A 115,343-nucleotide genomic window follows, 5' to 3' on the forward strand; every position below is an offset into this window, starting at 1 on the left:
CTCTCAGCCTGCTTCAATGCAAACGCGATTTGCGCTTCAGTAAACTTGCTTTTTTTCATGGCGATTTTCTTTATGTGTAAACTAAGTAAAATCACCGATTTTTTCTACTTCCCTACGGTCCATTTTTGCGGGAGGAGGTCAATACCCTAACATATAAGAAACTGATCCATATAAATTAAGCGAAACAGTCCTTTTGTTTAACGGTCTTTACTTATGATACTGAATTACCAATCTTCATCAGGCTGAAAGCTGCATTTTCAGCCTGATGAAGCGTTTTCCATACCGAGTATTTCCACTCGGGCAGCATTCTAATCACCCGATGGCATTGGCCGATAAAAGATAAAATCACCTGAATATCAACTCATTCCACCCGGTAGGCTTGTAGACCAGCCTTTTTAGCGGACTTTTGAAGTCGAAGGCAAACAACCCCATTTTTACCCTGCCGCTTAGTCTCAACCTATCCTGCTTTTTTAGGCTGCCGCTTGGCATTGCCATAACAGATCATTTGATTATCCTGCTGATAACGTAGATGGTTGAAAAACAGCGAAGCGCCATTTTGTCAAGAGCCAAAGGTTCAAAGCCAGCATCGATCTGTTCACAGGCCTCATTGAGCTTGCGATAGTGAATCCTGTGCCAGTTACTGGGTAATATTTGTTACCGATCCTTGTACAGAATTAGTTGTATGGCTACTTGTAAATGGAAAGGTAATATATGGTATGTTTATCTAGTTAGTTACTGGTGCAAAGAAATCAAAAAACGAACACACCTCTGAAGATGGCTTCATTTTTTGTGCATAGCAAATATTTGACTTACATTTGGTTTCTTTTGACTATGGGTTTTTATGCCTTGTCCTGAAGTCTCTAGTACAAAACTGGTATCAGTATCCAATAGAATTAATACTGATACCGCCATGATTCCTATATCCATAACTAAAACCCATCCGATTCAGAAAACAAGATAAAAATTGATTTTGCCAAGCTGGTCACCAAGTCAGATGGACCATTGTTATAATGGGATTGGTTTCAATAGGCGTTCAAACACTTCTTATCCTGCTGCTGCGCTTTGACAAGATCATAAACGATCAAATCGCTCTTTATTCACTTAAGGCTGCTGTTATGCCATTGATTGCAGCCCTGTTTACTGTTACCTTTCTAAATTATCAATTAAAGTTCTTTGTCGATTTCAAATTCGATCGCTTGGGAATATTCGCCCAAATCTATAGCAGCAACGGTCCCTATGCTCTGTTGCAGATATCTTAGTAATTGAAAGAAAAAAGATACAAGTGAAACATCAGGTTTACTAAATTCTATGGCATTTACAGACCTTAAATTATAATAGTGGCAGATCCGCTCAATGTAATCCGCAATTTGCTCATCTTCCTCACCTTGATAATCAATAAAAAAAGCACCATTATCCACGGCACATCCCATATCAATACCCTTCGAACCTTTCAGATTCTTTAAATGCGCTTCTAGTGTAGATTTTCTTACAATTGTATTTGTACTGGCTAGTATTCCGCCCAATATTTTGGTTAGCGGCCTTGGTGGATATTTTTTTCCCCTGTCAATGATAGAGGTTGTAGTCCGCTTTAGTTTTCTTACACTCTCTATTTTCCTTCCTGCATATTCAATATAGGTAATGCTTTCTCCATTAACCTCGACTGAACCCTTTAGGTCGGGTTTAACTTCAAATACGGCATATACCCCTTCTGCAGGAATATAGTGTATCCCATTTTGTGTGAGTACAAATGGGGTATACTGCTGATCATAAATTACCAGGTCTATTTGATCACTCAGAGTGCCAGTACTATCGATAACAATGGCTTTATCAATACAATACCGATTCGGTAAATACTTTCGGAGCCACTCAATCCAGGTATCCTCCAATGAATCCCCTTTTGACCCGGGATGCAGAATAAACTGACGGTTGGTACTTAATTGAGCTGTCATCTGATTTTGAAGCCCCAAAAACAAATCTTTTAATTGAATTTTACTTGGCATATCGTATAGCGTATTGTATGGTGTTAAGATTCTTTGAATGGTGCAGTCGGTATGAAGTCTTTTGCAATTTCAATAGCTCTGTCAGGATCAACCGGTTTGTCCGGATAAGCGTCCAGAACAAAAGAAGGCAATAGCCTCTGCACCAGGTCTGAGAAAGTACAACCATACTCCTTGCCATTCTGTGCTCCTGTTAATTCGACGATCCTGTTTATTTGCTCAGAGGTAAAGCTAAGCTCTGTCAGAGGTTGTTCCAGCACTTGGAACCGCTCTAAGTCAGATGGCCTGCCAAAATAAATAATCTCTGCCGCGCGGCGTTTAATTGCCGGATCAAGCGCATTGGGCCGATTGGTACACATTATTACGGCCGCAGGTAATTTTCCATTACCTAGACTATCAATGCCCCGGATAAACGCATTTACACCTGCTTTATCTTCATGGTGCATCTGACTATTCTCTCTTGACTGAGCTAGGGCATCTGCCTCATCAATCAGTAATATCACCGCTCCTTTGGATTTGGCAGACTCTGATTTGAGTTTTTTGGCACGTTCCAGGGTGTATTCGAAAGCGGATGAGATCAGCTGGGTCATTTGCCCTACCCGGCCCTGACCTCTGGTTGAGAGACTTAGCGGATAAAGCGTAACGTCCAAATCATGTTTTCTGGCAACTACATCCCCTATCGTAGTGGCTAATTCTGATTTTCCTGAACCCACGTCACCAGCCAGAATTATAAGTGGAGGTCTACGGGTAACAAAACTGAGAATACTATTTGCCCCCCTATGGTGCTTCTCTGTCCACTCCTTAATTCCAAGTGGATCTATTAAGAGAGCAAGCATTTTTTGTAAAGTTTCTTTTGTTCGATCAAGTCCTACCAACAGGTTCAGACGCTGCTGCATCTGCGGATCAGGAAAATTGATTATTTGTTCAAACAATTCTGAAAAAGAAGGTTTTATGTTTTCCATTAGTTGCTTTTTATAGATGAACGAGTTAATGATTTTCCACCAGCACCGTAGGTTTTATCCTCACTTAGATAGCCGTTAATTCCGGGAGTAGGAGCTTCATTGCGCTGTAAAGGCAATGCCTTTTCAAAGTTTTGTTTTTCACTTTGCGAAAGTGCATCGTAGGCTGCTGTTGTTATCAAGTAGGATCCAAAGCTCGCCCCTTCCACATTTGCTCCCGGGCGAATTTTACCCGGATCATCATCTACCACAATAAGGTCCCCCAACTCTTTGGCTGTATACCTTAGTGAAGGTTCAATCCAATCACCATTACGCTTGAAACCATAGGTAACCTCTTTCAAATAGCCAGCCTTTAAGTATTCAATTAACTCGGCTTCATAAGATGTAATATCCTCATCACTAGGATACTGATAGAATCGCTGCATTCGTTTCAGATCCGCCGCCACCTTGGACGCCAGGTACTTGGCATGAGTCAGGGTAAAGGTCTGTGTTTGTGAATTTGTGAAACTATAGCTCATAGGATAAGGGTTAAAGTTGAAACGATGGTCCAAAAACTTTTTGCCAGTAATAAATTGTTTTCTCTTTTGTAGTGGCCGATAATGCAGCATCTATCGCATCCCCCGCATCAAGGGCTGCCTCCACGATTGCCCCGGCCTGAGTAGCGGTATAAAGTTTGGCGGCATTGTTCTTAGGATTCACAGGATCTATAATCTTAACTCTTTCGTTGAAAGAAGGCACCGCCGATCGTTTGAAGTAATCTTCAAAAACAATCTGCTGATCAAGGTTACTCGTGGCCAGATAGGTGAAAAAATGTTGCAACCCTTCGACATAGTTTGAAAAGTCTTTGCCTGCATCTAGTAGATGCGCCATGATCAATTCAACCATAAAGGATTTAAACTTAAAATCTGTCCGTTCACTTTTCATATTCCGCACCCAGAATTTCGCCAGACGAATTACCTGAACAAAGTGAGTCTGTTGCATCGCTTTCCGCTTGCGAATAAATTCCAGGTGCCTTGGGATACAGGTTTCCAAAAAAGAACCGTCTTCCTGACTGATCAGGCATCCATACCAATCCGAATCTCCATCATAAAGAATAGGAACTACATCTACATCCAATCCGGTACCTCGGAAAGAAATTGTCACAGAGTAGGTTTTGGGCTGAACCTGTTCAGGTCTCATATTTGGAAATGCCTTACGTAGTTTATCAGCCAGATATTCGAGCAAAGACCTGATATCTTTTGGTGTGTCCGGGCCACTGATGTAACAGGCCATGTCGATGTCATTTAATGTCCGAAGCGCGGTTCCCTTGGCCAGGCTTCCAGATAACAGGATCTTTTTTAAGGCAAAGTCGGAGTGATCAGCTAAGTAAGTAGTCACTTTTTCCCGTACCCTTTGTGCCTGCTCACGGTAAGCATCCGCATGTTCTTTTGGCAGATTTACTTTTTCCTTTGCAAACTGCACTAAATCATCATGATTTACGTGTGTTATTGACATATGTATACTAATTTAGTTACCTATTTAAGAATTTTAGTAACTGAGTTTGCTAATATTTATTCAGATTACTGAGACAAAGCTCGCATTATCAAATACCCATTTATTACACTTGATAACTTTTAAATAAAAATTTTACATATGCCCAAAAAAGAAGGATCAATTAGCAAAAAGAGGTTGCTTCGGGTCTTATACATTCATCGACTATTAAGGACGAATCGATCCTTTACAGGTGAACAACTGATTGAGAAATGTAGGGAGGTAGATCCGGATGTAACAAAAAGAACAATTATAAGCGATATAGCTTTTTTAAGGGATGAAATGGGAGCCCCTTTACCTGAAAAATGTAACAGATGGCAACACTATCATTATGAAAGGGAATACTCTATTTTTGAAGGGCTTGACGATAGCTTTCTGGAAGGATTGAACGAAGTTACCGCACTGGTAAGGCGACTTTCCAAAAACCCTGAATTTTCTGGCCTTGAGGAGTTGTTATTACGATTAGAACAAAGAATGAGTGTGGTGAATGTTGACGCCAGTAAACACATTCTCTTTGATGAATCGGAATTAACCGGACGAGAGCATCTTATCCCTCTGTATCGTACCATATTAAATGGTCAGACACTAGAGCTCACTTACAAACCCTATGGCAAAGAAGCAAAAAAGTTCGACATTCGTCCTTGTCTATTAAAAGAGTTTAACAATCGTTGGTTTCTGTTTGCTTGGAGCAAGGATCGAGAGCAAATTCAAAATTATGCTCTCGATCGTATTGAAAGTTTTACCAGCGTAAATCTCGATATTCCCCAAAGATGCTTTGATGCTCATGAATATTTCTCAAAAATATTCGGGGTAACCTTTCGAGAAAGCACACCTGGCCCAGTTCAAGTAAGGCTACGATTCAGTAAAAACAGGGCGAATTATGTTACCACAAAAAAGATCCATCCCTCCCAACAAATTGAATCTGTAGAGGAGAATAAAATTGTAATCAGTTTAAATGTCTGTCTAAACAAAGAATTGGATGCTAAAATACTTGAATTCGGAACTGATGTAGAAGTATTGGATCCTCCCTCACTTAGAGAGAGCATTATTCATCAACTTGAATCTGCATTAAGTCTATACAAAAAGCAATAATGCATTTTTTGAATATTAACCCCTTAATCGAATTCTACCTGAACAAACCCAAGCGTATTTCCGTTTTCTCTGATCGTACGTTCAATATCCTGAGTAAAACCAGCCTCATTACTTGCTTCGATATGAATGGTAATCTTTACGTCTGTGCCAGAGATAGCAACGAAATGTTTCAATATTTCCTTTTCAATATCATCTGTTGAACGGAAGAAACGAGACGCATCCGCTTCAATATGGCCGTAGAACCGGGTCTTTTTGGTAGTTTTCAGAATAGGTTCATTCGTAGTTTTGTCTGTATCTGTTTCATCCTTATCAGAAGATGGATATGTTACACTTCCTGCGTTAGCCTTTTTCTTAGCTTCAAATTCTTCACGTTCCCTATCCAATTGATTTAAAGCAATATCAGCTTTGACCAATAACCCATTGCCATCCATATTTGTCATAGTGGTAGTTCCAGCACGTAATCCCCTGTATCGTTTATTTTCATCATCAAATGATTCAGCAAAAGCAAATGAATCTTTATGCCATGAAGCTAAACTCAAACCGAATTCAATGGCTTGTTGAAGCAAGTGTACGGATAAGAGTTTGGGGAGATATAAATATCTTGCAAAATCTTCCCGAAGTTGACTAATAGATACATCATTGCCGCGCCAAAGTGGTATTCTATCCAAGTTGATACGAAGTTCTGAAGAAGCAAAATCATTGTACAGCTGGCTCTGTGTAGTAAGTTTCTTCAGTACTCTGCTAAGATAAGCTTCTTGATTTGAGCCATTCATTTTTGATTCATCCCATAACACAGTAGCACCACCCACTTCCTGATAGGGCGTTAGTATCCACACAAACGTTTCCGGTAGGCGCAGTTTTATGGTCTCTAAACCTGATTTTCGCTTGCTATCCGCCTGATTAGCCTGATAGGGATCAAGGTTCAATAAGTCCTTATCAGTAACGATTGACTTCCAGGCCAGGTATAATTTTACTGCTTGCTTTAACTCTTCCAAGCGAGTTTTATCCGGAGTCAGGAAAATAAGTGTGTTGCGGTAGACCCTTTGAGAAGTACCCTTGGCATTGAGTATTTCTTTGGCTTTTTGGAAGGCGAGACTATTTCCATCTTTTGATACATGGTGATTCTTTATACCTAGTACTACTAACTTCATATCCATATCATCAAGAACGTCATTTGACGTTTGAGGCATAAAATGGATACGTCTAAGTTGAGCTGGTGATGGTTGGAGCAGTTGGGCAAGTATGTTAAATATTTCTTCTTCAACTTTTTCGTCTATAATGCGAACTGCACGTTCTTCAGCAGTTCTATTGACATTGTTTTGAGTACTGTACCAGTAATTCTTGCTTTGATGATATACATAAGTTGCCTTATCGGTCAGGTGCCTTAGGGCATCAGTAAAAGTTGGAATAGTTTCACCGGGAAGGATGGCTCCCAATTTTATGCGATGTTCTTCAATACCACGATTTGCAGCATTGAACGTCGGAGCAGAACCGAAAAATAAGGTTCGCGCAACCCTTCGTGTAGCGGAATAGCGACCAATATTGGGAAAGTCGCTGTCTATTTGCTTAGGTAATGAATTATTACCATCTACATCCTTTTGAATTACCGCTCTCCACGGCTCTTCCAGATAACGCATTAATTCACCCTGAATTTCGGCATCATCCATTGGCACATTGGCAGGAAGAATCAACGGACCTTGGTCGTTATTTTCCCAAAGAAAGTGAATAATCTTAGCCATCAGACGAAGTATCCCCCGAGTCTTTTGAAATTGAGGAATACTTGCCCATCTTTCCGCTAAAGCATCAAACAATTCCGGGTGTATAGGATAGAAATCCCTAATACGCTTTTCGTAATTACTATCCTGCGTCTCATTGGGAAAGTCTGTTTTATTATTGCGATAAAAATCCCCGAATGCTCTTGCAGAAGCATCCCTTTCTGCAAATTGCTCTTTAGCGGCAATAGCAGAAAATAACCTGCGAGTGACAATTTCAAATGATTCTTCTGTGGTGGCCGCTGACCAAGGCGATTCAATCCGGCCAATTATATTCCCTAATTCAGCTGCAGATTGTCTTCCTTTTTCGCCTCCCATTTCAATATCAGAAGCAGGTAAACTAACTATCACCAAAGCATTATCCACGGTCTTGGCAGCTTCACAAAGGGCTTGAGCGAAAGACATTTGTGTGCCGTAGGTACCGCCACTATCATTTCCATCCTCTTTAAGTTGACGGGTGTAGGCCACCCATTCGTCAATGAGAACCACGCAGGGAGCAAACTTTTTTAAAAGTGGCACCAGTTGGTCTCCTGGGTTAGAAGCTTTTTCATCCGCTTCTCTTACCATTTCATAGCCAGTTACCCCTCCTAACTGCCATGCCATTTCTCCCCAAAGTGTATGAACTCTGGTACCATCGGGTTTGGTATGAGTGACCCCTGGTGCGATTCTGTTCCCAACTAGGACAGCCTTATTAACTTTTGGTGGCGGTTGCAAGTCCCCTACCTCGCTGAAAAAACTTTCAAGGTCTCTTACAGAGCTAAAGTTTGCTCCCGAACACAAATGGTAAATGGCTAACAAAGAGTGTGTCTTACCACCGCCAAAGTTGGTTTGAAGGTTAATCACCGGATCTCCACCCTCACTATTTAATCGCTTTAATGTGTTTGTCAATAATTTACGAATACCTTGGGTGAGGTAGGTTCTGTTAAAAAAATCAACAGGCTTACCATATTCTCCGGCACTTTCACCTTCCTGATACACACGCCACAAGTCAGCTGCAAATTCAGCTTGCTGAAACTTGCCCGATGCAACATCCGGATGTGGGGTAATTACCTGTCGCCACGGCTTGAGCCCAATGGCACTAGAATCAATCACTGACTTGGCTTCAATGGCCCTTGTTTTCTTCCGGGTATTTTCCTCATAACGTACCCGAAGCAATTCATTCTTTTGATTGTCTGCTTCTTCTGCTTCCTGTGCTGCAATGGCACTCAACAATCTTTCTACATTATCCAAGGCACGGAACGCATCGTCAGTATCAAATACGTTATTTTTATTTTGGTGAGCTGCCCGTTTACGAATTTCCATCAGTTCACTCACCCATGACCTTTCCGAGTGACCTAGTACTTTGCCAAACACTTTATTCCATTGTTTAAACATGATAGCAAGCAATGCCGCTACATCCCATTCCTCGGGACTGAGGTTGCGGGAATGATGACCTTCCGGGAAACATTCAGCTGCCTCCATTTCCCAATAGTTTTGGTATTCGGCCTTCATTTCCTTTATAATATAAGGAAGTAAGCCTTTGTGCAGCAAATCAAGCCCTTTGTTTACTCTATCTAAATTGCTAAGTGCCATAATTAAAAGTCAAGTTTTCCTTGTGTACTAATGGAGTCTTTAATATTGTATGATTCAGCCACAATCTGATTCCAGGAGAGTACTAAACTGTTGTATGCCTGAGCTTCCTGTGTCCATCCCTTTTTTTCACTTACAGTAAATAGATGATAAGCCAGTTCCCTGGCAATATCAGCAGTGGATCCAAGTTTTTTGTATAGTTTTGCAGCCCCTATTTCGCCATGCTCTTGAAGCTGCTTAATCAGGTGTTGCGTAATTTCCCATACCACTACTTTATTATCCCTTGTTGGATCCCATGTAGGTGATAACTCACTTCTCGGAATCAGTTGTACTTTACCTGCCCCTGATTTTACAACACCGGAATGCACCAATGCATTTACTGCTGTATTTTTAGCCAATGCTAATGCATTAGCATCACCAAATTCACCAGCGGCAAATTCATTTTGTTCAAACCAAGCCAATGCCCAACGAGTTTCGGTGTCAAAATCACCTTCCTGCTCTGCTAAAATTTCACCCAATGCTTTATTGATTAATGATAGTGCAGTGCGAACACTCATAGGTGTTCCATCTTGCTCCATGATTTTATCGAACCGGGAATAAATACCCATCCCTGGACCAATAGTAGCTTGAGCCATATCCACTGGAGCAAGGTTGCTTTTTTGCAAAACCTCAATAGCCTTAGGAAGTTCTCTTTTTAGTATTTGTAAATACTCCCTTCTTGTAATAGAGGGGGCATTCTCAGGTCTTGGGCGACAAGCTAGCACAATATAGCTGGTGAGTGAATTTGTGCCCATTGCCACCATGCGCCACTTCTGTGAAGCTTTAATTGGCCAGGTAGCTATGATTTGGAAACCTGCTGAATTTAAACCTTCAAGTAATGTTTCCCATCCTGTTGTCAACCCAATTTCAAGTGTGCTTTCTTCATCTTCAATATCTTCACCTTCATCCTGCTTAAAAGCATAATAAACTGTTAATGGAAACCTATCGTCAATCCCTTGTTTTAGATTTTTAAAGGTTTCTTTAAATCCATCTTCAAAATGAATTTTAGCTCCTTCTGGACCACCAAAACGATATTCTGCGGCAATTAACTCTTCCATTTTAGGCACCAACATTGTACTTAACAACTCGGGATATTTATCTTGAAGCCCATGCCTTAACCACACATAGAAGAAGTCTGACAAATCTGAATATGCAATATTGTTATAGTACGGAGGGTCAGTGCTTATTAAATAATTTTTATCTGAAAATGAATACTTTGAAGCATTAAACTGCTTTGCAGACTGCTTTGTGGATTTTACTGTTAATATTACTTCAACACAATCAGCCACATATTCGTAGCATGTTTTCCATGCTCCAACTGTGTCCCCAAGCAAATTTGCCTCTCCAAAATCCCACACCATGGGTACCGCTTGGCGACCATACAAATTCATCACTTTTTCGTTTCCACTATTCCACCTACAAAGTGCATTATTGAAATCAGCCATTCTATCTGCAGACATAACAAGAAGAGTTGAAATCGATTTAGCGTAATCTACTATGCCGCCATCAGAAATAATTTTAGATTCAGCTTTACCGATAAATTCATGTAAAGTGGAAAGCCCCAAAAGTTGCCTTTTGGTAAAAACCTTGTCGAATGTATCAATTCCATAAAGTGGAGACTGAAAGTTTCGCTTATTTTCAATTGCCATTAAAAATTCTGGCTTCCACTGTGGCTTGGCTGATTTTGCAAGCTCAGAGTGACCTTCTTGTGGTGAGATGTAAGTTTTACCCCTACCAAAATTTATTATTGTTGCAATAAGTACTTCTTTAATCCTACCAGCCTTCCCTTCTTCTCTAATGTATGGAAATCTCACCGGTTCGTCACAACAAACGCAAGTTGCACCGCTTCTGTTTGTCGTTCCTTTGACTTCTGGGATGCCTTGTAATACCTCATAGCCTGTAATTATATTACCATTGAATGTTCTTTCAATAATAGGGCGGCTGTAGAAATTAGGTTTTTTCTTGCTTAAAATAAAAGAACGAATTAAAGGCATATCACAACCACATGCTGGGTTTGGACATTTTACAGTCCTTGACCAAACCCAAGCAACAACATTACTTTCTTTTTTTCCATGTTTTGCTTTAGGATAATAATGACCAATTCTTTTCTTTGCTTCTTCGTTAATCCAATTGCCATAATAGCGGAGGTCTTCCGCCAATCCTTTTCCGAGCTTCCACTCTGTAAATCCTATTTTAGATTGGATATTAGGATTAATGGGAACTTGATTGGCAAATTCAGGTAAAAGTTCAATTTGTGCTTTGTTAATAAGTACTGCCACTGGGTTTAAATCAGAAGCCTGTACAGGTAGCCCTAACCGCATACCTTCCAAGGGTATAGATCCCCCACCAGCAAATGGATCGAGAATAGTAGGCAGTTTTCCATTGCAATGTTTCACTATCTCTTGATAGGCTTCTTCAAATACTTCCTGCTTGGTGTGAATCTTTTTTTGACACAGTTTATGTATAATTTCAAACAATCTTCCGCGTTCTGCTACTTGGGATTCTTCAGTGGGAAATATATCCGGGTGAGCAGAAGGGTCATCTACTAAGGATGCAAATAAAATGGCTCTTGCCGAAGGTAAAGGAAGCCTTGCCCACCAATGGTGAATGCCTTTGGGATGTGCTCCTATACCTGGCATCTTGTCATAAGCCGAGGCCTCATTGATAATATCGAGTGGTAAAGCCACTTCTATTAATTTCTTAGTATATGTCATATCAAATTCGTTCGATCAAGGCTGCTTTTACTAATTCGTACGCCTGCTGCGGGTCGTATGGCACATTTGGCCTAAGCAAGGCGGTGGTATCACCCAAAAATTCGCTGTCCAGCATTTTTCCTTCCATATTCAGGATATACTCTTTGGAGGTAGGTGGCTTTTCTACTGAGAATTTCATGTACTCCCTATAACTTTCTAGAAGGGCATCTATATCCAAATCATGCTTTTGTGTAAGAGCGATATACATATCATAGAGATCACGACCTTTCCTGCGCTGATATAATGCTCTAAGTTTTGTTCCCAACAACTCCTCCAGACGATAAGTAGTCAGGTTGCAGCTCTCTGCAAACCAGGAAGACTGCACTTCAAAAGGAAAGTTAGTGAGACCAAGTACTGTAAAATGCTCACGAGTATTCGTTTCTACTTTTAGTCTAAGGTTTACAATTGGAGGAAATTCTGACTCAAAGCGATAATTTAAAGTAAAATTATATGCTTTTGGCATTCTCTTTGGCTCACCAAGAAACTCCAATCTTTCTCTAATTCTATCTACAATTGGCCCAAAAGGCTCTGCTGTTATCTGAACAAGGTCAATGTCTTCTGAATATCTTGGTTGTGGCTGTAAATACAGTTTATGCAGTGCTGTTCCTCCTCTAAAGGCTAATCTATCTGCCAACCATCTATCCGAAAAAATTTCAACTAAGGCACGGCAAATTACCAGGTCTTGTTCAACCTGTTCGTTAGATTGCCATGGCACCTGTTGCCTCCACTCTGTTATGTAAGATTGTGGGATCATTCGTCAATTTCAATTTCTGTGTTTACAATCACCTTCCAGCGATTTTCCGATGAATATCCTTTGGTTGCTTTGGCCGCTTTTAACGGAATACGAAACAAACTCAAGTTTTCCTTCTCTATCGATTCAAATAAAGCATCAGCCAATGTAAAATTGGAGCATACACTTTCTAGTAAGTATCCTAATCGTTGTAGCGCTGTCACATGAACATGCTTCAAAAGGATAGGGTTAAAATCATTAGGCTTGATTACTTCAGCCAACTCGTTGAGTACAGTGGCTGCTCGATTTAATCCCCCCACCCGTTTTTCAAATTGAATTAAATCACAAGCAGTTAATGCTGCATTTGAAATAGCAAGGTAACCTGCTTCTGTTTTTCTTTTTTCGATCAGCAGTTGCGGAATTTCTTTGATGCTGATGTAGTTGATTTTAATTCCTTTCTTTTTGGTAGGCCGTAAAACCGGAAAATTAGTTATCACAAAGTACTCTTGTGGCTGCTGGTGTGATGCCCCGTGAAAAGCAGCCGCATTAAGTAATGCTATATAATATGGCCGTTGTAAATGCGTCATAAATGCATCCAAGTATAATGAAACAGGTAAAATACCTTTGGATGCATACTGTGGCGGAATAAACAGGTAATAACCTTTGTAGAGAGATAATATTTTTCCTTTTGTACTCAAACGGTTCAATGCTCTCTTTACTGCAATATCGGAGTATTCCGGATTTTCTCGCTGCAAGGCTGCTTTTGAAAAGCCATAGGCTCCCTTTGCCAGCAAGCTGTCTAACCATTGACTGATCGATATGTCATTCTGTTCAACCATCCTAAGATAGATTTTTTGCGAAAGGTACCGTTTTACGGTACCTTTCGCAAAAAATCTATCTTTTTTTTATTTCAATGTTATTATTTTCTGGTAAACAGTTCTGGTTAGTAGATCCTTAATTGCGACAATTCTCGCAACTTCGCCAAAATCAGGTTCAAAGTTGAATGCGTGTTGAACATAACACACTTCGACCTGCTTGTCATCAACAAAAGCTAAAGCAAGAATAAACTGACTGGGCAGGTTCAATCCGTAAATGATTTCATTTTTGGTGATAGTAACTGTAGTCGCACCTTTTTTTCTACCTTTCACTTCAATAAAGCGAAGGTTTCCTGTTTTGCTGCAAAGACTTTCAATATCATAACCAATCTTTTCTTTGCTACGGTCTTTGGCTGTATTGTTCAATTCCTTTTCCACTGCGAAGACGGCATCCATTCCGGCCTTTTCAACCGCTGCCTTTTCTTCAGGTGAAGCAAAGCCCTGGCTTTTGTAATCTTCTTTCACCTGGTTAGTGAACATATTTGCAGGTATCACTAATGCACCACCGATCACTACAGGCGGTTTGGATGAAATTTTACTTTCTTCATCAAGTTCCTGCATTCGCTTTTGCATCCGGGTTTGCAGTTCATCTGCTCGCTTACGAGCTTCATTGGAATTGAGTTTTGCATTGAGCCTGCCTGATTCTTCTTGTTTACGTAGATCCCGGGCACGGTAGTCCCAATAACGTATTTCGTTGGTCAATCTCTCCTGAACAGCTTTTCTGGTTTTCTCCACCAAATACTGTCGGTTCTTTTTTACCCGCTCCAAGTGGTCTTTGGCAATGGTAGTAATGGCGTAAGATTTGATTTTGTCTTCCATATTTTGCTTCAACCAGACCATTGTATCTACTCTTTCGATTACCTCATAGAGTTCTTGTTCAGTGGCTTGGCGGTAGTCCAAATAGGGTGCATACCCCGCTTGCATAATTTGCTCTTGCGCGTTGAGTTCCAAAAAATGCACTTCCCTACTGATAATCCTACGTCCTCCAGTTTGCAACTGACGCGCATCCTGCACACTATTTTCCAAATAGAAAAGCACTCTTGGCTCACTATCAGGATTGAGTTCATCTATCAGGATAGAGCCTTGTTTTAGAAGGTCTATTTGCGACTCAAGAAGCAAATCAATAGTGGCATCTAACAACGGATGACCGGGACAAAGAAAGGCAGCCAAGGGCTTGCCTTGCACCGAAACCAATTCTTTATGGAAACTGATACGCTCATAGTTTTTTAAAATGGGTTCTCTTGTGCCTATTATGCGGTCTCTGTTGCGAATGACCGCAGGCACATGAAGTACCTGATATCTTCCCTTTTCTTTTTCGGTAATAGAACCACCAAGGACTTTAAAAGCAGTTAAGAAAAAGTCAGCAATAAAGTGGGGGTGGAGTTTTCTGGCCGCAGCCCTATCCATTTCCTCCCTAATCTCCTGAACGCCTGATTTAGTCATGGTAATGGTATGAAGTGCCCTTTCCTGCAACAACTTTTCGAGCTTGGCATGGTCCAATGCTTCATCAAGTACTCGATCTAAAAATGCTTTTCGCTCGGGATCGCTACCGTAGCGGATAGCATCAATCAGTAAATCTCTCAGACTTTTGTTTTCAAAACTCATTTCACCCAACACATCAAACACCTGACCGCCCAAGGCTTCCCTTTCAATTTCCAGTTTGTCAAATAATCGCTGCCACACTTCACCTTCACGAGTTTGGTGTGCAATAATGTTCCAAAGGCGGCAGACTTCAGTCTGACCAATTCGGTGAATACGGCCAAACCTTTGTTCCAATCGGTTGGGGTTCCATGGCAAATCATAATTTACCATCAGGTGTGCCCTTTGCAGGTTGATACCTTCTCCTGCGGCATCCGTTGCTATCAATACAGAAACATTTACATCATGTGTGAATTGTTCCTGGGCTTTCCTTCGGTCTTCCCGGTTCATACCACCCTGGATGGTTACGACAGCATCCTGACTACCTAATAGCGTTCTGATTTTTGCTGCCAGATAATTCAATGTATCCCGGTGCTCGGTAAAGATGACCAACTTTCTTCTGTTATGGGCATTATCAAACATCCATTCGTTATCGGTCAGAATGTTTGAGAGTTGCTCCCACTTCTTATCGGTACCTGACCGTTTTACAGTTAAGGCTAATTCTTCTAGTCGCTTTAGAGTATTTATTTCTGTATCCAGTTCCTGAATGGTCTGTGCTGTGGTAGCACGGTCCACAAATTCATTCTCAACTTGTTCCTGCTCTTCTGAATTCTGGTCATCCAGATAAGCTTCAATGCCTTGTTCATCATCAAAATCGGGTAGTTGTTCTGTGCGAATTTCAACTCGATGAAACAATCTTTCTTCTTCCAGCCGTGCCTGTAGACGATCTTTTCTCCTACGTAATGATTGGTAAATCGCTTCAGGAGAAGATGCCAGTCTTCGTTGCAGGATGGTTAGGGCAAAACCTACAGAACCACGTCTGCCAGACTCTAAATTGTCAGCTCGGTTGAATTGCTCCCTTACATAATTAGTCACTTCAACATAAAGCCTTTCTTCATCTGGTGTAAGCTGATAAGGAACAGTTATAGCAATCCTTTCAGGAAACAGTGGTTTTCCATCAAATTTCACCAGCTGTTCTTTCAATAATCTACGCATGATGTCGGACACATCAACGGTATGCACGCCATCACGGAACCTACCTTCAAAACGGTCCCCATCTATTAAAGCCAAAAACAATTGAAAATCTTCTTCCTTACCGTTATGTGGTGTTGCTGTCATTAACAAAAAATGCCTGGTTTGCCTTGAAAGAAGCTGTCCTAATCGATAGCGTTTGGTAAATTTTACTTCCCCACCAAAGAATGAAGCGGACATTTTGTGTGCTTCATCGACGATGACTAGATCCCAATCGGTCACCTTTAGCTTCTCCTGTAAATTTTCATCACGACTCAGTTTGTCAAGACGGGCAATCACAAAATTCTCTTCGTTAAACCAATTGCCTGTTTTAGAAGAATTGGTTTTATCATTAGTCAGGATTTCAAATGATAGTTGAAACTTTTGAAAAAGCTCATCCTGCCATTGTTCTGCTAGTACTCCAGGACAAACAATAAGGCATCTTTTAACATCACCACGGATAGCCAGTTCTTTAATAAGCAAGCCTGCCATGATTGTTTTCCCTGCCCCCGGATCATCTGCCAGTACATAACGAAGTGGTTGCCGGGGTAACATGCTATCATAAACAGCGGTAATCTGATGAGGCAACGGCTCAATCATAGAAGTATGAACAGCCATCATTGGATCAAAGATGTATGCTAATCTGATTCGATAAGCCTCCGAAACCAATTTGAACATCTCAGACGATGCATTGAAGCTCCAGGGCGCTGAAGCCGCGACAATGTCGAGATAGGGTTCATTGTCGCGGTAGAGTATCTGATTATTGGGATTTCCAAAGCTATCTTTAAATGTAATCTCTATCACATCTTTACCATGCCAGACAGCATCAATTACTTCAACCATCTGATGGGGTATAACTCCATTGAGATAAGTACCTTTTGTGATATTCTCAAGTGCTGTCATCCGCTTTAATTTTGCAACTATAGAACTATACCTAAATGATTGATTTTTTTTCTAATAATGACTTAAAATCTACCTTTGGTATTACTAATAAATTTTGATTTGATTATAGATTATGAAATATTCACTACCAAAGCTTACACAGGAAAATAATAATTTGAAATAAAAGCAATCAATACAATTTATACAAATAAATGTATGTAGAAAGTAGTAATTATTTTACATGTTTTTCTTCCAAATCTTTTTTTTCTAGCCTAACTTATATTATTGACTAGCAAGTAATCACTTTTCAGGCGGCATCATTTTGGTCAAGTAAGCTTCCCGCCTCCAGTGCCAAGTTCACTACATCAGGTATTTCCCGTCCGGCAATGCCCTGGATCGAGCCATGAATGCTCAATGCACAGGCTGTCAGCCGTTGAATCTGTTTTTCTCGTTTCGCCCAGGCTGTTTGTAACTGCCTGCGTTCCTTATCCAGCTCTTCCTGCATGGTCTGGTATACCTCAAACAGGTTTTGAAACTGCTGGCGAAACTCTTCACTGGTCAGGTATTGATAGAGCATCTGCATTTTTTCTCCTTTGTTTTCTTCCGACAATTTTACCTCTGCTAGGCGAATGAGTCCATTGCGTAAAGCCATCACCAGTGGACGTACCTCCCGAAATGAACATACCCAAACACCTTCTACCATTCCTGCCTCTGTCATACCTTTGGGCATAGCTTCTGTTACCAGAATAGCAATATCTCCCTTTTTGCGCATCAGGTCTTCTTTCAGCTTACCAAGCCACTTGTGATCAAACTGTTTGGTGCGTTTGCTTTCAAAAAGCAGAATACCACAGGATTTACCAAAAGGCGTATTGACCGTTTGCACAATGTCCCCACCCAGTATTCCTTTGCCAATCTCTTCGATCACATCATGCGGAAAGCTTTCTTTGAGCATATTTTCCAGTACTAGCTCCAGTACTTCTCCCTGCTGCTGTACAGATCCCTGCTCTATCTTTCGCTTCATATCCTCGAGCTGTCCTTTGAGCGACACAATCATATGTTCCCGTTCCTGAAGCTTCAGATACTGATTCTCCTCTTCTTTGCGACGAGCTTCGTCTTCAATCTTTCTGCGTTCAGCAAGCAATTTACGGCTTACTTCATTTTCCAGAGCTGCTTCACGTTCTTGCAACTGTTGTTCTTTCTGCAAATATTCCATTTCTTTAATCTCCAACTGACGGATAGTTGTTTGCTTGCGTTGTAGATCAGCCGTCAGCATTTGTAGTTTGTGTGCCTGGTCTTTTTCTACTTCTGCCTGTATCCGTAGTGTCAGCCTGTGAGAAAGCTCTTTTTCACGAATAGACAATTCTTGTTCCAGGTGAGCCTTTTGCTCTTCCACCTGAGCCGCACGTTTAGTCAGTTCTTCTTCTTTTTGGCGTAACAATGTTTGTTGCTTTTGCTTTTCTGCTAGCTGGTCGGCAGTTAGCTTCTGGGTGATTTGTTCTACCAAAAAAGCTTCTACATCAATGGAAGTCTGGCAACAAGGGCATACAATAGAGGTAATCATACAGAGCAGGGATTAGAAATTAAACATCATTGAATTGCTCTCATAAAGGCAAAGCAGATGCCAACTAAAAAACACGCTAAAAAAGCTTGTTTTAAAACAATAATCTATCAATTTTTGACTTTTACATTTCATTTATTGATACATGAAGATCCTTATATCCTGGACTGCCTTTAATAACGACTACCATTCAAAAGAAGAAGTAGAACAAGGTGCCGAAAAAGTTAACTATGATGGCCCTACAATGCAGTTCCATGAATATTTTTATACTACAGGAGGCTATAACAAGCATATAATTCTATCCACATCCAAAAATGATGATCCACGTATTGACTTTATGCTGGCAGCCATTAAAAGAGAATTTTCGACTCATATAGTGGAACCCCGCTATATGGATATTTCTGATCCAATCGACATTACCCAGATTCGCCCCAAAATTGAAAAACTGCTACTAGAGTATAATAATGACACTATTGATATATTCTTTTCGCCTGGTACTTCTATTATGCAACTTGCCTGGTATATCTGCCATCAGTCATTGGGATTAAAGACTCGTTTACTGCAAACTCGCTCACCACGTGTTGCTAAAAGTAAAAAACCAGAACTTAGTGAACTCCTTATTGAGCAATCATCTATTCCGTTTACAGCTATTGTACGTGAGCAACAACAATCAAAACAGCACTCAAGCATAGATTATAATATCACGGATTCAATTGCTTCCGTTTATAAGAAAGCAGTTAAAATAGCACAAGCAGAAACTATCACCTGCTTGATCTTTGGTGACAGCGGAACAGGTAAAGAACACTTAGCTAACTACATCCATAAGGAGTCAGCCCGCAAGGCTAACCCGTTTGTAGCTGTCAATTGCTCTGCTCTCAATGATAACTTGCTCGAATCTCGTTTGTTTGGCTACAAAAAAGGAGCCTTTACTGATGCTAAAGAAGATAAAAAAGGTTTATTAGAAGAAACTTCAGGAGGAACAGTATTTCTGGATGAAATAGGAGATATCTCCCCTTACATGCAACAATCACTACTACGAGTCTTACAGCAGAAAGAGATTCTGCCTGTAGGAGCAGCACAACCTATAAAAATCGATGTACGTATTGTCTCTGCCACCAATAAGAACCTACCTCAAATGTGTGCAGATGGTAAGTTTCGCTGGGATTTGTATTATCGACTATCAGTAGTAGAACTTTCACTACCCACTCTACAACAAAGAGGAGAAGCTGAAAAAAAGGAAATGATTGATTTCTTTCTAAAGCAGAAAAAGCAACAACTGCGAAAGGCAAAGGTTCTAAAGCTCATGCCAGAGGTAAAGCAATATCTACTTACCTATCCTTTTCCAGGAAATATTCGTGAACTGGAAAACGTAATTGAATCATTCTATGTGTTTTGCGACGACGAAGTTACACTAGCAGATCTACCCACACGCCTTACCCAATCACTTGCTACAGATCTTAATCCCTTTGACTGGAAACGAGCCGAAAAAGACCTGATTGAACGTGCCTTGAAGTTTTACCAAGGCAATCAAGCTCAGGTACAACGGGCACTTGGATATGGATCTATTAATACACTGAAGTCAAAAATGACGGAGTATGAGCTGAAATAAATATAAACACTTTAAATTAACAACGATTTTTGTAGCAGGTAAATCAATATAAGTCATAATATAATGTTTAATGATCAAATACCACTATTACCAAAAATACAACTTTGTTTCAAGATTCATAAATTTGTATGATCCCAATCCCAATTTACATCATAGATCAATTGAGATCTCACATAATTAATCAATGCCCAATAGCAGAAGCAGGCTGGGAATTTGCCAATCAAGATGAGGACACTTTAACTGGAGACTTTTTTGGTAGAATGAGAACTAATTGGGAGGAATATAATAATTATACATGGCGCTTTTACTATAACAAAATACGAGGGAGAGGAAAAGGGGCGCTGGAAAAAACTATTGGTGCTGACGGAATAATAACACTACACTATATTGATCAAATAACTAAGCTAGAGTATTATAAATCATTAGTTTTCCAAGCCAAGAAAGAAAATAATTCTATTGATCCTTCACAATGGCAAAAGATGAATAAATTTTTTCCAAATGGCAATATAATTATTAGTTATGGGGCAGACGGGTATAATTCTTATTTAGAAAGTTTGAATAAAAAAATTAAGCTTTGCGATATTATAGCTGATAATTTTTTAAACTGTTACATTGGAATTGAAGGTTTATACTACGACCATAAAGAGAATAAGTTTGTTCGACCAAATAACATTCCAATCAAGGAAATGATCAAGCATGAGGTACTGATTGAAGTATTCAAAAATCCATAGAAAATAAGTATACCAATAGCACGATAAAGCTATGCTACCATTTCTTTTTTGAGAAAAGACTGATTGAAGTGTGTAAAGCAAGTCAGATACAATGATAAAAGACTAAGTGGCGGGACATGTGAATCTCTTTTTATATGCGCTATAACTTTTGATACTGATTCAAACTTGGTTGCTGATCCTCAACTTTGATCCACTGATCCCTTTTGTGTAACTAAAAACAAAAAAGCACTTAGCTTTTTGTGCTAAGTGCCTGATTTCTAAGAACCCCTACCGGATCGAACCAGCGGCCTACTGATTACAAGTCAGTTGACAGGTCTCATTATGACCTCAGATGTTTATAGTCTTGAAGTACTTAAATCTGAGTATTATGTTTCCCATAATAATATAACTTAGACCTTTTACATTTTAAAATCAACAGTAGCAGAATTTCTTTGCTATCGTTTATAAATTTTTAATTTAATATCTGGTAAAGTAACTGAACAAAAATATATTTACTATGTTACCTATTTGTTACTCACAACACACAAATATCTGATTATCAATATATAATACTTGCATGGGGTGCAAGGGTCGCTGGTTCGAATCCAGTCATCCCGACTGAAAAAATCGAACAAAACCGCTTAAAACCTAGTTTTGAGCGGTTTTATGTTTTATGGCCTTTGGGGTTATTCTTGCTTTTTCGGGTTATTTTTGTTACTCCCTTTTTACTCGGAGGACATGCGTTTGATAACATCCCGTCAGTCTGTATCGCGGACGAGCACCATAGGGTAGCTGCGGCGCAATTATGGCAGGAGTTAAGCCGAGATTTTCTCGTCCTTCACTTTATGATACGCCATATAGGAAATAACTAAAATAATAATCATTACAAATGGGAATATAATAGTGAATGCGGGATCTCCGACGTTATAATGTGCGAGCATTGCGGAAAAGAAACTTAGGAAAAATCCCAAATAAGCCCATTCTTTTAATCTCGCAGGAACTGATGGAATGGCGATAGCCAATGCACCAAGCAATTTGAAAACACCTAATTCCACACGGAACCAATCTGGGAAACCAATATGAACGAAAATTGGCTTCATTGCTGGATTTATAAAATAGTTTGCCACGTTGGCTAACATTACTAGTACGAGTAAAGTTGTAAAAATGCGATAAAGGTTTCTTTGTAATTTCATTTTATTCAATTTTTAAGAACAACTATATTTTGTGGAGCGAAGGTCAACTATGAGCTGAACATAGAAATCATCCCTACTCAAATCATAGTTTAAACTATACTATCCGTAAATTTCAGTTAAATAGGCTTTGATTTCCATAGGTTTTCTTCCCAATAATTTTTCCAAATCAGATCGGTGCGTATTGAATTCTCCATTTCCAATTGCGATTCCAAAACCTGCTAAAAAGGATGCAATTTCCTTCGGAACGCCTGCTTTTACAAGGCCTTCCACATAAGTTTCTGCATCAGGCTTAAGATATTTAACTTCTTGTCCAGTAATTTCCGAAAGTATCTCAGCAATTTCACTAAATGAATACGCTACATTTGCAGTGATTGCGTAATTTTTATTTTCGTGTCCCGAAGTAGTTAACACAACTGCTGCGGCTTCTCCCATTTCGGCTTTGGGTACCCAAGGTAATTTTCCTTCTCCTGCAGGAAAGAAAATACCTGTTTCTAAAAACTTTTCCCCTGAAAACATTCCAATAGAATCGGCATAAAGTGTATTATCCAATATCGTGTATGGAATGCCTACTTTTTGAAGATAATCCGCCGTATCTTTATGAATCTGACTCACGTACGGAATGACTGTAGTTTCATAACTGACAATATCTATACCTGTGTAAACGATATGCTTTACACCATTTTCTAGCGCGGCATTAATCACATTTTTATGCTGAACTAGTCGATCAACCATTTCGTTGGACGACACGAGTAATAGTTTGTCAACACCTACAAGTGCAGTTTTGAGAGAATCGTACTCATTATAATTTCCGATTTTTATCTGAATGCCTGCGCTTTTTAAATCCGCTGCTTTATGCTCATCTCTGACCAATGCGGAAATTTCATTTGCGGGGAATCCCTTTTTTAATAATGCCTGAATAGTGGCGTTTCCTAAACCGCCAGTGGCTCCTGTAACTAGAATCATTTTTGCTATTTTTAAATTAATTTTTATATTTGTTACGCAAAGAAACTAATAATACTTTCACAAAGTAACTGTTACCTTTTGGTAACAATGAAAATAGTAATAACCTAAATGTAACTAATGGAAAAAAAAGTGGAAACCAACCTTTGTCCGTTTACCACCACAATTGGTTTAATCGGTGGAAGATGGAAGTCAATAATCCTATATCTTTTGTCTGATCATACTAGAAGATTTGGTGAAATATCTGCCAGGATGCCTTCTATATCTAGGAAAGTATTAACCGAACAATTGAAAGAACTAGAAGCGGACGGCTTAATACGCAGAGAACAGTTTAAAGAAATTCCACCTCGTGTAGAATACTCTTTAACGCCGCTTGGACAAAGCCTTAAACCGATATTGAATGATTTGGCTGCGTGGGGACAAGAAATGGTTTTGGATAAATAATAACTATACTCATAACAAAATTTGGACTTGCCCACTATTTAGAAATAAAATGAAGGATTTATTTATCAACTATTTAAAATCCTAAGTGGACATATCGGATGCGGAACCAGTAGAAATCCTACAACTGAGTATCAATAAGACTACAAAAAATCACAATCTATTTTGCATGATGGTGAGACTTGGCGATTTATGGGTTTTATACGAAAGGTTGTTGTCGCTTATATCGTTTCGATGAAAAAGGAATGGATCACACGGTACTGGAGAAATGCCTGCTGTTGCTTTTCTAAATTCAGGCTTCATTTCCATTACGTGCAATTTGTTAAAAACTTCCAATGCGAAATAACTTTCCAATGCTGGAATATTAGGTTATCTTACCTACAAAGTTAACGCCGCCAATTTCCGCAAATTATGCAGAAAAAGGTTCGAAATTTGTACAGGCAGGGCGACTGAAAAAACGAATAAGACTGTTTAAAACCCAGGTTTTAAACAGTCTTATTCGTTTTAGGGGATTATCTTTATTACTCTACTGTCCAAACTTCGCCTCTTACTGACTTTCTACGTTATAAACTGCTCAAAAAGAACATTTATTTTGCAAGTTCTTCCAGGCCAAACGCAGCCAATACTTTTGGATATTCCACATTTACAGCGTCGTTGGCCCTTTGAACAATTTCTCCTGTCGAAGGGTCTACAACGGTTCGTAATGGCCTTTGTCCTTTCGGCAAATTGATCAGGTTCACTACTGCGTCTGCAACATTTTGGGGATCAGGCTTTACAGACTCGATAATTTGCCCAATGGCAGCAAACATTTTATCTGGAAATTCCGCGATAGCACTATAATCGCCAACAATCGATGTATCAGAGCCAAATTGTACCTTCTGGGACATTTCAGTAGGGAAGGTTCCAGGTTGAACAATGGCTATATCCACTCCTAAAGATCGCAACTCATAATGCAAACCTTCACTTAGTCCTTCCAAACCAAACTTTGAAGCACTATATACTACAGAAAAAGGAAAGGAGAATGTTCCGAATCCACTCGAAACATTGATGATCAGGCCATCTGATTGTTTACGCATGAATGGTAAAACCAGTTTCATCAACTTCCAGGGGGCAAACACATTCACATCAAATATTCGCTGAACATCTTCGGCAGTTGCGCTTTCAGCTATCCCGAACATGGTAACTCCTGCATTATTTACCAATACATCAATTGTGCCTCCGGCAGCGATGATCGTGTCGACGGCATTTTTTAAACTCGCATTATCTGTCAGCGATACATCCAAAACCGTTATATTTTCTACCTGTGCCAGTGCTTTCGCTTTGTCGGCATTCTTTCCTTTGATATCTCTCATTGTTGCATAAACTTTATGCCCCAAAGCTGCGACGGATTTGGCAGTAAGCCATCCAAACCCGCTATTTGTTCCTGTGATCAATACAACTTTCTTGCTCATTTTCTTATTAGTTAAAATACTGATACAAAGATCGCCATCTGCAAAACGAAAGCATTTACCATTTGGTAAAAAGTGATTTTAACGGATGTTTTTTCTTATCCTGCTTAATGATTGTTGTGTAATTCCGAGGTAAGATGCAACATAAGAAAGCGGAACACGATTGATAATTGTCGGAAATTGTTCAATGAACGATAAATAACGGGTGGTCGCATCTTCTGAAACCAAGGGGCTCCTCCTCTCAATCGTTTTTAACAAACAATTCTTTAAAATCAAGCCTGTTATACTATCCCAGCCAACAATTGTATTACCTATCTCGTCCCAGTCTTTTTTTGAAAAGACAAGAAGTTTACAATCAGTGACAGCTTGTATATAGTCCGAAGCAGCTACTTGTGTCTCAAACTTTTGCTGGTCTGAAATAAAATTATTCTCATCAACGAAGTAATTGGTGATTTCTTCGCCTTTGTTGTTATAATAGCAAAAACGAACGACACCTTCCAGAACGAATCCAACATATCTTGGGATCTTTCCAGCTTCTGAAAAATACTCTTCTTTATGAAGTTCAAGCTCTTTTGCCTTACTCATAATGAAGTCTGTCTGGTGCTTGTTCAGATTCCCAAACTGCAATATATAATCGAGGAATGCTTTCATAAGGTCAATTTCGCATTTATTGCGTGCAGTTTATTTACCATATGGTAAAAATTAAACTTGCTAATGCTGCACTCCTACACCAATCAACAGAGCCAAGGCTTACTCAGAAAGCAGATCTTAACGATGGGGGACGTTACAGGCTATGCTCCAATGTAAAGATTTTCAGACTCACTCAATTCAATAACAAAGGCTGTTCAAGTTTCTTTTTCCCAACTTAGCTCAAACAGTTAAGTATTCCTCGAATGGCGTTATCTATTTGGCTATAAATGCTATTTCAGGTAGGTTTGGAATCAGTAAGATGTCTCCCGTAAATCTGTGCTATTCTTCCCTACAAATGGACTATTTATCTGGTGCAAATGCCAGTAGTTTTGTCATATCAAAATAAACAAAACAAACACAAATATGTCAAAAGTAGTTTTTATTACCGGTGCATCCAGAGGATTCGGTAAATTATGGGCAGAAGCCTTTTTAAAACGTGGTGATAAAGTAGCAGCAACTGCCAGAAATATCTCAGCTTTGGATGATCTGGTTAGCACATACGGAGATAACATATTACCTGTACAACTAGACGTAACCAACAGACAAGACAACTTTGACGCTGTCAACAAAGTGGTTGAAAAATTTGGCCGAATAGATATTCTGATCAATAATGCAGGGTATGGGCTGTTTGGTACTGTGGAAGAGTCTACCGAACAGCAGGCACGTGCTCAAATGGAGACCAACTTCTTTGGTCTGTTATGGGTGACACAAGCGGTATTACCTGTGATGCGGACACAGAAAAGTGGTCATATCATTCAGGTTTCCAGCTTCCTGGGGCTGACTACTCTACCAATGCTGGGTGTCTACAATGCATCTAAATTTGCAGTGGAAGGGCTAAGTGAAACGCTGGCAAGTGAAGTAGCTCATCTGGGTATCAAGGTGACACTGATTGAGCCGAATGGATTTGCTACTGAATGGGCAGGAGCTTCTGCTATACAAACAGACAATACAATCCAGGATTATACGCCTGTACGTGAAGCTTTTGGAGAGTCTGGTAGTGATCCTAGCATCTGGGGTAAACCTGAAGCAACAGTAGCCCCTATTCTACAAATAGCCGATAGCCCTAATCCTCCTTTGCGGTTACTACTTGGCAAAGTAGCATATCATGGGGTAGTACAAGCCTATACCAAACAATTGGAGGAGGTTGAAACCTGGAAAGACGTAAGTATCGCTGCTCATGGGCATTAATAATAATTATCTTCCCATTGAGTTTTGGGAATGTTCACCCGTATAATTTTGTTTATCTTCAAACTGGAAAAGCACTCATCAACTCCACATAGAAAACAATATGAATAAGACAGTCCATTACAAAACGCTGGCTGATCTGCACAAAGGCAATGGATGGCCACCACCCGAACATCCATTGCTAAGTGTTGTCAGTTGCAAGAACGACTGTACATTGGGAGACCGGGAGTTTACCAGCAACTGCTATATGATTGGATTCAAAAAGCTGAAAGCAGGTATTATTCTCTATGGACGTACTCACTATGATCATACCAATGGATCAATGTTATTTGTAAAGCCACGACAGATCATAGAAATGAAACATATGGAGTTTGAGGAGGATTCCTTTATGATACTAATCCATGAAGATTATCTTGCCGGACATGAACTGCATCATATCATACAGAAGTACAACTTCTTTGACTATGAAACCAATGAAGCGCTGCATCTATCTCCAAAAGAGGAAGGAATCATCTGGGACTTATTCAACAAGATAGCAGGCGAATATAGCACGAATCAGGATGAATACAGCCGTGAGATCATGATTGGTCATATTGCGTCTATACTCATGTATTCACAGCGCTTTTACAAAAGACAATTTATCAACCGTACAGATATATCGGGTAAAACGGTGACTAAATTCAATGAAGCACTACGAATGTATTATGAGGCAGGCTATTTGCAAACCAAAGGGCTCCCTTCTGTACAAAGCCTGGCAGAACAGCTCTATGTATCTCCCCGCTACCTGAGTGATTTACTAAAGCAGGAGACTGGCAAGACTGCGATGGATCTTATACATATTTCCTTAATATCTGAAGCAAAGAATCAACTGAGAGCGTCTGATCAAAGTGTGGCAGAGATTGCGTATGGACTGGGTTTTGAAAACACGTCTTACTTCACACGATTGTTTAAGAAACAGGTAGGATTAAAACCTCTTGAGTTCAAAAAACAAATTTTAAACTGAGTAATATCCTTATATATTATCCATTCCAACATTCCTGATTCTTTGGAGTAAAATACCCAAAGAATCAGGATTATAGCCTCAAACGACCATTCAATGCTTTCGCAAGCTGTGTAATTCTATCCACAGCATCTCATATAGTAAGCTTCCCCCCAATTATCTATTATTTCAACCTGCCATGAGATGAAGCTCGTTACCTGATATGTTTTCAGCCAGTATGATATTTGCTCTGTATTTCACAAATTCATATCTAACTGATAAACAGCAGAATTATGGCACAATATGAATCACAACTTCCAGAGACCAGCACAAAAGAGACAGTGCTATCTTTTATAGAAGCCTTAAATAAAGAAGACTTTGCCCAAGCCAGGCGACTGGTACATGACGATCTTACTTTTATAGGAGCATTGGGTACACGAAACGGAGCAGACGCTTATTTTGCAGATATGGAGCGCATGAAAATGAAATATGTGATTCAAAGAGCTTTTGTGGAAGGAAATGACGTTTGTCTTTTGTATGATTTTACAATTGACGGTATCACCGTATTTGGCTGCGGATGGTATCAGCTTATCGACAACAGAATACGCTCTTTTAAAGTAATTTTTGACCCACGCCCTTTGCTGGAAGGAGTCAATAAAAAATGATACAGGGTTGTCCTGTATCATTTTTTACTAATTGTTATAGTTAGTTTATCAAAAAGCCAGAATCGTCTTTTCGATGATATCACAGCATTCATGTAATTGCTCTTCAGTAATAGTCAATGGAGGAGCAAAGCGAATTTTATCTCCATGAGTAGGTTTTGCCAGTAAGCCATTGTCACGCAGAGCCAGACATACATCCCAAGCAGTTCGACCATCTGTGGTTTCCTTAATGTCAATTGCATTTAGCAAGCCCTTTCCACGAACAGCCTTTACACGATCTGTTTTAGTTTGCAGGATTTGCATCCGATGACGGAACAGTTCGCCCATCGTGTGTGCATTCTCCATAAGCTTTTCTTCTTTTACTACCTCCAAGGCAGCCATTGTTACAGCACATGCCAGCGGATTTCCACCAAAAGTGCTCCCATGCTCACCAGGTTTCAATGTCAGCATAACCTCATTATCAGTCAACACTGCCGATACAGGATACACACCTCCTGACAAAGCTTTACCCAGAACTACAATATCTGGCCTTACGCCTTCATGATCACAACAAAGCATTTTACCTGTTCGGGCAATACCTGTCTGTACTTCATCTGCGATAAAAAGAACATTGTACTTTTCACACAATGCTTCTACACCCTTCAGATAACCAGCATCAGGAACAAACACACCTGCTTCCCCCTGAATAGGCTCAACCCAGAATCCACATACATTGGGATTTTGCAGAGCTACTTCAACTGCATTCAGATCGTTATAAGGAATAATCTGATATCCTGGCAAAAAAGGGCCAAAATGCTTGGTTGCTATCGGATCTGTCGAAGCGGAAATGATCCCCGTAGTCCGTCCATGAAAGTTATTCTGAACAGCCACAATCACTGCCTCACCATCTGGAATCCCTTTTACTTCATATCCCCACTTACGGGCAAGTTTAATCGCAGACTCATTGGCTTCTGCTCCTGAATTCATCAGCAACACTTTGTCATAGCCAAAGTATTGGGTCATGTATCTGGCACACTCTCCCAGCTTGTCGCTATGAAAAGCACGTGAAGTCAGTGTCAGCGTTTGTGCCTGATCTATCAGGGCTTTTACAATCTTAGGATGACAATGCCCCTGATTGACTGCACTATACGCAGACAAAAAATCATAATACCGCTTGCCGTTCACATCCCATAGAAAAACACCCTCTCCTCTCGCCAATACAACTGGCAAGGGATGATAATTGTGGGCTGAATACAGGTGTTCAAGTTCAATAAAGGTCTGTGATTGGTCAAGGGTGGTTATCATAATAATAAAATAATATAATTAAACTAATGCGCTTCTTTAGTTTAAAGGCTTATTACTAAATATACTCAAAACATTTTTATCTGTCAAACTGTTTGAAGGGATAGATGTATTACCCACTTTTGTCATTATGTCCAAAAAGAAAGATAATCTGTTCAATAACCGCGGACTTACTCCTGAAGATTACTATATCAACGAACAAGGGCTAATGGTTTTTACAGCACATTATCATCTCAAACGGGGTTACTGCTGCGGTAGTCGCTGTAAGCATTGCCCTTATGGCTATAAAAATACAAAATCTTAACAATTGTTTTGTTTTTTTATTTAACAATGCTGATATTTGCAGCCCTGTTTTGTATCGGACTGAATTTATCCTATTTACTATATTTAAAGACTTAAGAAAATGGCAAGAGTTTGTCAGATTACTGGAAAAAAAACCCAAGTAGGTAACAACGTTTCACACGCTAACAATAAAACAAAACGCAAATTTTATCCTAATTTGCAAGTAAAACGGTTTTATGTACCTTCTGAAGATAAGTGGATTACTCTTAAAGTTTCTACAAGAGCTTTACGTACTATCTCTAAGAAAGGTATCGAAGCAGTGTTGAAAGAAGCTCGTTTGGCTGGACAAGTATTATAATTTTGATACTGTTTTTCTGTAACACCCTGTATTCAAAGACACCTACTAAAAAACTCCATCTTGTTAGACAGGATGGAGTTTTTTAGTATACACACTCCTCAGATCATTCGTTTAAGTCTGAATTCTGCATAGATAAAGTTATTCTCTCTTCTGACAAATAACTTTACCCACTTTCCTTCTCCTCGCTGAAGGATTTTCAGAACATCGCTTAGATGCAGATCAGAAGCCATGTGACTGTTAAGTGAAATAATTTCATCTCCCTTTTTAAGCCCCGCTTTATCAGCAGGTGAATCCGGATGTATATATTCCAGAACAAACTTTTGAAAAGATGATCCGGTAGCCCGTACATCCAATCCACTCATATCGCGTTCAAACCGCTCCTTGAATGATTTTTTGTTGGGTTTCAGAATGATGTAATTCTGAGGGTAATTAAATACCACATCAAATCGTTTCAGAAACTCACATCCAATATTCCCTTGGCGATTCAGATGCTTTGCCATTTCCATAGCCAGAGAGTTTGTGTCCGGAAAGGATGTAATAACCTGTTCCAGCTCATAGTTACCAATTTTTACTTTCTCCAGCCGTCCCAGACTTCCATTAATGATCCCATTCAATCCGCGGCCTAACTGAGCACGTATAATCTTATCAGGCAATTGAATATGTTCACTAGTTCCCAGATCAAGAGACAATGCATGACCTGCTCCTGTATCCAGGATAACCTTAATGGGGATCTCTCGGTTATCTGCATAAATAGCACTTGCATACACATAGGGTTTGGTATCCTCTATCACAATAGGAATCCTCTCTCCCCTACCTCTGTAGTTATATTTTTCTGGCTGATACAAACGTAATGTACGTGACCGAAAATCAATCTTGACTACAAAGTGTCGGAAAAGTTCAAATCCGAAAATACCATGAATAGGGATGCCAACATAGCTTGAAAGCTGAAGGAGATCATCGGAAAGTGCGACTACATTCTGTCCAATAGCCTTGATGCCAGGCAAATAAATCTGATTATTTATAGCAACATATGCCTCCAGAGACGACCCCTGTCCGGCACCTGTTACATTCACTTTGCGAACAAATCGCAGATTCAGCTTTTTGGCTACTTCCGGATCTGTCAACAGATTCATACTGATACCTGTATCTAATATAAAGTTTAACGTATCGGAGGTGTTGATACGTACCGGGATAACAATGAGATTGCTATGCCATTTAAATGGTATAACAATACATTTGCGTTTCTCAGCGAAAAAGAAGCCGACATCCTGTGCCTGAGCACATTCGACAGCTACGGCCATAACAAAAGAAAATATACAAAAGCTTCTCCACATAAGAGATGCCCGCAGAGCGCTCATAGCGGTTATAGTTAAAAATTTACATATAATAAGAATTAAATTTCACACTGATTTTCAACACAATGACAACCCTTTCAACGAAAAGATTGACTACTGACCTGCTAATTTGTAGGCCTCACATTTATAGACAAAAGATACATTTTTTTTCTCTCTTAAAATAGCTATTCTGCGTAAACTGCTCTAAATACCGGATGAATGGTAGCTTCTAGTCTTCTTTTATACGAAAGCACAACAGTGCAGCCAATACCATCAACCCTCCTCCTATCTGCACAGCCAGTAGCCGATCATTTCCTAATACATTTGCCATAAGCCATCCAAAGAATAACGAAGCAATGATCTCAGGCAGAACGATAAAGAAATTAAAGATTCCCATATAAATACCTATTTTATCATCAGGCAAGCAGCCCGCCAGAATTGCGTAAGGCATAGATAGAATACTCGCCCAGGCAATACCAATACATGACATAGACACAAACAACAGGTTAGGCTCCCGGATAAACCCTACAGAGAGTAAACCCAATGCACCTATAATCAGGCAAACCATATGAGTTATCCGTTTACCCAAACGCATAGCAATAGCGGGAAGTATCAAAGCAAACAAAAACGTAACCAGATTATAAAATGACAATGTCAGGCCAGCAAACTGAATACCCTCTGTGTACAGAGAAGATTTTTCGTCTGGAGCCTGAAACACATTACGGGCTACTGCTGGTGAATAATAAAACCACATAAGAAACAACCCCGGCCATGTAAAAAACTGCACCAGTGCAATTTGTCTCATGCGTTGCGGCATATGTTGGATAGCATGAAAAATCTCAACAGCCCCTGCGCCAAAACCTTTATTACTTTCCTGTTTCTTCAAAACAATATCAATGTCTACCGGAGGGTATTCTTTTGTAGTAAGTATAGTGTACAATACAGAGCTAAGAAAAGCAGCACCTCCAATATAAAAGGATAAACGAACAGTGGCAGGAATGGCTTCCTGTGGATTGTTTTGTACTTGAAACCAATGATCCATCATCCAGGGAAGTGCACTAGCAATTACAGAGCCTAAACCTATGAATAAACTCTGCATCGAAAACCCAATAGTCCGCTGCTCTTCTAACAGATTATCAACTACAAATGCACGAAAAGGCTCCATGCTTATGTTAATAGAGGTATCCATAATCCACAACAGTCCGGCAGCCATCCACAAAGCAGAAGAATTAGGCATAAGAATCAATGCAATTGTACTTAGAACAGCACCAATCAAAAAATACGGCCGCCGACGCCCCAGCACAGGATGCCAGGTACGATCACTCAAATAGCCAACGATAGGTTGTACAATTAATCCTGTAAGGGGTGCAGCTAAAAATAAAAGTGGTATTTCATCGGCATTCGCTCCCAGATACTCATAGATACTACTCATGTTTGCCATCTGTAGTGCCCACCCAAACTGAATGCCGCAAAAGCCAAATGTCATATTCCATATCTGCCAAAAACTCATTCTTGGCTTTGTAAGCGTTACGTTCATAAAGAAGGCAAAGTAGAAATTTCCATCTGTGGATGCAAACTATAGTTATAACGTTAAATATAACTCAATTTATTCATAAAAAAACAATGATTCGTCAAATTTCACACATACCAAAAAAGAACTGCCCTATCAGACAGTTCTTCTCTAAGAATGACTTATTATATATTTATAAAAGTAGCCCTATAAGGTTTGGTATAGCCACTTTAGGGCTACTTTCATTCTGGAATTACCAATGTTGGCACATCTGTATATAAGGCAAGCTGACGAGTAACACTCCGATGAAAAAGTGAAGCAAAGAACCCATGCTTACGCGCAATTACAGCGACCAGGTCGGCATGCTGTTTATGAACAAAGGCATCAATCCCTTCCTGTACATCTTCATGTACCAGTGTATGCATAGAAGAAGAAACAGCACCCAGCCAATCTTCCAAACGAATGGCTTCTATCGCCTTTTCTTCTGATAGTTCTGTTGCCTCTGACTCTATATGTAAAGCGAATACCTGAGCATTTGCCTGTTGTGCAATCGTAATCAGCGGGTTAAGCAACTGATGTTTCGTTTCTTTAAAATCACTCGCCAGCACAATTGTATGTATAGGTTTCCAGGATACTTTTTGCGGAACAATAATTAAAGGACAAGATGTCTCCTGTGCTACATCAGCAGTAACACTTCCAACTAAAGCCTCCGGCTTGTTATCAGCTCCTTTTGTTCCCATTACAATCCAGTCTATATTTTTCTCTTTGGTGATGGCTATAATCATATCTGAAGCTGCACCTGACTGAACCAGATAATCACAAGGAACCTCTGTGGAGAACTCTTTACATAATGCAGCTAACTGCTGGCGAGCCTCTTCCAGATCAGCAATAACAGGTTCGGCAATAAATGTATCCGGATCAAGATAAGGAATAGGCTCAATGTATACCAGTAATAAACGGGCACCGATAAACTTAGCGAACTGTGAAGCATATTTTAACTCTGCATGAGAGTTTTGAGAAAAATCAATTGGACAAAGAATCGTCTGCATGTGAGTTAGGTAAAGTAGTTAGATAATAGAAACTACCAGGTTTTTCAATCCCTGGGCTAAGTATGTGTTTCAGTTTTAGTAAGGCAATATAGAATAGAGCATTCTTTGTGTTTATATGTGTAGTATTAACAAAATGTTACTATTCATGTCTATCATCAATTGAGACACAAGGTAAATATAGAAAGCAATTATGTAAACTGCTCTGATAAAGGTCAATGGAATGCATAGTTTTTAGCATTCTCTCCTATCCCTTTTGTAAATCAGTTTCAAAGTTGATTATTTCAACCAATCTGTAAAACAGTCGAAGAAATGTAAAATACCGTACCCAAAATACAATTCCTGCCTGCCAGTAGAAATTCATTATTCCATTTTGAGCAATTACTATCATTGATTTTCAATCAAAAGACAAAATTCAAAAAATAACTAATAATATAGTTTTAAAACTAAGAAATTAGTTTTAAGTTTGTCCTATATAACTCCTATTACCTAATATCATGAAAAACCTGAGAGAACTTACTCGTGCAGAAGAAGAAGTCATGCAAATCCTGTGGAAACTAAACAAAGGATTTGTCAAAGACATCATAGAGCTCCTGCCAGAACCTAAACCTGCATATAACACAGTATCCACTATCGTTCGGATTCTGGAAACTAAAGGATTTGTAGGGCATAATGCCTATGGAAAGACCCACGAATACTATCCTCTTATTTCAAAAACTGACTATACCCGCTTTTATTTCAAGAATTTTTTAAAAGGCTACTTTGGCGGATCATTTGCAGGTCTGGTGTCCTTCTTTGCAAAAGAAGAAGATGTAGATCTCAAAGAGTTGGAAGAATTACTTAAAAACGTTCCAAAAGAAGACTCCGATGAAGATTCCAGCAATGCTTAGCTACTTACTTGAAGCAAGTATAGCTATAAGTATCCTATATATAGTATATAGGATATTACTCAGTCAGTACAGAAACTTCCATTTTAACCGGATATTTATTCTGGTAGCATTGAGTCTTTCGGCACTATTGCCTTTCATAGAACTTCCGGCTGATACTTCTCTGGTTTACATGGTCGGAATGCCAACATTTACATTGGCAGAGATTGATTTTGTGGCATCACAGGAAAAACTACCTGTATTAGCCAGGAGGTTCACAGGCGTTGAATTACTCATGCTGATTTACTGGATTGGAGTATGTATGACAAGCATTCGCCTGGGTTTACAGTTAGTACGTCTCTGGCGACAGAAACAGGCATTTACTTACCAATCACAGGAAGGCTATCAGCTTATCTATACTCAGGGTCAATTACCTACTTTTTCATTTTTCAAATGGTTATTCTGGGATGATAGCCAGAAACTAACAGAGAGAGAAACTGAGTTAATCCTACTCCATGAGAAAACACACATGCACCAATGGCACTCTGCTGATATCTTACTGACAGAGGTATACAAAATTCTATTCTGGTTTCATCCTGTTGTATATGCATTCCAGAAATCGCAGCGGGCCATACATGAATACCTGGCAGATCAGGCAGCCTTACAGGAAGGTTCATCGGAGATCTACATCAGGCTATTGACCCACTCTTTGTTAAAAAAACTGAACATTCCATTAGTACAGTCATTTTATCATTCATCCTTAAAAAGTCGTATCAGTATGCTTCGTTCTGTTAAAACCAACAAGCCTACAACCTGGAAGGCTGTAGCCAGTATCCTGTCTGCTTTAGTACTTATACTAGTGTATGCATGCAGAAGTCAGGATAGCATTAATCCATCTACTCGTACTACTTCGGTAGATCAGATGCCTGAATATTCAGGAGGAACAGATGCTTTATATAGAGAAATATCACAAACTATACGCTATCCATTGTCTGCTCGTAAAGCAGGAGCGCAGGGACAGGTAGTAGCCTCTTATACTATCAATAAAGAGGGTAAACTGGAGAATATAGAAATAACACAGGGAGTACACTCAGATGTAGATCAGGAAGTGATCAGAGTACTAAGCAATCTGAAACAAACATGGACACCCGGACAAAAAGGCAAGCAGGCAACCAATGTAAAAATGGCATTACCCATTCAGTTTGTCCTGGAGGGAAAAGATAAAAGCAATTCGGCTTCCGGTGGTAAAGGTCTGGTAGTAGTTGGCTATGCGCCTTCTGATAATATCAGTACAGATGAGCCATTTGTTGCCGTAGAGCACATGCCAGAGTTTCCGGGAGGGTTCCCAAAGCTAGGAGAATTTCTGGCTGATAATCTGAAGTACCCAGCAGAATCACGCGAGAAAGGTGTATATGGAACAGTATTTCTGTCTTTTGTAGTAAAAGAGAACGGAGATATCTCTGATATAAAAATTGCAAAAGGAGTAAACGCTGAAATGGATGCAGAAGCACTACGAGTAGCCAAACTAATGCCTAAGTGGATACCCGGAAAACAAAGTGGCAAAGAAGTGCCTGTCCGTTTTAGTCTGCCTATCAAATTTACTTTGTAGAAATCTAACAAAGTACTTGCTACTACAACCTATATCTATACAAAAAATAGCCCGACTTCTGCAAAGTCGGGCTATTTTTTACTTGTCGTTTTTCTTAACAGTTTCATCCATAAATTTTTCCGTTACTTCAGGCTTATCCTCATCCTTATTATCATTAAACCTGAGCAACCCATTGGCATTATCTGAGTCGTTATCTCTTGCTATGGTAGAGTGTCCCTCTGAATGTGTCAACTTTGGGACATCATGGAAATCACGTCCATTGGCTTCACTGGTATTCGCCTCATCTGGCTTACTAACCTGTTTGTCTGCATTAACAGACAGATCTTCGGCAGTATGTGGCTTATTTTCTATAGCTTTCTGCCTTTTTTCTTCTACTGATTTATCTGCTTTCATAGTTCTACTTATTTATGTACAAGCAGTAGTAAGAAAAAATTATGCCTTACTTTCCTGTTTCCAGGAATAATATAGGATGATGGCAAATGGTACTAGCCAAATCAGATCATTAGTTACATTGACCCAGCCAAATACCCAAGGCAGTTCTCCTTTCCATGCATATAGAACCAAACCCACAGGTCCAAATAACTTACCCAGAAAACCTACCAGTATGATGGGCAATGTCTTACAGGATCAAATGCGGCGATATAATACCCCAAACCATATACACCTACAATCATACCTACAGACTGCCATATGCCCGGATAGTTTGGTTGTACCATACCTACCAGATCAAAAAAATGATGGGGGAACAATACTATCCAGGCTCCCCAAAGTATATTGTAGACTCCTGCCAGCTTCAGGGTAATTTTCATCCAGACAGGCACAGGAACAACTCGATTTATAGACATGCATTAGGTATATGATAAGTTTCTCATCCAAAATAAGGTAAAACTCCCTCATTTCATGAATAGCAGATCTATTCATACGTAAGTTAGATTCAATAGAGACACATATTTTCCCCATATTTTGCGGAATCAATTTATTTCTCACGCAACTCAGGAAGTGAGCTTATTTCAGATGTAGCTGTACACCTGCGGAAACGCCAAAATAATAAGGTTGCACACGCAAGTATCGCATAGGATCAGCAGACGTATTTAGCGAATACCTGAAGTTAGGCTCTATCCACCCTTCCAGTCTGCGACCGAAAAAATGCGCAATACCATATCCAATCAATACATGCGTCTGAATACCTGATACTTTTTCATTCGTACGATAAACAGATCCTTGCAAACCACCCAAAGCATAATGACGGAATCCTTTGAGTATACCAACCTGATACAATACATCCAGACGTCCTCCAATGTTTTGTTGTGTGGACTTCATTTCATACGTATCTTTCTTATAGGTTGAAATGATAGTAACGCCCGTACTGCTATCTGTTCTCACATACGTTGATGTAGGATACAAACTCTTTGAATTATATTGTAACTGTTGTTCCTGACGATAATAGAAAATCCCCCCACGCAAACGCAATCTACAATTATAGACATATTCAATACCTGTCTGCCATTGCCAACCCGTACGTTGAGCAGCCATAGACTTGCCTAACTTGACCTGGTCTACCCATATGGAATCGGAAGTAACAGGAGAAACCATATAATAACTCTTTGACTGTGTATAACTCACATATACACTCCATCTACTTATTGGCCTAATATCCTTGGGTGTTATCTTTGGTATAGGAACACTGATTAAAGAAATCTTATTAACATCTGTTTCTATCGGACGATATTTCAATTTTGATAAGAGACTGATTTGTTCACTTTCAGACAATAGCAGTTGTTTATGTTCTCTCTTATTGTATTCATAGTTGAGTATGGCAGTATTTCCATCTCTAGTGTTACCATAAGGTACTTCCCTGGCTTTTTTTCCGCCTTTAACAGTAAATTGTTTATTTGAAGTGATATATGGTTTCTTTGAAACAATGTATTGTTTACCTTCTTTCTCTTTTATAATCGTGAGTTTCTCAGCAGAGGACAATACACTATGCTCTTCGTTTCTCAAAAGCTGTTTTTCCGATCCGACTATAGTGCCAGACAAAGTATCAGCAACAGCAGAATCGTTAGCATTTGAAGTTTTATTTTTGACTTTTCCTTTATAAAAGGAAGTATTAGGAATCTCTTTAGTTCCCACACTCTTATTATGTTCTATAACACTTGAAGTCCCATACCGATCAGAAACTACATAGTCTATAGTATTATCTCTATGTAATCTATTTGGATAAGTAATAGTATTTTCAGTGGCAGGTTTAACTCTGTTACTCAGTTTATCATCAGTGTTTCTTAGAACCTGCTTTCTTTGATGACGGGTAAATTTATCTTCAAAATTATCCTGAATAGGAAGACCTGTTTTTGTGTCGCTGTCTATAGTCCTATCAGCTAACATATTCTTTCCATTTGTAGAATAGCCAGAAGCTTTTTTGTTATCAGACAAACCTGTGTCCTTTAGCTGAGAGGTATTTGTATATTCAGAGACAACAGGATCTGTTGACTGCACAACAGGCTTCTCTTGTAATCCAGTAAGTAAACGGTGATCTGAAATAGTCAAACGTCCTAGACATAACATCATTACCAGAATTGTATTTAATGTAATAAGTCTGCCATTTTGCCAAAAGAGATCCTGCCACGTTGGATGTCCCAACGTTTTCTGTATATTTTTCCATACGGCCTCATCCGGTTCGGATGTAAAGTCATCGAACCGGCTCCGGAAAAATTCATTTTCGTTATCGTTAGGTTTGTTGCTCATAGTTCACGATTCCTAACTCTTTTAGTTTTTTCTTTAATACATCTCTCGCTTTAAACAATTGAGAGCGTGAGGTATTCTCAGATATACCCAACATCTGTCCGATTTCAGCATGGTCATATCCATCGATTACATATAGGTTAAATACGATTCGATATCCATCAGGTAACGTGTTAATCACTTTTACAATTTCTTCATTGGACAATTGTGCCATTAACTTCCAGTAATCATCATTGCTATGGGATATATCCTGATAGTCGACAGTTTGTGGATAATGCAATTGTGAACGGTAATAATTCAATGCTGTATTTGTGACAATCCGCTTCATCCATCCTACTATGGCATCAGGATTACGTATTTCTGCAATGCTTCTGAAGATTTTTATAAAAGACTCTTGTAGAATATCTTCTGCCTCTTCTGGATTCTTGGCATACCTGCGGCAAATACCCATCAAACGACCTTTATACTTTTGGTAAAAAGCTGTTTGAGATTTGGGATCATTTTGCTGGCAACCTAAAATCAGTTCTTTATCAGACATCTATATTCTATGCAATCAAATCATTTATGGATAACCTCATTATTCTCAGAATCATAAACCTCAGATGATTTTCAGAATTCGCAATTCCAAGAATAATGAGTTAGAGGAGGTATCTATTTAATATCAAAATAGACAGTTGCTTTTTGTGTGCAGGAACCTTCGGTGACACATACACTATACTGAAGAGAATCTTTTCCTACAAAACCTGGATTTGCTTTAAATACCACTCTATGATCTCTTATTGAAGCAACTCCATTAGAAGGTTGTTCGGCAATACGTATTCCATAATAAACACATCTTAAATCATCATTCTTCAGTACAGGAAAACTTGCTCCTTTTGTGTACAAGGAGTCAGATAGGGAAGTAGGTTTATAAGTAATTGTATCACTGTATAAAATATTAGTACAGACAGATGCATCAATCAGAAGGGCTACTTTTGCTGTATCACATACAGAACCCTGGCAAATACGATAGTAGATATAATCCATACCTTTATAATCACTATTAGTTGTGTATAAACCATAGAATATCTTGTTACCAGATACTTCTGCACTACCATATTGAGGTGCTGAAATAATAGTTAACACTGGTGCAGCTTGTCCTGAACACAATGCATCATTTGCCAATACATCCAGAAATAGGCTATAGGCTGTCTGAATAGCAAACGAATCACTTACAGCCTGCAGACAATTGGAAGTATTTTGGGTAACCTGAATTGTTACAACAGCCATGGCACAGACACCTGTATTGCTACAAACCTGATAGATAAAGTAATCAGGCCCTTCATAATTACTGGAAGGAGTATACACAATCTGTCGGTTGCTTAGGATACCGACACTTCCATGCTCAGTAGCTCTGATAATAGTGAGAGTTGTGCTATCCAGTACTCCCTGGCAGAAACTGTCATTGCTCAGTACATTCATCGTGATCGGAGTGTTGCTACTCGTAGAAAAGTTGTCTGAAACAACTCTGTTACTACAGGGAAGAGAATCGGTAGGTGTAAACTTGATAATAATGGTATCTACTACAGAAACAGGACTAAGAGAATCACCTGTGCTAACGGTAAGTAAAAAATAGTCTGAGCTTACATTTTTGGTTGTATCTGGAAGATATAACAAGGTAGCATCCTTCACAAAACTAGCTTTTCCATTTGTTGGCTGTTGTGTAATGCGAAAACCTGTTGCCCCCTTATACTCTTCCATTTTTAGAAGGTTTATAGCTAATCCAGTCTTAGGTGCAGTATATAAAGTTGTTCCATTTTGAAGTGTAGAAGGAGCCGGACTACTATCTTTGTTAATAATGTCACAGGCATAAATAAACAAAGCAATAAATGCAACCAGCCACCAATAATTTTTTATATTTTTCATATAGATAATGTGTCAAAAATAAGATAAAAAGATCACAGATGAACAGTTCTCGAGATTGCTATCTGATGTAAAGACCCCTACCCTTTTTGAAACGTTGTCTATACACTAAAAAAAACAAAAAATATTTCTAGAAGACATAATAAAAAATGCTGTCTGGTCAGACAGCATTTTTTATTATTACGAATTATAGATACCCCAAACAGATTTGGGTTACTCAAACTTATAATTTAAGCTTAGAGAAACTAACAATCAACTACCTTTACACATTTTTATTAATTAAGCGATTAACCTTATACTATACTCATTTTTGCCAATCTTACCAGCAAGCCAATTTGTCCCAGATGATATACATCATGTTCAACAATACCTTCCAAAATAAACTGTAGTGTATATTGTTTAGGCCCCATACGCTTTATCAGTAAAGTATCTGACTGATCTTTTAGCAAATCAATAATATCCTCTTGTGACTGTTTCAAATTTGCTTTGAGGCTTTCCCAACCAATCCCTTTTACATCTCTGAAAGGAGGCCATTCTTCTTCGCTATCAAATTTAACATTGTATTCATCATTTCCTTTCAACCATTGAATCAATGCACTTCGCCAAATGGTCATATGGGCTACAATTTCAGCAATGCAATGTACTTCAGGCCCCACTTTGTAATAAGCTTCTTTTGTTGTGATTGCATTCAACTTCTGAAGAATAGAATCTCCATACCAGGGTTCTCCCTTATAAATGGTTTTCAGTTGTTGAACCAGGCTTTGCAGTTGCATAAGATCGTATATAGCTAAAAAAATATGTTACGTTCAAAACAGAAAGTCAACTATTTTCTGTGACTACACAAATTACAAAATAACTCGTAACATAGTATAATTTTATTTCTATAAAGTAATGGAGGCCAAAAACGCAAAATCTGCGACTCGGTCTATCAATACTCATATACTAATACATTGACTTTCCCTCAATAAGTATAACTTTTTCAACCGACTCCTGAAAGAGAGGTGTATGTTGCTTACGTTCTGAGTCCTGACGATAGTTTTCAAAGTCAGTAGCAGAGGCAAAAGAAACCAGATGTATTTCATAAGGAATTACCTCTGTAGGTTTAATGAAAGCAGTTTGCTCAGGCCTGATACGATAATGCAACGTCCCATTGTATTTAGGGAGTATTGGCAGAACTGCGGCTTCATACTCAAGAAACACATTTTCTTTCCCAGACTTAACAAAAAATAACAGCGTTATATACAGACGTTCGGAGGTATTTTTTTCCATTCCTATGGACATAAAATTGTCAAAAACTTTATTTTTCTCAAGATAACAAAAGTACCTTATCGGATGGTCACATGACCATCCGATAAGGTACTTTTGTTTAGAAGTATATATAACTACTTAGCCACTTTAGCAAATGGAGTCTTAGTATAGACAGCTTTACTCAGTTTCACTTTACCTGTTTTAGCTGTTCTGCTAATAGTGCTCCCAGATTTGGTAAAAGGCCCATATACATAGAAATATCCAACATCAGTAGTGCTAAATGTTTCAGAGAAGGCAGTTGTATTGCTAAAGTCAAACCCATTTACAACACAGGTATAGGTTACAGACCTTGATCCTGACTCATATATAGGTGCCAAATAATATTCACCATCTGTTGCAGAAGAAGGAAGTTTTACACTTTCAAAACCAGTTGTATATTCACTTAAATCATATACGTCATATGAGTCAATGCTGTTATCTACAATTACTACATTACTCAAAATAGCAAAGTCCAGATTTACAAGAGTGCCAGCATCCCATAGTAAATCGGCCTGAAATGAATCAGCAGGAGCACTATCATTATCCTGAATTGTAATTGTATTGGTAAGGGAGGCAGATGTACTTCCCAATGTACCAGAAGAGCTTACAGATATAAGTGTCAATTCAATCGTTTTATCATCCTCAATGGCTTCATCATCTATTACTTGCAAACTAATTGTTGCTGAGGTACTACCTTTGGCAATAGTCAATGTGGAATCTGTAGTCGTATTTAAAATGTAATCTCCATTTTTTACGGCAGTACCCCCAACAGAGAAAGCGAGTATCAGATCTTGTGTGGCGGCTGATCCCAAAGATAGGGTTACAGATATGGTTCCTGCACTTTCGTCAACAGTTTTAGTTGTTTCTGAGAACTGCACGCTAGTTAGGGTAGAATCTGACTTGGAACAAGCCAAAGACATACATAGTACTCCTCCGAATAGAAGTACCCTGGAAAATAAGTTCATAAGAAGTTAGCTTTAAAAGTTATACATATATAGGTTACTCACTTCAAATGAACGAAAATTAGAAGGGATCGAAAGGAGGAATAGACCAAATCGGGAATTTCGGCTATTAAAAAGATAGGTTTTGCTACGAGAATTTATGGGTATATAGAATGCCAATACATGTAACCACGAAGATTATCCTAATAGATTCTAGCTTTTCATGGAAATTTACCAATTCATACTTCTCTTCACATATATACTACTACTTCTATTAAATAATCTCAAGTTTCATTCCATCTTCTAGACAAAGTAACTGCAAGGAGGATTTTTGTGCCAGCATACTTTCTCCCAGATGAGTCAATACAATTTTATGGGCATTTAATCGTGGTAACTGTGGTACCAGTTGATGGTAACTAATGTGTGCAGGTCCTTCCTTATCGAAATAATTACATTCACAGATAAATAAATCAGCTTTATCTGATACAGGCAACAAAGCATCTATCCATTCCGTGTCTCCTGAAAAACTAACTACCTTATTATCCCATTGCAAACGTACAGCATAAGGCAATGAGTCTGGAGAGTGTAGCACAGGTGTAGCAATTAAGGTAAAGTGTTCTGTTACAATATCCCCTCCAAATTCTTTGTATATGATGAAAAAAGTAGAGGCGATCTGCTGGAAAATGCCCGAATAAAGACACTCTGTTAGCTGAGCAATACGTTGTTTGCCTCCCGGCGGACTAATAATAGTCAAGGGTTTGGTACGTTTATTAACCAGAGCATCCAGGAGGATAAAAGGCACTCCGCCAAAATGATCTCCATGAAAATGTGTCAGAATAATATAATCAATCTCGGTTGAAAGCACTCCCTCCCGGCGCATGCCTACCAGAGAGGTTGCTCCACAATCCAGCAACACCTGTATATGGTTGTGTTGCAAATGAAAACAAGTATTTAGCTGTCCCCCACTGGCAAAAGCATCTCCACATCCCAATACAGTCAGAATCATAGATATAAGGTTAGTTTTACGGATACTACAAAAGTAGCCAATACCTGCTTTTTTCCTACCTTTGTATCTGGAGAACAACAGTATTTCGTTTATCATGAGTTATGTGTGGAAAATCCAGACACAACTCATGTGATACATCAGCATTCTCTCTCAAACTATTAACCAGTTATGCGCTATAAACATCTTTTCTTTGACCTGGATGATACATTGTGGGATTCTAAGCGCAACTCTACGGAAGCATTGCATGAGATCTTTATTCAGCATGCCTTGCAATCGGCCTTAGGAATTACAGAAGATGCATTCATTGAACAATTTCATCAGGTAAATTATGCACTCTGGGATCAGTATAGTGCTGGAGAAATTAATCAGCAGCAACTTCGGCAAAGACGCTTTCCGCTAGTATTTGAAGGACTTGGTATTACTCAGTTGCCTGATACAGAAGCTATGCAAATAGATTATCTGGCTATTTGTCCCCGCAAGCCACATCTTATGCCGTATACAAAAGATCTACTGAATCATCTGAAAGGCAGATATGAATTGCATATCATCACCAACGGTTTCATGGATGTTCAATCGATAAAGATGGAATGTTCTGGCATTTCTCATTATTTTGAAGAAGTAGTAACCGCCGAACGGGCAGGCTGCCAAAAGCCTAATCGTCAGATCTTTGATTTTGCCCGTCAGTTGGTGAATGCCAATGATCCCGATTGTCTGATGATTGGAGATAATTTACTGGCGGATGTAGGAGGAGCTAAAAATGCAGAGATGGACCATGTATTTTATAATCATGGCCGGGTGTCACACCAATATTCCCCAACCTATGAAGTACACTGCCATCAGGATCTGATGCAACTATTGTAAAACAAAAGAGCAGCCTGAATATGATCTCTAGGCTGCTCTTTTCAATGCTATAGAAGCTGATTACTTTACACGTGACATATATTCACGGGTACGAGTGTCAACTTTGATTTTATCACCAATGTTTACAAACAAAGGCACAGATACGATAGCACCTGTTTCAATAGTCGCAGGCTTCAGTGTTTTGGTAGCTGTATCCCCTTGAATACCTGGTTCGGTATAGGTTACTTCTACTTCAATGCTAGTTGGTAATTCTACAGATACGGGTGTATCAGCATCCATACTGATTTTTACCACCATACTCTCTTTTAATAAATCTGCGTTCTCACCTACGGTAGCTTCAGGAACATAGATCTGATCGTACGTTTCTGTATCCATAAATACCAGATTTTCACCATCACGATACAGATATTGATAATCACGGGTTTCTACACGAACAATTTCGCACTCCTCACTTGGGCGGAAACGGTTTTCAACTAATTTGCCAGTACGCACATTCCGCATTTTTACCTGGTAAAAAGCCCGCAGGTTGCCGGGGGTACGGTGTTCATATTCTACCACCTGCACTAATTCATTATTATAACGGATAAATGTACCTCTGGAAATATCAGATATTTGTGCCATATAATAGGTTTTGAATAGATAATAACTTTTGCCGCAAAGGTAAGAAAAAAACGATAGACAAGAGATTCCTGACAGAATACGTTGTTTGCAAAGGAATTGTTACCAGAAAGAAAGCATATACTTATTACCTCTCACCTAATATACGGAAGCGTTTGAATGTCATCCGACGTTTGGTCTGGTATTTCTCCAGTGCATGTTTTTGAATATGAGCAACTGCTTCTTCTACAGAATCTGTAAACAGCATCAGGTTCAGATCAGTCGAATCAATCATATGTGATTTAAGCATAGTCTCCATCATCTGCTGTACAGGTTGCCAGTAATCCTTTCCCATTACTATCACAGGAAAATCCAGAATCTTTCGTGTCTGAATCAGCGTCAAGGCTTCAAAAAACTCATCCATGGTACCAATGCCTCCCGGCATAATCACAAATGCCTGAGAATATTTAAACATTAACACCTTACGAACAAAGAAATACCTACACTCAAACCAACGATCCAGATATGGATTGGGTTGTTGCTCTTTAGGTAAAATGATATTACAGCCAATAGAAAAACCACCTGCATCTTTAGCACCCCGGTTTGCTGCCTGCATAATACCGGGTCCACCACCTGTCATTATGGTAAATCCCAGCTTGCTGACCTCAGCTCCCATACGACGTGCCAGAGCATAATAAGGCGATCCCTCAGCTACACGTGCTGATCCAAATACAGCGACACAAGGCCCAACAAAATGCAGAACCCGAAAACCTCGGATAAATTCTAGGAGAACTTTAAATGAAAAAACCAGCTCTTCCCATCGGGAACGGGGACCTTCCAGAAATATCTTTTCTTCTTTTACAGGAGTGGGATTACTAATTGGTGGTGTATTGGTAACTTCAGACATAATTCAGGCAATAGTTAAAGACAGTGGCTGATATTGAAGGGTATTATCGCATTACAGATCCACTCAGATACTTTCGGGATGCAAGCTTACAGATTCCTTTCTTATAAGAAAAATAAAAGTATAGGCAGATATACTGATTTCCCTCATCGTTTTTTTACAACTTCAATAATACTGTACCTTTGCAGTATGGATTATTTCAAAAAACTACAGGAATTCCTTTCCATTGAACGCGAAGAAGATAAACTTCAATACCAAAGACTTACCGAACAGTCGTCTGTCATAGAACGCAGAGCTAACGGACTTACATGGTATCCTATTGCCATTAAAGGAACAGAAATCAGCAGAGGTGATTATATAACGGTAGAAGTAGAGCGACCTACCAATCAGGATATTTCCCATCAATTCCGGACAGGTGTACCAGCTGCATTATTCAGCAATCATGACTCCAGGAATGATCGGGCAGAAGGGACCATTTCCTATGTAGGCAACAACCGTCTGAAGATTACTTTACGCACCGACGAACTACCCGAGTGGTCAAAAGATGGTAAGTTAGGAGTAGATGTACTCTTTGATGACAATAGCTATGATGAAATGCAGGCAGCTCTAAAACAAGCCGCCACATTAGCCGAAACAAAAGATGGTACTCTGGTTCAGATTCTGACAGGTAGTAAAAAACCTACCTTTAAAGCAGAGCCTATTCCTTTTAATCATCCCCGTCTTAACGCATCCCAGAATACGGCTGTTGAGAAGATACTTACAGCAAACGATCTGGCTATAGTACATGGTCCTCCCGGAACTGGAAAGACCACCACATTGGTACAGGCCATTAAAGCCCTCATCAAACAGGAAGGCAATAAGATACTGGTATGTGCCCCCAGTAATGCAGCCGTAGATCTGCTAAGTGATAAGCTTTCACAGGAAGGTATCAATGTAGTACGTATCGGTAATCCGGCACGGGTTAGTGAGAGACTTATGTCACTCACATTGGATCATAAAATGGCTGAACATGACCTGATGAAGGAAGCTAAAAAGCTCAAAAAACAGGCGCAGGAGTATAAAAACATGGCTCATAAATATAAACGCAATTTTGGTCGTGAAGAGCGGGAGCAACGAAAACTGTTATTTGATGAAGCCCATAAGATACTGAAAGAGATCGGCAAAACTGAACAATACATCATTGAAGATATTACCAATAAGGCTCAGGTTATTACAGCTACACTGGTAGGGGCTAATCATTATACAATTGCTGATATGAAGTTTCATACAGCTATTATCGACGAAGCGGGACAAGCACTGGAACCTGCCTGCTGGATACCTATTCTAAAAGCGCAGAAGGTTATTCTGGCAGGGGACCATTGTCAGCTGCCTCCTACCATTAAATCAATTGAAGCAGCACAACGCGGATTCAATCATACTCTTCTCGAAAAATGTGTGGCCCTGCATCCGGAAGCTGTAAGTCTGCTTACAGAACAATACCGTATGCATGAACACATTATGGGATATTCTTCCCGTGTGTTTTATCAGAACAGACTACAGGCTCATAGTTCAGTAGCCAATCATCTGTTGCATACCACAGACAAGCCAGTAGCTTTTATTGATACGGCAGGATGCGGATTTGATGAGAAACTTGATGGTACCAGCACAACCAATCCGGAAGAAGCCTCTCTGCTGATCAAACATCTGACCCAACTTGTTACAGAGCTTCAGAGTCATTATACACTTGAGACATTTCCATCGATTGCCATTATTTCGCCCTATAAGCAGCAAGTCAATGTCATTAAAGATTTACTGGATCATTCCCCTGACCTGGAACCTTATATGCCCCGTATTGCAGTCAATACAGTGGATAGTTTTCAGGGACAGGAACGGGATATTGTATACATCAGTATGACTCGTAGCAATGAAAAGGGAGAGATCGGCTTCTTGTCAGATATTCGTCGGATGAACGTAGCCATGACACGAGCACGTAAAAAACTGATTGTGATTGGCGATAGTGCTACACTGGCTCAGTTTCCGTTTTATGGTGACTTTATTTCATATTCTGAAGGTATTGATGCCTATCAGAGTGCGTGGGAGTTTGTATAAATCCACATTAATTCAGGAATTCAAGAATCAGTCAATTCCTATCTATTTGGTAAAAGTGAGCAGTAGCCTGTTCACTTTTATTTTTTCTCTATACTAACAAAACAATATAAAGCACTGTCAGTCAACACAAATACATTCATATCATGTTCCGCACATTTTTCCGGGTACTAAAGTTTTTCCTGTTTCCCTTATCCCTATTATCACTATTCCGATGTGGGTCTGGCTACAAAGAGAAAGATGGAAAGGTGACATACAATGGCAAAGAGATTGATACTTCAACAATGCATGGCTTTGTGGTATTGAATGATGCATTTGCCAAAGACTCTATTCAGGGATATTTCAGAGAAAGAGAAATCTCTGAAAGTGATGGTCCTACATTTCAGGCATTAGATGAAAATTACGCCAAAGACAAGAAAAATGTTTTTTATTGCACCAAAACACGTGATAGTCAAACATACTTCACAACCAGTTCTATTTATATTCAACGTCTCTCATCAGCAGACCCGGCCAGCTTTGTAGCTCTGGAATATGGGTATGCTAAAGATAAAAAACGCGCCTATTATGAAGGCAAACCCTTTGATATAACAGATCCAGATTCTTTCTCTGCACTAAACAGCAATTTCTCCAAAGATCGCATACATGCTTATTATCGTTGTAATCCGGTTGCAAAAAGTCATGGTGAAAGCTTTGAAGTTCTTGATTATGATTTTGCCAAAGACAAAAATCATATTTATTACTATGGTGTAAATGATGAAGGAGAGTATGACATACACATACTGGATTGTGATATGGCATCCTTTACCCGAATTGAACAATGGTATTCCAAAGATAAAATCTCTGCTTTTTACAAAACAGAACGTATTACAGGGTCTGATCCCAGTAGCTTTCAGAAACTAAACAGTGAATTTTCGAAAGACAAGTCTACAGTCTATTACCAGACAAATCCCATCAAGGGAGCAGATGCCTCGACCTTTCATTTGCTGGATGATTATTATGCCAAAGATACAACAGCTATATTCTGGACAAATATACTACTTCAAGAAGCAGATCCCTCCCATTTTCAGATTTTAGAACTCGGATATGCAACAGATGGAAAGAAGGTATTCTATAATGGTAAGATTGTTAAAGGGGCGGATGCAGCCAGCTTTAAAGCCTATCCACATGGTGTAGGAGACGCCGATGCAGAAGATAAACACAATAAGTTTTATGAAGGTCAAATTGTCAAATCTGAATAAACTGGTCTATTCAACATTTGCTTCTATATATGCCACATTACATAAAGGCAAAATTTCGTTTAGATTTGAGATGGCAGTATCTGAGAGTAAAGTGTCACTGACATCCAATATTCGAAGTTTGGTTAAATGACTGATAGAATCTGGTAGTGATTGCAATGCATTCCCACTCAAATCCAACCTGTGTAGGTGAGAACACCTCTTTATCTCAGAAGGGATATGCTTTAATTGGTTTTTTTCCAGGTATAAGGCTTTCAGATGAGATAAATTACCGATAGCACTATTAATAGATGTTAGTTGATTACGATCCCATCTCAAAACAGCAAGAAACTTCAAATCACACACAGAAGCAGGAATATCACCAAAATGATTCTCTCCAGCATCCAAAGAAACAAGCTGAGTTAGCTTTTCGAAGCTTGAGGGAAGATCTTTTAGTTGGTTGTTACGTATTACCAGATGTTGCAGTGCAACAAGATCGTTCAATTCAATAGGTAATGTAGTCAGTTTGTTAGTGTGTAGTGTAAGTATCTTTAATTTATGTAGTTTGCCTATCTCTAAAGGCAGATTTTCGATTTGGTTATTAGACAATGACAGTTCCTGAAGATTCTCTAGGTCCCCTATCTCAGCAGGCAATGTAGTCAATTGGTTATAATTTATATTTAATTCTACCAGATGTTTGAGTTCTCCAATTTCAGAAGGTATCGCAGTTAAGTTATTCCATGAAACTACTAAGCTCTCAAGATTTATCAGATACCGAATCTGCTCAGGAATAACTGACAGACCTTTGCCAGACAAATCAACTTTTGTTATAGAAGGTATTTCCAGCAGTGTAGTTTTAAAATCCTTTTTTTGTGGCATTGATAGCCAATCCATCAGAATCTTTACATCATTGTGATATTCCTCAACATTGATTTGCAAAGATTCTGCAATAGCAATTCCCAATTCAATATTTTCCAGCATTCCTGATAACAGGAATGCCAGTATTTTCTCTTTTTCACTTTTTTCTTCTGACATATAGTCTATTTTTTACTTACTCAAAGGTAATAGTAGTACAAAAGGGTAACCAGCTTTGTATATTTATTTTTTCATCTTCCGATAATGGATTATTCCACAAACCTAATACCTGTAACTTCTCCAGCTGACCTATCTGAGAAGGTAGTTGGGCTAGTTGGTTGCCTGCCAGATAAAGTTTATTCAATTGTATCAATGTCCCTATTTGCAATGGAACCGACTGTAATTGAGTATGACTTGCATTCAAATAAGTTAGTTTCTTTAACTTACCAATCTTATCTGAAAGCTTTTTTAGTGGATTGGCATCCAGAATTAAAATTGTTAGCTTATGCAAATTTATTAGCAGTTCAGGAAATCCCTGCAATTCATTCTCTCCAATATCCAGTTGAGTAAGCTTCTTTATATTCTTTACCTCTTCAGGTAGTTGAGTCAGTTGATTTGTACGTAAAGATAGATGAGTCAACATTACCAATCCTCCAATTTCGGCAGGCAACTTGATTAACTGGTTTGTATCCAGAAGCAGTTGTTTAAGTTTGATCAGATTTCCTATTTGTGGTGGTACTAACTGGAGGTGATTCTCCCTTACATCCAATATAGTGAGTTGGGTAAGCAAACCTATTTCGGCAGGCAATACAGTTAGATGATTGTTAGCAACTTTTAACTCTGTCAACTTGGTCAGATTGCCAATCTCGTTTGGTATTTTATGAATAGAGTTGTCTGACAACAGGAGCTTTTTCACATTAGTCAGGTATTTAATCTGACTGGGTATAACTTTCAGATTTTTACCAGACAAATCTATAACTTCAACAGAATGTATTTTCAGCAGCTTGTGTTTAAATGTCAGGCGTGTATGTTTGGATAACCAGTTGAAAAGAATATCCATATCCTCTACCACACCCTTCAGATCAAGATGCAGCGATTCTGCTATGTGTATTCCTAACTCAATACTGTCTAAATGTCCGGACAGCAAAAAATCCATTATTTTTTCTTTATCACTCTTTGGCTGTTTCATAACAAGCAATATACTCTACCCAAAATTAGACATTATATTTATAGATATTGGTCTGATAACAATCTTATGGTACTCTACATTTTCTTGTTCTGGTTTGCATTACTTGAACAACTAGTATGTCTGGAAGAGCCAACAAGTTGTCCAACAGATTCCACAAAATAAAATGACCAAGCTACTGCTAACTCCTTCTATAGCCAATCTCAGATAGCTGTACTATTCTAATAAAAGCATCAACAGGCTGTCTTATTTCTTTCACTCTTCAGATGAAAAACACAATTAATTCACTGAATAGCAAAAAGTTACAAATACACAGGCATATTAATTTCCTCATTTTGCCGTAGCTATATAAGTGATTATCTGTTTAGATAGAGATTTTAGATGGCTAGTATAACTATGTTACAATTAAATAAATACCATTATGAGCATATTTGCATGGATTATTCTGGGGCTCATAGCTGGCGCGTTAGCAAAGCTTATTATGCCTGGAAACCAATCAAATAATTGGTTGTTGACGATTGTATTAGGTGTCGCGGGTGCTATACTTGGCGGATTTGTAAGTACACTACTGGGATGGGGCGGTATTAATGGATTTACATTACAAAGCATATTCCTTTCTATCTGTGGTTCATTGCTACTTCTTTGGATAGCTTCTTCAGGCTCTACGCATAGAAGGTATCATCACCGAAGGTATCGTCGTTATAGATACTAATAGAATTCAATTACACAAAAGCAGACTCATGGGTCTGCTTTTTTTATTACTTTACCATCATTTTTACGAAATACATAACTGTATGATACTTCGAAATATCCCTTCTACAGGTGAAACATTGCCTATAATTGGATTAGGCACCTGGTCTACTTTTGATGTGACACGTCCTGCAGATCATCCACCACTAGAACAAGTATTACAAGCAGTTGTTCAGACAGCCAAAGGGGCTCTTATTGATAGTTCACCTATGTATGGACGAGCAGAAGAAGTGGTAGGCAATCTGACTCAGTCTTCCAAATTGAATGAGGACTTCTTTTATGCAACCAAGGTATGGACAACAGGCAAGCAGGAAGGTATACAACAAATGGAGAGTTCATTAAAAAAGATGCAGCGTAAAGAAATGGATCTGATGCAAATCCATAATCTGACTGACTGGAAAACTCACCTAACAACGTTGAGAGATTGGAAAGAACAGGGAAAAATTCGATATCTGGGTGTTACACATTATACTGATTCCATGCACCCGGAACTGGAGAAAGTCATAATGACTGAGAAAATAGATTTTGTTCAGTTCAATTATTCCATTACTTCGCGAAATGCAGAAAAACGATTGTTACCTGCAGCAGCAGATAAAGGAGTTGCCACATTAATAAATCGCCCACTAGGGGAAGGCACTTTATTTACAATGGTACGAGGTAAAGCACTTCCAGAATGGGCAAAAGATTATGATATCCACTCCTGGACACAATTTTTCTTAAAATTTATAGCCTCTCATCCTGCTGTAACCTGTATCATCCCTGCAACCCGAAAACCTACTCATGCAGCAGATAATATGCAGGCAGGCCAGGGAAGGTTACCAGATCAAACTATACGTGAAAAGATGGTAACATTTATTGAATCACTTTAACCACTTTTACTTCATGAAATTATTCCATAAATCCATTTTGTTCCTCTTTTTGGTAAGTGGAGTTCCGTCACTTACAACCTCGGGACAAACAACCATTTTAAAGAATGTGACTGTTATCGATGGTACAGGTAATAAGCCACGTACCAATCAGAATGTGGAAATAAAAGCGGATAAGATTGTATCCATTACAGATGCTAAGACTGCAACCTCTAAAGGTGCTACAGTTATTGATATGACAGGAAAGAGTATTATGCCTATGGTTATCAATTCTCATGGGCACCTTGGAAATCTGAAGGGAACCACAACCAAGCGTGAAAACTTTACCCATGAAAATATAGAACGACAACTGGTTCAGTACGAGAAGTATGGTATTAGTGCCATCTTATCACTGGGATCAGATCATGCAGCTATCTGGAACTTACGAGATTCTTCACGCAATGGATTGTTGAAAGGAGCCACTATTTATACAGCAGGGTATGGGTTTGGTGTAGCCAATGGTGCACCTCCTGTAGATTATGGTATGGATGATGTATTACGTCCCCAATCAGCCGATGAAGTTCCTGCCATGATGCAAAAGCTGGCATCCTTAAAACCAGATATGATAAAAATATGGGTAGATGATCTGGGTGGACGTTCTACCAAAATGGAACCTGCTATCTATGAAGCCATTATTCGGGAAGCACATAAATACAACATCCGGGTGGCAGCTCACCTCTACTATCTCGAAGATGCAAAGAAACTCGTAGCAGCCGGGCTTGATGTAATAGCACATAGCATCCGGGATAAGGAAGTAGATGATGCATTACTGACAGAGATGAAAAAGAAAGGCGTAATCTACATCCCTACCCTTTCACTGGATGAATTTGCATTCAGCTATGGAGGCCAACCAGAATGGATAAATGATACATTCTTTAAAAACGCACTTGAACCTGGGGTCTTCGAAATGATTACCAGCAAAGCGTATCAGGATAAAACTGCCAGTGCACCTAACTACCAGAAAAATATTTCAGCATTCAAAACAGCTCTCATCAATGTCAAAAAAATATATAATGCAGGAGTTATAATTGCTTTAGGTACAGATTCCGGAGCCAACCCTATCCGACCGCAGGGATTTTCTGAACACTTTGAAATGGGTTTGCTGGTTCAGGCAGGTTTAACTCCCCTGCAAGCTATTACCATAGCAACTCAGAATTCAGCTATTTTTCTAAAAATAAATACACAAATGGGTACATTAGCACAAGGAAAAAAAGCGAATTTCATCGTACTGGATAAAGATCCATCCGAAAATATCAAAAATACTCAATCTATTCAAAGTGTCTGGAAGAATGGGAAGAAGGTACAGGATTTTCAATAATACATTCTCTATTTAAAATAAAAGCTCTTCTACATCTTAGTAGAAGAGCTTTTATTTTAAGGCGAAGAATTAGCAATTATCTTTTCCAACTTTATTATCTGCTCCCTCATTCAGACATAATAAAAGTTTTAATGATTACTCATCATTATCATGCCAGTTATTATTGATCTGCATTTGCTGTCTATCATTCCACTTGTCCAGATCTTCTCCTGATTCCTTCTTTATAAATTCTTTGTATTTCTGAAATACAGTATCAGGCAGTGTCTTTCCATTTACTATCATCTTTTTATTAGTGAGTTTCAAGCTATAGCTATCTGCGTTATTTATTAGTCCATCCTTCTTTAATTCACTGGCAAAAAGTTTCATAAATTTATTATGCTTTTCCATTGCTTTTTCATGCTCCTTCATCTGTTCGTCATGTCGTTTCATCTGCTTTGCATGTTCTGTCATTGCCCGCTCATGTGCTTCTTGCTGCTTTTTATGCTGTTGCTCCCGAGTTCTGGCATTTACTTCATTTCTCAGATAACTATCACTCTCTCTCACTTCTTGTTCTAACTCTCTCTGATATTGCTTGAGCTCTTGCAAATAATCCCGTAGATCATCTCTATATTGTTTACCTGCATCACTCTGTGTTTTTTGTAGCTTTTCCTGCTGTTTCTGAGATAATTGTAACATTCTATCAGAAAGAGCATTCATCTTCTTTTTTACTTCTGCTATATGGTCATCATCAGGAGATTGTTTACTATAAAGTCGAGCTAACTCATCACTTAACCTACTTATCTTATCCCCCATTTCTCCTATTTCATCGCTAAGTTCTGAGTCAAAGCCCATCAGTGGAGGCATTGGTGGCATAGGAGGTCTAGGAGCTATAGGTGCCATCGGAGGCATTGGCGCCATTGGAGGGACTGGTGGTACGGGAGGAACCGGTGGGACAGCCAGAAAACTACCCTCATAGTCTTCTTCATCCTCTCCTTCTATCTCATCTTTACGATATTTATCCTTTTTATAGCCTGCAGCCAGCTTTTCATCGTCGTCCTTTGCTTCATTTAGTTTGGATTCAATAACCTGCTTGTAATTTTTTAACTCTTCCTTCTTCAACTTTTTTCCATCGACAACTACTTCTGTTACTGTTCCCTTCTTATCCTTTACAATAATAATTTCCCGAACCACCTTATTCGTATCTGTGAAGGTACTGTAATATGTTGTGTTACCAGATAGACGCTCTGGCTTATCCTCAGAAACGGGTTTGGTAGCCAAAGCAACTGGACGTTCCTGTGAAACAATCTCTTGATTATCTGCGTTTTTCAGATTAGAAAATGCACTGGCAGATACAGCAACCAGACAGAGCATTAATACACCTGAAACTAGTAGTCCTTCATTGAATGTTGGCTTTTGAGGAGATTGTTGTAGTAGTCGCTGAATACGCCCTAACAAAGAGCCTTTGCTTCCAGTTGCAGCCATAGCCAATTGAGGTACAGCTTGCATTACCTCCAGATTTGTCAGTGCCTGTGCAAAAGTAAGACTATCACCACTGAGCTGTACAGCCATATCATCACAGCAATGCTCACGTTCCTGGCGTATTATACCTGACATCCACCAGATGGCAGGATGAAAAAAGAATAATATCTCAATGATTGATTGAAATATATTTATCCAATAGTCATTACGTACTATATGTGCCAGTTCATGCGCCAGAATTGCCTCTACCTGTTGTGTAGAAAGACCGGTGAAAGTACCTACTGGTAATAGGATAACGGGTTTGAAATAGCCAATCGCCATTGGAACTTTAACAAGCACAGACTCCATCATCTGTACTGAGCGAGTCAATCCCATCTTATGACTCAATACGTGTGTTTTATTTATCCACTCCTGAGAAACGGCTAATGTTTTATAATGTTTGAGGCGTTGCACATACAACATTCCCCCCATAAACCGTAGAGTTAATACCAGAATCCCTAATACCCAAACTGTTACTAACAACGGCAAATGTTCTTCAAAGTAACTAGACCAACGATCCTGTAGTTGTTCCCAAACGATAATGGTAGCCGAAGTTTGGGGCTGGTTGAATTTTTGAGCCACGGTCAGAGTAGTTGATAATTTTCCTTCGGTAGATTTATTTTGTAAAGCTTGTTCTGAAAAATTGGGACCTACTATTTCATTTGATTCATATACAGTATAGAAAGTAATTCCGGCTATCAACAAAATCGAAAACAAAGCAGAAATGGCTACGAAATACCGAGCCTGAGCTGAACTCCGATTCATTAACAACATAACTAAAGCCATTAGAATGGCAATGGCAGCCCCCTGCCATAATGAATGTAGCAAAGTCCAGCCAATAGCTTCTGTCAGTTTGGGAGATAAAAGAGAAGAAAGCATAGTTTTCATAAGCAATAGTATAAATATAGTGACATGAAGATTTCAGATAGGAGAATTATTTACTGGTTTTAGTTAAGTCTGATAGACCTATACTAACCTGTTTTTATCATATGTCTTTTATACATTCTAAAAGCAGACACCTGGTGTTATAGTTATTCAGAATGGTTTCTTGCCTCTCATCTGTTCTAAAAGGCGCTGAATTTCAGCAAGCTCTTCTGAAGACGTTTTATTATTACCCAGAGCCTGCATGACCAGTTTCATAGCAGACCCCCGAAAAGTGGTATCTATAAACTTATCAAGCAGTGTTTTCTGTATATCCTCTTCTTTCACAGCTGCCATATAGATATGTGTCCGGTTCTCTTCATTACGCGTTACCAAGCCCTTTTCTGCCATAATCTGCATAATCTTAAGAGTAGTTGTATATACAGACTCTTTTGACTTAGTAAGTTGCTCATGAACATCTCGAACTGTAGCCTGCTCTTTTTGCCACAAAATTTGTAAAATTTCCAACTCTGCTTCGGTTGGCTTTGGAATAGGATTTTGCATGATTACTTATAGGTCTTACATCTACGATTTATTTCGTATCCAAATATACTACGATTCATTTCGTATTTCCAAATTTATCTACGAAATTTTTCGTAGATGTTTACATTATCTGGTAGAATACATTAAAATAGAGGTTGGAACTTACCCACATTATTTCTTTTCAGGTATTTTTTCGGAAATTTGCACCCTCCTTAGCCTTATGAAAATATGAACCGTTTCGCTGTCTTTCTTTATTTAGCTGTCCACCTTATTTATGAGGCTAACTTTACGATTATTTGATTTCACACAAAAAGTTAATTATAAAACAGAAGTTCTTTCCGGCCTTACAGTTGCATTAGCGTTAATTCCTGAAGCACTTGCCTTTGCCATAGTAGCAGGTTTATCTCCTATGATTGGTTTGTATGCAGCCTTTATTATGGGCTTCATCACTTCTGTATTTGGAGGAAGACCAGGTATGATTGCAGGAGCAACGGGTGCCGTTGCAGTTGTGCTGACATCGCTTGTCAAAGATTATGGCCCTGAATATGTTTTTGCTACTGTTATACTGGCGGGTCTGCTTCAGATAGCAATTGGAGTGTTCCGGTTAGGAAAGTTCATACGATTAGTGCCTCAACCTGTTATGTATGGGTTTGTTAACGGCTTAGGTATAGTTATCTTTCTTGCCCAGCTTACACATTTCAAAACTACTGATTCAATGGGAGTACAACACTGGATTACAGGTATTCCCCTATGGGTTATGCTTGGTCTGGTCATGCTTACCCTGCTTATCATTATCTGGCTTCCACGTTTTACCAAGGCCATTCCCTCTTCTCTGGCTGCAATTCTCATTGTATCCGGTATTGTATTGGGTTTTGGCATTGAAACCAAGACAGTAGGTGATGTAGCTTCTATTCAGGCTGGCTTTCCTCCACTCCATATTCCTCAGATTCCTTTGCAATGGAAAACACTGATCATTATATTCCCCTATTCTCTTGTGGTAGCATGTGTAGGTTTAACAGAGAGCCTTTTGACATTGAATCTTATTGATGAGGTTACCCAAACACGTGGACGTGGCAATAAAGAATGTGTAGCTCAGGGACTTGCAAATATTACCTGTGGGTTCTTTTATGGGATGGGAGGTTGCACACTGGTAGGCCAAAGTATCATAAATATATCTGCGGGAGCACGTGCCCGATTATCAGGTATTGTAGCATCTGTTATGCTTCTGGTATTCATTGTCTTCTTTGCTAACATCGTTGAAAAGCTACCTATGGCAGCCTTGACAGGTGTAATGTTTATGGTAGCCGCTACTACTTTTGCATGGGCAAGCTTAAAAGCATTTGGCAGAATGCCTTTAGCAGATGTATTAACCATGGTAATTGTAGCAATTATTACAATCGTTCTTCATAATCTTGCTCTGGCAGTTTTGATTGGCGTAATCATTTCAGCATTGGTTTTTGCATGGGAAAGTGCCAAAAGAATACATGCGAAAAAATATAGAGACGAACAAGGAGTACAACATTATGAATTGTATGGACCTTTATTTTTTGGTTCTGTAACTACTTTTGCAGGGATTTTTGATGTTTCCACTGATCCAGCAGAAGTAGTTATAGACTTTAAAGAAAGCAGAGTAGCCGATATGTCCGGCATTGATGCTCTTGATAAACTTACAGAACGCTATCAAAAGGCAGGTAAAAAACTTCATCTAAAACATCTAAGTCCAGATTGTCGTCAGTTATTAAAGAATGCAGAAAAGATTGTTGAGGTAAATATTATTGAAGATCCCAGTTATCAGATTGCAGTAGATACTAAATAGACTACTGTATATTGAGTTGATTTATAAGCATATTTCATCAGAGTGGCATGTATTTTTACAGTTCTATAGGAGTTATTTTTTATCTTCTCAGAATAAATCCATACTGTGATGAATATTCCTATGAATAACCGAAACATTGCGATAGCATCAACACTGTTGTCAGCAGCAGCCATTGGAGCATATGCTGTATTACGTAACTCAAACAATCATCCGGAATTACCAGTAGAAGAATCGGTAGATCTGGATCGTTATCTGGGAGAATGGTATGAAATTGCCCACTTGCCTTTCAAATATGAAAAAGGTTGTTTTGGTGTAAAAGCAATCTATGCAAAACGAGATGACGGAGATATCGATGTGTTGAATATCTGCCACAAAGACTCTCTTACAGGCGAGTTGGATATTGCAAAGGGAAAAGCCTGTGTAGTAGATACAAAAACCAATGCTAAGTTAAAAGTTACATTTGTATGGCCGTTTAGTGGAGATTACTGGATACTGAAAGTTGGGAAAAAATATGATTTTGCATTAGTAGGAACACCAGACAGAGACAATCTCTGGATTTTAAGCCGTACACCTGAAATGGACGAAAACCGTCTTGAAAAGCTACGTACTCATGCTCAAAATCTTGGATTTGATACATCCAAGCTAATCTATACTACACAAGTAGAAGCTTAATAATTACTATCCTACTTAACAATACGATGGATGTCATTTTTGACTATACATCGTATTGCTACCTTTTAAACTAAGTTAGTTGTCAATATATAGACAATAAGGAGAGAATAAAATGCCAGGTTTTGCTCAACCGATGCAAGCCCACTGCTATAGTATGGTTCAATAAACTAAGCATATAAAAACATATTCTACCCATAATACACCTGCTCTGCTGTAAAGTAACTGGTTTTCCCAGCTACATCTTTCTGCTGGATTACAAATCCTGTGGTTGTTTTGTCCAGATCCTTACGATGCACCTTCATAAAAGCCCTTCCTTCTCCAGACACCGCATCCGGAGTTAGTTTTCTGATCTCATTTACTCCCCATTGTAGTGTTACAGGGATCTGTTTATGTAGTGATACTATAATTTCATCTGGTAATTTATTACATAATGAGGCAGGATCTACTTTTACATCATAGAGAATCTCATCTGCATATGCATTGCCAATGCCTTTCATTACCGCTTGATCAATTAAAAAAGCTTTTACTGGCTTACCGTGAAAGCGTCTAAGAGCAGATTTGAAATCATCTAAAGTTAAAGATCCTAACAATGCATCTGGCGTTGAGTCTTTAGCTAGGTTAACTATTACCTTTGCCCAACGCTGTGGATCTGTAATTACAACAAATTTTCCATCATTGAATCCAAAAGCTGCAATTTTATAGGAAATACTCTCCAACTCTTCGCTGATAGCAGTACCTCCCTTTAACATCAGATGTACACCAAAATGAACATCTTCTCCAAAGTGAAAGAACATTTCTTTACCAATAGTTTTCACTTCACTCAATGTCTTATTGAGTACTTTTTCTTCAAACACCTGAGAGGTATCGCATCTCTTTCCATGAAAAATTCGAACAGACGTAAGTGTCTTTCCTTTAAAAACTTTTGTTAGATTTTCTGAGAAAACAGTTAAATCAGGTAATTCGGGCATAGGATCAGAATATAAATATAGAAAGTAAATCTACAAAAGAAGACGAAATATTCCTCTATCCTAAGTCAAACAAAAAGCCCGTTACCAATACTTGATAACGGGCTTTTGTATAAACTTATCTATAAAATCCGCTACTCTTTCGAGTGAGAAATAAGTTATTTGCCAACTTCTTCGTAATCTACATCTGTTACCTCAGAATCTTTTCCAGAGTTGGCATTACCCTGTCCCTGACCTGCATCAGCTCCAGGCTGTTGCCCGGCTGCACCAGCAGCATTATACATTTCCTGAGAAGCAGCCTGCCATGCATTGTTCAGCTTTTCCATTGCAGCATCTATAGCAGCAATATCACGGCTACCATGTGCAGTACGCAAATCTGTCAATGCACCTTCAATAGCAGATTTATTTCCATCAGAAAGCTTATCACCGTAATCTTTCAGTTGTTTTTCAGTCTGGAAGATCAGAGAGTCAGCAGCGTTTACTTTCTCTACTTTCTCTTTTTCAACTCTATCTGTCTCTTCATTGGCTTTCGCTTCATTACGCATTTTTTCGATTTCAGCATCAGTCAAACCGGAAGAAGCTTCAATACGGATTTTTTGTTCTTTGCCAGTTCCACGATCTTTAGCAGAAACGTGCAATATACCGTTAGCATCAATATCGAAAGTTACTTCAACCTGAGGTACACCACGAGGTGCAGGTGGAATACCATCTAAGTGGAATCGGCCAATAGTACGGTTACCACTTGCCATTTGGCGCTCTCCTTGCAGTACATGTATCTCTACTGAAGGCTGATTGTCAGATGCAGTCGAAAATACCTCTGACTTTTTGGTAGGAATGGTAGTGTTAGATTCAATCAATTTGGTAAACACTCCACCCAATGTTTCAATACCCAAAGAAAGTGGCGTTACATCCAACAACAACACATCTTTCACTTCTCCAGTGAACACACCTCCTTGAATAGCAGCACCTACAGCAACAGCCTCATCTGGGTTAACGTTCTTGGAAGGTTTCTTTCCAAAGAATTTCTCAACTTCTTCCTGAATACGTGGGATACGAGTAGAACCTCCTACCAGAATAACTTCAGTAATCTCAGAAGTAGAGAAACCAGAATTTTTCATAGCGCGACGGCAAGGTTCTAATGTACGTTGAATCAGATCATCGCACAATTGCTCAAATTTTGCACGCGTTAATGTACGAACCAAGTGCTGAGGAATGCCATCGATCGGCATGATATATGGTAAGTTTACCTCTGTTTGAGTAGAGCTGGATAACTCAATCTTAGCTTTCTCAGCAGCTTCTTTCAAACGTTGTAAAGCCATTGGATCTTTGCGCAGATCTATTGTTGGATGATCTTTCTTGAATTCTTCAGCCAACCAGTCAATGATCTTCTGATCGAAGTCATCACCACCTAAGTGAGTATCTCCATCTGTTGATTTAACTTCAAATACACCATCACCTAACTCCAGGATAGATACGTCAAATGTACCACCACCTAAGTCAAATACAGCGATTTTCAGTTCCTGATTTTTCTTATCCAAACCATAAGCCAGTGCAGCAGCAGTAGGTTCGTTAATAATCCGTTTTACAGTCAAACCTGCTATTTCACCTGCCTCTTTAGTAGCCTGACGTTCTGCATCATTGAAGTAAGCAGGTACTGTAATCACAGCTTCTGTTACTGTTGTGCCCAGATAATCTTCAGCTGTAGACTTCATTTTCTGAAGAATCATAGCTGATAATTCCTGAGGAGTATATTGACGATCACCTATTCGTACACGAGGTGTATCATTTGGTCCTTTTTCAACCTCATAGGAAACACGGCCTGCTTCTGTTGTAACTTCAGAGAAGCGTTTTCCCATAAAACGTTTGATAGACTGAATAGTATCTTTAGGATTTGTGATAGCCTGACGTTTTGCAGGGTCTCCTACCTTCCGCTCACCATTTGCCAAGAAAGCAACAATAGAAGGTGTAGTACGTCGTCCTTCACTGTTTGGAATTACAACCGGCTCGTTACCTTCCATTACAGCAACGCAGGAGTTTGTGGTACCTAAGTCTATTCCAATAATTTTTCCCATTGTTATAACTAGTTTGATAGTTGAATATTCTGTTTTGTAACGATCTTACTCTAACAAGAGCTATGCCATTACAAGAATATCTACTTTGTCTTAAGCAAATACAAACGCCATAAACAATGACAAATCTCTGAAAAACAGATAGTTAACAAAAAAATATTAACTAAGGCTGACAAAGCATGAATGAAACCCAATATATGTCCGATGACATAATGACAGTTTTTCATTCTATAAAAAAGAAGTTTCCTGCCGAATTAACGTAAAGTATGTCATAAACGACTATTATAGTAATCGTGTACTCTAGCAAAGAACAAAGTCATCTGAATCTGTCATTATTTCTTACATATCAATTTTGTATTCTTTCAGACGTAGGAATAAAATTTTCTATTTTATTTTAAACTTTATACAATTTTGTAAATCTAAGGCTGTATATTTTACTTCTAAAGCAAATCTTAAAATATAAATTATGCAACTACACTCACATTTTGTTAGCGATGAACGCTCAACATAAGTTATACTTACTCTGTACTTCACTTGTACTTACATTAATTACTTTTTCTGCTCAGGCACAAAACCTGCAATTAACCGGCCTTCTCTCAGATCAAAAAGATCATTCTCCTTTGATTGGAGCAACTGTCATGCTTACTCCACAGACAGACACAACCAAAAAAGTATATATATTAACGGATGTAGAAGGCAGATTCACCTTTGGCTCACTCTCAAATCAGACATACATACTATCTGTAAGTTATCTGGGATATGAACCATTCAAACAGGCGATATCTGTATCTTCAGCTAAACAGGATATGGGAACTTTGCAAATCAATCCCAAAACCACACAGTTGAATGAAGTACAAATCCGAGCTAAGCGTTATGAAGAACGAACTGTCCAGAAAGGTGATACAACAGAGTACAATGCTGGTGCATTCAAAACCAATAGAGATGCCAATGCTGAAGACCTGGTAACCAAAATGCCTGGGGTAACCATGGAAAATGGAACGGTAAAAGCTCAGGGTGAAGATGTGAAAAAAGTTTTGGTTGATGGTAAAGAATTCTTTGGAGATGATGCAACACTGGCTTTACGCAATCTTCCAGCGGAAGTAATTGATAAAATTCAGGTATTTGACCGAATGAGTGAGCAATCACAGTTTACAGGTTTCGATGACGGGCAATCTGTCAAAACTATCAACATTGTTACCAGGGCAGATAAGCGCAATGGCCAATTTGGTAAGATATATGCCGGGTACGGCACAGATGACCGTTATCAGGCAGGTGGTAACCTTAATATATTTAAAGGAAATAACAGAATTTCTATTCTGGGATTATCTAATAACATAAATCAACAGAACTTTGCCACACAAGACCTGGTAGGTGCCTTTAGTGGTGGCGGCAATCAACGAGGTGGTGGTGGAAATCGAGGCGGAGGTGGCGGTGGTCAGGGAGGGGGTGGAAATAACGCATCCAATAACTTTCTGGTAGGACAACAAAGTGGTATCTCAACAACCAATTCACTGGGACTTAATTACTCAGGAAACTGGGGGAAAAAGGTCACGATAAACGGTAGTTATTTCTTCAACAAAGCCAATACACAGAATCAGACATTACTGAATCGTGAATATTTCATTGATGCTGATTCAAGTCAATATTATAATACCAATACTTTTTCCGGAAACACAAACTGGAATCACCGTTTTAATTTGAGACTTGAGTATAAGATAGATTCAGCCAACTCTATTGTATTTACACCAAGACTCAGTTTTCAAACCAACAATTCAATAAGCAACACCCTGGGTCGTACCCAATTGTCAGATGGCAACTTACTGAATGACATCACCAATACCTATAATTCTGATAGAAAAGGGTATACCATTGGAAACGAGATTTTGTACAGACACCGTTTTACCAAGCAAGGCAGAACATTTTCTTTTGGAATTAATACTAGTTGGAACAAAAACGATGGAAACAATCGCTTATATTCATTAGCTCAGTATTACACAAATGAAATAACAACTCAAGAAACAACCGATCAAATATCCATATCCAATACAGATGGCTATACACTGTCAGGTAATGTGGTATATACAGAACCATTAAGTCGTAAAAGTCAGTTGCAGTTCAATTACAATTCGTCCTTTACCCAATCAAATGCATTAAAGGAAACATATGATTATGATGAAAATACAGATTCTCACAATAAGTTGAATCCTACTTTATCCAATACATTTGACAATCAAAATTATGTAAACCGGGCGAGTGTTGGGTATCGGATCAACGACAAAAAACTTAACATGATGGCTAATGTAGGGTTTCAGAAAGCTGACCTTATTGGCAATCAACTTTTTCCAATAACCAATAAAATTAATCGGAGCTTCTATAATGCATTACCTTCTTTGATGCTTAATTATAAGTTTACTACCAGTCGAAATATTCGTATATTCTATCGCACGTCAACCAATCTTCCGTCAATCACGCAGTTGCAAAATGTCATCAATAACAACAACCCGCTTTTACTTACAGGTGGTAACCCCAATCTGAGACAAGAGTTTGTTCATTCGTTTATGGCACGTTACTCTGCTGCTCAACCCACAAAAGGCAGAACATTGCTGGCGATGCTCTCTCTTACACGAACTAACAACAATATAGGGAACTCCACATTTATTGCCACTAAAGACTCAGTATTAACTCAGGATATAACTTTAAAAAAAGGAGCTCAATTATCAACCCCAGTTAATTTGAATGGATCATGGAGTGCACGTTCATTATTTACGTATGGTTTACCAGTGGGTTTTATGAAAAGCAATCTCAATCTGACATCAAGTGTTACATATAACAACACACCTGCCTTAATTAATACTGTTACTAATACATCCAACAGTTACACACTTAGTCAGGGCTTGACTTTAAGTAGTAACATAAGCGAAAAAATAGATTTCACCCTAGGCTACACAGGCAACTATAATATAGTACGTAATACACTGCAACCTCAATTGAACAACAATTACTTTTATCATCTGGCAAATGGTAAGCTCAACTGGACATTTGGGAAGGGTTTTGTATTGCAGAATAATGTCAGCTATACCCAATATTTCGGTCTGGAAGGCGGATATAATCAAAGTTATGTACTCTGGAATGCAAGCTTTGCAAAAAAATTCTTCAAGGATCAGAATGGAGAATTGAAACTCTCAGTTTTTGACTTGCTTAATCAGAATAACAACATATCCCGTAATGTAACGGAAACCTATATAGAAGACTCACAAACACAGGTATTAAAGCAATACTTTATGCTTACCTTCACTTATACTCTGAGAAGTTTTGGAAAGAAATAGAATAGAAAAGCCGAATCCTTTTCTATTGGAAAAGGATTCGGAAATACAATAGATAATGCAACCATTTAGTATAAGATCGTGTCTTGACTAAAAAACGCGATCATATGAAACCTGCATTATTTATAGTAAGTCTCCTGCTATTACTAGCATGTTCTAAAGATGAATCTACATCAGCAGAGTTAAAAGCTAACTCATCTCGCTGGGCATCCAAACGATTGGTGAATTATACTTTCACTCAACGACTAAATTGTTTCTGTATCAGAGGAGGCGAAAAGATGACAGTGATAGTACAAAATAATCAGATTGTAGATGTTAAAGATAGCACTGGTGCCAGCTTGCCTGCAGAGTTGCAAAAGAACTATAAAACTATTGATGAGCTTTTTCAACTCATTCAAACTACAGATCCTAAAAGCGTGGCTGTTATCAATGTCACCTATGATGATGTATTAGGCTATCCTAAATCTATCTATATAGACAAGAGTGAACAAATGGCGGATGAGGAGATTGGTTATGATTCTGAGAATGTATCCCATTAGGACTACTAATCACATACAACTGATTCCTTTGGCAAAGGAATCAGTTATTTATTTTCACTTCATAGATGACAGGCCATAACTTACCCGTAATATACACTGTATTTCGTGTCGGATCATAGGCAATCCCATTCATTTCCAAGGCTGAAGGGTTCTTAGCCTTGGCGTCATAGGCAAGAGAAGAAAAATCCAGACGACCTACCACTTTGCCTGTACCAGGATCTATTTTAACAATAAAGTTTGTAGTATAGACATTTGCATAAATAAAGCCGTGAATAAATTCTAGTTCATTAAGATTTGTGACTGGACTTCCGTTTTCTGTGACTGACAATACTTTCTCAACCTTAAAAGATTTTGGATTCAGATAGGTTAGTTTATTAGAACCATCACTCATAATCAAAGCTGTACTATCTGTAGTAAATCCCCATCCCTCATTACTTGGAAAGGTAAATGTTCCGATTTGCTTGAAAGTAGTGGCATCATACATAAATCCAATCTTTGTCCGATATGTGAGTTGATAAAGTTTATCATTCAGGAATACGATGCCTTCCCCGAAATACTTGTTTCGATCAAGCTCTATTTTCTCTTCCATTTTACCATTTGCAAGATTTACAACTCCTATCAATGATCTTGTTTGTTGCAATTCACTTGGTGATCCTGTACTTTCATATAATTTACCTTTGTACATCAATAAGCCCTCAGTAAATAAAGTAACATCATGTGGATAGGTTGTTAGTACACCATAATTGAGAGTAGAACCTGAAGGTATTGTCACTGCAGAAGCTTCATCTGTATGGGTCTCACTCGTACATCCTACAAGGATGCTAACCAGAATTACCCCCCAAAGTATGTATGATCTTATCATGTATTTGTATGCAACTGATATATGTTTCAAAAGTACGATGAGAGATTTTCTCATCAAAACAACGCGCCAAAGAACACATAAAATCGCCATTCACTAAAAAAACATGATAGACCACAAAACAAGTAATCAATCAATCACTTATTTTACGAATCTTTTGTGTATATCTATTCCATTTTTTATCTGACACTTTCTTGAATCTCCAAAGAGTATACTGCATTTTTATTTTATTCTGCATCACTTCCACCTCTTTTGGATGGGGGTTTTATGCTCACAAACAGATCAACAGGTTAGCCGTTTTTGGTCTTCCTCCTGAAATGATCTCATTCTATAAACATCACATTGTGTTTATTACAGAGAATGCCGTCAATCCAGATCGCAGACGTTATATTGTACCAGGAGAAGCTGTAAAACACTATATTGATATGGAGGCGTATGGCGATAGTGCTATTTTTAAACTACCACGTAACTGGACGGATGCGATAAATCACTATACCGAAGACACGCTTCAAACCCATGGTATTGTTCCATGGTGGGTTATGCAAATGAAGTTTCAATTGACAGAAGCTTTTCTTCAGCGCAATCCTAAGCGGATCTTAACACTATCAGCTGATATAGGACATTATATTGGAGATCTGAATGTACCATTACACACAACCCGGAATTATAATGGGCAGCTTACCAATCAACATGGTATTCATGGATTATGGGAAGCACGCATACCAGAGTTATTCTCTCAAAATTATGATTTCTGGATAGGCCAGGCGCATTACCTGTACCATCCCCAACAACGCCTATGGCTGGCATTGCAACAGGCGAATAATGCAGTGGATTCAGTATTACGCTTTGAGAAACTACTTTCGCAAAAATTCTCAGATGATAAAAAATATAGCTTCGAACAACGAGGTGCGACAACACAACGTGTATACTCAAGAGACTATGTAAATGCCTATCATCACATGCTTAATGGTCAGGTTGAAAGACAGATGCGTTTAGCTATTGAACTTGTTCGCGATTTCTGGTTTACCTGTTGGGTAGATGCAGGGCAACCTGATCTATACCCTCTTTCGGTGTTTGAATTTACACCATCTGAAACAGATTCTATAGAGCGGAATAAACAATTATGGGATAAGGGAAATCTTAAAGTCCGCCCACATGAGAATAACTCCCAACTAGCCAATCCAGAACAGTACCCCTTTATAGAAAAAACGCTTTATGTCAGACGACGCAGATATTATTCTGCATAGAAAAGTATATTCTTTGAACTCTTTCAACATCTAATTTAAATCTACCATACTTTTTTTACCTACATTTATCCAAACAGAAAAAATACTTATAACCCCTACCTATCATTATGAAGTTTTGTACTACTATCGTTTATAGTTTTCTATTCGCTTTTATCCCATTTGTAGTCTACAGCCAGAATTTCACAACATCCAACCTTCCTATTATCATCATTGACACTCATGGTCAGGCAATCGTTGATGATCCCAAAATCATTGCAGATATGGGTATTATAGATAACGGTCCCGGAACCATCAATAAAATCACAGACAAATGGAATAACTATAATGGTAAAATCGGTATAGAAATTCGAGGTTCCAGCTCACAAATGTATCCTAAGAAATCGTATGGTTTTGAAATACGGGATACATCCGATACAGATAAGAATCAGGATGTATCTCTACTAGGGCTACCAGCTGAAAATGATTGGATTCTTTATGCACCCTACAGTGATAAGAGTATGTTGCGTGATGTTATCGCTTATCATCTTTCCCAAAGAATGGGTTGGTATGCAAGCCGTTTTCGCTATTGTGAACTGGTTATAGATGGAGAATATAAAGGTGTCTATATTCTGCTTGAAAAAATCAAACGGAATGCGAATCGGGTCAATATTTCAAAATTAAAAAGTACAGATAACACTGGTGATAATGTTACAGGTGGTTATATATTAAAAATAGACAAGGCAACAGGAACTATGGGAGGCAGCTTCGATTCTCAGTACCAACCTAACCTTCCATCTGATACCAACCAGGCTCGAAAAATCACCTTTCTCTATGAGTATCCACAAAAACACAATCCACCTAAAGACGATGATATTACTCAACAGCAAGAACAATACATTCAAGGATTTATCAACGCCTTCGAAAGCAGCCTGAAAAGTAGCCTGTTTGCAGACTCAACCAGAGGAGGTTATCGAAAATATATTAATACAGCTTCTTTTATCGATTATTTCCTACTTACTGAAACAGTATTTAATGTGGATGGCTATCGGATAAGTACATTTATGTATAAAAACAAAGATAGTAAGGGTGGGTTATTAAATATGGGACCTGTATGGGATTATAATATCTCGCAAGGGAATGCAGACTATTACAATGGCAACAGGACCGATCAATGGGCTTATCAGATGAACGCTTCATTTCCTGGTGACTATTCACTTGTTCCATTCTGGTGGGAACGTCTGCTGGAAGACACCAGATATAGAGATGAAGCAAAATGTAGGTGGATTACATTACGCAAAGAAGCTTTTCACACAGATTCTCTGATGCATTTTATAGACTCATTGGCTACTATGCTACAGGAACCACAAAATCGCAATTACCAAAAATGGCCAATCTTAAAAGAATATGTATGGCCTAATGCTGTTATTCCTGGCAGTTATCAGGGCGAAGTAGACTACCTGAAGACTTGGTTAGCTACTCGCTTAGCATGGCTGGACTATACAATTCCAGGGGTATGTGATGCACTTGCAATTGAACAGGAAAATAAGTCTGGTCAGGTTCATCTCTATCCTAATCCATCATCTGGTGATGTGTATATACAACTTGACCATATCAATGAAAATGTCCCTGTCGTAGCCGAAGTATACAATATGTTGGGACAAAAAATTACCTCTCATAGTTTTAAGTCAGCGAACACTCCGGAATTATTATCTGCTTCTCAACTACCTTCCGGAATACTGCTCATAAAACTATACGTAAAGGAAGTATTGATTTCTACTCAGAAGGTTGTGAAAAGCAATTAGAAGAAACTTTTTTTACAAGAACCGTCTTTAGATTATAGATTATGCAAATTCCAGGACAACTTTGTATAATCTATATCTTTTTACAGATTAGTCGCCTTTCAAATATGAAAATAGTATCTGCATCCCAAACACATAAAATAGATGAGTATACAATAAGCCACGAACCTGTTACATCCATTGATCTTATGGAACGGGCAGCTACTGCATTCTGTGATTGGTTTATGCAATATTATTTCAATGTAAACAGAATTAAAATTGTATGTGGGCCAGGCAATAATGGTGGAGATGGATTGGCAATTGCCAGAATCCTGCACTCGTATAGCTATAAAGTTGACGTATATACTGTCTTACCTACAGAAAAAACATCCAAAGATTTTGACATCAATCTCCAACGATTACCCTCTTCAATCTCTGTACAACAGATTACTTCCCAATCTGAACTTCTTCAATTTCATGCTGAAGATATTATTATTGACGCTTTATTTGGTTCAGGCTTAAATCGCCCATTAGATGGTCTGGCAGCTGATATAGTACAGGCAATAAACCAGGCCAAAACTATTATTGCTGTTGATATTCCTTCAGGACTTTTTGCAGATACAAATAACTCAAAAGAAGATGTTATTATAAAAGCTAGTCAAACCATTGCCTTCCAACTTCCTAAGCTTTCATTTATGCTCCCGCAAAATGCAGAGTTTGTAGGAGATTGGCATCTGGTAGATATTGGCTTACATCCTACTGCTATTGCTCAGGCTAGCACAAACTATTTCTATACAGATACAAGTGAGGCAATTACCTACCTGAAAAAACGCTCAAAATTTTCGCATAAGGGTTCCAATGGTCATGCATTACTTATCGCAGGCAGTTATGGTATGATGGGAGCGGCAATCCTTTCTGCACAAGCCTGTTTACGTAGCGGAGCAGGCAAATTAACTCTTCATGCCCCTAAACATGCCAATGATCTGATACAATCTACTATACCGGAAGCCTTGTTTTCTGCAGATCCAGATGAATATTTATCTACAACAGAATGGACAGAGGATCTGCTTAAAAATTATTCTGCGATAGGTATCGGACCAGGACTTGGTGTTGGTGCAAAGGTTCTTTTCTCAATTCGTTCTATAATAGAACATAGTAGTTCTATTCCACTCATTATTGATGCAGATGGGATTAACAATCTATCAACTCCAGAAGGCAGACCCCTGCTAGAAAAACTACCTGCAAATACAATCCTTACTCCCCACCCTAAGGAATTTCAGAAGTTACTAAACCGTTCATGGCAAAATGATTATGAAAAACTCGATCTATTACGTGAGTTTTCTGTAAAGCATCAGGTTATCGTATGTCTGAAAGGTGCACATACAGCGGTAGCGTTAACAGATGGCAGTATTCATTTTAACTCAACTGGCAATCCAGGTATGGGCACAGGTGGCTCCGGAGATGTACTTACAGGTATCATTACAGCTCTTCTGGCACAGAAGTATAGTCCCACTCATGCGGCACTATTTGGTGTATATCTTCATGGATTAGCAGGAGATATTGCTGCCAAAGAGAAAAGCATCTATGCAATGATAGCCTCTGATCTGACAGACAACCTACCCAAAGCTTTTTTGGCTATTACAGATTTGTCAACTCAAAAATCATAACTGTTCCGTATCTACTTTGGGATGCTTTTTGGCTGTTCTGATCAATGCAGCAATTCCAATTACTGTCCAGATTATATTTACCACTGCAGAAGGAATAGCCTGATGATATAAAGTAAGAACGATTAAGCCTGCACTTCCTACAATATTTAACCATTTATATACAGAAGATTGAGCATCCACTTTGCCACTCATATTTAAGAAGTATGCTGCTACCACTAAGACAGAGCCTATCCAGCCAACAGTTTCCACTATAAGATCAGTTGTGGTCATTTGTTAAAATCATTAAAAAGTGAATCTATTCTAATCTAAAATCGTAAATTACCAGGAAGATCATAACTTCCACTTACAATAAAAATAATTTTTCATAGTGCGTGCAACCATTTTGATTCTTTAAGAGTCTTGAAGAAAACAGATACTGGATATTTCGTCTGTAGCTATGAAATCGATCTTTTGAATTACCACTTTTACCACATTACTCCCAACCACAGACTGAATGTTATTCAGTGAAGACGAACTTATAGAAGGCTGTATAAGAGGAGATAGGACCCAACAGCGACGCCTCTACGAACTTTTCTCAAAGAGAATGTTTGTAGTGTGTCTGCGCTATGCTAAAAGCCGACTGGAAGCAGAAGATGTACTACAGGAATCGTTTATTAAAGTTTTTGAAAAAATAAAAGATTTTCGGAGAGATTGCCCTCTTGAAGGATGGATCAAACGTATTGTTATCAATACAGCATTGAATCAGAATCGCAGTAAATTATACATGTTTCCGGCAGTAGATATAGATGACATACATGAAGCAGAAGATACACACTCTTCCTTATCAGACCTGAGTTTCCAGGAGCTTCTGGAAATGGTGCAACAACTGGCACCACGTTATCAGGTCATTTTTAACCTTTATGCCATTGAAGGCTATCAGCATAATGAAATTGGTACTATGCTAGGTATTAGTGAAGGAACGTCCAAATCACAATATGCACGCGCCAGAGCTATACTCCGTCAAATGATAGAAGATAAACAACAAATAAAATATGAACGCTTCCGAAAAGAATAGCTTTGAAGAGCAGTGGAGAGACGCGTTTGAAAACGCTGAGTTACCCCCAGATCCATTGATCTGGTCAACTATTGAAACAAAACTGGCAGACGCAGAAAGAGATAAATATAAAAGAAGACTATATTTATTTAAGCTTCGTGCTGCTGCATCTGTAACATTATTGATACTTGCAACTGGTGCATGGACTATCTGGCAATCCATGAAAGGGAATAGTATTGCCATTGTAACTCATTACGAAAAAGAGATTCAGAATCCGTCATCAGGTCAAGTATCTTCAAAATCTCAGGTGCCTTCAGAATCTTTTGAGAAGAAAAACTTCAATGCAGATTCTATGCAATCTGTTATTGCCCGTAAGTCTGAATCCAATACATCCAACGAAATAGTATCTCAACATTCATCAACTCCAAGCCTTCAACCAGCGGATAAAAGCCAATCTCCTTCCACTATTACTAACATTATTTCAAAAGATGCAATAGCTAATTCAACTCTTGCAGAAAGACAAGATCCGGTTTCCTACCAGCACAGAGAATCTGGCCGGGCGAAAGATCAATTATCACCATCATCTTCATCCATAGAGAAACTATCGCAGGGTCAGGAAAAATCTGTTGCGACAAACATCCCATCACCATCAACTAAACAGAAAAAGACTCTACGTACATCAAATACAGAAGATAATATCGCTTACGAATCTTCACAAACAAAGAATAAATCCACCAAAACAACTGGAAGGAATACTGCAAAATCAGCTGTTACAGATTATGGCATCAATCCAGGTAATGAGGAAAACTATATATCAGCCATTCAACCTCAAGCGAATAATACTATAACAGCCATTGAACCTATATCAGGTTTGCCTGTGCATACACAAATGGCAAAAGCTGTAGTGAAAGATATTCGCTGGAAACTAAATCAGGATTTCTGGGATCAATTGACAGCACAGGATCTGGCAGCACAGCAAAAGAAACACACACATAGAGCCCGTTGGAGATTAGATGGTGGTGCAACTCCTGGCAGTTTTAACCCAAATTTTAACTCAACTAATTATTCTGCAATGAATAGCTATGCAGATCAGGCACTTAATTCAACAACAGCAGTAAAAAACAGTTCTGTCAGTTCATCAAGTAAGGATATAGGTAATATGACCCACTCTGGTACTTTTTACGCAACAGGCTTACAAACAGAGTTTGCATTGTCAGAAAGATTTTCGCTTCAGGGTGGAGTCCAGTATACATATAGTAAATCCCAGATAGATGTAACCCAGTATACAGCATTTAGCAATAGTTCTGCTATTCAGCCTGATTTTTATGAATTATTTGGGGCATCATCAAGAAGTACACCTACCTACGCGCTGGCCCAGAATAATATATCTTATAGGACATCTCTAAGTGCTAATGAGGTACAAAGTCTGGATAATACCTATCATTACATTGGATTTCCGATGCGGGTGCTGTATAAAGTACTAAATCGAAAAGTAAAAGCCAGTATAGGTGCGGGTGTTTCTACTGATTTATTTCTAAAAAGTCAGATTAGCAGTACTGAAAACAATATTGAGACACTCGAATTTAACCGCTCTCAGAATTCGTTTTATAAAAACACTATTTTCAGTGGATTATTAAGTGTAAAACTGGATTATGCAATTGACAATAAGTATAGTATATATATCGAACCCAGTTTACGCAGAACACTCTCTTCTACAACCACATCATCTACACTAAGCAGTTTTCCCGGATGGTGGGGAGTAGGAACAGGTATATTATACAGATTCTAATGGAAGGCAGCATAAAGCTGCCTTTTTAATTTTAGGCAATAGATGTCCAATCCATTTAGAAGCAAAAGTTAATGAGTATATGTGCAAAAAGTATCAAAGGCCAGTTTATTACCAATAATATTTCTGTATTGAGCATAGATTTTTTAAGTATACTTGTCATATACAGGCTATCAAATATTTTATCTTATGTCCAAGTTCAAAAATACAGATACAAGACCTCCTCAAAATACTGACAAAGAGACTATCAAACAAAAGACAGAAGAATTGCTGGAACAACTACGGGAAAAGCAAAAGATCCTTTATGCTCAGGGCGAGTATAGTCTCTTAGTTATCTTACAAGGCTTAGATGCATCCGGGAAGGACGGCGTTCTCAATGATGTATTCAGTGGGTTGAATCTATTAGGAGTACAAGTTGTAGCCTTTAAAGCTCCTACAGAGGAAGAATCCCGGCACGATTTTTTGTGGCGCATTCATCAAAAAGTGCCAGGTAAAGGGATAATTGGCATTTTCAACCGTTCACATTATGAAGATGTTCTGGTACCTCGGGTAGAAAAATGGATAGATGACAAAACGATAAAGAAACGCTTCAAACATATCAACGATTTTGAATCGTTACTTACTGAGAACAATACAGTTATTCTCAAATTCTACCTGCATGTTTCGGCAGAAGAACAGAGGGAACGGTTAACAGAACGAATGGAAAATCGAACCAAGTTCTGGAAACATAATGACAATGACTGGCAGGTTGCCACCAAAAGAGACATATATCTGGACGCTTACGAAGATATTTTTGAACACTGCTCGAAGGCAGCAGACTGGAACATTGTTCCAGCAGATAAAAACTGGTACAAAAACTATATAATAGCCAAAGCAACGTTAAAGGCGCTGGAACAACTACCATTGAAATATCCGGACCTAAAGTAGTAGATATAGCCTAATTAGTTGTTTCAAAAACACACTTACATCCATTATCCCATGCTTAAATATAGTAAGTATGGGATAATATTTATCTGCTTATGAAAAAACTAACATTGTTCATATTCATGTGCATTGGTATATGCCAACTCACTAATGCACAACAAAAGCGTACACAAGAAGTCCTCTATTTAAAAAATGGCAGCATTATCCGAAATGCAAAATCCTTACAGTACCTAGATTCATTGATAGAAATTCAGACAACAGAAGGCTCTTTATTCCGGTTTGAGCTCAGTGATCTGGACAGTATTGCCCGTGAGCCTGTTCGAGTTAAGTTTCGTACACATGGATACTTCCTGGCAGTTGAAGCCGGTTTACTTTTTGGACATGATACCCCCATAACGATAGAGAAACGGAATACGGAGGCTTCACTTCAGATTGTCTCAGGATATCAATGGAATTCTCATTGGGCTACTGGTATAGGAGCGGCAATGGATATTTATCAGTCAGGCACAACTTTACCCCTATTTCTACGAGGTATGTACACTCCTCTCACTAACTGGCTAACCCCTCTTATCTCTTTCGATATGGGTTATGGACTCTATACAAAAGCTTTCAATGGCAGCTCCATAAATGGTCAGCTCTCTCAAGGCGGCTTGTTCATAAATCCGACAGTTGGCTTTATTGCCAGATCAGAGAAAAGAACAGCATTCTCCTTTTCAATAGGTTATCGCCACCAACATGCACAACAAAGCTTTATAAATGAAAAGGAAACTACTTCCAAAAATATTATTCTGCATCGTATGTCTATTCGGGTAGGCTTATCCTTCTGATACTTTTCAAAAATAATGCGTTTACATTTTATAAGTTGATCTTACTAATGCACTAAAAGGCTCGCCTAACGGTGAGCCTTTCTATTTGGATTTGTCCAGCTTTATGTTATATAAAGCATTATAAAACAGACATCTTTCCGATAGGCTGTTTTACTACTCTTTTATTTATTCATACTTACTATGAAATACCTGATTTCTCTTACAACCTACAGTATTTTACTTTCCCTATTTGGAATACAAAACCTATCTGCACAATATAACTATGCAGAAGGTCTGCAAAAAACATTACTTTTTTATGAGGCCCAACGTTCAGGCAAGATGCCAGCCAATAACCGGCTTACTTGGCGAGGCGATTCTCATTTACGCGATGGAAAGGATATAGGTATTGATCTGACAGGAGGCTGGTATGATGCAGGCGATTCGCCTAAGTGGAATGCAACGATGTCATTTGCAGCCTCTACTCTGGCATGGAGCGCACTGGAATATCCTAAAGGATACCAGCAATCAGGCCAAATGCCCTATTTACTGAGTAATTTAAAATGGGTAGGCGACTATTTCATTAAATGTCTTCGGTTCAAAAGCATTGATGACCTGCCTACCTACCGTGTTTTCGTTGAAGTAGGAGATGTAGACGAAGAACATAAATCCTGGGTTGCCAACGAAATTATGCAGGCATTGTATCCCAATCGCCCTTCCTTTTATGCAGACAAAGATGCTCCTGCAACCAGTATTGTAGGAGCAATGGCAGCTTCTCAGGCAGTCTCTTCCATTGTTTTCAGAACTAATGGGAATACTCAATATGCAGATGCCCTATTATTAAATGCTCAGAAACTATATGAATTTGCAACTACTTATCAGGGTAATGGAACTGTTAAAAACGCGAAAGGAGAAATTGTAAAACATACTGAAAACTATGATGAGAACCGTTTTGAGGATCAGCTTTGCCTGGCTGCAATCTGGTTATATCGTGCTACAAAGTCTTTACAACCAGAAGCATCTGCTCAATATTTGAAACAAGCAGAACAGTTAGCTGGCAGATTTGCCAATCGGGTGCCGGAGGCTTACTATAATTATAGCACCTATGATATCCCTTGTTTTATGTTGCTTTCGGAAGACTTTCCTGACAATACCTTATATAAACAGAAGACAGAAGCTGCACTGGATAGATTTCTAAATCTACCCAAAAGTCCTGGAGGTCTTGCAAAAATAGGATTTGAGTGGGGAACGCTTCGACATGCCAATAATACAGCATGGCTGCTGTTTGTATATGCAGATCATTTAGCAGCAGGGGCACGTAAAACCAAATACGAGCAATGGGCTAAAAGTCAGTTAGATTATTCTTTGGGTAGTAACCCTCAAAACAGGAGTTATCTCTTGGGCTTCCAGCCAGCAGGGAAAACAGTTGTTAATACTCCTCATCATGGTACAGCACATGCACCCTGGGCAGGTTGGGAACATTTAAATAAAGAGAAACCGGAATTCCGGTATCAACCACGTCATATTTTATATGGAGGTCTATTAGGAGGACCAAACTGGAACGATGAATTCAAAGCAGAAGTTGGAAATGCAGCACAAACAGAGGTAGCATTGGATTTTAATGCAGGTATTACTGCCAATATGGCTCGTATGACATCAGTAGTTGGAGGTAAGCCACTTCCTAATTTTCCGCCTAAAGAAAAACCAGATGATGAATATTTTGTTGAAGCATCTATTGCAGACACGGATAATGAATCTGTAGAGATAAAAGCATGGCTAAATAATCGCTCTGCATTCCCAGCCAAAGTATCATCTAATCTTTCTTTCCGATATTACTTTCAGGCAGAACCTGGTACACAAACACAAGCAGAAATTGTCAATGGAAAAGGAGCTACTATATCCCAGCCGACTCTCTATCAAGGAAGTATATACTTTGTTACAGTCACTTTCCCCAATACACCTATTTTTCCGGGGGGACTTGATCCCAATAATGGATGGACACCATTCTATCGCAAAGAGGTTGTTTTTCGTCTGAAAAGCTCTGGTAGTTGGAATAATGCAAACGACTGGTCTTTTAAAGGACTCTCTTCTCAAGGAAAGAATCCAGTAAAAGTAAATCAAATCAGTGTATGGGAAGGCAAAAAGAAACTAGGAGGTATTGATCCACCAAAAGGATAATCCTTCTCTTTACAATTTATCAATATTTTAAACTAACAGAGTTAATCCTTAATCTTCAGTAAGAGATGTGGTATCTTTTACTGAAGATTTTTTGTTTGCGCATAGTTCACGGCAAAACTTTTTTTGAGCGGAATTCACTACAAACTACGGAGATGTTATGAAGCACATCCTATCAACAACGAAATATGCGCCTCAAACCTATTGGTGTGAATCCACTACCATCTCCTGGATAGACAAGTCGTTAACTGAACTTTGGGATGATATACTATTATCTTCTCCCCTACTTTTGCCATGTATTTAAAGTCATAGCCTAACTTCATTGGTTCATAGCCTCAAATAGTGTATAGAAACCAGCATTGATATAGGAACGTCACATGAGATAGATGTATTTTTGGCTATAATCAAAAATACTATTGGAATATTTCAAAACACACAGCACTAATAGAATATTAAACTATATAACCCCAAATTACTGGAATTAAATTTTGAGTATACTATGAAATAATATAATATTGGTTACCACTTGATACAACAAACCAAAGATCATTTTTACCTTTCCACCTATGACCACATTTACACGCCGTAATTTTATACAGAAAGTTGCCGCTATTACAGGGTCTGGATACACTGCAATGGTTGCCCTTGACATGATCCCTGCAGCACCAGCAAAACCACTATCATTACAAGGGCAAGCCGGAAAAAAAGTAATCATATTGGGCGCAGGTATGGCAGGGCTGGCATCTGCCTATCAATTAACCAAACTTGGTTATGATTGTACCATTCTTGAAGCTCGCGGACGAGCAGGAGGACGCGTATGGACAATCCGGCCAGGTGCGAAAGAAACAGAACTGAACGGAGCATTACAAACCTGTCGATTTGATGAAGGACAATTCTACAATGCAGGTGCCATGCGTATTCCACACCATCATACATCTGTGATTCAATATTGCAGGGAATTAGGTGTGCCAATGGAAAACTTCCCTAATACCAATGAAGGAGCCTATTATTATAGTGAAGGCAAAGGTCCTTACTCCAATAAACGCATCCGACAACGGGAAATTCACAATGATATACGAGGATATACGTCAGAAATGCTGGCAAAAGTGATGGATCAAAGTTCACTGGATACACCCCTCACCAAAGAAGACAAAGAGAAAATTATCGAATATCTAATGGCAGAAGGAGCATTGGATAAAAGTAAATTATACAAAGGATCACCTCGTCGCGGTTTTGATGTTCCTCCCGGAGCATATAGTCAGGCAGGTAAACCCGCCCCTCTTCCTTCATTAGTAGATCTTCTTCAGTCAGGTTTTTATGATCCCTATTTTTACAACATTCCGGAATACACATATGAGCAACAAAATGCTATGCTTATGGTTTCCGGAGGAACAGATAAACTTACAGAAGCATTTACAAAACAGTTAGGCAAGAAAATCACCTACAATGCAGAAGTCACCAAGATATATAAAACAGAAAATGGGGCAAAAGTATCTTACAAAGATACAACTAAAGGCTCTGTACATGACATCACAGGTGATTTCTGTATCTGTACTATTCCATTACCTGTTTTGAGCAGCATTGAACACAACTTTTCTTCCAATATCTCCCGTGCCATTGATCTGATACCACATAACAGTGCCTGTAAAATAGGACTACAGTTCAAACGAAGATTCTGGGAAGAAGATGATAATATATTTGGAGGAATTAGTCGTACCAATATGGATATCACTCAAATTGTATATCCTAGTACAGGTTATTTTTCCAAAAAAGGTGTGATTATTGGCTATTATAATTACGGATCTACAGCTGAACGCATTGGCAATCTATCTCTGGAAGATCGTGAAAAACTGGCATTAGAACAAGGCAGCAAGATACATCCACAATACAAAACAGAGTTTGAAAGTTCGTTTTCTGTGGCCTGGCAGAAGGTACGTTACAGTCAGGCTGGCTGGGCTATGTATCCACAGGACGTACGTGATAAATATTATCCAGCCCTGCAACAAGCTGAAGGCAATATCTACTTCGCAGGAGATCATACTTCTTACTTAACAGCATGGATTGCTGGTGCATTCGAAGCCGCACATCAAACAGTAAAATCCATCCACGAACGTGTACAAAAGTCTTAATTATTCTATTACAACAAACTACCACTTATCACCTGTAATCACAGATAGGTTATGCTGCAAAAACAGTGTAATCCTTTAAACCTATGAAAAAATCACTTATTCTACTTTATGCAGTTATCATTGGCTTTCAAGTCGCACTTGCACAGAAGAAGGCCTCAGGAACAGAATCTGCAGCTTCCTCACTATCATCTGCCACTCAGGGAGCCGAACGCATGGAAGGATTTATTCCCTTTTACTGGGATGCTAAAAAAGGAAAGATATTTCTTGAGATTAGTCGCTTTGATACTGAGTTTTTATATTATCCATCCCTTGCTTCGGGTATCGGATCAAATGATATTGGACTAGATCGTGGACGACTGAACCAGGAGCATGTCGTAAAATTTCAACGCAGTGGCAACAAAGTATTACTAATTGAATCTAATTATGCATATAGAGCTATAAGTAAAGACCCATTAGAACAACAAGCAGTTACAGAATCATTTGCTCAGTCTGTACATTGGGGTTTTGAGGTGATGGCAGAAGAAAATGGAAAAGTGCTGGTTGATGCTACAAACTTTTTTATTCAAGATGCAGCGGGTGCAGTTCAGGCAATTAGTCGCACCAAACAGGGTAACTTTCGAATAGACCCATCCCGCTGTGCATTCTATATACCTCACACAAAGAATTTCCCACAAAATACAGAAGTTGAAGCAACTATTACCTTAATAGGAGATCAACCGGGCGGATACCTGCAGGAAGTAGTTCCAACGCCGACCATGATAACCATGCGTCAACATTACTCTTTTGTTCAGTTGCCAGAACTGGAAACATATAAACCCAGAGTATTCGATCCACGTTCTGGCATGATTCCTATGCAGTATTTTGACTATGCCACCCCTGTAAGTGAACCCATTATTAAACGTTTTATTATCCGCCACCGACTAGAGAAGAAAGACCCAACAGCCGCAGTGAGTGAAGCCGTAAAGCCAATTGTATACTATATGGACCCTGGTGCTCCTGAACCAATCCGGTCAGCACTCATGGAAGGAACAACCTGGTGGAATCAGGCATTTGAAGCAGCAGGCTATAAAGATGCATTTCAGGTTAAGTTATTACCTGCGGATGCAGATCCTATGGATGTACGTTATAATGTTATCCAGTGGGTGCATCGTTCCACACGTGGCTGGTCATATGGAAGTAGTATCATCGACCCTCGTACAGGCGAAATACTGAAAGGTAAAGTAACCTTAGGTTCCCTGCGAGTCAGACAAGACTTTCTGATTGCTCAAGGTCTGGTAGCAGCCTATGAAGAAGGAAAACCTGTGTCAGAAGCTATGATGAAAATGGCCCTTGCACGTTTACGCCAGCTAGCTGCCCATGAAGTAGGACATACATTAGGATTGCCTCACAATTATATTGCCAGTACCAACGACAGAGCCTCTGTAATGGATTATCCTCATCCATTAGTGGATATCAAAGGAAACAACCTGGAGTTATCGAATGCCTATGCAACTGGCATTGGAGAATGGGACAAGGTAGCCATAAACTATGCCTATCAGGATTTTCCTAAAGGAACAGAGGAAAAAACTGCATTGGATAAGATTTTATCAGATTACATAAAGAAAGGTCTTTATTTCCTTAGTGACCAGGATGCCCGTCCAGAAGGCAGTGCACATCCAACTACTCACCTATGGGACAATGGAAAAAGCGCGGCAGAGGAATTAAATCGAATGATGCAGATACGAAAAATTGCATTGGATCATTTTTCAGAAAAGAAGATCCCTGTAGGTTCTCCGATGTCAACCCTAGAAGAGGTTCTTGTTCCGATGTATATGTTTCATCGTTATCAAACTGAAGCCACAGCCAAAGTAATAGGTGGAGCTTTCTATACCTACGCAACACGTGGTGATGGTCAGAAAATCTATGAACCTGTTTCAGCATCAGACCAAAAGCAAGCCTTAACGGCGTTGTTAGCCACTATAAAGCCTGAAGCATTGGTAGTGCCAGATAAAGTTCTGAAGTTAATACCCCCTCGTGCATTTGGATACGATGCCAATCCGCGAGAGGTCTTTAAAGGACGTACAGGCCTGACATTTGATCCACTTGGACCAGCGGAAGCAGCAGCGGGCATGACATTACGGTTGTTATTTAATCCGGAACGGGCGTCCCGCCTGGTAAGCCAGCAAGCTATTGACTCATCTCTACCAAGCTTGGCAGACATTATAGAAAACACCTATGCGGCAACCTGGAAAAGCAACACCAAAAATGGATATACAGGTGAAGTAAGCCGAATCGTAAATAATCTTGTCTTAAAGAATATCATACAATTAGCCGCCAACAAAAATATATCTGAACAAGCACGAGCTATTGCCAATCTGAAAGTTAATGAACTTAAAACCTGGCTTTCTGCTAGTGTGGGCAAACAAACAGATGTAAGCTGGAAAGCCCATTATCTGTTTGCGTTGAATCAAATTAGTGAATACGAACAGAAAGGTGCCGAGTCCACAGTAGTTACACCACTAACACCTCCGGATGGAGCCCCTATCGATCCTGGTTATGAATGGCTGGATATGGATATGTGTAGTTGGGAAAATAGTTCCAGATAAAAAGAAATTGCCAACCTGAATGAAGTTACTTCATTCAGGTTGGCAATTTCTTTTTAGGCAAGACATCATAGTTAAGATTGTACAGCTATGGTTTGTGATCATTATAAATCCTGAATTACCATGATAACAATAGATGTTCAGAATAACCTATTAACTCCAAACCAAACAATGTATTATGAAAAGCTGTATTCGCCTCCTCTGTCTTTTGTTATGTGTACCCATGTGGGTCTCTGCCCAAAATCAGCCATCAATTTCTCCTGAAAAATTAGAAACATTAAAACAGGAACTGGTAACGGAAATTGACAAGAATGCCAAGTTTACTCAGGAAATGATAGATATGGTATTCAGTTTTGGCGAACTGGGTTTCCAGGAAACTGAAACCTCCAAGTATCTGACAGACATTCTAAAAAAGAACGGCTTCAAGATAGAGTATGGTATTTCAGGCGTTCCAACAGCCTGGATTGCCAAATGGGGAACAGGAAAACCACTAATTGCTATAGGTAGTGATATAGATTGTATTCCCAAAGCCTCACAAAAACCGGGAGTTGCCTACCATGATCCTATTATTGAAGGTGCACCAGGACATGGTGAAGGTCATAACTCAGGTGTACCACTCAATATTACATCTGTACTGGCCTTAAAAAAGATCATGGAGCGTGAGAAAATTTCTGGAACCCTGATGCTTTGGCCTGGAGTAGCAGAAGAACAGTTAGGAACTAAAGCTTTCTATATTCGGGATGGTTACTTCAAAGATGTAGATGCATGTATTTTCACACACGTAGATGACAACCTGGCGGTATCCTGGGGAGATGCAGGTTACAATGGAATGATATCTGTCAAGTTTACCTTTGAAGGACAAGCAGCTCATGCCGCAGGAGCACCCTGGCGAGGGAAAAGTGCACTGGATGCCGTAGAATTAATGAATATCGGCTGGAACTTTAAAAGAGAGCACCTTGAACCAACCCAACGTTCTCATTATGTGATTGTAGATGGAGGGGATCAGCCTAATGTAGTTCCGTCAAAGGCTTCTGTCTGGTACTACTTTAGAGAACGGACTTATCCTAAGATAAAAGCACTCTATGATGCAGGCATCAAGATTGCCAAAGGTGCAGCAATGATGACAGATACAAAGATGACGTATGAAGTAATGGGAAGTGCGTGGCCTGGACACTTCAATAAGCCCATTGCAGAAACAATGTATGAAAATATCAAACGGGTAGGCCTGCCAACTTGGACTGAAGCTGATCAAATGCTGGCCAAAGCTAGCCAGAAAGAAATGAATGCTCCCAAAATTACAGGATTAGATACGAAACTGGATACATTGGGAAAACCTGTTACATTCTCTTTGGGAGGAGGTTCAGACGATATTGCAGATATTTCATGGAGTTTACCTACAGTAGTGTTACGCTATCCATCCAATATGCCTGGTCTTCCTGGCCACCATTGGTCCAATGCCATTGCCATGGCAACTCCTATAGCACACAAAGGTGCTACCGCAGGAGCCAAAGCAGAGGCACTTACCTTGCTGGATATGCTTACAAAGCCTGAGATCATTACACAAGCGTGGGAGTATTACAACAAAGAACAAACCAAAGAGACCAAATACACTCCTTTAATTTCAGAAAAGGACAAGCCTGCTATCCACCTGAATGAAAAGATTATGGCTCAGTATCGTCCCCAAATGAAAAAATACTACTACGATCCAGCAAAATATAAAAGCTATCTGGAACAGTTGGGCATTAAATATCCTGTATTACGGGACGATCAGAAAGCAGCTATACAGTCAGAGTCAAAAGCGGCAGAAGCTTCTGGAAATAGCACTAAAAATCCCTAAATTGGCTCTAACCTGTAAGTAACTAATAAAACTGTCTCTAAACCAGTGATAGAGACAGTTTTACCTCTAAGTATTTATGTATAAAAGCAGACTTTCATTTCTTATTTCTATAGGATTTATAATCCTTATTTTATTAGTATCCTGTAGAAGTACATCTATTCCAAAATCCGCTATCTCAGAATCTGATTCTATAGCCTTAGCAGCCCCTCTGGTAGTAACACTCACAGCCCAGGATCTTACAGAAGATGGATCACAGGTTTCTTCTGGTAATGATGAGATAGCCTTGTTATGTTATACAAGCTCAGACTCAGGAGCACACATTCTATCTGTGATAAAAGATCTGACAATCTTTGACAAAAACACTGACAAGACCAAAACATATCTATCCCACACAAACATTAGATCTTCAGATCAACTTATTCTGTTAGTATTAGAGATTGATTCAGAAAGAAGTATATCAGAAATAGAAAGAACAGTACAAAAACATTTAAAAGAAATTCTAACAGCATATCAATCCAGAAATTCAACACAGATTCAAAAATATTTGCAAGACGAAGATCTATTAACGTTGGAAATCATTCCAGTTAGTCTGCTAAAAGATAAACCCCAGACTTTCCAGCTTAATGGGTTCCGTCTCTTTGATAAATATGCCTATCAGCTTGTAGTTAAAGTAAATAGTATTCCTTAAATCCTTATTGAGATACCTCTACAAACTCTGCATCCTCAAGGATATATATTAGTCGGTATGAGTCTGTTTCATTTAAAGTAAGTTTACCCTTTAGACGAATAGGCTTCTTTGTATATTCGATTGGGGTTTTCATTTGAATCTCTGCCACAGACTCGGGGCCACCAATTCCACAGAAAAAGCAAGCCTCAACAGGAAGAGAAGAAAGCACAAAATGATCCGCTTTGAATGCACCTTCAATACCATCCAATGGAATAATATAGCCTGGCAATATAACTGTTTTACCAGCTAAAGCCTTCGTTTCTGCACTGAATACAGGTACACTAATGTCTCCATAGGCGTCTTTTGTAGTTTTATAGGTAACTTTGGATAATGTTACCCATTCATTAGAGGTCAGGCGCTTTCCACCCTGTGCCATAATAACTTCCGAATAGATACAAGTCAAAAGAAATACTACCATCCCAAAAAATACTCTTTTAAAAGAATTAGGCTGCAGATGAAGGTTTGTCATAATAGTATATGTTTTATCCAGCAATAAATATATAGTTAGTATAAATATGAATATTGTAATTTTTAAATATAATTTTTTACTTAACTCATTTTGCTATAATATTAAATTCGGTCTATTAATTTAAAATAAAAATTTAATACTAATTACAACAAAATATCACATATAAAATTTTGTATTTCACTTTAAAAATACAATATTAGCACTATCAAATAAAATCAACTCGAATCAAACGAATTTCTCTCATAAGAGCCGCATGACAGAGATATGTTTGTAGTAATATAGAATGCACTTTATGCTATTTTGTGTATTCTCTCTATCAGTAATTACCTTTTTCTTTTAAGTCAGAAACTGTCCGGAAGTTATCCAACTTCTGTCAGTATATAACTCGGCTGGGCTTGCCGTATCGGGATATTGCGGCTCATTTCGGTTGGCAAGCCATAGTCGGGCATTAGGATAGTATACAAATAAGGAGCAACCCTATTCCCTGATTCTTACAATCAAACCAAACAAAAGCGCTTTTATGAGTAGCAAAGCATGATTACTGTTTATACTCATACTGCATTTCCTAAATCTTAAAAAACTTTTTGTTTCCTATGCTTACTTCATCTATCAATCGTCGGCAATGGCTTAAATTAGGAGCAATGTTTACTACAGGTGCAGCACTAGGTACGTCCTTGAATGCATCTGGCATGTCTCAACGCAAAAAATTCCTGGCAGATATCCCTGCTATTAAAGCCCGGTTGTCTGCCAATGAAAATCCATTTGGTCCTTCAGAAAAGGCAAAAAAGGCATTGATGCAAGCTGTTCCTGACAGTTATCTCTATCCCAGAGAGTCATTGATGCAATTACGAAAGCTTATTGCTCAGGAAGAAGGTGTAAGTGAAGATTCTATATTACTTGGAGCTGGGTCAGGGGGACTTCTTACAGGCACCGCCTTATACTTTGCATTCAAAGCAGGCTCAGACAGTCATATATTATCAGGCGATCCTAGCTATATGCAATTGGTACGTGCAGCTACACAGGTAGGCTGTGGCTGGGAAAAAGTATCTTTAACAAAAGATTACGATTATGACTATGATGCCCTTGCAGCAAAGGTGTCAGATAAAACATCTCTTGTCTACATCTGCAACCCCAATAATCCAACAGGCATTGTCTCCAACTCTCAGAAGCTTATGGCCTTTTGCGAATCTGTTTCTCCAAAGAAACCTATCTTTATAGACGAAGCCTATATCGACTATGCAGATGATCCGAAAAAAACTACCATGATGGAATGTGTACGCAAAGGTCAGAATGTGTTGATTGCCCGTACCTTTTCAAAAGTACATGGTTTTGCAGGATTACGTATCGGATATTTAGTAGCTAAACCTGAAACCATTAAAGAGATTAGCAAATTTACTCCTGGTCCAAGTGCCATCAGTGCAACATCCGCACAGGCTGCTCTTGCCAGTTATCAGGACAAAGAATTTATCAAATATTCAATTGCAAAGAATAATGAATGTAAAGCATTTCTCTACAAAGTTTTAAAAGAACAAGGATACAACTATTTACCATCAGCTACCAATTTTGTTTTCTTCCCTATTAAAATGGATGGTAAACGTTTTTTAGAGGAAATGAGCAAACGTGGTGTCAGTATTCGTACAGAATGGCAATATGCAGGTCAAAACTGGTGCCGTGTGAGTCTTGGTACTATGGAACAAATGAAGATGTTTGCAGATGCATTCAAAGAGATTGCATAATGAAGTAAATCGGTGTTATTACAGATTATAATAAGATAACAATAGATAAGCCCATGAATAGCACATTCGCTATCATTCATGGGCTTATGTGCTTAATCACACATACAAAAAGCTTTACTAACTACAAGGGTCTCTTATTTCACTATTAACAATAGTCACACATTATCACACACAAACTCTATCAAAATAGTATACTACTCATTACATATACAACAAAATAATATTTCGCATTTCAATATTAGAATTTGGGCTTTGTTTCGAATTTCAGTATTTTTGATTGTTTCGGAGATTGTCTACAATATTCTTGCATTTTCATAAACCAAACCTAAATCAAAACATCCTAAAACCATATGTCTGCATCATTTACCCGACGTGATTGGCTAAAAGCCAGTGTTGCTCTCACTGCTGGTGCTGCGTTTAGTGGCATCACTCCTCAAGAAGTTGAAGCAGCTACGGCTGATTTTCGTCGTCTTCGAATGAGTCGTGAAGCACAAATCGCGGCTGACATGCCAGTTATTAAAGCTAGGCTATTTGCGAATGAAAATCCCTGGGGGCCTTCAGAGAAGGTAAAAAATGCTATTACGAGTGTACTAAACGATAGCTATATGTATCCGTTTATGGCGCAACGCCAGTTTATACAGATGATAGCAAAAGAAGAAGGCGTTACGCCTGATCACATTATGGTGGGTGCAGGTTCTAGCGAGATGTTAATGGCTGCAGCTATGTATTATAGTAAAAAAGGGGGTGACATTATCTCTGCAGATCCAACATATGACTATTTGATGGAAATGGCAGCAGGTTGGGGCGCCAACTGGGTAAAAGTTCCCTTAACCAAAGATTATACACATGATTTGGATGCAATGGAAAAACGTGTAGGCTCCAATACCCGCCTGATGTATGTTTGTAACCCCAACAATCCTACAGGTACTATTGTACAGACTGAAAAACTTCGGTCATTCTGTGAATCAGTTTCCCGTAAAGTACCCGTATTTATAGATGAGGCATATATTGACTACCTTGGTGATATAAAACAACATTCCATGGTGGAGTGTGTACGTAAAGGACAGAATGTAATTGTTGCTCGTACTTTCTCAAAAGTACATGGTTTTGCAGGACTACGCGTTGGATATCTGATAGCCAAACCTGAAATCATAAAAGAACTGGAAAAATTGTATACAGGAGGGATGGATATGTCTTCGCTATCAATACAAGGGGCAATGGTTAGCTATCAGGATAAAGAATTTCCAAAGCAGGTGGTACAGAAAACAACACAATCCCGAGAGTTCTTATACAAGACATTAAAAGATGAAGGATATGAATATGTGCCATCCTATGCCAACTTCGTTATCTTTCCAGTAAAAATGGATGCCAAAAAATTTACAGAGGAGATGATGAAGAGAGGAGTTGGTGTACGTAACTGGCAGTTCAACAATAAACAATGGTGTCGTATCAGTATTGGCACTATGGAACAGATGCAGATATTTGCACAAGCCTTTAAGGAAATTAGCTAGTGTACAAAGATCCCCTGTTGCACAACAGGGGATCTTTGTAATTACTGTTTTGCAAAGTCTTTTTCTCCTGCTTTGATAGGGATATCCAAAAAGTTTTGAGCAGGGGGAATAGGACAAGAATAATTGGCATTATATGTACAAAATGGATTATAGGCAAAATTAAAATCTATAACAACCTTTGTTTTTTCCTCTTTCCAGTCTATATCCAGATATCGTCCCCCTCCATATGTATCAAACCCATTGGTTTTATCATTGAAAGGCAAAAACAACCGGTTTTTATCTCCATCATCGCTTGATTTTAAAAGCAGTAATTTATGTTGCTTCCCTCCTAACTGAAAAACAGCATAAGCATAGCGAATCATATATTCTGTTGTACCATCTGTACGTCCTACTCTTAAGCGAGTGGTGTCCTTTATCAGATTCAGATCTGCATTAATCCTAAATGCCTGATCTGGCGGGAAGTAATTAAGCTTTGTAAATGTTTCTTTATTCTGGATTGGAGAATCAGGTGACTCTTTAAAAAACTCATCTTTTTCAACACGAAACTTAATCAGCTCACTTATGTAAGAGTCTTTCTTGCCCGTAAAGACAAAAGTATATACCAGTACAAGAACGACAATGGCGACAACGCCAAAGAAATATATTTTACCTGCATTCATATGTTCGTTTTTCTGCAATGATACAAATGAATTCCATACAATTACTAATGCTATAGAATTCCTTCATCGGCAAAACTAAAATAGCTTTTTTCTGTAATAATCACATGATCCAGAACAGGTATCTCAAGATACTTACCGGCCTCTTTAAGTTTGTGTGTCAAATCTTTATCAGCTTGACTAGGTTTTAGATTTCCGGATGGATGATTATGTACCAGAATAATAGAACTTGCCAGGTTTTCCAGAGCGGTTTTGAAGATCAGTTTTGGGTCCGCTACTGTGCCGGACACTCCTCCTACACTAATCTGGACCTTCTTCATTACAACATTGGATCGGTTTAATAACACCACCCAAAACTCCTCATGCAAAAGGTCCAGCAAATGGGAATGCATAATAGTAAAGACATCCTTCGAAGAAGTGATAACCTGTCTTTGAGGTAATTCACTATCTTTCCTTCGTCTACCAAGCTCTAATGCTGCAACAATAGTAATGGCTTTTGCCTCACCAATTCCTTTAAACTTTTCCAGGTCTTTTATAGAAAGCTTAGCCAGACTGGTCAAATTATTGTCAACACTGCTCAGAATCTGCTTGGCGAGGTCTACTGCACTCAAAGAAACCGTTCCTGAGCCCAGTAAAATCCCAATTAACTCAGCATCAGATAAAGCAGCTTTGCCTTTTAGTAAAAGTTTCTCTCGTGGGCGATCCTCTTCGGCCCAGCTTAGTATTTTGGTTGTGGAAATTGGATCAATCATCGGAACAGTAAAAAATGGAAACTGTATTTTATCCGACAATTACTATAAATAGTAACCTATATCTTAGTAAATACTCTTTCTATTAAGGTTACTTTTGTTGTAAAAACAAAAAGCCTTGCATAAAATACAAGGCTCATAGAATATCTTATAAGAAATGCAATTAGGCAGCAGCCAATCCAGTCACAAACTTTGCCAATTTAGATTTTTTATTGGAAGCATTGTTTTTGTGAATGATGTTTTTCTTAGCCAGTTTATCCAGCATAGAAGCAACTTTCTTATAAAGTTCCTGCGCTTCTACCGCATCTTTTGTCTCTCTCAATTTCTTGATAAACGTACGGGTAGTTTTTGCTTGGAAACGGTTTCTTAGACGTTTCGCTTCGTTTGCGCGGATTCTTTTAATCGCTGACTTATGATTTGCCATTGTATGTATAACTAATAATAAAACGCTTGTTCTGAAAAGGACTGCAAATATAGAGTACTTATATTTAACTCCCAAATAATTATCTAAAAAAATCTCATTTTATATTACACCATTTTAGATAATACGTAAACGTTTGCCTATCTTTTTATATGCTTCCAGAATACGAAATAAATGATTGCCTTCTAAGGAAGCCATAAGGCTTGTACGTAACATAGCTCTTCCGGGAGGATTAGCAGGAGCTATAAAGACATTCACAAATATCCCTTCATCATATAATCCCTGCCAAAGTTGACAAGCTTTTGCATCATCATAAAGCAGAACAGGCACAATAGCAGTTTGTCCATCAGGAACATCATATCCCATTTGCTGAAGTCCTTTACGAATTACATTAGCATTAAAGTGGAGTTTTCGGATTAGTTCTGGCTCCGTTTGCAGCACATGCAAAGCTGCCAAAGCAGCGGCTGTTGCAGATGCAGAAGGAGAACAACTAAACATAAAAGCAGAAGATTCATGTTTCAGATAATCTATTACTCGTTTCTCTCCTCCAACAAAACCGCCAATGGATGCCAATGTCTTAGAGAATGTAGAAAACACCAGATCCACTTCATGACTTAATCCATAATGGCTGGCCGTTCCCCTACCTCCTTCTCCAAGTACTCCAAGGGAATGTGCGTCATCAATAAGAACCTGAGCATTGTATTTTTGGGCAAGAGAACACAAAGTATTCAGAGGTACTATATCACCAAATGTACTAAAGACTCCATCTGTGACAATAACTTTTCCAGCCTTTGCAGGAACACGCTGTAATCGTTTCTCCAGATCCTCCATATCGTTGTGATGATACCGAACAACAGGTGTATTCAAAGCACCTCTGGCCAATAACATACCAGCTACAATACTAGCATGGTTCTCATGGTCTGAAAAAATATAATCACTTCGACCAACTAAAGGAAATAAAACACCCTGACTTGTTTGATAACCGGTTGAAAAAAGTAAAGCAGCTTCTTTCCCCATAAATTTCGCTAGCTTCAGCTCCAGCTCATTATGCAAATCAAGAGTTCCTGTCAGGAATCGAGAACCAGAGCTACTGGTTCCGTATTGCTCTATAGCTTTAATAGCTGCTTCTTTTACCTTAGGATGAGTAGTTAACCCAAGATAGTTATTAGAACCTGCCATCACAATTTTACGCCCCTCCATAATTACCTCAGGCCCCTCACTTTCCTGAATGGCCCGAAAGTAAGGATAAATACCTGTGTTCCGAAGCTGATCAGCCTTGGTTACGGCATAGCATTTATCAAAAATGCTTCCTCTATACTCTAAACCTTCTGGAGTACCATGAGCCATATATAAACAAAGCAAAATAGAAAAATAACCTATCTCCTACATCCTAAAGATGTAACTTTGATTAAATATACTGAATAGACTCAATAATCTCCATTCTATAGTAAATTTTATATGGATTGTCTATAGAGGAACAAAACAATTCCATTCAAACATTATTACTAGTCTGGCGGATAAGGCTCAGACCGCCCATAAAAAACAGAAATCCAACTACAAAAGGAACTAACGATTCCCATTTAGAAACAGAAAGCCCTAAAACAGCTTTACCATCAGATAAAAAGGCAACACAAGCAAATAAGACCATGACAATTCCTAAGACTGTCAATACAGAACCAAAAACTTTCTTTAAATCCAGATCCATAAAACAAGATTGTTTAACAATGAAATAGGTAACTCAATCCTGTTCTGTTATCTAGTTATTCACAGGAGAAAGTCCCATTTTTTTTCCTGTAGAAAGCATAAAACTGTATGCCTCATCCCACTCATTTCGCAACTTGCCATCCAAAATAGCTTCACGAATAGTAGTTTTAATTTCTCCAACTTCCCGGGAAGGCGAAAGCCCAAAAGTTTCCATAATTATCTCTCCCGTTATAACAGGCTGAAAATTACGAATACGATCTCTGGCTTCTACCTCATGCAGTTTTTGTTCAACCTTATTAAAATTCTGAATATGTTTCTTTACTTTTTCATGATTCTTGGATGTAATATCGGCTCTACATAACATCATCAAAGCTTCCAGATCTTCTCCAGAGTCAAATAACAACCTGCGTAAAGCAGAATCTGTAATGGTCTCTTTCACCAAGGCAATAGGACGCAGATGCAAGCGCACAAGTTTCTGTACAAAACGCATCTTCTCATTCATAGGAAGTTTCATTCTACGAAATATATTGGGAACCATACGGGCTCCGGCATCTTCATGTCCATGAAATGTCCATCCTACACGAGCATCAAAACGCTTGGTAGCGGGTTTAGCAATATCATGTAGAATAGCAGCCCAGCGAAGCCATAAGTCACTGGAATTTCTAGATACATTATCAAGTACCTGTAACGTATGATAAAAATTATCCTTGTGCCCTTTTCCATCCTGAGTCTCTACACCTTGCAGGGCAACCAGTTCCGGAAATATAGAATGTAACAACCCACAATGATACAACAACTTAAAGCCATAAGAAGGTGTGGGAGAGAGAACTATCTTATTTAGTTCATCTATAATCCGTTCCTGTGAAATAATACGAATACGATCTTTCATTTTTTGAATAGCATCAAAAGAATCCGGATCTATATCAAAACCAAGTTGTGAAGCAAAACGGATAGCCCGCATCATTCGCAAAGGATCATCTGAAAAAGTCACATCTGGTGTCAATGGAGTACGAATCATCTTTCTTCTGAGATCTCCGACTCCATCAAATGGATCTATCAATTCACCAAGGTTGGTGGTATTCAAACTAATTGCAAGTGCGTTAATAGTAAAATCTCGTCTATTCTGATCATCCTCCAACGTACCATTTTCTACAATAGGCTTCCTAGAATCACGCTGATAAGATTCTTTTCGAGCTCCAACAAATTCGACATCCCAATCCTGAACATTCAGATGTGCTGTACCAAAATTCTTGAAAATAGAAATCTGTGTATTATTATCTACAGTTTCACCTAGTTTTTGAGCCAGATTAATCCCATTGCCATCTCCAATACATACGACATCTATATCCTTACATGGTCGATTTAACAACAAATCTCTTACAAAACCACCTACTACATAGCTTTCGATACCTGTTTTCTGAGCGATTTCAGATAACCGTTTCAAGATAGGATTTGTATATATAGTTTCTGTGAAGTTCATTCCTTATATAGTAAAATAAAATTCTCAAACTGCCCATTTTTGTAAACCATAGGCATATTTTTTTCGTAGTGTGTAAGTAACTATCTGCTCAAAGCAAAAGCTTTAGTGCTCAAAGATACTACTTCTGAAGATTATATTGGACAAATGTCTTAAAGCTCATCTGCATTTATGTGCTGTTTACAGAATAATAAAAAGCTTTTATCTAAAAAGTACCGATGTAAGGTTTTTGAGTATTTACCTTTTTATCTGTAAGCGTATAAATAGTTGATTGGTATCTCAAAACAACATTAATATATTATAATATACTGACAAACAGTATCTTAATATTTATCCATAATTTAAATACAATATATCCTTAAACAAAAGATGCTTCAGCCAGTGAACAGAATTAAAATTGGAGTTTCCTTGGTATTTGCTGCTTCTGTAGCGTTAGCCGTAGCCATAAGCACAATAATTGGCCTTGTATGTTTTTCGCTTGCCAATTATTAAGCTTTCTGATGTAATGGGACTCTTGATTATTTTAAAAAAATACAAGAGGTATAAATCCGTATAAAATATTCTAAACAGAAAAAGCCTGTACTTATGATACAGGCTTTTTCTATTATCCTTTTCTTTATAAGAAAACAAAAAGCCCCTTATCTGAAAATAAGGGGCTTTTGAAAGGCCATTTATATATAAAAGGATTATCTATATTAAGCCAATTGAACGTTAACTGCGTTCGGACCTTTTCTTCCTTGTTGCACTTCAAAGGTAACTTTATCGTTTTCTTTGATTTCGTCAATCAAGCCCGAAACGTGAACGAAGATGTCTTCATTAGAACTGTCAGATTTAATGAAGCCGAATCCTTTCGTTTCATTAAAAAATTTTACTGTACCAGATTGCATTTTTTTATTTTTTGTGAAAAAGGTAAAGTACAAACCTAAGTAAACTTTTTTATTATTCCAAGATAATATTGCGATTTCTCTAAGTATTTATCATTTATTGATTTAGTCCTTGAAAATGCTCCATTTTTTTCCACCAAATAATACAACCTATATTACTTTGACCCAACTTACGTAATCACTCTACCCTGTATTTATATATGCTACCTTCTCTTTTTATTCATAAAACAAAAAAACTACATTAATACAATGAAACTACAAATACTAAAATTATTCCTTATCTATCTTCCTTTATTCTTTTTGCTTTCTTCATTAGGTAACTATACTAGTGGCTTTATTCTGGATATATATCCATTTTGTCCTACATGGCTTCTTATAGGATTTCTTTTGACACTATTTGCCTTACCAATTTATTATGCAGGAAAAAGACTGAAGCAGTGGACTGTAGAAATGGAGGAAGCAGAACGAACAATACCACTTGTCAGTTATGTGGCAACATTCTGGACAAACAATTATATAGGTACTCTACTGGTGTGTATTGCAACAATAGCATTTACTGGCAATTTTTCACATTCATCAAGATTTACAGACATTTACCTTGATAATGGCACAAAAGAGGTTGTACATATTGAAATACCTGGAGCAGAAGAACAAGCTATTCAACCCAAAACTTATCAATTACTATCTATCCCATTGGGCACGCATCAGGTAAAGTGTAATGGTAAAGTCAAAAATATTACTTTATCTCAACAAGGGAAGTGGATCTTTAATCCTGAATCAGCTAATTCTTATATTGTATCCGATATTATTTACGGTGAGACCAATGCTATTAATCAGGACAAGGGTCAAGCCGAAGGTCTACCACAGATCATTAAAAATGAATTATTCATGACATCAGCAGATTATTTGTTTGAAGCCCCACAGGAAATATCAATAAGCAAAAAACGTTATGAGACAAGTCCGGCAACTGTTACTAAAACAGTATTGTATCGATTAAATGACATGATACAGAAAGTTGAATTAGGATCAAATTAATGTCTTATCAGAACAAAGCTGTTACCTGCATGCTGCCAATATGAACAATATTCTGAGTACCAGATTTTCGGCCATTGTACCCTATATTTACCTGTAATCCATTGGCAAGGCGCTGTTGCCAGTTGAGATTCCAGGTCCAGTTGGTACCAGGGCTAAGAGCTTCCAGTAATTCATAGCCAACAGAAGTGCTTGCATCACCTTTGAAGTTAATCTTCACCCAACGTAATGTAGTAGTTATCGTATGTTTGGAAGCTCTGGCCCATCTTAACTCTGTAGAAAGAGAGTGAATACGTGAACTTTCATCAGTTTCTGTATTCTGCCTATTCTTCTTATAGGTATAACTATATACCCCCGCAATTCTGAAAGTTGAAAGTGGCTGAAAGGCTAGTTCCGGACTTATCTGTTGCCCGACAACCTCATAATTGCGAGTTGTTAGTAAATTAGACTCACTAACTGTTTGTTTTTGTACTAATGTATTTTTAAGACTAAATACTTTGCTGAGATTCATTTTCGTATTTAATCTCCATTCTGTTTTTTGTACCAATTCAAAGTTATCGCCATCATCTGTACGACCCGAAAGTAGTTGTTTAGAGATAGTTTGCAGATATCCGATATCTCCTCCGTATTTCGGATTAGTCCGATTGTAAAACAATGTACTTCGTAGAGACTGTTGAACTGAAACTATATCTGCGTCTCTCACATCTTGCCCTACAGGTAGTAACCTTTTCACTAAATCATCATTAGTAGTCTGTTGATTAATTGTCCAGGCAGATACAGATGAAAAACGGGCAAGTGTCCTAAAGATACTATTACCAGCTTTCCATTTCACTGGAGGTGTTATATTAAGTCTGTAGCTCATATTCTGAGCAAATGCCTGGAGATAGTCACTGGTAGCTACAAAATATTTTGCATATTGTTTTTCATCAGCATTTAAAGCCTCATAGAACTCGTTCAGTTGTTGAACACCATCTCCATTATCATCTCTCCAGGTATGTGTGCCTTGTCCCAGTGGTACTGGCAAATAAACGTATTCTCTTTTTGGTACTAATCCTGACGAATTGGTCAATGAAAATTCAGAACGTATACTCTTTTTTAACCAATAGCTATTCCAGTCTACCCGACCCATAATAGTTTCACTATTTTTCAGTCCCAGGCTTGTATTCTGAACTTCCAGCAATCGATAGGTTACGTTAAGCTGTAATGTATTCTGTGATTTCTGGTTAGTCTGAAACTTCATATTCGCTGTACGGGCAAACGTGCTTTTATACAACCTGCCTTCAAAGGGCAGGTAATCCTGTCGTAGCGCAAAGTCGAGTTGAAGGTGAGCTTTTAATGAATCGCCATTGCGAAGAAAGAAACGATTTTCTTCAAAATTAGTGGTGGTTGATATAACAGAGTCCGCAATTATTCTGCTTATCATGCGATTCTTATCCATGCTGAAAGCATATCCTGGAGATAAATATTTACCCTTATATTCTACAATTGTCTGGAGTCGTTGCCAATCAGTCCATTTCTCTTGTTGCCTGGAATACATCCAAAAACCATTGGCAGTTAATTGCAATCGTCTTATCTGTTTGGAAATATCTAACCGATGCTGGTACCCATTTAAAATACCTGATCGATCTCTATGGTTAAAGCGATATACCAGTTGATCACTGGATGCTGACGGAGTAAAAGATGCAGAAGGAACAGGATTAGTAGCAGGTATGGCAGCAGGTGTTGTCAATAGATCTTTTGTGAGTTCGTCGTAAGCCTGGGTTTCTTTTAGTTTAACAGGTTGAGCAAACTTTGTATTTTTACGGAAACCTACTAATACACTGGCAATATGATCTTTGGTGGCAGTAGTATCTGTGAGAGTCCAGTCATTATCAAAATTTACATCTCTAAACCGATCTATTGCATAAAATGTACGACTATCCTGCTCATAGGATACATTACCCCACCATTCTAATTTTGGCATAAATGGAATAGCCTTTCCCTGATTAGAATATCCTATTTTGAAAGCGTTGCCGGTATTATTTTGCTGATTTATTTGCGAAAAAAGGTTTAGATTCCTTTCTGAAAAAGCGACCTCACCATATATTGTTTCACTTTTACCTAGCTGATATTCTAATCCACTTGTCAGCATTCGCCTTTGAGAAGGCAATGGAACCAATTGTAAAGTATCATAACGTCCCTGTGGAACTCCATCTATTGGAGGCACCCATTTATATACCTGTCCATTAAGAGTAGTACTGGACTTTATGTAATTACCTTTCCCTTCTCCTACTTCGCCAAACTGAATCTTATAAAGTTTATCTGAGGCAACAGTTGTATTTATATACACCGGATATAGCTCTCCATTGTATATTGTGTCAACTTTTTTATACAAGATCAATGAAGCAGAATATTCACTCACTACGGCTACACCAGATACCCATCCTGCAGTTTGTTTGCTATCTACTTGACTCAATAAAATCTTGTCAGCTTCTGTCAGATCCAGTGTAAACGACTTATTGGGATTGTCTTTCTCATTGTAATAATTTGTAAACCACGTAAATTTACCTAATTCCTGTTTATGTGTAAGTGTTAAAATAGATCGACTATAATTCTGATCAGAATACTCAAAATCAACTCGAACTTTTGAGTAAGCAGTAATGACAAGTGTTGTTGAGAAAGTAATTTCGGCAGTGTTATAATCAATAATATAATCATTATTAAAACCTCGTGTGAGGAGTCGTCCGTCCAAGTAGACCCGTTCGGAGTTTGCCAGAACAATGATATTCTTCTCATTGTTTGCTCCTCTTAAACGATAGGGTCCTTGTACACCTTCTGTAACTATAACCTCCGTGGATAAAAATTTACCTTTGGAAACAGCAATTCCCATTGACGTATAAGCTCTTCCACCTAATGCTTCATAGTTCGTTTCAGCAGCAACACCTTGCACATTTTTGTAATAACGCAGAAAACTGGAAGGTTCCGAAATCCGGTTTCTCCAAAGAGGATTTCGGAAAACAATATCTCCAGCCGCCAATTGCCAGCTTTTTGATTTTAACTGAACAAACACTTTGTCAAATTCCTGTAATGTCTGTGTATTTCCCTCTGGTTGAAAAGGAACACTTTGATCTGAGATAATGGCTTTCAAAGCAATATCCTCTGTTAGCAGTCCTTCCAACTGAAGGTTTAAGGCAGAGTTTACAAATACACTTTGTGAATTACCAAACGATATACCTCTGGTAATGCTTCCTGTTTTTTGTATACCTTTTGTAGCAAAAAACTCCTCTCGCTTTTCTCTCTGGTTATTTACATTCTTTCTATTGGGATCAATTCCTCCAAAATACACAACCTTATCATATGTATCAGGATCTCTATGATACACCGGCTTTCCCAAAAATAGAGGCAGTACACGGTAAGAAACCAATATCGAATCTGGTAACCGAGCCCCAGAAAACTGCAATGTATTTTTTGTGGCAGAATAGGTTGTATGTATTGTAGTGTCTTGTGGATACAGAATTCTTACAGAAGTAGGGTCAATATTTAATGTATCGATGGGGAGAAATAACCCTCTTGGATATACCCATTTGGAGCGAATAGTAGATACCTGTCCCTGAGATTGAAAAGATAGCAATAGAAAAAATACAACTCCTACAATAGCATGCAGCCAACATAGCTTCAAATTTGAAACCTGTATTCTTGTTTTAATTAGCTGATGCATTGGACTTTAAACTTCAATTTATTATGCAGGATCTTTCAAAGATGCAGATTCATGATGTAGTATTACGAAGATAACGTATTTCTATTCGGAATAAGTAAACAAGAACTCACTAATGATCAGGCAAATAGGTAAGTTTTCTTCCAAAAAGGGAAGAAAGAATAAGATACTTTCCTCCCTTTTTGAAGTAATATATTCTTTTATTAATCAAGGCGGGATAAAAACCGGAATAATACAAATATCCCTCTATAATGATATTTTATAACACCAAGCCCATAAATTCTAATAAATAGCAGCAGCTACCACCAGGCCAATTATTGCAAGAGTAGAGAATACGATAGAATATAGAAACAAAAAGGTAAAGATTTTAAAAGAAGTACGAAACCATCCCTGCTTATACACTTTATAGAAAGCCACCCAAATATAAAGTAAGATCAAAGGAACAATTATACCACTCGGATTGAGGTTTTCAAATTCATTACTCAACACAATATCTATGGCAATCAGAAAAAACATAAAGGCATGTAAATGCAACATAAATATCAGGTGTTCAATATATAACCGTTTCCTCCTTATATAGAGAAATTTCATTACCATAGCCATGAATGGAAGCATCACAAACATAAAAATGGGGGCCTTATCCCACATCTCAGCAATAAACTCCTCCTTACTTCCATCAGTCCAGCGCGACAATCTGTTTATTTTCATCCGATTCCAGTAATTATCCTCCCAACGCAATGAGTCCAATATATCTTTTTCAGATAGTGCAGGATTCTTCACCAGTTTTGTTAACAACCCGAATTCTCCAAACTTGCCACTATTATCATTATCCTCATCCTCATCATTGGTGTCATTAGTATTATTACTACTATCATCATTTCCTTCCTGATCGCTATTTTCGTTATCTTTATTGGTATTAGACTTCCATTTAAAATTTGTTTTTGCCTTTTTCTTTTCTCCTTTAGCAGGTGTCAACTCTTCTCCAAGATCCAGATTCAGGGAGTCTTCATTACTACTACTACTGTCCTTCTCTCCTTTTTTAATAGCTTCATCAATAAATCCTCCCAGCTTTTCATTTAATGTCAGATTCTGTAACGCATTTTTAATCTGTTCCCTTTGGGTGGCAGGAATATCTGTTGGCAACTCCCTTATTACTGCATTCCGGATTGAATCTGCCTGTTCCTGTTTCAACGCTTGTTCTTTGCGTTCATCATGTTTATTTTCCTTAGTAGTATAATACGCAATAATAGAAAAGCAAATCACACTAATAAAGAAATATAATCGTAGCGGAGGCATATATCGCATACGTTTCCCATTAATAAACTCATTGGTCAGATGGCCTGGTTTGAATAGAAAAGGAACTACAGTCTGAAACCATCGGGAATCCCAGGAAACAAAATCACTGACAACCTCATATATCAAAGTACCAAAAGAAATAACCTTCGTTGTGTTTTCCTGCCCACACTGCGCACAGAAGTTATCTGCTTCACTTAAAATATGCTGGCAATTGGGACAAATAAATTGTTTGCGATGTGTTTCGTGCATATATACTAGTAAGTATCTTCCATAGTAACCCCGTACAGAAAATCATACTCGATTATCTGTAATAGCCCATGTTTTACATAGCTATTTCTTTACTATATAAGTGGGAATTCAAATCTACATTAAAAATTTAATATCTGATAGTCTCTTAGCTACCTCCACCTTAGGTAACCGGTTCTTTTCATTGAAATGTTAGTCAAATCTGTATCTGCGTAACTTTTTAACTGATTTTGAAGAAAACGACTGCCTGATAGGAGTTAATTTTAAACCGTTGATTAATCCCCAACAGCTTACTAATTATATCAGCTATGGATATGAAAAAAAATATACTTTATCTTCTTGTCTGTGCTTTCTTATCTGGTGGAATTCAAACATTGCAGGCACAAAGTAAAACAGCAGCAGATAAAACAGATATCGAGTACGAATTACAGTTTGATGATCCGTATGATATCAATAAGATGTGGTTAAACTTTTATCCATTTTATGTAGATGCCTTTACCACAGACTTTAATGTAGGATTTGGCGCTCAAGTGAATTATTTCTGGAAAAACAAATTTGATTTTCACGCACATGCCCGAACAACTTACGCCCGATTCTCGGATTTCTCAAAACTTAGTGGTACAAAGAATGCTGCAATGAAAATTAACGATGACACTACCCGTATCACTCTCAATAAACTAAATGGGTATTATTATCTTGAATTGGGTGCTACCTATCACTTTAAAGACGAAGAAGCTACAGGAGAATCAAAAATCGTAGTATACACAAATCGGTATAGCGATAGAAAATGGGCAGCATCTGTACCAGAATATATTAAGGTAGCATCTAAGGTGCGTAAAATAATGGGTATCAGAGCTGGCGGGTATTACTGGAGTTCGTCAACCAATTTAGGTTATGCATTAGACAAACAAGGTGTAAATCTGATTAGCACAACTGGTAATATATTACAAACCAATGCCCAACTATATACAAATATTAAATCTGCAGGTGCATATACAGGTTTTCAACTTACCCGAATCCGAAATGTAGTAGTTAAGCCTAAAAAATACGATGTAGCCACCAATGATCTTATATTCTCAGCATATGCAGATATTATCTATGCGCCATTTGTACAGGTAGAGGACGTGGCATTTCAATATAAGAAAGTAGAAACAAGCCAGATACTTTACAACGAACTATACCCTGTATCAAATGTAAAATTAAAACATCTGGGATTCCGTTTAGGGATGGAGGGTTTATTTAATCGTGAACTATCCTGGACATACGGAGCCGAGCTTGGTTTTCGTCCATCATTACAATCAAGAGGATTTTATGCAAACATCCATGTAGGTTTCGCTTTTGCATCTAAAATGCAGCAAAAACGTCAGGCATATCAGGTAGATCCCAAAGGCAAATAAGTGTTATACTATTTCTGAGAGCTGTATATATCTTCCAGGAAACTCTTCCAATCCATCAACATAAGTAATAGGATTTATTACTTATGTTGATGGCGTCAATATAAGTCTCACAAACTCTATTAAGATTACTTTTACCAGCTCATACGAGGCAAAGCACTAACATCTTGCCCACAGAAATGTCCTTTTAGACCTTTATAATAAGCAGCCATAGCAATCATTGCAGCATTATCTGTACAATATTCAAATTTTGGAATATATACGTTCCAGCCAAGCTTCTTCCCTTCTTCCTGAAGCGATTTACGAAGCCCACTGTTTGCAGATACTCCGCCTGCAATTGCAATTTCACAAATACCTGTTTCTTTTGCAGCTTTCTTTAGTTTCCGCAATAAAATCTGCACTAATGTATGCTGTATACTCGCACAGATATCTGCCATATTTTTATGAATGAATGCTTCATCTTTGGTAGTTTCTTTTTTCAGAAAATACATAAAGGCAGTTTTTATTCCACTAAAGGAATAATCATATCCAGGCATTTCTACCAGAGGAAAAGCAAAACGGAGCGGATCTCCAGTCTGAGCATATTTATCAATCAGAGGGCCTCCGGGATAAGGCAAGTTCAATAACTTTGCCGTTTTATCAAATGCCTCCCCAACCGCATCATCCTGAGTCTGTCCAATAATTTCCATACTCAGGTGATCTGTCACTTTTACAATCTGTGTATGCCCTCCACTAACCGTCAGGCATAAAAATGGAAACTTTGGTTGAGGATCGTCAATAAAGTGAGCCAGAATATGAGCCTGCATATGATGGATATCAATCAAAGGTATACCCAGTCCTAAAGCCATAGCCTTTGCAAAGGAAGTCCCAACCAGCAATGCTCCTAGTAACCCAGGCCCCCTAGTAAATGCAATCGCGTTCAATTCACTTTTTGTTACTTGCGCATCGGTTAAGCTTTTTTCAACAACAGGAATTATCTGTTGCTGATGAGCACGAGAGGCAAGTTCAGGTACAACACCACCATACTTTTGATGAATTGCCTGAGTAGCAATCACATTGGAGAGGATTTTCCCATCCTGCAATACCGCAGCAGAAGTTTCATCACAAGAGGATTCAATAGCAAGAATAATCATATAATTTTACGGTCAGTATGTCCGTTCGGAAGTAAAATAGAAATATAGTCCAAATGGTACATCTGTGATTCAACTTAATGAACAAGTATCTTACTAAAAAAGATACTATTTTCTTTCATTATTTGTTATCTTGGAACGAGATTTGAAAGTGAAAAATTCAATATATACGAGATATCCTACGTTTATAAAATTAGCTAAGTAAAATTTGAACCAGGCACTATAGAAACACAAAATTATTCTATTTTATAATCCTGAGAGCAACCATCAAAAATAAAACACTGACTAAAGTTCAGATAGAAAGTACATACCTAGAATGTGGCAGTTTGTTAAGAAATTTATTGCACGAATTGTTTACTCAATACCCATATGGTTATTAGTGGTATTGGGGCTTCTTGCTGCTTTACAAACGACTACAGTACAAACGTATCTGGCTGGTCACGCAACAAAATATCTATCAGACAAGGTAGGTTTCCCCATTTATGTCGATTACCTCAACATTCGCTGGCCAGATTATGTAGTATTGCGCAATGTTAGCATTTTAGATCGCGAAAACCAACGAATGATTGAAGCAGGAGAAGTACAGGTTGATTTTAAGTGGTCAACTTTAATCGATGGAAAAAATATTTACATTGATAAAGTTATTCTAAGAAATGCACATGTTCGGTTAATCAAAAGCAAAAAAACAAACGAATTAAATATAGATGAATTTGTTGCTACTGTTGATAGTATATTAAATCCGCCTCGAAAAACCAAACGCGTAGGCCCCGCACCAATCTTTCAAATAGATCAAGCCTGGCTTAATAATGTCCAGTTCTCTTATAATGATCAACGCGAAGACACTATTAGGGAAGGGTTTGATTACTATCACTTCACTATTGATAGTATACAGGCAGTAGCACATCAATTACGTTTTGTAGCAGATACTGTCCAAACCACTGTCGAAAACCTACAAGGACAGGATAATCGTACCAACCTCGATATTCATAGGCTCTCTACAAACTTCCTGTATACCAAACATATAATAGAACTTGCCCAGTTACGACTTGATATTGGCAATAGTACTATTCGGGAGCGTATTGCATTCAAATATGACAGACCAGCTGATTTGAGTGATTTTGTTGAGAAAACATTTATGAATGCAGATCTTAACGAGACTCGTATCTATTCAAAAGATCTGGCATTGTTTGCACCCTACCTTAACCGATATGAAGAATATTGGTCTGTATCAGGCCACTTTAATGGTCTGGTAGGAAGATTCCGTCTACGAAATGCCAATCTACAATTTGGAGAGAAAAGCCGAATCAATGGAAATATTAGCTTTGAGGGATTACCTAATTTTAAGGAAACACTAATAGATTTTGATCTTAAACCATCAGTAGTGGTTATCACTGATCTGCAACAGTATCTTGATAGTGCATCATTTCGGACGTCCCGAAAATTTGGTACCATTCATTTATCTGGTAAATTCTTAGGATTCCCTGAGGATTTTGTAGCCAATGGCACTTTTGATACTGATTTAGGAACAATCATTTCAGATATTAACCTGAAAAACAAATCCAATACTGCCTACAAAGGACATCTAACTACGCGCAACTTTGACTTAGGCACATTTTTGGGAGAACCTAAAACGGTTCAACATCTGGATATGGACGGAGAAATAGAAGGTCAAGGCCTTAAAATGAAAGATGCCAATCTGCAATTAAAGGCTAATATTAGTCGGCTGGGTTATAAATCGTATGACTACAATACTATTACAGTAGATGGCAAATTAAGCAAACAACAGTTTAATGGTAGTCTGTCTATAAAAGATACTAATCTTATCTTTGATGCCAAAGGAGAAATAGATTTAAGGAATAACCACAATTTAGTCAATATTGAGGCAGATCTTCAGAAAGCTGACCTGAAAGCATTGAATCTTACCTCTAAAGATGCTACTATCCGTACTCAACTTCACATCAACAGCCGGGGTCTGAAACTTGATGACATTGTAGGTGATGCCATCTTTACAAACGGCTATGTGCTCTACAATAATAAAGATCTTGTTATTGATTCGTTACAAATACATTCAGTCAAAGATTCAGGTCAACGAATATTTAATGTTCGTTCCAGCTTTGCCAATATAGACGCTGAAGGTAATTTTGATTTTACGCGTCTAAGTACAGACTTCCAGAACTTGGTAAAAGAGTATCAACTCAATTTTAGCAACAACGCAAAAGAAATTAAGAGATATTATAGCAGTAAGGAGAAAAATAAAGGACCACATTATAGCCTAGATTACAATGTATTTCTTAGAGATATAAATCCAGTACTACTAATGTTTTATCCGGACTGGTCTATATCACGAAATACAACGATAGAAGGTTCATTTTCACAGGGACGCTCTGCGCGTGTATCTCTGCACTCCAACATTGATACTCTCTCCTATAAAAATAATATTTTCTATGCTAATGAAGTAGATGTCAACAGCTCAAAACTATCAGATTCAACAACGGTTCTCGCTGTTACTTATCTGCAATCTAAAAAGCAGAAAATTGGTGCTACCCAAACTGAGAATATGGCGTTAGAGGCTGTATGGAATGGAAAACATATTGAGTTTTCCAGTAAGATACAGCAGCCTAGCAATTCTAATTATGCAGATCTGCGTGGTGATGTCGAATTTCAGTCTGATCAGATTAGCTTAAAATTTAAGCCTTCACATTTTCAGATTTTTAAAAATGTCTGGCATATAGATACTACGAACCTGATTACTATCCAAAATCGCAATATTAATTTTAATGATCTTCAATTTACAAACCAGTATCAGTTTATAAGTTTAGACGGAACACTTTCTGAAGATTCGACAAAAGCATTACGCCTTTCCTTAAAAGAATTTGGACTTCAGGCTCTCAATCCATTAGTTGATCATGAACTGGGAGGAGCCGTAAATGGATTTATTGAAATCAAAGATTTTTATAAAAACAGAAGTATTGAAAGTGAGCTTACGATTGAAGAACTGGTTGTTGACAAATTTCTGGTAGGAGATATTATCGGTGAATCACACTGGAATGAAGAGACCCAAAAGGTGAATGCTAATTATCAAGTCTATCGCATGGATCAGCGGATTGTACGCTTGTATGGTATATACAACCCTCAGGCTACAGAAAATGCAATGGATATGCAGATCATTCTAGATAGGGCTAACCTGGAAATATTAGAACCTTTCTTTAAAGATCAGGTTTCCCGTCTGGGTGGTACGGCTAGTGGGACACTAAGCTTAACAGGAACTTTTTCCAGTCCTATACTCAATGGTGAAGTCAATGTTTATAATGGAAGGTTCCGATATAACTACCTGAATACATTCTACTATTTTGACGATAAAGTTCATTTTAGCCCCAATGAAATCGGAGTTAAGAATCTACAACTCCGGGATGAAGATGAAAATATTGCAGTAATCAATGGTGGTGTGTTCCATGATGGTTTCAAAAATTTTGTATTAAGCCTCACAGGTCGTATGCGGAACTTTAAGGTTTTGAACACGACATTAAAAGACAATGATCTATTTTATGGAACGGCCTATGTAACTGGAGATTTGTCATTGCTGGGCGCTATTGAAAATTTAACCATACGGGCTAATGCACGAAGCAATAAGGGAACAAAAATAGCAATTCCAATTTCTGACACCCGTACTATCTCCCAACAGGATTTTATCAGCTTTGCGACCAAGACAAAACCATCTGCAACACTGACAGAAAAAGACAAAAGGGAACAAGTGGATCTCACAGGTGTGTTAATGGATTTTAATTTTGATATCACTCCAGATGCATGGTGCGAAATCATTTTTGATGAAAAGGCTGGTGACATCATACGTGGAAATGGAAGTGGGCGTATCCGAATGGAAATTGATACAAAAGGAGATTTCCGTATGTTTGGTAACTATACAATCAATAAAGGTGCTTATAACTTTACCCTTCTGAATGCTGTTAATAAGGCATTTACTATTGAACCCGGTGGAACTGTCTCCTGGTCAGGAGATCCTTACGGTGGTATTCTGGATATTAATGCTATCTATACACAGTCAGCCTCTATTCTACCTATTATTACCAGTGATGTAAATAAGCTATCAGCACAGGAGCAGATGGAAGCCCGCAAGCATTATCCGGTAACTGTGCAAATGAGACTAACTGGTAATCTTTTATCTCCAAAAATCGGACTGGGTATCGACTTTAAAAATTTTCCTCAAAATTCACAGTTTTATGTGAATGTAATGGATTTCAAAAACCGCATCTCTGTAAATGAACAAGAGCTTAATAAACAAGTATTCAGTCTTCTGATCTTACAACGACTTTCTGCTGAAAACTTTAGTGGTCTGGGACAAGGTACAGTTACTAGTAGTATTAGCGAGCTTCTTACTAATCAACTCAGTTACTGGGCATCTCAGGTAAATGAAAATCTGGAAGTAGACCTCAACCTCAACGGTTTGGATTCTGATGCATGGAATGCGCTTCAGCTACGATTAAGTTATGCACTACTGGATGGAAGATTGCGTATAACTCGGGATGGTGGCTTTACCACTGTACAAAGTACAACAGACCCAACTGCACGAGCAGTAAGTGTAATTGGTGACTGGACTATTGAGTATATCCTAAATAAGAGTGGATCACTACGTGTAAAGATGTTTAATCGCAACTCTCAGAATATCATGGGAACAACATCTACTACTACAACAGGTGTAGTAGCAGGATTTAGTTTATTACATACAGAAAGTTTTAATTCACTATGGGAATTATTTCACTCTAAACGTAAAGAACGCAGTGAACCAGAAAAACCTACAGAGAGTGAAGCCCCAAATAAAGTGCCCCCATCTACCTCTCAGTTAAATAGTAACCGACAACAGAAATAATCCTTTTACATACATTACTGTCATCAAACTGCTATTTACTAGTGTGATTGAGAGTTTACCTTTTTAGCCTATTCCGATTAACATTAAAAATAGTATCTTGCCAAGTAGGCATATACTTCTGTTTCAATTAATGAAAATCTGATACTCATTCACTTTTAAATCATTATTATCATGGGACTCTGGGATAAACTAACCAATGAATTTATTGATATTATTGAGTGGCTTGATCCTACCAATGACACATTGGTCTGGCGCTTTCCACGCTATCAGAACGAGATTAAGAATGGAGCTAAACTGATTGTACGGGAATCACAGGTTGCTGTATTTATCAATGAAGGGAAAGTTGCTGATATATTTAAGCCTGGTACTTACGAGCTTACCACACAAAACCTGCCTATTTTGTCTACTTTACGTGGTTGGAAATATGGGTTTAACAGTCCATTCAAAGCGGAAGTATATTTTATCAATACCAAACAGTTTACCAACCAGAAATGGGGTACTAAAAATCCTCTCATGTTACGTGACCCTGAATTTGGACCTATGCGGTTACGGGCATTTGGAAGTTATGCCTTTCGTGTCAACGCAGAAGATCCTACCCGCTTTCTGACTGAGATAGTCGGAACGGATGGAGATTTTAATATGGACGAAATCAACGAGCAATTACGTAATGTAATTGCCAGCCGTTTTGCAGACATATTGGGAGAAGCAAAAATCCCGGCATTAGATCTGGTAAGTAATTATGATGAATTATCCAGATTTATTACTGAACGCATCCATGATGATTTTAATGAATATGGACTAAAGGTTACTAAGCTTCTGGTAGAAAATATTTCGTTACCACCAGAAGTCGAAGCAGCGCTGGATAAACGTACCAGTATGGGTGTTATAGGCAATCTGAACGCTTATACACAATTTCAAATGGCGAATGGCCTTGAAAAGGGAGGTTCAGGAACAGATGCGGCTTCTATGGGAATGGGCTTTGCCATGGCAAATCAAATGGCACAGAATATGAACCTGAATCAGCAAAGTTTTGGTAATGTAAATGCGAATGCAGGTGGCACACCTCCTCCACTTCCGGCATCTGCTACTTTCTTCATTGCAGTCAATGGGCAACAACAGGGACCATTTGATATGAACAAACTGAAAGAAATGGCTCAGCAAGGTGCATTAACCCGTGAGACGTTGGTATGGAAACAAGGTATGGCAGCCTGGCAAAAAGCACATGAGGTATCAGATGTATCTCCATTATTTGCCTCAATGCCTCCTCCACTTCCTGGTTAATCATCTCTATTCTTTTAAAATTATGCTACACACGATTTAGAGATCCCCCCTTTAAATCGTGTGTAACTATTTATAATCAACCCGCTTAACCTATGTGTATTCGATTTCTGCTAACCTTTTGTCTATTCATTTCTCTCACCCAATTATCTTTGGGTCAGGTCAGAGATCAATATGTGTCTTCACAAGGCAAAACTATTGCTATGCGATTTACTCCTCCTGCAGGTTTCGAAAGACTTACAACACAGGCAGGCTCGTTTGCCAATTATCTTCAGAATCTACCGTTAAAGCCCCATGGATCAATTGTTAAGTATTATAATGGAAGCACAAAACAAAATACCAATGTATATATCGGAGTAGTAGACATGGAAATCGGAAATCAGGATCTGCAACAGTGTGCGGATGCAGTAATGCGGTTACGTGCCGAACATCTATACAAGCAGAAAAAGTATGCAGACATCCATTTTCACTTTACCAATGGAGATAATGTTTTGTATACTCAATATGCGGAAGGCTATCGTGCCTCCATTAAAGGAAATAAAGTAATCTGGAGTAAGAAGGCGAAAAAAGACTATAGTTATTCCACATTCCGCCAATATATGGATTTGGTTTTCATGTATGCAGGTACTCTTTCACTCAGTAAGGAACTCCACCCTGTTCCTACTATTAAAAATATCCAGATTGGAGATGTGTTTATCAAAGGAGGCTCGCCCGGACATGCTGTTATTGTTGTAGATATGGCCCAGAATAAAAAAACAGGAGAAAAAGTGTTCTTATTAGCTCAAAGTTACATGCCTGCACAAGAAACCCAAATCTTGCGAAATCCAACTGAATCAGAAATGAGTCCCTGGTATAGTACAAACTTTACTGGAGAATTAATCACACCGGAATGGACATTTGAACAAAGTCAGCTTAAGCGTTTTTAAGCATTTACAATGCTACTTCCGCTCATAGACAATAAATGCATAATCGTATGGATTTTCTGAGTCAGACTGATAATCATCATGTCTTATTTCTCGAAAATCTCCTTCCGGAAACTCTGGAAAAAAGGCATCTGCCTGAAAGGTGCCTTTTACAATAGTCAGATAGATTCTATCTGCTATAGATAGACTTATACGGAAGATCTCCTCTCCTCCCAAGATAAAGACTTCGTTAACATCGCCAACTAACTGAAGTGCTTTTTCCAGAGTGTCAGCAACCAAAAATCCCGCATCCGTCTGGTAATTGGGCTGTCGGGTAATAACAACATTGCCAGCTTCAGACCAAAGACGATCCGGGGACTCATAACTTTTCCGTCCCATGATCATCTTTTTTCCAGCAGTTACCGTTTTTAGATTGTCCCAATCAGCGGGTAAATGCGTCCAGGGCAACTGGTTTTTATAGCCAATTGCCCTGTTCAGATCCATTGCAACAATAAGAGAAATGATCACAACTAGTAATATTCGAGTAGATTCAGAGAGTAATTAAAATGAAAAACTTGGGTCGTTGCTTTCATTTTCAGAAGCAGGTGCTACGATCTCTGAGACATTGGTGTAATGGGTTTTACTGATATAGCCAAACAAATTTCGTTCTTTGATAATACGAGCAACCTGAGTAGGCACCATAATTTCCCAGCCATCTATGCCATCTTTAATCATAGCCAATACGTTATCAGAAATGATATGAAGCAGATTTTCATCAAAATCCCGAATAGCTTCCAGTTTATTATTAGCTAATAAATATTCAAACAAGTCAATTTGATTGGGAGGCAACGTAAAATCAGTGCAAGAATATAGTTTGCCATCTGCCTGCATCATTGGATATACATATAGTTTTACTTTACGGCTAAACAAAGTTGCAAAAGCTTCCAGAATACCGCCAGGCAAAAACTCATAATGCTTTTCTTCAAAGATATATTCCAGATTACTCATTCCCAGAATAAGACCAATCTTCAATTTTGTAATCTTTGACAGATACGCCACCAGTTTGTAATACTCCTGATAGTTGGAAATCATAACTGTTTGTCCAAGAGAGGCCAGAATATTGACCCGGTCCATATAGTCCTTTTCATCGATCTCCTGTCCATGCTTTAGGTTGTGAAGCGTCAGCTCTGATAATACCACCACCTTCTCAGGGTTCACTTCCGGATCTTCCAGAAACTGTTTCACTCCATTCTCCAACATATCCAGATTCACATGGGTTACAGGTCTGAAACGTCCTCTTATACAAACAATATTACGTTTGTATAATGCTTCTGATGGCTGCAATACATTTCCGTCTGGCCCAAACAAAGCCACATTTGTAAATCCGTTCTTTACCAGATACAAACTCATCAACCGATTATCGACATTGACAAAATCAGGCCCTGTGAAACGGATCATATCAATCTCCAATCGTTCAGGTGACAGATCATCCATCAGGGATAACAAAAGCGTCTCTGGAGATTTATAATAATAATAACAACCGTATATCAGATTCACACCTACCACTCCCAGCGCCTGTTGTTGCAATAAGTTCTCAGTATCCAGCATTTTAACGTGCATAACCACGTCATTGTAAGGTGCACCTGGTTGCAACTGAAACCGCAGGCCAATCCATCCATGCCCCTCATTCGTTTTCTGATAGTTTAATGCTACTACAGTGTCAGCGAAGGCAAAAAAGGTAGACTCAGCCCCTCTTTTTTCATTTAACCGCATTTGCAACAAATTATACTCACGATGCAGCATCTTGGTTAAACGAGATTCTACTACATACCTTCCACTCTCCTCTACCCCATAGATCGCATCACTGAACGTCATATCATAGGCAGAGATTGTTTTCGCAATTGTTCCGGAAGCACCTCCCGCTTTAAAAAACTGAGCGGCTACTTCCTGCCCGGCACCAATCTCAGCAAATGATCCATAGATTCGGCGGTCCAGATTAACTTTCAGTGCTTTTTGTCTGGTTCCAAGATTTTTATCGTAGTACATATTTTTGCAGGTTTGAAAGAGTATTGCAGATACTATTAGTGTTAATATAACGAAAGAATCTGAAATGCGATGTATTCCATTTGCAAACTTTCTGGCATTTCAATTTCAGGAAAAGGTAGCAATACCAATGGTGCGTTCGTATTTATTACCTTCCTATATATCCAAGGCATCGGGTCTGCAATATCGCATTTTTTACTATAAAATACTGATTTTTAAGTATATGTTATTCCAGGCAAAACCAGCTCACTTGTATATGCCTACATTCTTTATACACATCTGCAATATGCAATTAACCATCTGCAAAATATCAGTTATTCTTATCAAACACCTTACACAGGTAGTACTTTAAATGATTACTTTGCGTTACTTTGCAATATCCTGGTTAAATAACTTTCTATTTCTGAAGCTCTTATCTGACTCGTATTTATTGTCCAATATTATTTCTTTATGGATTCAACCTCTACCTCTCAAACCCTTCGATTTCCATGCCAATCTTGTGGGGCTTATCTGGTTTTTAAACCTGGAACTCATCATCTAACCTGTGAATATTGTGGTGCGGATAATGTAATAGAGGATTCACAGGAGACTATTCAGGAATTAGATTTTGAAGATTTTCTTGCTAAATCATCTCCAGCAACAGAGACCCAACAAGTAGCAGTTGTTAAATGCAATGCATGTGGAGCAGAAAGCTCACTGAAACCAGGTATTACTTCTGACAATTGTCCATTCTGTGGCTCAGCTCTGGTTGTAGGGACAGGGAGTTTAAGTACACAGCTTAAACCCAAGTCGCTATTACCATTTAAGATTGATCAGAAAACAGCATTCAGCAAATTTAAAGGATGGCTTTCCAGTCTCTGGTTTGCCCCCAATGATCTTGTCAAATTTGCAGATAATCAGGAACGACTCA

The 115,343-nt window shown here is 38.5% G+C and carries 92 protein-coding genes (1 of these 92 running past the window's edge); 41 read left to right on the forward strand and 51 right to left on the reverse strand.

Annotated features, from left to right (window positions below; translation table 11 throughout):
• Positions 1-1,163 precede the first annotated feature (1,163 nt).
• The 4 genes from QNI15_RS00005 to QNI15_RS00020 are packed head-to-tail and all read right to left on the reverse strand — an operon-like array spanning position 1,164 to position 4,450.
• On the reverse strand, positions 1,164-2,000 hold the full coding sequence (locus tag QNI15_RS00005; RefSeq protein ID WP_314029890.1) for a DUF6602 domain-containing protein: 837 nt from the start codon (positions 1,998-2,000) through the stop codon (positions 1,164-1,166).
• A 23-nt stretch (positions 2,001-2,023) separates the two neighbouring features.
• The gene (locus QNI15_RS00010; RefSeq protein ID WP_314029892.1) at positions 2,024-2,959 is read right to left on the reverse strand and encodes an ATP-binding protein; all 936 of its coding nucleotides are present in this window, start codon (positions 2,957-2,959) and stop codon (positions 2,024-2,026) included.
• Positions 2,959-3,474 (reverse strand): HORMA-1 domain-containing protein, encoded by a 516-nt coding sequence (locus QNI15_RS00015; RefSeq protein ID WP_314029894.1) that lies wholly within the window; start codon positions 3,472-3,474, stop codon positions 2,959-2,961. Before QNI15_RS00015 ends, QNI15_RS00010 begins: the two co-directional genes overlap by 1 nt.
• Positions 3,475-3,484: 10 nt before the next feature.
• Entirely contained in the window at positions 3,485-4,450 is a 966-nt protein-coding gene (locus tag QNI15_RS00020) for a CBASS oligonucleotide cyclase (protein WP_314029895.1), read from the reverse strand.
• A gap of 138 nt (positions 4,451-4,588) precedes the next feature.
• On the opposite strand from QNI15_RS00020, the gene QNI15_RS00025 reads away from it, so the two are divergent.
• On the forward strand, positions 4,589-5,578 hold the full coding sequence (locus tag QNI15_RS00025) for a helix-turn-helix transcriptional regulator (RefSeq protein ID WP_314029897.1): 990 nt from the start codon (positions 4,589-4,591) through the stop codon (positions 5,576-5,578).
• Positions 5,579-5,601: 23 nt separating this feature from the next.
• Here QNI15_RS00025 and QNI15_RS00030 read toward each other — a convergent pair whose 3' ends face one another.
• The 6 genes from QNI15_RS00030 to QNI15_RS00055 form a co-directional block, all read right to left on the reverse strand.
• Positions 5,602-8,922, reverse strand: coding sequence for a DUF499 domain-containing protein (locus tag QNI15_RS00030; protein WP_314029899.1), 3,321 nt, complete (start codon positions 8,920-8,922; stop codon positions 5,602-5,604).
• A gap of 2 nt (positions 8,923-8,924) precedes the next feature.
• Positions 8,925-11,672, reverse strand: a complete 2,748-nt coding sequence (locus tag QNI15_RS00035) for a DUF1156 domain-containing protein (RefSeq protein ID WP_314029901.1) — start codon at positions 11,670-11,672, stop codon at positions 8,925-8,927.
• Position 11,673: 1 nt separating this feature from the next.
• Entirely contained in the window at positions 11,674-12,465 is a 792-nt protein-coding gene (locus QNI15_RS00040; protein WP_314029903.1) for a nucleotidyl transferase AbiEii/AbiGii toxin family protein, read from the reverse strand.
• Positions 12,462-13,280 carry a type IV toxin-antitoxin system AbiEi family antitoxin domain-containing protein gene (locus QNI15_RS00045; protein WP_314029905.1) on the reverse strand — a complete coding sequence of 273 codons (819 nt, stop codon included), beginning with the start codon at positions 13,278-13,280 and terminating at the stop codon, positions 12,462-12,464. Before QNI15_RS00045 ends, QNI15_RS00040 begins: the two co-directional genes overlap by 4 nt.
• A 66-nt stretch (positions 13,281-13,346) precedes the next feature.
• A complete protein-coding gene (locus tag QNI15_RS00050) occupies positions 13,347-16,868 on the reverse strand; it encodes a helicase-related protein (protein WP_314029906.1) in 3,522 nt (1,173 codons plus the stop codon).
• Between the two features lie 286 nt (positions 16,869-17,154).
• Entirely contained in the window at positions 17,155-18,408 is a 1,254-nt protein-coding gene (locus tag QNI15_RS00055) for a DUF2130 domain-containing protein (protein WP_314029907.1), read from the reverse strand.
• 142 nt (positions 18,409-18,550) lie between these two features.
• On the opposite strand from QNI15_RS00055, the gene QNI15_RS00060 reads away from it, so the two are divergent.
• Positions 18,551-20,014 (forward strand): sigma-54 dependent transcriptional regulator, encoded by a 1,464-nt coding sequence (locus tag QNI15_RS00060; RefSeq protein WP_314029908.1) that lies wholly within the window; start codon positions 18,551-18,553, stop codon positions 20,012-20,014.
• 128 nt (positions 20,015-20,142) lie between these two features.
• Positions 20,143-20,745, forward strand: coding sequence for a hypothetical protein (locus tag QNI15_RS00065; protein WP_314029910.1), 603 nt, complete (start codon positions 20,143-20,145; stop codon positions 20,743-20,745).
• Between the two features lie 794 nt (positions 20,746-21,539).
• Here the strand turns inward: QNI15_RS00065 and QNI15_RS00070 are convergent.
• Both QNI15_RS00070 and QNI15_RS00075 read right to left on the reverse strand, forming a co-directional pair.
• Positions 21,540-21,917 carry a DoxX family protein gene (locus tag QNI15_RS00070; RefSeq protein ID WP_313974599.1) on the reverse strand — a complete coding sequence of 126 codons (378 nt, stop codon included), beginning with the start codon at positions 21,915-21,917 and terminating at the stop codon, positions 21,540-21,542.
• Positions 21,918-22,016: 99 nt separating this feature from the next.
• Positions 22,017-22,880: an SDR family oxidoreductase gene (locus QNI15_RS00075; protein ID WP_313999394.1), complete on the reverse strand. Its 864-nt coding sequence runs from the start codon at positions 22,878-22,880 to the stop codon at positions 22,017-22,019.
• Positions 22,881-22,997: 117 nt separating this feature from the next.
• Here QNI15_RS00075 and QNI15_RS00080 point away from each other — a divergent pair, with 117 nt between their 5' ends.
• Complete coding sequence (locus QNI15_RS00080) at positions 22,998-23,321, forward strand: winged helix-turn-helix transcriptional regulator (protein ID WP_313974604.1); 324 nt, start codon at positions 22,998-23,000, stop codon at positions 23,319-23,321.
• 584 nt (positions 23,322-23,905) lie between these two features.
• Here QNI15_RS00080 and QNI15_RS00085 read toward each other — a convergent pair.
• Both QNI15_RS00085 and QNI15_RS00090 read right to left on the reverse strand, forming a co-directional pair.
• The gene (locus tag QNI15_RS00085) at positions 23,906-24,769 is read right to left on the reverse strand and encodes an SDR family oxidoreductase (RefSeq protein ID WP_314029912.1); all 864 of its coding nucleotides are present in this window, start codon (positions 24,767-24,769) and stop codon (positions 23,906-23,908) included.
• A 78-nt stretch (positions 24,770-24,847) separates the two neighbouring features.
• The gene (locus QNI15_RS00090; RefSeq protein WP_313999398.1) at positions 24,848-25,417 is read right to left on the reverse strand and encodes a Crp/Fnr family transcriptional regulator; all 570 of its coding nucleotides are present in this window, start codon (positions 25,415-25,417) and stop codon (positions 24,848-24,850) included.
• A gap of 402 nt (positions 25,418-25,819) precedes the next feature.
• On the opposite strand from QNI15_RS00090, the gene QNI15_RS00095 reads away from it, so the two are divergent.
• The 3 genes from QNI15_RS00095 to QNI15_RS00105 all read left to right on the forward strand — a co-directional run bounded on the left by QNI15_RS00095 (position 25,820) and on the right by QNI15_RS00105 (position 28,285).
• Positions 25,820-26,644, forward strand: coding sequence for an oxidoreductase (locus tag QNI15_RS00095; RefSeq protein ID WP_314029914.1), 825 nt, complete (start codon positions 25,820-25,822; stop codon positions 26,642-26,644).
• A 100-nt stretch (positions 26,645-26,744) separates the two neighbouring features.
• Positions 26,745-27,644, forward strand: a complete 900-nt coding sequence (locus QNI15_RS00100) for a helix-turn-helix domain-containing protein (RefSeq protein WP_314029916.1) — start codon at positions 26,745-26,747, stop codon at positions 27,642-27,644.
• Between the two features lie 269 nt (positions 27,645-27,913).
• Positions 27,914-28,285, forward strand: a complete 372-nt coding sequence (locus QNI15_RS00105) for a nuclear transport factor 2 family protein (RefSeq protein WP_314029918.1) — start codon at positions 27,914-27,916, stop codon at positions 28,283-28,285.
• A gap of 48 nt (positions 28,286-28,333) precedes the next feature.
• Here the strand turns inward: QNI15_RS00105 and rocD are convergent, their stop codons facing one another.
• Positions 28,334-29,566: an ornithine--oxo-acid transaminase gene (gene rocD, locus QNI15_RS00110; protein ID WP_313999409.1), complete on the reverse strand. Its 1,233-nt coding sequence runs from the start codon at positions 29,564-29,566 to the stop codon at positions 28,334-28,336.
• Between the two features lie 127 nt (positions 29,567-29,693).
• Here rocD and QNI15_RS00115 point away from each other — a divergent pair, with 127 nt between their 5' ends.
• Positions 29,694-29,867, forward strand: coding sequence for a DUF5522 domain-containing protein (locus QNI15_RS00115; RefSeq protein ID WP_313999411.1), 174 nt, complete (start codon positions 29,694-29,696; stop codon positions 29,865-29,867).
• 99 nt (positions 29,868-29,966) lie between these two features.
• Complete coding sequence (gene rpmB / locus QNI15_RS00120) at positions 29,967-30,203, forward strand: 50S ribosomal protein L28 (protein WP_313974622.1); 237 nt, start codon at positions 29,967-29,969, stop codon at positions 30,201-30,203.
• A gap of 98 nt (positions 30,204-30,301) precedes the next feature.
• On the opposite strand, the gene QNI15_RS00125 is transcribed toward rpmB, so the two are convergent.
• From QNI15_RS00125 to QNI15_RS00135, 3 genes are all read right to left on the reverse strand, one after another.
• Positions 30,302-31,561, reverse strand: coding sequence for an aspartyl protease family protein (locus QNI15_RS00125; protein ID WP_313999413.1), 1,260 nt, complete (start codon positions 31,559-31,561; stop codon positions 30,302-30,304).
• Between the two features lie 205 nt (positions 31,562-31,766).
• The gene (locus QNI15_RS00130; protein ID WP_314029920.1) at positions 31,767-33,074 is read right to left on the reverse strand and encodes an MFS transporter; all 1,308 of its coding nucleotides are present in this window, start codon (positions 33,072-33,074) and stop codon (positions 31,767-31,769) included.
• A 215-nt stretch (positions 33,075-33,289) separates the two neighbouring features.
• Positions 33,290-34,096 carry a universal stress protein gene (locus QNI15_RS00135; protein ID WP_314029922.1) on the reverse strand — a complete coding sequence of 269 codons (807 nt, stop codon included), beginning with the start codon at positions 34,094-34,096 and terminating at the stop codon, positions 33,290-33,292.
• A gap of 503 nt (positions 34,097-34,599) precedes the next feature.
• On the opposite strand from QNI15_RS00135, the gene QNI15_RS00140 reads away from it, so the two are divergent.
• The gene (locus QNI15_RS00140; RefSeq protein WP_314030380.1) at positions 34,600-34,983 is read left to right on the forward strand and encodes a BlaI/MecI/CopY family transcriptional regulator; all 384 of its coding nucleotides are present in this window, start codon (positions 34,600-34,602) and stop codon (positions 34,981-34,983) included.
• A complete protein-coding gene (locus QNI15_RS00145) occupies positions 34,961-36,568 on the forward strand; it encodes a M56 family metallopeptidase (RefSeq protein ID WP_314029923.1) in 1,608 nt (535 codons plus the stop codon). Before QNI15_RS00140 ends, QNI15_RS00145 begins: the two co-directional genes overlap by 23 nt.
• A gap of 78 nt (positions 36,569-36,646) precedes the next feature.
• On the opposite strand, the gene QNI15_RS00150 is transcribed toward QNI15_RS00145, so the two are convergent.
• From QNI15_RS00150 to QNI15_RS00195, 10 genes are all read right to left on the reverse strand, one after another.
• The gene (locus tag QNI15_RS00150; protein ID WP_313974631.1) at positions 36,647-36,961 is read right to left on the reverse strand and encodes a hypothetical protein; all 315 of its coding nucleotides are present in this window, start codon (positions 36,959-36,961) and stop codon (positions 36,647-36,649) included.
• A 39-nt stretch (positions 36,962-37,000) separates the two neighbouring features.
• A complete protein-coding gene (locus QNI15_RS00155; protein WP_314029924.1) occupies positions 37,001-37,183 on the reverse strand; it encodes a hypothetical protein in 183 nt (60 codons plus the stop codon).
• Complete coding sequence (locus QNI15_RS00160; protein WP_314029926.1) at positions 37,165-37,413, reverse strand: hypothetical protein; 249 nt, start codon at positions 37,411-37,413, stop codon at positions 37,165-37,167. The genes QNI15_RS00155 and QNI15_RS00160 overlap by 19 nt, the downstream gene beginning before the upstream one ends.
• A 160-nt stretch (positions 37,414-37,573) precedes the next feature.
• Positions 37,574-39,310: a hypothetical protein gene (locus QNI15_RS00165; RefSeq protein ID WP_314029928.1), complete on the reverse strand. Its 1,737-nt coding sequence runs from the start codon at positions 39,308-39,310 to the stop codon at positions 37,574-37,576.
• Positions 39,294-39,845, reverse strand: coding sequence for an RNA polymerase sigma factor (locus QNI15_RS00170; RefSeq protein ID WP_313999427.1), 552 nt, complete (start codon positions 39,843-39,845; stop codon positions 39,294-39,296). Before QNI15_RS00170 ends, QNI15_RS00165 begins: the two co-directional genes overlap by 17 nt.
• Positions 39,846-39,958: 113 nt before the next feature.
• A complete protein-coding gene (locus QNI15_RS00175; RefSeq protein WP_313999429.1) occupies positions 39,959-41,212 on the reverse strand; it encodes an Ig-like domain-containing protein in 1,254 nt (417 codons plus the stop codon).
• A gap of 290 nt (positions 41,213-41,502) precedes the next feature.
• A complete protein-coding gene (locus QNI15_RS00180) occupies positions 41,503-41,982 on the reverse strand; it encodes a DinB family protein (RefSeq protein ID WP_313999433.1) in 480 nt (159 codons plus the stop codon).
• A gap of 169 nt (positions 41,983-42,151) precedes the next feature.
• Entirely contained in the window at positions 42,152-42,478 is a 327-nt protein-coding gene (locus QNI15_RS00185; RefSeq protein WP_313999434.1) for a DUF1330 domain-containing protein, read from the reverse strand.
• A 113-nt stretch (positions 42,479-42,591) separates the two neighbouring features.
• Positions 42,592-43,461, reverse strand: a complete 870-nt coding sequence (locus QNI15_RS00190) for a Calx-beta domain-containing protein (protein ID WP_314029930.1) — start codon at positions 43,459-43,461, stop codon at positions 42,592-42,594.
• Positions 43,462-43,711: 250 nt separating this feature from the next.
• Positions 43,712-44,539: an MBL fold metallo-hydrolase gene (locus QNI15_RS00195; RefSeq protein ID WP_314029932.1), complete on the reverse strand. Its 828-nt coding sequence runs from the start codon at positions 44,537-44,539 to the stop codon at positions 43,712-43,714.
• Between the two features lie 72 nt (positions 44,540-44,611).
• On the opposite strand from QNI15_RS00195, the gene QNI15_RS00200 reads away from it, so the two are divergent.
• Positions 44,612-45,304 carry a YjjG family noncanonical pyrimidine nucleotidase gene (locus QNI15_RS00200; RefSeq protein ID WP_313999441.1) on the forward strand — a complete coding sequence of 231 codons (693 nt, stop codon included), beginning with the start codon at positions 44,612-44,614 and terminating at the stop codon, positions 45,302-45,304.
• Between the two features lie 60 nt (positions 45,305-45,364).
• On the opposite strand, the gene efp is transcribed toward QNI15_RS00200, so the two are convergent.
• Both efp and QNI15_RS00210 read right to left on the reverse strand, forming a co-directional pair.
• The gene (efp, locus tag QNI15_RS00205; protein ID WP_313974653.1) at positions 45,365-45,925 is read right to left on the reverse strand and encodes an elongation factor P; all 561 of its coding nucleotides are present in this window, start codon (positions 45,923-45,925) and stop codon (positions 45,365-45,367) included.
• A gap of 124 nt (positions 45,926-46,049) precedes the next feature.
• Positions 46,050-46,808 carry an LOG family protein gene (locus QNI15_RS00210; protein ID WP_314029934.1) on the reverse strand — a complete coding sequence of 253 codons (759 nt, stop codon included), beginning with the start codon at positions 46,806-46,808 and terminating at the stop codon, positions 46,050-46,052.
• Between the two features lie 186 nt (positions 46,809-46,994).
• On the opposite strand from QNI15_RS00210, the gene QNI15_RS00215 reads away from it, so the two are divergent.
• Together QNI15_RS00215 and QNI15_RS00220 are read left to right on the forward strand one after the other, a co-directional pair.
• Entirely contained in the window at positions 46,995-48,893 is a 1,899-nt protein-coding gene (locus QNI15_RS00215; RefSeq protein WP_314029936.1) for an AAA domain-containing protein, read from the forward strand.
• 143 nt (positions 48,894-49,036) lie between these two features.
• Entirely contained in the window at positions 49,037-50,128 is a 1,092-nt protein-coding gene (locus QNI15_RS00220) for a DKNYY domain-containing protein (RefSeq protein ID WP_313999447.1), read from the forward strand.
• Positions 50,129-50,134: 6 nt separating this feature from the next.
• Here the strand turns inward: QNI15_RS00220 and QNI15_RS00225 are convergent, their stop codons facing one another.
• Positions 50,135-51,139, reverse strand: a complete 1,005-nt coding sequence (locus QNI15_RS00225; RefSeq protein WP_313999449.1) for a leucine-rich repeat domain-containing protein — start codon at positions 51,137-51,139, stop codon at positions 50,135-50,137.
• Positions 51,140-51,155: 16 nt separating this feature from the next.
• A complete protein-coding gene (locus QNI15_RS00230) occupies positions 51,156-52,148 on the reverse strand; it encodes a leucine-rich repeat domain-containing protein (RefSeq protein WP_313999451.1) in 993 nt (330 codons plus the stop codon).
• 418 nt (positions 52,149-52,566) lie between these two features.
• Here QNI15_RS00230 and QNI15_RS00235 point away from each other — a divergent pair, with 418 nt between their 5' ends.
• From QNI15_RS00235 to QNI15_RS00245, 3 genes are all read left to right on the forward strand, one after another.
• A complete protein-coding gene (locus tag QNI15_RS00235; RefSeq protein ID WP_313974665.1) occupies positions 52,567-52,857 on the forward strand; it encodes a GlsB/YeaQ/YmgE family stress response membrane protein in 291 nt (96 codons plus the stop codon).
• An 82-nt stretch (positions 52,858-52,939) separates the two neighbouring features.
• On the forward strand, positions 52,940-53,764 hold the full coding sequence (locus QNI15_RS00240; RefSeq protein ID WP_314029938.1) for an aldo/keto reductase: 825 nt from the start codon (positions 52,940-52,942) through the stop codon (positions 53,762-53,764).
• A gap of 13 nt (positions 53,765-53,777) precedes the next feature.
• Positions 53,778-55,118 (forward strand): amidohydrolase family protein, encoded by a 1,341-nt coding sequence (locus tag QNI15_RS00245; RefSeq protein ID WP_313999455.1) that lies wholly within the window; start codon positions 53,778-53,780, stop codon positions 55,116-55,118.
• A 135-nt stretch (positions 55,119-55,253) separates the two neighbouring features.
• Here QNI15_RS00245 and QNI15_RS00250 read toward each other — a convergent pair whose 3' ends face one another.
• Positions 55,254-57,494, reverse strand: a complete 2,241-nt coding sequence (locus tag QNI15_RS00250) for a M56 family metallopeptidase (RefSeq protein ID WP_314029940.1) — start codon at positions 57,492-57,494, stop codon at positions 55,254-55,256.
• A gap of 156 nt (positions 57,495-57,650) precedes the next feature.
• Entirely contained in the window at positions 57,651-58,040 is a 390-nt protein-coding gene (locus tag QNI15_RS00255; RefSeq protein ID WP_313999459.1) for a BlaI/MecI/CopY family transcriptional regulator, read from the reverse strand.
• Between the two features lie 253 nt (positions 58,041-58,293).
• On the opposite strand from QNI15_RS00255, the gene QNI15_RS00260 reads away from it, so the two are divergent.
• A complete protein-coding gene (locus QNI15_RS00260) occupies positions 58,294-59,835 on the forward strand; it encodes a SulP family inorganic anion transporter (RefSeq protein ID WP_313999461.1) in 1,542 nt (513 codons plus the stop codon).
• Between the two features lie 120 nt (positions 59,836-59,955).
• Entirely contained in the window at positions 59,956-60,507 is a 552-nt protein-coding gene (locus QNI15_RS00265; protein WP_314029942.1) for a lipocalin family protein, read from the forward strand.
• A 188-nt stretch (positions 60,508-60,695) separates the two neighbouring features.
• On the opposite strand, the gene QNI15_RS00270 is transcribed toward QNI15_RS00265, so the two are convergent.
• Both QNI15_RS00270 and dnaK read right to left on the reverse strand, forming a co-directional pair.
• Entirely contained in the window at positions 60,696-61,475 is a 780-nt protein-coding gene (locus QNI15_RS00270) for a DNA-formamidopyrimidine glycosylase family protein (protein WP_314029944.1), read from the reverse strand.
• Positions 61,476-61,630: 155 nt separating this feature from the next.
• Positions 61,631-63,544 carry a molecular chaperone DnaK gene (gene dnaK, locus QNI15_RS00275; protein WP_313999468.1) on the reverse strand — a complete coding sequence of 638 codons (1,914 nt, stop codon included), beginning with the start codon at positions 63,542-63,544 and terminating at the stop codon, positions 61,631-61,633.
• A gap of 491 nt (positions 63,545-64,035) precedes the next feature.
• On the opposite strand from dnaK, the gene QNI15_RS00280 reads away from it, so the two are divergent.
• Positions 64,036-66,867, forward strand: a complete 2,832-nt coding sequence (locus tag QNI15_RS00280) for an outer membrane beta-barrel protein (RefSeq protein ID WP_314029945.1) — start codon at positions 64,036-64,038, stop codon at positions 66,865-66,867.
• A gap of 104 nt (positions 66,868-66,971) precedes the next feature.
• Positions 66,972-67,403, forward strand: a complete 432-nt coding sequence (locus QNI15_RS00285) for a DUF6174 domain-containing protein (RefSeq protein ID WP_313999475.1) — start codon at positions 66,972-66,974, stop codon at positions 67,401-67,403.
• Positions 67,404-67,443: 40 nt separating this feature from the next.
• On the opposite strand, the gene QNI15_RS00290 is transcribed toward QNI15_RS00285, so the two are convergent.
• Positions 67,444-68,265 (reverse strand): glutaminyl-peptide cyclotransferase, encoded by an 822-nt coding sequence (locus QNI15_RS00290; protein ID WP_314029947.1) that lies wholly within the window; start codon positions 68,263-68,265, stop codon positions 67,444-67,446.
• A 314-nt stretch (positions 68,266-68,579) separates the two neighbouring features.
• Between QNI15_RS00290 and QNI15_RS00295 the strand changes: the two genes are divergently transcribed.
• The 3 genes from QNI15_RS00295 (at position 68,580) to QNI15_RS00305 (ending at position 72,933) form a co-directional block, all read left to right on the forward strand.
• Positions 68,580-69,509, forward strand: coding sequence for a zinc dependent phospholipase C family protein (locus tag QNI15_RS00295; RefSeq protein ID WP_314029949.1), 930 nt, complete (start codon positions 68,580-68,582; stop codon positions 69,507-69,509).
• Between the two features lie 107 nt (positions 69,510-69,616).
• Positions 69,617-71,290, forward strand: coding sequence for a CotH kinase family protein (locus QNI15_RS00300; protein ID WP_314029951.1), 1,674 nt, complete (start codon positions 69,617-69,619; stop codon positions 71,288-71,290).
• A 104-nt stretch (positions 71,291-71,394) separates the two neighbouring features.
• Positions 71,395-72,933 carry an NAD(P)H-hydrate dehydratase gene (locus QNI15_RS00305; protein WP_314029953.1) on the forward strand — a complete coding sequence of 513 codons (1,539 nt, stop codon included), beginning with the start codon at positions 71,395-71,397 and terminating at the stop codon, positions 72,931-72,933.
• On the opposite strand, the gene QNI15_RS00310 is transcribed toward QNI15_RS00305, so the two are convergent.
• Positions 72,928-73,203 (reverse strand): CBU_0592 family membrane protein, encoded by a 276-nt coding sequence (locus QNI15_RS00310; RefSeq protein WP_314029955.1) that lies wholly within the window; start codon positions 73,201-73,203, stop codon positions 72,928-72,930. The two genes, QNI15_RS00305 and QNI15_RS00310, sit on opposite strands and share 6 nt — an antisense overlap.
• A 223-nt stretch (positions 73,204-73,426) precedes the next feature.
• Between QNI15_RS00310 and QNI15_RS00315 the strand changes: the two genes are divergently transcribed.
• The 9 genes from QNI15_RS00315 (at position 73,427) to QNI15_RS00355 (ending at position 86,890) form a co-directional block, all read left to right on the forward strand.
• Positions 73,427-73,987, forward strand: coding sequence for an RNA polymerase sigma factor (locus tag QNI15_RS00315; protein WP_313974693.1), 561 nt, complete (start codon positions 73,427-73,429; stop codon positions 73,985-73,987).
• Positions 73,965-75,755, forward strand: a complete 1,791-nt coding sequence (locus QNI15_RS00320; RefSeq protein WP_314029957.1) for a hypothetical protein — start codon at positions 73,965-73,967, stop codon at positions 75,753-75,755. The genes QNI15_RS00315 and QNI15_RS00320 overlap by 23 nt, the downstream gene beginning before the upstream one ends.
• A gap of 186 nt (positions 75,756-75,941) precedes the next feature.
• Positions 75,942-76,679 (forward strand): PPK2 family polyphosphate kinase, encoded by a 738-nt coding sequence (locus tag QNI15_RS00325; protein WP_313974697.1) that lies wholly within the window; start codon positions 75,942-75,944, stop codon positions 76,677-76,679.
• Positions 76,680-76,771: 92 nt separating this feature from the next.
• On the forward strand, positions 76,772-77,503 hold the full coding sequence (locus tag QNI15_RS00330; protein ID WP_314029959.1) for a hypothetical protein: 732 nt from the start codon (positions 76,772-76,774) through the stop codon (positions 77,501-77,503).
• Between the two features lie 180 nt (positions 77,504-77,683).
• Positions 77,684-79,657, forward strand: coding sequence for a glycoside hydrolase family 9 protein (locus QNI15_RS00335; protein WP_314029961.1), 1,974 nt, complete (start codon positions 77,684-77,686; stop codon positions 79,655-79,657).
• A 563-nt stretch (positions 79,658-80,220) separates the two neighbouring features.
• Entirely contained in the window at positions 80,221-81,783 is a 1,563-nt protein-coding gene (locus QNI15_RS00340; protein WP_314029963.1) for a flavin monoamine oxidase family protein, read from the forward strand.
• An 83-nt stretch (positions 81,784-81,866) separates the two neighbouring features.
• Entirely contained in the window at positions 81,867-84,368 is a 2,502-nt protein-coding gene (locus QNI15_RS00345) for a zinc-dependent metalloprotease (RefSeq protein ID WP_314029966.1), read from the forward strand.
• 175 nt (positions 84,369-84,543) lie between these two features.
• Positions 84,544-86,202, forward strand: a complete 1,659-nt coding sequence (locus QNI15_RS00350) for an amidohydrolase (protein ID WP_314029968.1) — start codon at positions 84,544-84,546, stop codon at positions 86,200-86,202.
• Positions 86,203-86,278: 76 nt separating this feature from the next.
• Complete coding sequence (locus QNI15_RS00355; RefSeq protein ID WP_313999501.1) at positions 86,279-86,890, forward strand: hypothetical protein; 612 nt, start codon at positions 86,279-86,281, stop codon at positions 86,888-86,890.
• 4 nt (positions 86,891-86,894) lie between these two features.
• On the opposite strand, the gene QNI15_RS00360 is transcribed toward QNI15_RS00355, so the two are convergent.
• On the reverse strand, positions 86,895-87,398 hold the full coding sequence (locus tag QNI15_RS00360; RefSeq protein ID WP_313999503.1) for a hypothetical protein: 504 nt from the start codon (positions 87,396-87,398) through the stop codon (positions 86,895-86,897).
• A 593-nt stretch (positions 87,399-87,991) separates the two neighbouring features.
• Here QNI15_RS00360 and QNI15_RS00365 point away from each other — a divergent pair.
• Positions 87,992-89,134 carry a pyridoxal phosphate-dependent aminotransferase gene (locus QNI15_RS00365; RefSeq protein ID WP_313974712.1) on the forward strand — a complete coding sequence of 381 codons (1,143 nt, stop codon included), beginning with the start codon at positions 87,992-87,994 and terminating at the stop codon, positions 89,132-89,134.
• Positions 89,135-89,484: 350 nt separating this feature from the next.
• Positions 89,485-90,645, forward strand: a complete 1,161-nt coding sequence (hisC, locus tag QNI15_RS00370) for a histidinol-phosphate transaminase (RefSeq protein ID WP_314029970.1) — start codon at positions 89,485-89,487, stop codon at positions 90,643-90,645.
• A gap of 41 nt (positions 90,646-90,686) precedes the next feature.
• Here the strand turns inward: hisC and QNI15_RS00375 are convergent, their stop codons facing one another.
• The 7 genes from QNI15_RS00375 to QNI15_RS00405 form a co-directional block, all read right to left on the reverse strand.
• Entirely contained in the window at positions 90,687-91,304 is a 618-nt protein-coding gene (locus tag QNI15_RS00375) for a DUF1684 domain-containing protein (protein ID WP_314029972.1), read from the reverse strand.
• A 50-nt stretch (positions 91,305-91,354) separates the two neighbouring features.
• Positions 91,355-92,053 carry a RadC family protein gene (gene radC, locus QNI15_RS00380; RefSeq protein WP_313999509.1) on the reverse strand — a complete coding sequence of 233 codons (699 nt, stop codon included), beginning with the start codon at positions 92,051-92,053 and terminating at the stop codon, positions 91,355-91,357.
• A gap of 160 nt (positions 92,054-92,213) precedes the next feature.
• Positions 92,214-92,474: a 30S ribosomal protein S20 gene (rpsT, locus tag QNI15_RS00385; RefSeq protein ID WP_313974720.1), complete on the reverse strand. Its 261-nt coding sequence runs from the start codon at positions 92,472-92,474 to the stop codon at positions 92,214-92,216.
• A 114-nt stretch (positions 92,475-92,588) separates the two neighbouring features.
• The gene (locus tag QNI15_RS00390; protein ID WP_314029974.1) at positions 92,589-93,818 is read right to left on the reverse strand and encodes an aminotransferase class I/II-fold pyridoxal phosphate-dependent enzyme; all 1,230 of its coding nucleotides are present in this window, start codon (positions 93,816-93,818) and stop codon (positions 92,589-92,591) included.
• A 145-nt stretch (positions 93,819-93,963) separates the two neighbouring features.
• On the reverse strand, positions 93,964-94,176 hold the full coding sequence (locus QNI15_RS00395) for a hypothetical protein (protein ID WP_313974724.1): 213 nt from the start codon (positions 94,174-94,176) through the stop codon (positions 93,964-93,966).
• A 51-nt stretch (positions 94,177-94,227) separates the two neighbouring features.
• Entirely contained in the window at positions 94,228-95,655 is a 1,428-nt protein-coding gene (locus QNI15_RS00400; protein WP_314029975.1) for a CCA tRNA nucleotidyltransferase, read from the reverse strand.
• A gap of 692 nt (positions 95,656-96,347) precedes the next feature.
• Complete coding sequence (locus tag QNI15_RS00405; RefSeq protein WP_313975768.1) at positions 96,348-96,539, reverse strand: cold-shock protein; 192 nt, start codon at positions 96,537-96,539, stop codon at positions 96,348-96,350.
• Positions 96,540-96,785: 246 nt separating this feature from the next.
• On the opposite strand from QNI15_RS00405, the gene QNI15_RS00410 reads away from it, so the two are divergent.
• Entirely contained in the window at positions 96,786-97,571 is a 786-nt protein-coding gene (locus QNI15_RS00410; RefSeq protein ID WP_313974727.1) for a hypothetical protein, read from the forward strand.
• A 7-nt stretch (positions 97,572-97,578) separates the two neighbouring features.
• Here the strand turns inward: QNI15_RS00410 and QNI15_RS00415 are convergent, their stop codons facing one another.
• Positions 97,579-101,226, reverse strand: coding sequence for a hypothetical protein (locus QNI15_RS00415; protein ID WP_314029977.1), 3,648 nt, complete (start codon positions 101,224-101,226; stop codon positions 97,579-97,581).
• A gap of 318 nt (positions 101,227-101,544) precedes the next feature.
• The gene (locus QNI15_RS00420; RefSeq protein ID WP_313999518.1) at positions 101,545-102,807 is read right to left on the reverse strand and encodes a DUF3667 domain-containing protein; all 1,263 of its coding nucleotides are present in this window, start codon (positions 102,805-102,807) and stop codon (positions 101,545-101,547) included.
• A gap of 311 nt (positions 102,808-103,118) precedes the next feature.
• Here QNI15_RS00420 and QNI15_RS00425 point away from each other — a divergent pair, with 311 nt between their 5' ends.
• On the forward strand, positions 103,119-104,201 hold the full coding sequence (locus QNI15_RS00425) for a hypothetical protein (RefSeq protein WP_313999520.1): 1,083 nt from the start codon (positions 103,119-103,121) through the stop codon (positions 104,199-104,201).
• A 131-nt stretch (positions 104,202-104,332) separates the two neighbouring features.
• Here the strand turns inward: QNI15_RS00425 and tsaD are convergent, their stop codons facing one another.
• Positions 104,333-105,331, reverse strand: a complete 999-nt coding sequence (gene tsaD / locus QNI15_RS00430) for a tRNA (adenosine(37)-N6)-threonylcarbamoyltransferase complex transferase subunit TsaD (protein ID WP_313999522.1) — start codon at positions 105,329-105,331, stop codon at positions 104,333-104,335.
• A gap of 313 nt (positions 105,332-105,644) precedes the next feature.
• On the opposite strand from tsaD, the gene QNI15_RS00435 reads away from it, so the two are divergent.
• The 3 genes from QNI15_RS00435 to QNI15_RS00445 all read left to right on the forward strand — a co-directional run bounded on the left by QNI15_RS00435 (position 105,645) and on the right by QNI15_RS00445 (position 112,414).
• Complete coding sequence (locus QNI15_RS00435; RefSeq protein ID WP_314029978.1) at positions 105,645-110,210, forward strand: translocation/assembly module TamB domain-containing protein; 4,566 nt, start codon at positions 105,645-105,647, stop codon at positions 110,208-110,210.
• 171 nt (positions 110,211-110,381) lie between these two features.
• On the forward strand, positions 110,382-111,491 hold the full coding sequence (locus tag QNI15_RS00440; RefSeq protein ID WP_313974733.1) for an SPFH domain-containing protein: 1,110 nt from the start codon (positions 110,382-110,384) through the stop codon (positions 111,489-111,491).
• A 92-nt stretch (positions 111,492-111,583) separates the two neighbouring features.
• Positions 111,584-112,414: a DUF4846 domain-containing protein gene (locus tag QNI15_RS00445; RefSeq protein ID WP_313999526.1), complete on the forward strand. Its 831-nt coding sequence runs from the start codon at positions 111,584-111,586 to the stop codon at positions 112,412-112,414.
• 12 nt (positions 112,415-112,426) lie between these two features.
• Here the strand turns inward: QNI15_RS00445 and QNI15_RS00450 are convergent, their stop codons facing one another.
• Positions 112,427-112,918: a dihydrofolate reductase gene (locus tag QNI15_RS00450; protein WP_314029980.1), complete on the reverse strand. Its 492-nt coding sequence runs from the start codon at positions 112,916-112,918 to the stop codon at positions 112,427-112,429.
• 33 nt (positions 112,919-112,951) lie between these two features.
• Positions 112,952-114,436 carry a TonB-dependent receptor gene (locus QNI15_RS00455; RefSeq protein ID WP_313974736.1) on the reverse strand — a complete coding sequence of 495 codons (1,485 nt, stop codon included), beginning with the start codon at positions 114,434-114,436 and terminating at the stop codon, positions 112,952-112,954.
• Positions 114,437-114,883: 447 nt separating this feature from the next.
• On the opposite strand from QNI15_RS00455, the gene QNI15_RS00460 reads away from it, so the two are divergent.
• Positions 114,884-115,343: the 5' portion of a hypothetical protein gene (locus QNI15_RS00460; protein ID WP_313999530.1), read on the forward strand. It continues 650 nt past the right edge of the window; 460 of the gene's 1,110 nt are visible here — the first part of the coding sequence; it begins with the start codon at positions 114,884-114,886; its stop codon lies off the right edge, out of view.

Source organism: Xanthocytophaga flava (genome assembly GCF_030068545.1).
Lineage (GTDB): Bacteria > Bacteroidota > Bacteroidia > Cytophagales > 172606-1 > Xanthocytophaga > Xanthocytophaga flava.

Bases quoted from the DNA above. Each gene is read 5' to 3' on its own strand.
- QNI15_RS00185 (WP_313999434.1), bottom strand. From the start codon at position 42,478: ATGGAAAAAAATACCTCCGAACGTCTGTATATAACGCTGTTATTTTTT.
- QNI15_RS00050 (WP_314029906.1), bottom strand. From the start codon at position 16,868: ATGACAGCACTTGAGAATATCACAAAAGGTACTTATCTCAATGGAGTT.
- QNI15_RS00195 (WP_314029932.1), bottom strand. From the start codon at position 44,539: ATGATAAACGAAATACTGTTGTTCTCCAGATACAAAGGTAGGAAAAAA.
- QNI15_RS00220 (WP_313999447.1), top strand. From the start codon at position 49,037: ATGTTCCGCACATTTTTCCGGGTACTAAAGTTTTTCCTGTTTCCCTTA.
- QNI15_RS00375 (WP_314029972.1), bottom strand. From the start codon at position 91,304: ATGAATGCAGGTAAAATATATTTCTTTGGCGTTGTCGCCATTGTCGTT.
- QNI15_RS00325 (WP_313974697.1), top strand. From the start codon at position 75,942: ATGTCCAAGTTCAAAAATACAGATACAAGACCTCCTCAAAATACTGAC.
- QNI15_RS00365 (WP_313974712.1), top strand. From the start codon at position 87,992: ATGCTTACTTCATCTATCAATCGTCGGCAATGGCTTAAATTAGGAGCA.
- QNI15_RS00130 (WP_314029920.1), bottom strand. From the start codon at position 33,074: ATGAACGTAACGCTTACAAAGCCAAGAATGAGTTTTTGGCAGATATGG.
- QNI15_RS00020 (WP_314029895.1), bottom strand. From the start codon at position 4,450: ATGTCAATAACACACGTAAATCATGATGATTTAGTGCAGTTTGCAAAG.
- QNI15_RS00330 (WP_314029959.1), top strand. From the start codon at position 76,772: ATGAAAAAACTAACATTGTTCATATTCATGTGCATTGGTATATGCCAA.
- QNI15_RS00425 (WP_313999520.1), top strand. From the start codon at position 103,119: ATGAAAAAAAATATACTTTATCTTCTTGTCTGTGCTTTCTTATCTGGT.
- QNI15_RS00170 (WP_313999427.1), bottom strand. From the start codon at position 39,845: ATGTCTGATAAAGAACTGATTTTAGGTTGCCAGCAAAATGATCCCAAA.
- efp (WP_313974653.1), bottom strand. From the start codon at position 45,925: ATGGCACAAATATCTGATATTTCCAGAGGTACATTTATCCGTTATAAT.
- QNI15_RS00125 (WP_313999413.1), bottom strand. From the start codon at position 31,561: ATGAGCGCTCTGCGGGCATCTCTTATGTGGAGAAGCTTTTGTATATTT.
- QNI15_RS00040 (WP_314029903.1), bottom strand. From the start codon at position 12,465: ATGATCCCACAATCTTACATAACAGAGTGGAGGCAACAGGTGCCATGG.
- QNI15_RS00315 (WP_313974693.1), top strand. From the start codon at position 73,427: ATGTTATTCAGTGAAGACGAACTTATAGAAGGCTGTATAAGAGGAGAT.
- QNI15_RS00175 (WP_313999429.1), bottom strand. From the start codon at position 41,212: ATGAAAAATATAAAAAATTATTGGTGGCTGGTTGCATTTATTGCTTTG.
- QNI15_RS00290 (WP_314029947.1), bottom strand. From the start codon at position 68,265: ATGATAAGATCATACATACTTTGGGGGGTAATTCTGGTTAGCATCCTT.
- QNI15_RS00350 (WP_314029968.1), top strand. From the start codon at position 84,544: ATGAAAAGCTGTATTCGCCTCCTCTGTCTTTTGTTATGTGTACCCATG.
- QNI15_RS00235 (WP_313974665.1), top strand. From the start codon at position 52,567: ATGAGCATATTTGCATGGATTATTCTGGGGCTCATAGCTGGCGCGTTA.
- QNI15_RS00265 (WP_314029942.1), top strand. From the start codon at position 59,956: ATGAATAACCGAAACATTGCGATAGCATCAACACTGTTGTCAGCAGCA.
- QNI15_RS00240 (WP_314029938.1), top strand. From the start codon at position 52,940: ATGATACTTCGAAATATCCCTTCTACAGGTGAAACATTGCCTATAATT.
- QNI15_RS00225 (WP_313999449.1), bottom strand. From the start codon at position 51,139: ATGTCAGAAGAAAAAAGTGAAAAAGAGAAAATACTGGCATTCCTGTTA.
- QNI15_RS00390 (WP_314029974.1), bottom strand. From the start codon at position 93,818: ATGGCTCATGGTACTCCAGAAGGTTTAGAGTATAGAGGAAGCATTTTT.
- QNI15_RS00305 (WP_314029953.1), top strand. From the start codon at position 71,395: ATGAAAATAGTATCTGCATCCCAAACACATAAAATAGATGAGTATACA.
- QNI15_RS00035 (WP_314029901.1), bottom strand. From the start codon at position 11,672: ATGACATATACTAAGAAATTAATAGAAGTGGCTTTACCACTCGATATT.
- QNI15_RS00005 (WP_314029890.1), bottom strand. From the start codon at position 2,000: ATGCCAAGTAAAATTCAATTAAAAGATTTGTTTTTGGGGCTTCAAAAT.
- QNI15_RS00080 (WP_313974604.1), top strand. From the start codon at position 22,998: ATGGAAAAAAAAGTGGAAACCAACCTTTGTCCGTTTACCACCACAATT.
- QNI15_RS00180 (WP_313999433.1), bottom strand. From the start codon at position 41,982: ATGCAACTGCAAAGCCTGGTTCAACAACTGAAAACCATTTATAAGGGA.
- QNI15_RS00060 (WP_314029908.1), top strand. From the start codon at position 18,551: ATGAAGATCCTTATATCCTGGACTGCCTTTAATAACGACTACCATTCA.
- QNI15_RS00440 (WP_313974733.1), top strand. From the start codon at position 110,382: ATGGGACTCTGGGATAAACTAACCAATGAATTTATTGATATTATTGAG.
- QNI15_RS00215 (WP_314029936.1), top strand. From the start codon at position 46,995: ATGGATTATTTCAAAAAACTACAGGAATTCCTTTCCATTGAACGCGAA.
- dnaK (WP_313999468.1), bottom strand. From the start codon at position 63,544: ATGGGAAAAATTATTGGAATAGACTTAGGTACCACAAACTCCTGCGTT.
- QNI15_RS00255 (WP_313999459.1), bottom strand. From the start codon at position 58,040: ATGCAAAATCCTATTCCAAAGCCAACCGAAGCAGAGTTGGAAATTTTA.
- QNI15_RS00165 (WP_314029928.1), bottom strand. From the start codon at position 39,310: ATGAGCAACAAACCTAACGATAACGAAAATGAATTTTTCCGGAGCCGG.
- QNI15_RS00340 (WP_314029963.1), top strand. From the start codon at position 80,221: ATGACCACATTTACACGCCGTAATTTTATACAGAAAGTTGCCGCTATT.
- QNI15_RS00190 (WP_314029930.1), bottom strand. From the start codon at position 43,461: ATGAACTTATTTTCCAGGGTACTTCTATTCGGAGGAGTACTATGTATG.
- rpsT (WP_313974720.1), bottom strand. From the start codon at position 92,474: ATGGCAAATCATAAGTCAGCGATTAAAAGAATCCGCGCAAACGAAGCG.
- QNI15_RS00055 (WP_314029907.1), bottom strand. From the start codon at position 18,408: ATGATTACCTCTATTGTATGCCCTTGTTGCCAGACTTCCATTGATGTA.
- QNI15_RS00335 (WP_314029961.1), top strand. From the start codon at position 77,684: ATGAAATACCTGATTTCTCTTACAACCTACAGTATTTTACTTTCCCTA.
- rpmB (WP_313974622.1), top strand. From the start codon at position 29,967: ATGGCAAGAGTTTGTCAGATTACTGGAAAAAAAACCCAAGTAGGTAAC.
- QNI15_RS00250 (WP_314029940.1), bottom strand. From the start codon at position 57,494: ATGCTTTCTTCTCTTTTATCTCCCAAACTGACAGAAGCTATTGGCTGG.
- QNI15_RS00410 (WP_313974727.1), top strand. From the start codon at position 96,786: ATGAAACTACAAATACTAAAATTATTCCTTATCTATCTTCCTTTATTC.
- QNI15_RS00090 (WP_313999398.1), bottom strand. From the start codon at position 25,417: ATGAAAGCATTCCTCGATTATATATTGCAGTTTGGGAATCTGAACAAG.
- QNI15_RS00045 (WP_314029905.1), bottom strand. From the start codon at position 13,280: ATGGTTGAACAGAATGACATATCGATCAGTCAATGGTTAGACAGCTTG.
- QNI15_RS00230 (WP_313999451.1), bottom strand. From the start codon at position 52,148: ATGAAACAGCCAAAGAGTGATAAAGAAAAAATAATGGATTTTTTGCTG.
- QNI15_RS00015 (WP_314029894.1), bottom strand. From the start codon at position 3,474: ATGAGCTATAGTTTCACAAATTCACAAACACAGACCTTTACCCTGACT.
- QNI15_RS00025 (WP_314029897.1), top strand. From the start codon at position 4,589: ATGCCCAAAAAAGAAGGATCAATTAGCAAAAAGAGGTTGCTTCGGGTC.
- QNI15_RS00445 (WP_313999526.1), top strand. From the start codon at position 111,584: ATGTGTATTCGATTTCTGCTAACCTTTTGTCTATTCATTTCTCTCACC.
- QNI15_RS00300 (WP_314029951.1), top strand. From the start codon at position 69,617: ATGAAGTTTTGTACTACTATCGTTTATAGTTTTCTATTCGCTTTTATC.
- QNI15_RS00115 (WP_313999411.1), top strand. From the start codon at position 29,694: ATGTCCAAAAAGAAAGATAATCTGTTCAATAACCGCGGACTTACTCCT.
- QNI15_RS00455 (WP_313974736.1), bottom strand. From the start codon at position 114,436: ATGTACTACGATAAAAATCTTGGAACCAGACAAAAAGCACTGAAAGTT.
- QNI15_RS00280 (WP_314029945.1), top strand. From the start codon at position 64,036: ATGAACGCTCAACATAAGTTATACTTACTCTGTACTTCACTTGTACTT.
- QNI15_RS00075 (WP_313999394.1), bottom strand. From the start codon at position 22,880: ATGATTCTAGTTACAGGAGCCACTGGCGGTTTAGGAAACGCCACTATT.
- QNI15_RS00310 (WP_314029955.1), bottom strand. From the start codon at position 73,203: ATGACCACAACTGATCTTATAGTGGAAACTGTTGGCTGGATAGGCTCT.
- radC (WP_313999509.1), bottom strand. From the start codon at position 92,053: ATGATTGATCCAATTTCCACAACCAAAATACTAAGCTGGGCCGAAGAG.
- QNI15_RS00200 (WP_313999441.1), top strand. From the start codon at position 44,612: ATGCGCTATAAACATCTTTTCTTTGACCTGGATGATACATTGTGGGAT.
- QNI15_RS00145 (WP_314029923.1), top strand. From the start codon at position 34,961: ATGAAGATTCCAGCAATGCTTAGCTACTTACTTGAAGCAAGTATAGCT.
- QNI15_RS00030 (WP_314029899.1), bottom strand. From the start codon at position 8,922: ATGGCACTTAGCAATTTAGATAGAGTAAACAAAGGGCTTGATTTGCTG.
- QNI15_RS00295 (WP_314029949.1), top strand. From the start codon at position 68,580: ATGATCTCATTCTATAAACATCACATTGTGTTTATTACAGAGAATGCC.
- hisC (WP_314029970.1), top strand. From the start codon at position 89,485: ATGTCTGCATCATTTACCCGACGTGATTGGCTAAAAGCCAGTGTTGCT.
- QNI15_RS00070 (WP_313974599.1), bottom strand. From the start codon at position 21,917: ATGAAATTACAAAGAAACCTTTATCGCATTTTTACAACTTTACTCGTA.
- QNI15_RS00285 (WP_313999475.1), top strand. From the start codon at position 66,972: ATGAAACCTGCATTATTTATAGTAAGTCTCCTGCTATTACTAGCATGT.
- rocD (WP_313999409.1), bottom strand. From the start codon at position 29,566: ATGATAACCACCCTTGACCAATCACAGACCTTTATTGAACTTGAACAC.
- QNI15_RS00135 (WP_314029922.1), bottom strand. From the start codon at position 34,096: ATGCAGACGATTCTTTGTCCAATTGATTTTTCTCAAAACTCTCATGCA.
- QNI15_RS00260 (WP_313999461.1), top strand. From the start codon at position 58,294: ATGAGGCTAACTTTACGATTATTTGATTTCACACAAAAAGTTAATTAT.
- QNI15_RS00100 (WP_314029916.1), top strand. From the start codon at position 26,745: ATGAATAAGACAGTCCATTACAAAACGCTGGCTGATCTGCACAAAGGC.
- QNI15_RS00210 (WP_314029934.1), bottom strand. From the start codon at position 46,808: ATGTCTGAAGTTACCAATACACCACCAATTAGTAATCCCACTCCTGTA.
- QNI15_RS00160 (WP_314029926.1), bottom strand. From the start codon at position 37,413: ATGTCTATAAATCGAGTTGTTCCTGTGCCTGTCTGGATGAAAATTACC.
- QNI15_RS00405 (WP_313975768.1), bottom strand. From the start codon at position 96,539: ATGCAATCTGGTACAGTAAAATTTTTTAATGAAACGAAAGGATTCGGC.
- QNI15_RS00270 (WP_314029944.1), bottom strand. From the start codon at position 61,475: ATGCCCGAATTACCTGATTTAACTGTTTTCTCAGAAAATCTAACAAAA.
- QNI15_RS00065 (WP_314029910.1), top strand. From the start codon at position 20,143: ATGATCCCAATCCCAATTTACATCATAGATCAATTGAGATCTCACATA.
- QNI15_RS00320 (WP_314029957.1), top strand. From the start codon at position 73,965: ATGAACGCTTCCGAAAAGAATAGCTTTGAAGAGCAGTGGAGAGACGCG.
- QNI15_RS00355 (WP_313999501.1), top strand. From the start codon at position 86,279: ATGTATAAAAGCAGACTTTCATTTCTTATTTCTATAGGATTTATAATC.
- QNI15_RS00345 (WP_314029966.1), top strand. From the start codon at position 81,867: ATGAAAAAATCACTTATTCTACTTTATGCAGTTATCATTGGCTTTCAA.
- QNI15_RS00420 (WP_313999518.1), bottom strand. From the start codon at position 102,807: ATGCACGAAACACATCGCAAACAATTTATTTGTCCCAATTGCCAGCAT.
- QNI15_RS00435 (WP_314029978.1), top strand. From the start codon at position 105,645: ATGTGGCAGTTTGTTAAGAAATTTATTGCACGAATTGTTTACTCAATA.
- QNI15_RS00095 (WP_314029914.1), top strand. From the start codon at position 25,820: ATGTCAAAAGTAGTTTTTATTACCGGTGCATCCAGAGGATTCGGTAAA.
- QNI15_RS00360 (WP_313999503.1), bottom strand. From the start codon at position 87,398: ATGACAAACCTTCATCTGCAGCCTAATTCTTTTAAAAGAGTATTTTTT.
- tsaD (WP_313999522.1), bottom strand. From the start codon at position 105,331: ATGATTATTCTTGCTATTGAATCCTCTTGTGATGAAACTTCTGCTGCG.
- QNI15_RS00400 (WP_314029975.1), bottom strand. From the start codon at position 95,655: ATGAACTTCACAGAAACTATATATACAAATCCTATCTTGAAACGGTTA.
- QNI15_RS00150 (WP_313974631.1), bottom strand. From the start codon at position 36,961: ATGAAAGCAGATAAATCAGTAGAAGAAAAAAGGCAGAAAGCTATAGAA.
- QNI15_RS00395 (WP_313974724.1), bottom strand. From the start codon at position 94,176: ATGGATCTGGATTTAAAGAAAGTTTTTGGTTCTGTATTGACAGTCTTA.
- QNI15_RS00245 (WP_313999455.1), top strand. From the start codon at position 53,778: ATGAAATTATTCCATAAATCCATTTTGTTCCTCTTTTTGGTAAGTGGA.
- QNI15_RS00010 (WP_314029892.1), bottom strand. From the start codon at position 2,959: ATGGAAAACATAAAACCTTCTTTTTCAGAATTGTTTGAACAAATAATC.
- QNI15_RS00085 (WP_314029912.1), bottom strand. From the start codon at position 24,769: ATGAGCAAGAAAGTTGTATTGATCACAGGAACAAATAGCGGGTTTGGA.
- QNI15_RS00105 (WP_314029918.1), top strand. From the start codon at position 27,914: ATGGCACAATATGAATCACAACTTCCAGAGACCAGCACAAAAGAGACA.